Below are 93,116 nucleotides of genomic sequence, written 5' to 3' on the forward strand. Positions count from 1 at the left end.
GCTGCAGAAAACCCAGAAAAGCTGCAGGAATTAATAGATGCTTGGTTTGTAGAAGCAGAAATAAATAATGTACTTCCCTTGGATGATAGAAGTGCTGCTGAAATATTAACGATAGAAAGACCATCGCAAGAACCTGCGAGAGACCGCTATATTTATTACCCTTTCGCTGCAGCGGTACCAGAAGGAAATGCTGTAAATGTAAGAGGACGCTCATATAAAATATTAACCAACGTTGAAACAACAAATAAGACGTCAGGTATCTTATTTGCACATGGCTCACGATTTGGAGGACATTCTTTGTTTATAAAAAACAATAAACTCTATTATGTCTATAATTTCTTAGGCATTAGCCCAGAACAAGTTTTTGAATCATCAATAACATTGACACCTGGAAAACATACCGTAGGAATGGAATTTATTAGAGAAAAAACAGGAGAGAATGGTGAATCAATTGGTTCTACTAAACTGTACATTGATGAACAATTAGTGGCAGAAGGCCCCATGAGAACTCAACCTGCTAAATTCACACTATCTGGAGACGGACTTTGTGTTGGATATGACAGTGGAGACGCGGTGAGTGAATTATACCCATCACCAAGTAAATTTAATAATGGCACCCTTGACTTTGTAGGTGTTACTGTTGAAGGCACACCATATGTTGACTTGGAAGCAGAAGCTAAACGTGTTATGATGAGTCAATAAATAATAATTAATTGTTGGTCTTAGAAACAACTCTATTCCAACAACCTATAAAATAATAGCCGATTTTGTGTCAATTTTTAGGGTTATAAACCCATTTCAATTACTTTGTAAATTGAAACTAAATTGCTCAGAGGTCGGCTATTATTCTTTTAAGAACAACCATATTATAATTATTTAAAAAGCTATCAAGCTATGAAAAAGTTTATTATTTTATTATTCTTTAGTTTTTGTCTTTCCAATTTTAGTTTTTCTCAGGATGCCAATAATCCTATTGATCCAAGTCCAACCATTGGAGTTTTTAATAGAAACTACGCAGATGACTTCATGAGGACTCAGATCATAGCCAATATGACGGTCAAAGAAAAATGGTTCGTTAGGATTTCTGCGGAACAACAATTTAATTACAATTCCGAGAATCAATTTAGAAATGTTGGCCTGTTGGTTGCAAGACTATTTCAAACTAAAAACGGAAAACACAATTTTGGAGTTGGTGGTATTGTGAGTTATATAGATCCTCAAGGCATGGCAGCCGGTGTCAATATCGTTTCTACGAGTAAGGTTGGTAAATTTAAATTTATAACGCTGACGACTTTTCAAATGGGTCATAATATATCTACCATGGAATTTGATCCAGGGATCTACTATGATTTTCCCAAAGGATGGTATTTTAGAAGTCACCCTAGAATGATATTCGATTTTGAATCTAACACAAACGAAATTCCAGTGGGTGCTGGTTTAGGTAAAATAATTAAATCCACGGGACTCGTCACAAATTTATTTTTGGAGCCACAGTATGATTTGGCACAAAATAGGTCTATGCTTTATTTTGGAGCAAAGTTCCTTTTCTAATGGCAATCTTATTTACATTTGAACATAAATTGCTCCGAAGTCCACTATTATTAAACAGACACATTAGCCACAGGCTGAAAAATGAAAACAAACTTAAATATTTACAATTTATCTAGCATCACTATTAATTTGAATAGTTGGACATATTTTTTTCTTTTTTTTATCTTTTTTACCTCTTGCAATAAAAATAAAATTGCTTTACAAGCCGTTTCTTACACTCAATTCGAATTATTTGTTAATGAGACAGGGTATATAACAGATGCTGAAAAATATGGATGGTCTATAGTCCAATTAGATGTTTATAATTACACAACATCAGAAAATGCGACTTGGAAAATACCTGATGGTATCAATAAAGTATCTTCTGGAGCACTTCCAGTGACACAAGTAAGTTACAACGACGCCTTAGCCTATTGTGAATGGGCAAAAAAGAGACTTCCTACCTATGATGAATATTGGGACATCGTAAAGAATGATAAGCGTATTATTATATCAAATAATAAATTCCCAATTTCTGAAATAGACACCGTAAATATAGTAGGTAATGTATGGGACATTACAAAAAATAAAAATAATGAGCGCATAAGACTTGCCGGTGGCTCGCTATTTTGTTCCGAAAAAACCTGTCACGGAACTATTAAAGAAAGAGAACTATTTGTTGATAAAGAAACCGGAAATATAAATATTGGGTTTTCTATTATGGACTTATAACCAACTTAAAAAAACAATCATATTATGATAAACAAAATAACTTTAAGAACATGTATCGCACTGTTTTGTATAGGTCTTAGTCTAAATACTCAGGCACAAGATGAAACTGAAACACAAGGTACTTCAGCTGAAGATTTAGCAAAACAACTTGCAAATCCAGTAGCATCTTTAATTAGCGTACCGTTTCAAAATAATTTTGACTTTAATGTTGGTCCTCTTGAAGGCTTTAGATATACATTAAATATTCAGCCGGTTATTCCTGTATCTATAAATGAGAAATGGAATATGATTAGTAGAACTATTATTCCTGTTATTTCTCAGAGTGATGTGACTGGAGTTGGTAATAATGAAACTGGACTTGGCGATATTGCTCAAAGTATTTTCTTTTCTCCAAAAGAAGTAAAAAACGGACTTGTTTGGGGAGTTGGACCAGTGTTATTGTTACCTACCGCCACGGATAATGCATTGGGAGTGAATAAATGGGGAGCTGGACCAAATGCTTTAATTTTAAAATTACAAGGCCAATGGACTTATGGTGCTTTAGTAAATCATATTTGGTCCTATGCTGGCAGTGGGCTCAATGATGTTGATGCTTCATTCTTTCAGCCTTTTGCAACGTATGCGACAAAAACAGGAGCTTCTTTTACAATAGCCTCTGAAAATACACAAGATTGGAATAATGATTTGTTTGGTGGCTTTACTGGTATCTATTATGCTAAAGTAGTGACATTTGGAAAACAACTGTTACAGTTAGGTGGTGGTCCAAAAGTTTACTACGGAAATAATCAATTTAATCCAGATTGGGGAATTCGAGCAAACGTAATTTTATTGTTTCCGAAGTAGATAAAACTATTACCGTATATATTATTAGTTCTCATTATATACAAAAATTGCTGCGCCAATTCTCTGTATTAGTTTAGTAAATTAACCGCTTAATCGCGTTGCCATTCATGCAGATAACAAACATAAATAAGAGCGCTCAACATAGGTTAGATTACACGAACAAAACCTTTACAATACTGAAATAATGATTATAAAAATAATAGTTATAGGAGCCGTTATTATTGCCTTTAATTTGTTGATACAAGGGTTGGGTAATGTGTTTTGGCTTCGAAAAGTTGCAAGGATAACCAAAAATGAAAATGACATTACAAATAATAAAATTCTTAGAATTTTATTATTTTCATTTTTGCTTTTCACATTAATACATACCTTCCATTCACTAGTTTGGGCATTTTGTTATTATATAATCCCTGAAACTGCGAGTCAGTTTTCTAGCTTATCTGAAGCGGTATATTTTTCTATGGTAACCTTTACAACTTTGGGTTATGGAGATATATCATTGACTTCAGAATGGAGATTACTATCTGGATTAGAAGCCATCAATGGTATTATGCTAATTGGGTGGTCTACAGCAATGATGTTTTCATTAATTCAAAACATCTATAAAAAAATAAATGATAATTAATGAGTAAATCAAAAAGCAAGAAAAAAAGTTCTGTAAAGAAGTTGAGTTTTCTAACTCTGATTTTTACATTTTTAATTTTTATTTGGTATATCGCTTCTGACAGAGTGACACCTAACACAGACCAAGCAAGAGTAAAAGGCTTAGTACTCTCGGTCGCTCCGATGGTTAATGGATATGTTACAAAGGTAAATGTAGGGTTGCATTCCGAAGTAAAAAAAGGAGACACCCTATTTATGATTGACAGAAAACCGTATGAGATTGCTGTAGCGATTGCCGAAACCAATCTTGAAAAAGTTTCACAATCTATTAGTGCAGGAATATCTTCAATAAAAGCAGCCACAGCAAGAGTAAGCAAAGCTAAAGTTAGTTTAGATAGAGCCACCAAAAATTGGGAACGTACACAAAGAGTTATTTCTCAAAACGAAGGTGCACTATCGGAAGCGGATAAGGACCGTTCTGAGGCATCTTATTTAAATGCTATTGAACAAGTAGCATCGACAGAAGCTGGGGTAGAAAAACAACTGGCAGCATTAGGACCAACAGATCAAAACAACCCAAATACGAAAGCAGTTGTAAGCCAATTAGAAAAAGCAGAATGGGACTTGGCACATACCGCTATTGTGGCACCATCAGACGGAATTATTGAAAGTTTTAATGTAGAGGTTGGATATTTTGCTGGAGCTGGAAGGGCTATGGTGACTTTAATTTCTAACAATACGATCTGGATTCAAGCCAATTTAAAAGAAAATAATATATCCAATATTCAAATTGATAACGAAGTTGATGTGATTTTTGATATTGATCCCGGTGAAATATATAAAGGTAAAATAAAAAGTATTTCTTATGGTGTAAGTACCGACAGAACCAATGCTGGTGGCCTACCTAGAATTAGTACGGCACAAGGATGGCTAAGAGACCCACAGCGTTTCCCTGTTATTATTGAAATAGAAGACCCAGAAATTAAGCAGAAACTACGACAAGGAAGTCAAGCTGAAATAGTAGTTTATACTGGAAACAATTGGTTGCTTAACTCTTTGGCAAGTACACGCATATATATAATCTCCAAGTTATCATATGTTAGATAAAGCAAAGGGATTTTACTGGGGCTTAAAAGCCGATATACCAATTTTGCGTTGTGTGTTTGGAGTAACCTTAGCGCTTATTGTCTCTACAACATTAGGCTATTTAGTGCCGCATATAACTGCCATTTTTGCATTGATGTTTTTAGAACCCAATAAAAAACCATTAGGTTTAAAAACTGAAATTGGGATTGTGCTAGGGCTTTCTTTTTTAGGATATTTTGGTGTAATAGTTGGTCAATATCTTATTGACTATCCATTAGTATTGCTACCCATTTTAAGTTTGGTTATTTATTGGTCATTCAGATTTATAAAAATACCCGAACCTATACGCTTACTATTTTTAATACTAGCCGTATTAATACCATTCATAAGCCTGAAAGCTAATATATTGGGAAGTATAGTTTTAACAGCACTCCTTCTTAATTTGATTATTGCATTGGTGGTGATCCGCATCGCATTTTTTATATTCCCTTTAACAACACAAGAAGATATAATTATAGAAAAGAAAAAGCCAAAAGCATATAAAAACATGAACCTGAATAAATTGGCTTTTAATGGTTTATTGGTAGTATTTCCTATCGTTTTTGTATTCTACTTATTCAATTCTAGTATTGCCTTACTAACATTAGTTTTTACAGTATTATTAAGTTTCGATCCTTTTATTTATCAATCTAAAAAAGGAGGTGCATTACTATTTGCAAATGTTCTTGGAGGACTAATAGGGGTTTTAGCCTATAATATTCTAGTCATTGCTCCTAATTACGAGCTATATATATTTTTAGTCGTAAGTATCGCTTTTTATTTTGTGATAAATTTATATTCAGGTAAAAAAATAGCGCCCATCTTTAAACTTAGCTTTAATACGTTTTTTGTGGTGATGGGTACGGTAGCGACATCTTCAGATGAAGCAGGGAATACAATCTGGGAACGTTTAATACAAATAGGACTAGCTATCATATATGTTATTATAGCTTTTAAAATTGCCAATACATTTAATAATCCAAAACTATTGAATGAATAAAAAATATCTAAAATACGGTTTGATTATTACTTTTTTTATAGGGCTTTTATCCTGTCAAATTCAAAAAGACTATTTGGCTCCTCAACTAGAAGAAGTTTCAAATTATAGAAATAACACCACTATTGATAGTACAAACTTCGCGAATCTCTCTTGGTGGGAAATTTTTAATGATAGTACACTAGTTTCTTTAGTCGAAGAAGGACTCAATAACAATCTTACACTAAAAAACACGGTCAGTTTAATAAAACAATCGCAGCTTCAATTAGAAATTGCAAGATCTCAATTATACCCTAGTGTAAACTATGGTGTTGGAGGCGATATTAGTCAAAATTCTCTGGCATCTGCAACAACTCAAAATGTTACTGCAGCAGCAAACGTGTCTTATACATTAGATGTGTGGGGAAGGATTAAAAATCAAAACGAAGCTGCATTACAGGCGTATTTAGCAACAGAAATGGCACGCAACCAGGTACAAGCCACGTTGATTTCGCAAATAGCAACCATTTATTTTACTTTGAGAGATGTAGATAATAAGATTATTGTTGCCGAAAACACGATCAAATCATTGACCGATTTTAAAGATGTTATTGAAGCGAGATATAATGGTGGTTTTATTTCTAAAGTAGACGTAAACCAAGTTACGATTAATCTAAAAGATGCCGAAGTTACCTTACAAGCGCTATTCCGGTCTAGAGGACAACTAGAGAATACTTTGAGTACCGTTTTAGGATCTACACCAAAATCAATTCCAAGAGGATTACCATTACAAGAACAGGTGTTTCCTTCGGAATTACCAACTGGTGTCCCTGTTAGTTTATTAAAACGAAGACCTTCGATACTAATTTCAGAGAGAAGGCTAAAAGCCCAATTGGCAGTTATCAGTGCTACCGAAGCACTGCGCTATCCAGATTTTACATTGTCATTAGATGTAGGATCTCAAATTACTGACCCTAGCCTATTTTTTAGCAGATTAGCAGCTAATCTAGTAGGACCTATTTTTAACAATAACCGTATTAAGAATTCCATTAAAATAGAAGAAGAACGGTTTAATCAACTTGTTGTTGAATATGAACAATCGTATTTATTGGCCTTTCAAGAAGTAGAAGATGCATTAATTGCAATAGATACCTACCAAAAAGAATTCATAATTAGAGGAGAACAATTAGAACTTTCGCAAGAGGCTTTAAATTTATCCTGGGTACGTTATAACGAAGGAGTGACTTCTTTCTTAGAATTTATTAATTTACAAACCTCATTATTTAGTGCACAACTAAATGCATCTGAAAGTTATAAATTACGTCTGCAATCTATCGTTAAACTATACTTAGCCTTAGGAGGCGGATGGGAAAATCAAAACTAAATTTAAAAACCAAAATCAATGAAAAGCACAACCAACATTACATCATTTATTAGACTCGCAGTCTTAGTAGGGCTAATTCTATGGGCATCATTTATTGTTAAACCCTTTATAGGTGCACTAGCTTGGGGAATTATTTTAGCTGTTGCTATCTATCCGTTTTATGAAAAATTAATTACGAAAGCCGGTACAAAACGGAAAAAATTAGTGTCTATAATTTTCACCTTAGTTACAGTTACATTATTAGCTATTCCAACCTACTCTATCTTTAGTTCAGTATTGGATAGTACAACAACAACAATACAACAATTAAAAGAAGGTACATTGCAAATTTCTGCTCCTACAGAAAACGTAAAGGATTGGCCAATGGGAGAAAAAATATATTCAAATTGGGAAAATGCTTCTAAAGATGTGAAAGAATACGCACTTACTAATAAAGAATTTATTCTTGAAAAAGGAAAAGAGGTTTTTGGCAGCTTCTTAGGGCTTATGGGCACATTAGTGGGCTTTATCTTCTCTTTAATTATAGCAATAGTCTTTATGTATAATGCAGATGGAGGTCATAATACTTCCATCAAATTTGCAAATAAACTCATTGGAAAAGAGGGAGAAGATGTCGTTATTATGTCTCGTAATACTATTAGAAGTGTCGTAAAAGGAATTTTATTAGTAGCCATTATCCAAACCATATTAAGTTTTATTGGTTTTAAATTAATTGGTATACCAGCTGCAGGACTTTTTACAATGCTCGTTTTAGTTGCTGCTATTGTTCAACTACCAGTAACCTTAGTGGTACTTCCTGCTATTGCATTGGTGTTTTCAATTACAGATAATACAACGCATGCCATCATATTTACTGTATACATAATAATAGTATCATTATTAGATAATTTTTTAAAACCTATATTATTATCAAAAGGACTACAAACGCCAACCATAATTATCTTTATTGGAGCTATTGGAGGTGTATTACTTCACGGAATTATAGGATTATTTGTGGGCACCGTTGTTTTGGCATTGGCGCATCGATTCTATTTACGTTGGGTGAATTTATCGGAAGATTGAACAATAGCGATCATTAAAGTAACATTAAAAAAACAATCACAGGGTAAAACCTAATGAAGGTTCGCTATTTTATTTTAATTATATTACTCTGTGTTAATTGTTTATCTTACATTAGAAATGCAACAATTATTAATTCAAACTAAATTCAATACTAAACCTTCTAAAGACTTAGTCATCTTAATTTTATTTTATTTTTAAACTTTACAACCATGAAAAAAACCTTTTTATTACTTCCACTTCTATTTATATCTTTTTTTGGGTATGCACAAGAAGTTAAGGACATTGATTCAACAGCCATATTTATTTTAGATAAAATGGCAGATGTTATCGGTGATTTAGAAGCTGTAAGCTTCGATTTAGATACTTCCACAGATAAATTAGATGCGAATAAAAATATTCTAAAACACTACACTAACAGTACGATTTCGTTTTCTGGGTCAGATAAATTACGTATTCGTACAGAGGGCACAAAAGGCAGAAATGGCTTTTATTATGACGGATCTTATATGTCTTATTATAATTATGATGAAAATAATTATATAACTCTTGAAGCTCCAGGATCTACTTTAGAAATGATTGATGAAATGCATGTTGATTATGACTTTCAATTTCCTGCTGTAGATTTTTTCTATCCGTCTTTTACAGACGATATGATGGAACAATTTACTAGTATTAAATTTTTAGGAAAGAAAACTATAGATGACGAAGAGTGTTATCATATCATGGCAACTAATAAAGATTTAAATGTTCAAATATGGGTTACAAATAATACCTATCTGCTTCCAAAGCGTTTTGTTATTATTTATAAAAATAAATCAAATCTACAGGTGGAATCAACGTTTAGTAATTGGTTATTAAATCCTAATATTCCAGATGCGGTATTCGATTTCTTAGCACCGCCAAATGCTAGATTAATAAGCATCCTAAAAAAGTCTTAATTGTAATATCATAAAATTTATTTATCATGACAACATATACATTAAACATAAAGCACAAGTTAGGAATCCTTTTTGTTTTTTTAGCCTTAATTTTTCCTTCAGATTTATTAGCACAACGCATGGGCCATGGTGCTTCTAGAGGTGGAAGTCGTTCTCGTTCTGTATCTAGACCTAGTCCGTCCCGCTCTACACCAAACAGATCAATAAACGGAGGTCATAAAGCAACTAAAAGCAGAAGCTTTTCAAAACCTAAAACTTCTACCAAAAGAACAGCAACAAAACCAAATGTTTCTAGGAATAAAACGACTAAAAACCGAGTTGCATCTAATAAAGCAGGGAATAGCAAAACATCTAATGTTAAAACTAAGAATAGGACTGGTAACAATAACAAAGTGGGGAATAAAACGCACGTTGGTAATAATAACGTTAATATTAATGTAGATAGGAGCAGAAATACGAACATTAGGAATACTAGAAACACAAGTGTAAGACGAGGCTCTAGAGCTTACGTTAGACCACCGTACCGCTACGGTGGTCGCGGTTATTATTGTCACAGACCTTATTTTTACCATCCGTATACACCCTTTTATTATGGTTCATATTATCATCCATGGGGCTATTTCGTAACAACATTAGCTACAACTGCAATTATTGTAGCTATTGTAAATGATGATGATGATGATGATGATGAATATCATTATGAAGAAGGAACATATTATGTTAAAACAGCAGATGGTTTTGAGGCAGTTCAAGCACCAATAGGTGCTCAAGTCGCATCCATACCCAAAGAGGCTGAAAAGGTAGAAGTCAATGAAACCAATAATTATTATTATGGCGGTGCCTTTTATGAGAAAAATGCTGAAGGGTATATAGTTGTGCCTGCAACCGCAGGAACAATTGTTCCTAGTCTTCCAGAAGGAGGAGAAGAAGTGAAGATTGGCGATCAAACCTACGTTCAATTTGGAGAAACATATTATCAACCTATCGAGCTAGATGGAAAAAACATGTACGAAATAGTAGAAATTAAAGAAGAATAGAACACATTTATTATAAGGTAATTCTTAAAAGTGAGGCTTAGTTCTATTTTACTATGCTTCACTTTTTTTAGTGAACAACATTTGAATATTTAATAACCCTCACCAACCAAATTAAGATGTGAAAAACGAAAAAGAAACTCATATTAACGATTTCTCATTCGTCATTCCTTATGTGGGCTGAGATCACCAAGAAAAAAGTAAAGCAGACGTAACATTCAATTTTAAAAATGGAGGTTACTTTTAAACAAAACTAAACATTAATCCCGTTGATGGCGAATTTGATGCATAAGTTAAAATTCTCAAATCGAAATTAAAGGAAATACAAATGATACTGTTAAATCTATAATTTCAAGTTATGTTGAAGTGCACGATTTTAAAATGACAGAAAAAATAATATCGATTTAGAAGCCATAGATCATAATAATAGTAGCTATAGTATCAAAAATTTAGATATTTTAGAATCTCATAACTTTTTTAGAATTTTTAAGATTGAAGAGGAACAAGTGAACTTAACTGATGCTGACCAGCAATCGTTAACCGCAACAGTTTCGTAGACGCCTAGTGCTGAGTTATAAGATATCAACTATAACATCGAAAATCTTAGTGTAAGTAATAGTGTTTTAGATTATACGAACAATCTCACTGGGCAACCCTTCAATTATCATTTAAGTCACATTAAAATAGGGTGGCAAACATTTAAAGATGTTATTGATAAAACAGTAGCTGCACCTGTTAACTTTTTAGTAGGTCTTGTAGCTAGAGACCCTAAAGAACTAGAAGAAATGGAATTTAGGCTTAAGGACACCATTTCTTCAGAAAAGGAGTACAGATAACTCAATAAACTCTTAGATTTAGAATAGAAAAAGGAAGAATTGAAAATCACTATGACTTACTATGTCGATAAAATATTGCAAAAAGATGCTATTACTGCTGAAACGATTGGGCAGCAATTCAATGAAACCATAGGCAAGGATTATCTTAAAAATGATACAGATTATAGCGCATACCTCGTTAACAAAATTGGCAACGATTATTTAAGTACTAGTGATATGATTAACGTACTCTAAAAAGCAATTCCAATAGACAATATAGCAATTACAAGGTCTACGAACCTTATCAAAACAGTTGCTGATTACTTAAAAATACAATATCCAGCTACTGCAATTAATATAGTTAAAGCTAAGTACGAAGCTCTTGAAAATACAGGGACTATCCTAATTTTTTAGTACCCTACGGATTATTAGATGAACAATATAATACGAGTAATTTATCTGAAGAAAATAACACGACTGAAACAAATATAAAATAGTATAATTAAATTTAGAATGAGTAACCAACAGAAATTCCATATCTAAAAGAAAGGGCTGAAAATTTAGATCTAAGGTTATTATTGTTAAATCCAAAGTCAGCGCCAATAAGATCTAAAACACTATACTCATCCAACGCGTTATTTAAATCATCATAAAATTCGTCAGGTGGTGCAATAACATTATCTAATTTAAAATCATAACCACCAGAACCTGGACCCGCTATTAAAAAATCAATACTAAAACGCTTTGAAACAGGTAATTTGTAGCCTATCATTAAACCAACTGAAGTCACCGTTATTTCTGCCTCATACTTAAAAAGATGAGAAATATCTTGACTGTCGACATAAGTACCTTCCAAGTCTGAGTTAAAATCAGAATACTTTAGATAGGCACCTACATAAAAACCACTTAGCATAGATCCATCAACAGATTCATTGATATAATATCTAAACTCTGGAATTAATTTATAGCCAGAATACGTAATATCATTGGTTTGTATTCTATCAGTATCGATACCCGAAAATTGTATAAGACCATCTTCAGATTTAAAACCTACTCCTAAACCAACCGATATATGTTTACCTATTGCACGCTCATAACTAAATGAGAAAAATGCCGTTGGTAAATCGGAGATATCAAGATCTATTTGATTTTTTTGTTGTCTTAGCTCTATATCTTCTTGAGCAATAAGCGGCAAAGACACTAAAGAAAGTAGAAGAATAAGTGGTAAAGTTTTCATAAAAAATTGATTTATAATATGTTCGACATTTAAATATACATTGATAAAATTACTTTTTAACAATTAAAATTTAATTACTTAAAAAGCATAAACGGTTTAATCCTTATCTAATCTAAATACTAAACCACAACTAAACCCACCTAAAATCACTGTAGAACCTGTACTTATACCTGCACCTCCAGGGCCTACATAAACCCCAGCCCAATTAACTGGAAAATACAAGTTTCCTTGTAGATTTAAACCGATAACATCTGTAAGCATAATATTCACTCCTGACTTAAAGCTAAAGGCAAACCTCGTTGTACTATCTAGACTATTCCCTATGATTGTGTTATTTTCATTTGATGGTGAAACAACAACAAGCCCTAAACTAGCTCCAACAAAAGGCCTTACTTTACCTTCTTTAAAATAACGGGTTGCACCAACAAGAAACCAATCTAGGTTAAGGTCTGCAAGTTTACTTTCAATTGGTGAAAAGACAACATCTCTAATTCTTAGTTCTGAACTCATATTAATATACGTCAACTCGGCCATCAATCCTGTATAGGTTTCCACGCCAAGAGTAATCCCAAACTGGCCACTATCTTCCATTTTTAAATAATTTGGGCCATAACCAAGTTTAGCTCCAAATTGATAACCATACGAAGGAGTAATTTCAATGACTTGACCAATTGCACTAAAAGACAAAAGAGCCATTAAAATAAATAGTGAAAGTTTTTTCATAGTAAAAAGATGTATTAATTTATAAAGATTTTATTATCAGATGTTTGGTGAAATTAAAAAAAAATAAAAAACGAACAATTAGATTCAATTAAAATATTTAATGATACTACTTTAGGACATTCCCATTCACTATCAAACCCTTGGTCTAAAAAAGTTCAGATAAATCAATATTAGCCAGTGTTATCAAAACCAAAATGAAGCAAACACAACTATTTTTTCTATCATTTATAATATTAAAGGCAAAAATAGGTTAACCCCTATCTCTATCAAATATCAAATGATATGTAGTATTTAGAAAATAGGTTGGTTTTGGTCAGCACTCATTTTTACTTAAAATAAAACAGACCAGCCTAATCCAAGAACATTTAAATTTGAACCCACATCTTTCACCGTTTCAGAGTGAATATAAAAAACTTTCATCCCTTGTTTTTTTAGTAAAGGAAACCCAAACGCTAGCCCATACTGAACATCACCACGGTCATCATTATTAGGTTGACGGTTAACCACGGATTGACCACCTAGACCATAAGCTAAACTTACAGAAGCCCAGTATCTGGGTTTAAACGTTTTAATTAAATGGGTTTGTAATGCAAACACAGGATCTAGTGTTTTATCCTGTCCGCTAGAGAAATTAGGGTTTTTGCTGAAAAAAGAAACAGACCCTGTTAATTCATAAGACCATTTTCTCCAGTTGTGAACGAAACCGACTTGAGGACGAAATACGAATTGATTTTGACCTAAGTTAATAAGTTTCTCTTCAAAATATTGACCTAGAGGTAAAGTTACCGCTAACGATACTCCTATAGTTGTATTAACAGGATGTGATACCAAATACTCTTGTAATTCTTTTCCTGTGCTTGCAGGTGCACCTGTAAGATTAACAGACAGTCTTATGCGAGGGTCTGAAAATCCATCACGACGTGCACTCGCAGGCACACCATTAAGTAAGCCTTTCCAAGTGGCATTGACAAAGGGGATGACCACATCGAATCGTGCTGCTTTATTGCCTATTTTAAAAGGTCGAATGTAAGATGCTACAATAGAATTTACTTTTACAGTGACGTCTTCAGCCTGTAATAAAGGATCAAAAAGAATATCCCCAGACGTATTTGCATAACCTACAGCCAAAACATTGGTTTTTAATGGTAAAGGATTCCAACGTCTAGGTTCAATATCTTGACCAAAACTAAAATTAACAAAGCAGAGTATAGCACATACAATACTAGTTTTAATTATAAAATTATTTTTTCTAGTTATCATTTTAATATAAAATAATCATTAATTAGTTTTTTTAGTAGTGAAAAAACGCTGGGACTCAAAAAATATTTTCGTTTGTGGTATTTCACATATCAGAAGATATTTTAATTATTCAACAAAACCATTACATTTGCAATTATAAGAAATTTATCGATTACCCATTTTTTGCTTTTTCTATTTTCAACTATTATTAAACTTTATTAACTCAATTATGAAAAAATTTATCCATCCTCTTTTACTTTTAACAACAATTCTTTTTTTTAGCTCATGCTCAAGTGTAAAAGTACTTAACTCTTGGAAAGGAGAAAATGCATATACGGTTAAAAACAATAATATTTTGGTAATTGCTAGAACAGATAATATGTCTGCACGAATTGCTTTTGAGAATGAAATTGTAAAAGATTTGACTGCTAAAGATATAAAAGCAACTGCAAGTTTTGAAAAGTTCCCGAAATTAGATCCGGATAAAAAACTTACAGAAGCTGAGCAGAAAAAAATTAAAACTATGCTACTAGAGAGTGGTTTTAATGGTGTGATTTTAACTGTCGTAAAAGAGGAAGAAGAGCTTACAAAAAGGGTAACTGATGGTGGCTATTATGCAGGTAGTAACTATTATGGGTTTTACCCAAGATATTATAACGGATTTTATGGTTATTATGGTAATGTAAATTCTTTTTCTACGCTAGGAAACTATGTTGAGCCAACGTCTCAAACCTACACAGCTACAAATTATGTTGTAGAAACTCTGATTTATAATTTAGACGAACCTGAAGACAAACAATTAGTTGCTGTAGTAACTTCAAAATTAGAAGAACCAGATAATGCTGCAACTACAGCTCACCAATATGTTAAAGCCATTTCAAAAAGTTTCGATAAAAAATAACAACCTTAAATATAGCATTAAGTAGTTAGAATGATAGATTTGACAAATCACTTAGAATAATTAAATAGAGCATAAAGTGCTAGTATAAATAAATAATAGGAACTGTTAATAGTGTCGGTTGGCAATATCTATTCATAAAATCCACAAAAGGTGTCTAGCTATGCTCTATATATTTTAAAATCAAAAACTTTTTAAGAAATTCACTAATAATAATTTAATACGCAAGTATCTATTAGAGGACAGTATTTCACTTGTAAGTCAAATAAATACCTTTTTAAAAAGCTATGACAATTAAATTAAATGAAGAAGCAGAATTTTTAAAAATAAGGCTGTCTGAGACATTTCATAATGACGATTTTATAGAGTTTATAGTAGCACTAGGAGAAGAAAAAGCTGAAAAAATTTTAATTGACGGAACAAGATTAGAAAAAACCGACCTTACCTATAAATAACGATTTTATATCGGAGATACTGCAATACTTCATTTAGACATGAGCGCTAAATATGTTGTAATATGGCCAGCCAGAGATATTAATTACTTTGCAATTAGTGTTATGAAACTCCGAGGTTTTAATATTCAAGTTTTTAAAAAAATGGCTTCAGCAAAAAAATGGCTACTTAAATAATAGTATTAGGCTCTCCTCATCCTTGATGTGAGTAAAAAATAGTATAACTCTTTAATAAATAAGTATTTAACAGCTATTGTCGTCTACGATTTATTATATTTTCGTAAATTGTTTATTAAGACAAAAACTCAACAAGTTATTAATACATTATTTAAAACTAATCAACTATGAAAAAAATATTTTTAACATTACTATTATTTAGCATCGGATTTTCCTATGCTCAGAAAGAAAAAAAGCCAAACATCCTTGTGATTTGGGGAGATGATATTGGGCAATCTAATATTAGTGCTTACTCAAAGGGAATGATGGGTTACCAAACCCCAAATATAGATCGTATTGCCAAAGAAGGTCTAATTTTTACAGATTACTATGGTGAACAATCATGTACTGCCGGACGTTCATCTTTTATTATGGGACAAAGTGTTTTTAGAACAGGTTTATCTAAAGTAGGTCTTCCTGGTGCTGATGAAGGAATGAAAATAGAAGACATTACCATTGCTACAGTATTAAAAGATCAAGGTTATGCCACAGGTCAATTTGGGAAAAATCACTTAGGTGATAAGGATGAGATGTTACCTTCTAATCATGGTTTTGATGAGTTTTTTGGGAACTTGTATCATTTAAATGCTGAAGAAGAACCAGAAAATGAAGATTATCCAGGCGATATGATTATGCCTGATGGTCAAACTTTTAGAGAGAAATTTGGTCCTAGAGGTGTAATTAAATCGTCAGCTGGTGGTAAAATAGAAGATACAGGACCATTGACTAAGAAGCGTATGGAAACTGTAGACGATGAAACATCGGCTGCTGCAATTGCATTTATCAAAGAACAAACAGCTTCTGATAAGCCTTGGTTTGTATGGTGGAGTGGCACACGTATGCACTTTAGAACACATGTTAAAGAATCTAAACGTGGTATTTCAGGTCAAGACGAATACTCAGATGGTATGGTAGAACACGATATGCATATTGGTTTATTCTTAGATATTTTAGATGAATTAGGTATAGCAGATAATACAATTGTACACTATTCTACCGATAATGGCCCTCATATGAATACATGGCCAGATGCAGGTACAACTCCTTTTAGAGGAGAAAAAAATACCAACTGGGAAGGTGCTTGGAGAGTACCATCTATGGTACGCTGGCCTGGTGTTGTAAAACCAGGTTCTATAAGTAATGGTGTTGTTCATCACATGGATTGGTTACCTACCTATGCAGCAGCAGCTGGTAAAACAGATATTAAAGAAGACCTATTAGATGGTTACACATCTAAAGCTTTAGGTCGTAGTTATAAACTACATCTAGATGGTTATAATATTATGGAGCATCTAAGAAATCCATCCAAAGTAGAATCGCCACGTAAAGAAATTTTCTATTTTACTGATGATGGCGATTTAAGTTCTCTACGATATGGTGACTGGAAAGTAGTGTTTTTGGAACAAAGACAAGTCGGTACTTTAGCGATTTGGGCTAACCCATTTACAGAATTAAGAGTTCCATTAATATTTAACTTAAGACGTGACCCGTATGAAAATGCACCAATTACGTCAAACACATATTATGACTGGTTGCTTGATAGGGTCTACTTATTAGTACCAGCTCAGGCTTATGTAGGTAAATTTCTTTCGACTTTTAAAGAATATCCACCAAGACAAGAAGCTGCTAGTTTCTCACTAGATAAGGTGATGAAAAAATTACTAGAAAGCTCTGGTTCTAATTAATAGTTTAAAATCTAAAAGGGATTGTGTTTTCAAAACACAATCCCTTATTTTCATAGCATACAATTGCAATAAATAAAAACTAAAAATTTATAAAAACAGTATTTATTAATTAGACTCTCGCTCTATTTATATACTGTGGTTTCGCAGTGACTATAAAAACCCTAAAAAATTAGGGAATAATTTATTAATGCTATATTCTAATTCAATGGCATTTTTTATAACAATAAACCAAACACTATGAATTATAAGATTATATCGAAAACCGTACTCGTTTTACTAATTATTACCACACTTTTTAGTTGTAAACAAGAAACTGAACAACAACAAGACGTTTTAGCAACAGCAACAGATCCATTACCTTCTTGGAATGATAGCGCTAGCAAGGAAGCAATTATGTCTTATGTTACCGATGTAACAAATACAGAAAGTGAAAATTTTATTCCAATTGCTGATCGTATTTCCACCTTTGATAATGATGGAAACCTTTGGGCTGAGCAACCTGCTTATTTTCAGTTGTTTTTTGCCATTGACAGAGTAAAGGCATTAGCTGGAGATCACCCTGAATGGAAGACAGAGCAGCCATTTAAAGCCGTTTTAGATAATGATATGGTAGCTTTATCAAAAGAAGGAATGCGTGGATTGATGGAGTTAATAATGACTACCCATACCGGAATGAGTACAGAAGAATTTGATGCCGTTGTTAAAGATTGGGTTAAAACGGCTAAACATCCAACAAAAAATGTAGGTTATGATAAATTGGTATATCAACCTATGTTAGAGTTATTGCAATATTTAAGAGCTAACGATTTTAAAACCTATATCGTTTCAGGTGGTGGAGTCGATTTTATGCGAGCATTTGTGTCACCAATTTATGGGATCCCTTCTGAACAAATTATAGGTAGTAGAATTACAACTGAATTTGATTACAACGATGGTAATCCTAGAATTTTACGCACAACTGGTTTAGATTTTAACGATGATAAAAAAGGTAAACCACTAAATATTCAAAAAATAATTGGTAAAAAACCTGTATTCTCATCTGGAAACTCTGACGGAGATTTACAAATGATGCAATGGACAGCATCTAACGCTCATAAAAGCTTTATGTTATACCTTCATCATACAGACGCAGAACGCGAATGGGCATATGATAGAGATTCTCACATAGGGAAATTAGATAAAGGTTTAGACCAAGCTAATAAAGATGGTTGGACTGTTATTGATATGGCAAAAGACTGGAAAGTGATCTATCCATTTGAACTAAAGAACTAAGTTTAATACCGAATTAAAAGATAAGAGCTTCATGCTATATTTGTATTAAGAGTCCTTATTTTAAAATTTTTATAAATTCCAAAAACATGCCAAATATCACCAAAAAAAAGTCATTTCTTTCTAGGTTTGAATCTATTTTCACTCTAAAATACTTTGCTTTAATTATTTCGTTATTAATAATGTTTTCAGGATTAATAGCTATTGCGGTAGGGTCTATAAGACTATTTAAAGGCTTTATGGAACTTACAGGACTTCACGAAGGCACTTCTCATCCCGGAGTTCATATCATTGAAGCTGTAGACACTTTATTGTTTTCGTTAGTTATTTTAGTGCTTGGTGGCGGGATATTTAAACTCTTTGTAGGTAATGAAAACACATTTAAAGAAAGTATTGTGTTTTCAAAAATTAAAACCTTTATGGATTTAAAAGTACTGCTTTGGGAGACTTTATTACTAACCTTAACAGTCTGGTGCTCATTAGGTTTTTTTGCACGTCCAAAAGATTTGCATTATGAACAACTTATATTACCTGTAACGATAGTACTATTAGCTTTAGCTTTAAAATTAATTAGAGATATCAAAAGATAATTTTTAAATACATTTAATGATATATTATTGCGTTAAATTTTAGAATTGAATGTATGTGGCAGAGACTTCTTGTTTATATCATAATACTTTTTATTTATAATACTATATCTGCCCAAGATAGTATTGTAGACCAAGATGTAAAAGTGAATCAGCAATTTTGGTTAGATTATAACTTTACCAATATTTTCAATGAAAACCAAAACTTAAGAACGCAAATCGGTTTTCGTAAAATAACACCTGAAATTTATAATCGGTTTTTAGCCCATTCAACTTTAAATATAAAAAACGACAAAAAATTAATAGATTTCATAAACAAGAAGCCTTTACTTAAATCTTATCATTTGGGTGCAGGTCTAATTTACACTCAAAATTATGATGCTAATGATAATTTAGAGTTTCGATTAATGCAAGGAATTAAATTTGAAATCCCCACAATAAAACCGATCACTTTATACAATTATGTGCGGTTAGAAGAGCGGTTTCAGAATGCATTTAATAACTCAGGTTGGACCAGCGCATTCAGGCTGAGATATAAGGTGTCTACAATTTTAAGCTGGAATAAACACTATTTATCATTTGCAAAAGGCCTATATATTCCGTTGCAGGCCGAAGTGTTTGTTAATTTAAAAAAAGCGGACCGATTTAACGATTTACTCAGAATCTCACCAGGAATAGGTTATCGATTAGAAAACGATTTGAGGTTTGAATTATACCTTATATTTAATAGCACCAAAAACATTACCGAAACAAATAATAATTCAAGTGATTTTATTTTAAGGCTCCGAGTGTTCAAAGGAAATTCTAAAAAACAAGAATTAAATATAAATGAAGAGGATGGATTTTAAATTATAAATTTATATATATTAAAAAAAAGGAATCTAAAAAATTATGATACATACACAAAAATATCTACTGTTAATTTTACTGCTTATAAATAGTTGTTTAATACACGCTCAAGGAGAAAAAGAAGAAGCCCGTGAAGAATATACTGAAGCGACTAAAAAGCATTCACTAGGTTTATTCCTTACACATAGTTATATAAATCAAGGACTATCTAATGGTGAGAAAGATTGGTTAATAGTGCCTTCATTTGCAATAAATTATAATTATAATTTTAATCACAAATGGTCACTCGGTTTGCATACCGATTTAATTATTGAAGATTTTATAGTAGAACGCGATGGTTCTAATGATGAGGTTTTAGAACGTGAATTTCCGTTTTCTGCACTTGTTGTAGGCTCTCATAAACTATCAGAAAGTTTTGGATTTGCTTTAGGTTTTGGAGCAGAATGGGAAACAACCGAAAGTTTTGCCGTTGCCCGATTTGGAGCAGAATATGGCATAGAGATTCCTGTTAAAGAAATGGAAGTAATTTTTGCATTTAACTATGATGTTATCTTTAACGCCTATAATAGTTTTAACCTTGGTATAGGTATTGCTAAAAAGTTCTAATTCTTTAATTTATTTATCTGAGTTTCGATTAATTTGCACATAAATAACTAATTAAATTGAATTATAAAACAATTATACATAAACTCATTTTCTTATTACTAATTGGTCTTCCCATTTACGGGTATTCGCAAGATGGAAAGGCTGTTATTGATTCTATTTTAGTTAGAAACCAAGATAGTACTAAAATTAAAAAAATAAATTTTAGTGGGTATCCTTACGCCTTTTATTCTCCGGAGACCCAAGCTGCAATTGGTGCAGGAGGTATCGTTCTTTTTTATACTAAAGATAATGATAGGTTAAGACCTTCTAAAATTGGTTTTGGAGCACATTACACAACTAACAAACAATATAAGTTTTCACTGAATCCAAGTATCTATTTCAACTCAAATAATATCGTTGTTAATATGCCAGTATCTTTTGGTTATACTTTAGATAAATTTTGGGGTGTAGGTAATTCGACTTTAGACACCGGAACTGAAGATTTCTTCAGGGAAGATTTCAACTTTCAGTTAGAGGTTCAAGTACCTCCTTTATTGTTTTTTGCCGATCGAAGCGGTTTTATTTTTGATTATAAAAACACATCTATTGTAGATGTTAAAAATAATCAATTTCTAATTAATGAAGCCTTTAATGGTTTTGAGGGAGGTAACCTTTTTGGCTTAGGAATAAATTTAGTTTGGGATAGGCGAGATAATGTGTTTTATCCAACAGAAGGCCATTACCAATATATAAAATTTATTGTATATCCAGAACCTAGTGATTTTGTCTTTTCTTCATTCGAAATAGATGTAAGATATTATAAGAAGTTATTAAAAAACCAAGTTTTGGCGACCAACCTTTATGTAAAGAGTGTAAGCGGTAATGCGCCTTTTTATGAATTACCAGCTTTAGGAGGTCAGAACCGAATGAGAGGTTATTTTCAAGGACGCTTTAGAGACCGGAATTATGTTGCCTTTCAATCTGAACTACGACAATATTTTACTGAAAAATTAGGTTTCGTAGTCTTTGGAGGTTTTGGAGATGTTAGTGAAGAATTGACAGGTTTAAACTTAAAAGATTTGAAGTATAGTATTGGAGGTGGATTGCGCTACCTTTTTAATAAGAAAGAAAACGTAAATTTAAGAATGGATATTGCCGTTGGTAGAGATGGAAATACTGGTGTGTATTTTGGAATCGAAGAGGCATTTTAATAGGTTATAGAATTGAATTAAAATGAAAATTAAAAAAAAAATCTTAACACAATTAAGGTTTAAAAAATCGCATCTTAAGGGACTGATAATTTATCTATTTGTTAGCTCAATATCATGTAATAAAAATATAAAGAGCGAAAAATTAGATCTTCAGATTGAAGATAAAACATCTTTAGGATGTGCAGTACCAAAAAAAGCAATTCTAAATTCTAAAGATTTGGATGTTAGTCTATTGCGTGCCATTTCGGAAATCAAAGAAGATTTAGATCAGGCAAATGATGCTTCAGGAATGGTGAAAATTCCGAGAGGAGTATTTGAAATGGGTGGTGATACTCCAAATGGTTTTGAAAACATGCCTAAATCTGCATTGGCTCAAGGCGATGAGCTTCCGAAGCATACTGTGCAATTAAGTGGTTTTTGGATGGACACACATGAAGTTACTAATGCTAAATTTGAAGCATTCGTAAAAGCAACAAATTACATTACAGTAGCTGAACGACCCGTAGATTGGGAAGAATTAAGAAAACAACTACCTCCAAGTACACCTAAACCCCCTGAAGAAAACTTATTGCCAGCATCGCTCCTATTTTCATATGCACCTAAAGGTGCTTCTAAAGAGAACTTGGGCAATTGGTGGACACTGCAACCAGAAGTAAGTTGGAGACATCCCGAAGGTCCTGGCAGCTCAATAAAAGGAAAAGAAAACCACCCAGTAATACACGTAAGCTGGTATGACGCTCAGGCTTATGCAAAGTGGTCAGGTAAGCGCTTACCAACCGAAGCAGAATGGGAATACGCAATGCGTGGTGGCTTAAAAAATGCTATGTATCCTTGGGGAAATGATAAAACTAGTCTAGGCCAACACAATGCGAATCATCTGCAAGGTGAATTTCCATATTCAAATACAATAGCTGACGGGTTTGATAGAACTGCTCCAGTAAAATCATTTCCGCCTAATGGCTATGGCCTATATGATATGGCAGGTAATGTTTGGGAATGGACTAATGATTGGTACAGCGCCATCTATTATTTAAAGTTGAAAGAACAAAATAAAATTGCAATAGATCCACTTGGACCTTCAGCTTCACTTGAAATATATGGTACCTTTGAAAAACGAAAAGCAATACGTGGTGGTTCCTTTCTATGTCATGACGATTGGTGTTCTGGCTATCGCAATGCGAGACGAATGAGGAACACGCCAGATACCTCAATGGAACATGTAGGGTTTCGTTGCGTAAGAGATATAAATAAAAAATATTAACAAACGATATCAATATTTACAAAACAAAAAACATGAAAAAAATTAAACAGATTGCAGTACTAGTTATAATCTCACTATTCTTTCAAAATTGCAGCAGTACTAAAGTACAAGATGCTTGGAAAGCAGAACCATCTGTAGTTGAGATTTTTAAGCAAAAAAATGTTTTGGTTATAGCAAGAACTTCTGATAACCCTGCACGTTTAGCCTTCGAACAAGAGATTGTTAAAGCATTGGGTGAACGAGGAATTAAAGCTACTGGAAGTTATAGTAAGGCCCCAAAAATACATCCAAATCGAGAAATGTCCGATGAGCGTCTAAATTTCATAAAAAGCTTAATGAAAAGCGAAGGATTTGATGCTGTTGTTTTAACGGTAATTAAAGACAAACAAGTTACTAAACGAGTAACAACAAACGGTATTTATTTTGGAGCTTCATATGGTAATTACTACCCTAGTTATTATGGTGGATTTTATAATTATTTCAGTTATCCTTATGCTTACGGATCTTATTATGATTCATTTGGAGGTTATATTCCGACTTCAACATCAACGAGTTATAGTACAAAGTATGTTTTAGAAACTGTGGCCTACAATTTAGATGAAATAGAAGAAAATCAATTGGTGGCTGTTGTTACCATAAGTTTAGATAACCCAAAAGACGCTTATAAAACAGCAGGGAAGTATGTTGAACTAATGATGGAAAATCTAGAAACGCCAAAAAAATAAGATAATTTTTCGTGTGACGCATAATTCAAAATAAGAAATGAGAGTCAAAACAGTTTTTTTAAGTTTATCTATCTTGAACATTACGTTTTTAGCTAGTAACTTAAAACTTCATAAAATGATTAATAAATTATTTTTTTTTATATCTAGCTTATTTTTTTGTTTGGGTATAAGCGCTCAAAACGATACCATACGACTCATAAGTGGTGATCAACTAGTAGGTGAAATCAAGATGATTTCAGAAGGCGTTCTAAAGATAGAAACCGCATACAGTGATAAAGATTTTAATATAGAATTCAACAAAGTAAAGAGATTAGTAATACAACGTAAATGTTTAGTTGTTTTGACTGGTAATCGTCGTCGGTTTGGTTATATCAAATCTAAAGATATAGGCAGAATAACTATTACCTTAGATAATAACGTGCAAGAGGAATATGCAATTTCTGAAATCATTATGCTTAAGGAAGTAAGGGAAAATTTCTTTAAACGCTTTAAGGCATCAATTGACTTGAGTTATAATTTCACTAGGGCTAATAGAACCCAGCAACTTTCTGTGTCTGGTAATTTAAATTACAATAGTGAGTTATGGCGATTTGAAGCAGATATTAATAGCCTTAATACGAATCAAGAGGATGTAGATCAAACGCAGAGAACGGATGCCAGTTTGGAGTTTGTAAGACTACTACAAAAACAATTATATTTAATTGGCGAAATACCATATCTTTCAAATACAGAACAAGCACTAGATTCTCGTATTAGCCCTAGTCTTGGAGTAGGAAAATTTATTGTTAGTACGAATAAACTTTATCTTGGTCTATCAACTGGATTTACACTAAATATCGAAAACTATTCAGATACTACATTAGACAAAAAATCAACCGAGGTCTTTATTGCTACAACGTTTAAAATCTATGATGTCAAAGATTTTGATTTTGTAACTGATTTGAAACTTTATCCAAGTATTTCTGAAAATGGTCGTTTTAGAACAGATTATAATCTATCCTTAAAATATGATCTTCCTTTAGATTTTTATATAAAACTAGGATTCACATTAAACTATGATAATAAACCAGCAATCGCTGGTAATGATGTGGATTATATTTTCACAAGCGGATTTGGATGGTCTTTTAATTGATACTATAATAATTATAAGATAATATCTAAAAATATGCAACGGATTTTGGATAAACTTGGGGAGTTTGGCACTGCCGAAAAAAATAACGGACTAACAATCGTTCTGTGCAGTCCTTGCAAACAAATCGGAATTGCTACTGGAACTGGAACCGAACTGATTATGACTAATGAAATTTGTAAAGAAGTCATTTGCAAAAAAATTACACCTGAATTTAAAAATAGAGAATTTTATACCGGAATTAAAAATGGTGTAAATGAATTAATAGAAAAATGGAAATAAGTACTGTTGGCAACACGGTGTATAATTAATTGCTTTGACAAGTGATTATACACATCACTTTACCTGCAAGGCAAGAAGTAGAAAGAGTAGAATATAAATTGGAAATATTAGAACGAGAATTAAAGCATATAATTAGTAAATTGACTGACTAGATAGATTTTGTTTTTGCCGTTCCATTATTGCCCTAAAGGGCAATAAGGAAAGCCTAAGCAAATTGTACACATTTTAAAAATCTCAATGGCCGCCTCACAACGTAAATTTGCAAAAGAGTACAATTTTTACACCTCAAGAAATAATAATACATTTACGGAATTAAAAGTAATTAATAAAACTTGACTTGAAACGAATTAGAAAATACATACAATCTGATATTGACATAAATTCTACAAATAGGAAATTTTATCTTGTTGCATTTTCTGTTTTTACAGCTTTTGTATTTCTCAACTTTTTTGAACCTTTTGGTTTATATTACGAAGGTTCGATTACAAAGGAAGACGTATTTATTGAATTATTTATAGCAATGACTTTAGCTTTTGTTGTATTGCTATTATCGCAATTTGTTGTCAGAGTTTTATTTAATCTAAATAGATTTACTGTTATTTCCTTATTTTTTTGGTTTCTTTTAGAAGCAGTCTTTGTTGCGTCAGTTTGGTTTGTCTTTGAAGTTTTAGATAAGGATTTTACAGGAAATCTTATAACGGTTTGGTTTGACAACCTTTTGGCTTATATGTTAATTATGTTTCCACCTTATTTCTTATATGTCAGTTACATTCACATTAAAGATGTCATCAAGAATTTAGAAAATGAAAATATTACAAATAAATCGGTAGAAAAAACTTTACCGGATATTACCCTTAAAGACGAAAACGAGATTGTGAAATTAGTTTTAAAAACAGAAAATCTACTTTTTATACAATCTGCCGATAATTATGTAGAGGTTAATTTTTTAGAAAATGGAGCACTATCGAAGTCTTTATTAAGAAACTCTATAAAAAAAATGGAATCGACTTTTATTAATACTCCTATTATTCGCTGTCATCGTTCATTTATTGTTAATACCAGAAATATCGAACTTGCAAAAAAGACATCCTCAGGTTTTAATTTAAAACTAAATCAGGTTTCGGAACTAATAATTCCTGTATCGAAAAGCTACATTTCTGAATTTAATAAAGTTACCACAAAACCGTAACTACCTGTATATCAAATAATGGTATGAATGGCTTTTTGCCCCAACTAATGGGGTAAATAACTAAATAGCCCAAAGATTACTTTCTTATCCCTGTATATTAGCCTTAGACCCTTTAAATGTTTTTGCGTTTTTTCGCACCGCACCTTTGCATTGTTTTAAACTTAACAATGTGATCAAATGAAATTATTTAGTATTCAAGAAACCCTTATTAAAAACTTATTAATTATTACGATAAGTTTTATTTCACAGTTTTCTTTTTCGCAAACCAATGTCACTATTTACAATTTGGAAACATTTATAAATACAGTTCGTGAAAACAATCTGCAACTAAAAATCTCTAAAAATAAGAGTCGAGTAGCAGACTTATCAATTAAGGAGGCGATGTCGGCATTATTGCCACAAATAAATGGACAAACTGAAATAAAAAGAAATTTAAACGACCAATTCATCTTTTTTGAGGCTCCAGATTTTGGAAATATTGACCCTATTACAGGTGAAGTTCCTCAAATAGTGCAAAGATTCAAAACAAATTTTAATAACGAATTTCAGGCTAATATTTTGTTAGAACAAAACTTATTTAGCCTTAAAAATATTTACAATTTAAAATCAGCACGACAATTCTCTAACATTGGAAAATTGCAAAACGAAGACCAGATAATTAAGATAATTGCTGAAGCTAAAAAAGCCTTCTTACAAACTGTATTAATTAAAAATGTATATAAAGTTAGTGAGGTCTCGGAGTTATATGCAAAAGAAAACTACTTAGCTTCTAAAAATAAATATGAGAATAAATTAATATCTGAATTAGATTTATTGCAAGCTAAAATACGCTGGGAAGAAGAGTTGCCAAAACTGCTAAAAGCAAAAAGAAATTATTTAATGCTTTTAGGAAATTTAAAACTAATTGCAGGAATAAATCCAACAGATAACATTGTAATAGATTACGATTTAGCAGCATATGAATTGAAAGATGCTATAGTAAATTCAGATGATGCTATTAACAATAGGATTGACTACCAATTATTGGAAGCCAATAATTATTTGCAAGAATTAGATATAAAAAATAAGCAAGCGGAGTATTATCCAACATTGAACTTAAGAGCAGGCTACAGTTATTTTAGTAGTTCAGATGAATGGGCCTTTAAAGATAATCAGAATAAAATTATATATACAGCTGTAACATTTACTGTTCCAATCTTTTCGGGTGGTTTTAGAAAATCTCAATTAAGTAAGGCAAAGATATTATCTAATATTACTTCACTAGAAAAACAAGAAGCCAAATTGAGTATGACAATCGAAATTCAAAATTTAGAATTAAAATTATCAGAAGAATACAAAACTATACAGGTGGCTACATCTACAAGGGAAACAGCAAAGAAAGCTTATGAAATTGCTGTTGAAACAGCAAAAATCGGTTTAATATCTCAAATCGATTTAAGAAAAATAAGTGACGATTATAACAGAGCTGAAATAAATTTATACAACAGCATTTATAATTTTAAGTGCACACAGATTGATTTTAACAACGCAATTGCAAACTACTAAAAAAATAAAAGATGAAAATATTTAGTTTAAAAACCTTTAATTACGCATTACTATTGCTTGCGGTTTTCACAACCTCCTCTTGCAGTGATATAAAAGAAGAACAAATAGCAGAACTAGAATTCCCTGTTGAAATTGAAATTCTAAAAATCAAAGAAAGAGTTCGTCAGATCGAATATTTTGGAATCATAAGTTCTAAAATAATTAACTACAGCTTTCTAACACCCGGAAGAGTAAAGTCAATTTTTGTTAGTAAAAATCAGTTCGTTAAAAAGGGCACTAAATTGATGCAATTAGAAACAAAAGGTTTCAGTTTAGCATTTAATGTAGCTAAGAACCAAGAAACACAAGCCGAAAGTGCCTATTTAGAAGCAGAAAAATACTATCAAAACCTTGATAAAGTATTTAAATTAGGAGGGGTATCGGGAACAGATATAGAAAAAGTAAAACTCGACCGTGATGTAAAATATAAAGATTGGGAACAAAGTAAAATTAACAGCGATGCAAAAAATGAAGATTTTAAACAAGCAACGCTTATTGCTCAAACCAACGGAATTGTTTCTGATATTTTACCAAAAGTTGGAGAACTTATTGACGCAGGAGCAGAAACGATAATTATTCAAGGCAAAGGACTATTTGCAGAAACTGCATTATCGCAAAAAGATTTGGAGATTGTTAAAAAAGGCACAAAAGTAATTGTTGAAATTAAAAATCAAAAAGTAAATGGCGAGGTGAATTATATAGCTACACTTCCCGATTTTCAGACTTTTAGACATACTGTTAAAATTGATTTCTCGAATAATAGTTCCATAAAAGCAAGTATAGGGCTTACAACAAAAATATATTTTGAAACCGACACACTTAAAGGAATTTGGATACCCATAAAATATATTTCAAACAATGGGCAAGACTTTGTTAATGTTTCAGAGAACAATAGATTGAGAAAAAAAGTAGTTCAAATTATTGATTTTTCGGGCGAAGAAGTTCGGGTTTCTGGACTAAAAGAAAACGATAAGTTAATTACTAGAGGTGCGGCAAGTATTAAAGAGGGTTACAAAGTAAAAATTGTTAAATAGAAATCATGAATAAAACAAATCAAAATTTAAAAACATCGTTTCTGTCAGCTCCAATAAAACAGAGCAAGATTACCTTGTTTATAGCAATTGCTATTGCCATTGTTGGCTTCTATTTTTACAATCTTTTGCCAAAACAAGAAAATCCAGATATTGCAGTGCCTGTTGCCATGATTACGACCATTTATCCTGGTGCATCGCTAACAGACATTGAGCAACTTATTACGAATCCAATTGAAAATGCTGTTAATGAGATTTCAGGTTTTGACAAAGTAGAGAGTTATTCGTTTAATAGTGCTTCAATTGTTGTTGTATCATTAACAAACGATGCTGATGTGGAAAAATCGTGGCAAGAACTCAGAAGAGTTATTAATGATATTGATAGTCGTATTCCGAAAGATGCCTATAAACCTTATATCGATACAAAACTGATTGAAACCGCAGGAATGATAATCAGTTTTTCAGGCGAAAACTACAATTATGAACAATTAGCGGCCTATGCCGAAGTTTTTCAGAAGCAACTTTCCAAAGTTGATGGAGTTACTCGTTTTGAACTGATTGGAAAAATTCCACAAGAAATTGAAATTAAGATTGATATTGCTCAACTTCAGAAATATCCAATTTCGATTGAAAATATAGCAGAAATAATAAAAGCTCAGAATGTCTCCTTTCCTGCTGGGGCAATTAAAACCGAAAATGGCCAGATAAACGTAAATATTACTAGCCCATTCGGAATTGTAAAGGATATCGAAAATACAATACTATATACGTCTACAGAAAATGGCAGTTCTTTAAGGCTTAAAGACTTAGCTACTGTAAAAATATTAGAAAGTAAAGATGTAAAATACAAAACCAAACAAAATGGAAAAAATGCGGTTTTACTAGCAGGTTTCTTTAAGTCTGGAAAGAATATTATCCCAATAGGTAAGGATGTGCGACAACGAATTGAAAGTACAAAACAAGATTTCCCTGATGATTTAATTATTGATGAAATATCTTTTGAGCCAGAAAGCATAGATAAATCAATTGCTGATTTTATGATGAATCTTTTGCAAGGTATTGCTTTTGTGATGATTGTGGTTTTTATTGCTTTAGGTTTCAGAAATGCAATTATTGTTTCAGTGGCTATTCCGCTTTCAATACTTATCAGTTTTGTCGCCATGTGGGTTTTCGATTTAAAGGTTCATCAAATATCTACAACGGCTTTAATTATTTCTTTAGGTTTGCTTGTAGATAACGCTATTGTTGTGGTAGAAGCAGTGCAAGAACACCTCAATAAAGGAAAAGATAAATTACAAGCTGCATATCTGGGTGCAAAAGAAACTGCAAAACCAATACTTTCAGCAACATTAACTACTATTGCAGCTTTTTCGCCTTTATTATTTTTACCTGGCGCTGCTGGCGATTTGTTGGGTGCCATACCAAAAATTGTAATTATTTCCTTAATTGCATCCTATTTTGTGGCAATGCTGGTAATACCAGCCTTAACTGTATTATTTGCACGAAAGTCAAAAGAGAAAAAAATAAGAAAAAATTATTTACGAATATTCTTTATTAATTTTTTGGACAAAGCTTTGACCTATAAAAAGACAACACTTACAATTAGTTTTGTAGTATTAATACTCGCTTTTTTATCGGTAGGGTTTCTTAATGATGAATATTTCCCTCCAGCAGATAAGCAAACACTTTATATTGATATTTCTGGAGAAAGTTTCAGTCTTGAAAATACAGAAAATATTGTTGAAAAAATAGAGCATATTTTACAACAACAACCCGAAACAAAATCATATACTTCATCTATTGGTAAACCATTACCACGCTTTTATCAACTGATGGAAGTAAATGTGCAATCGTTGGAATATGCACAAATTAAGGTTGATTTTGATATGGATAAGAGCGAAAACTTCACCAATAAAAAAGAACTGGCAGCATATTTACAAAATCAATTTAACGAAAAAATTATAGGGGCTTCTGTTCAAACCCGCTTATTAAGCTTGTCGGGTTCGGGCGGTGGCGCTGTGTTACTCGATATTTCGAGCGATAATATTAATAGAAATATTGAAGTTGCAAAAATGATCAGAGACACACTTCGAAACCTTGAAGGAGCCTATAAAATTGGGACGAGCATAAGTAATGCGAAATACGAATATGTAGCCGATATTGATTTCAATTTAGCAGCGTCGTTAGGTTTAAGCCAATACGATATTCAAAAGCAGATTAATTTGGCGCTTATGGGTAGCGAACTGACAAAATACAGGAAAAATGGAAACGAATTCCCTGTGAATATCTCGGGTAATATATCTTCTATTTCCGAGCTTGAGAATTTGGGAATTGTCTCGTCACAAACACAACAAAAAATCTTATTAAAACAAATAGCAGATATTAAAATTGAAAAGAAATATCCTGTAATTAGGCATAATAATAAGGAACGAAACATAAGCGTGTTTTGCGATGCAAAAGAGGGCTATAGTGCCATCGAAATTGCTAACAAAATTGAGTTCGAAATATTACCAAAACTAGATACAAAGGGAACGGATATTACCTTCAATGGAGAGCGGGAAGCATCGAAAAAAGATTCTGGAAATATAGGCTTTGCTTCACTTGCTGCAATATTCCTTGTCTATATTATTTTAATGATTGAATTTAATTCATTTGCACAACCTTTTGTAATACTACTCACTTTGCCATTGGCATTTATTGGTTCAATTGCAGGTTTGCTTGTTACTGGACAACCGTTTTCGTTTACCGCAATTTTAGGAATTGCCAGTTTAATAGGTATTGTTGTAAACGATGCCATATTACTCATTACATTCATTAACAGAGCCAAAGAGCAAGGGATGAGTATTATCGAAGCGAGTAGAGATTCATCCAATCAGCGATTTGTTCCAATTATGGTTACAACAGCAACTACCGTAATGGCTCTTATTCCACTTTCGCTATCGGGCAACGAAATGTTTGTTCCCTTAGCAGTAGCACTTATGTTTGGTTTAATTGTAGCAACAATTTTAACATTGGTGGTCATCCCTGTTTTATTTACCGTTCTAGTTAAGAAATAGACGCATTTAGTAAACTAATACAAATCTTTTATAAATCTTTTACAATGAAGAAAATAATATTAACATCTGTACTCCTTCTTTTTTTATATATGAGTGGGTTTTCACAAACTTTAAACAAAGAAATACTTTGTAAAAAGTGGTATCTAGAAAAGTATGAAGTTATGTGGGTAGATTACGAACCTGATGAAAAAGAAAAGAACGATTATATTTTGCTAAAAAGTGATATGACTTATGCGAGTGTGGATGAAGGGACAAAAACATTTGGAAAATGGACTTTCAATACTGAAGAAAACTATTTTACTATGTTTAACGATAAAGGAGAGGGCATAAAAATCATTATTAATAAGCTATCAATTAATAAGATGGTTTTGAATATTGACATTAAAGAAATGGACGGTGTTGATGTTCATTATACAACAAAAAAATAATGACAGGAGAAACCCATCGCATTTTAGGATATGATTTTGCAAGAGGTCTTGCTATCATTGGAATGATATTCGTGAATTTCAAGACCGTGATGGTCGCCGAAAGTGACGCTTATTTGTATCGGTTGGTAGAATTATTATCGGGTAAAGCAGCGGCTCTTTTTGTGGTTCTTGCGGGTGTTGGTATGACTTTAATGTATCAAAGTGCAAAAGCTAAAAACGATGTTGGTAAAATAAGAAACGCAAAAATAATACTTCTAAAAAGAGCTGCATTCCTTTTTGTTGTAGGTTTGAGCTATTACTCTATTTGGCCTGGCGATATTTTACATTATTATGGCCTGTATATTCCAATAGGAGTGTTGTTTTTGTCAGTCTCACGTAAGTGGCTTCAAACACTAAGTTTTTTGTTAATAATAGCTTATTCTGCTTCCATGTTATTCTTTAATTATGAAGCAGGTTGGGATTGGAATACTTTAGAATACACAGATTTCTATACCGTAAATGGATTTTTTCAGAATTTTTTTCTGAACGGCTTTCATCCAGTTTTCCCATGGATTGCTTTTCTACTAACAGGGATTTGGATTGGAAGAATAAATTTTAATAATGTGAAGATAAGACATCGTGTAACTCTAGTTTCTCTAACACTATTTGTTGTTTTTAAAAGTATTTCAATATTTTTAATTGACACTCTAAGTCAATTATCGCCAACAGAGGCGTCAGATATCACCTATCTTTTAGGAACAACACCAATGCCCCCATTATTTTTTTATATGATTACAACGTCTAGTTTAGCTGTTTTTATTATTTCAATATCAATATACATTAGTACTAAATTATCGCATACCCTTTTTATAAAACAGATGGTAAGCACAGGGCAGCTTTCATTAAGTAATTACTTCTTTCACGTTATCATCGGAATGCTAACTATCAAATTGTTTTTTAATAAGTTAGAGTCTACATTTTCTATTGAATTTACCGTAGTTTATGCGATTGTTTTTAGCGTTGTAATTATATTTTTTTCTCATATATGGCGTATGAAATTTAAAAAAGGCCCTCTAGAGTATATAATGCGGAAAATTACAGGATGAAAGCCAGTGTACACAGCCAGGCACATTCGCAATTCGCACAAAACAATGCTAAAACCAAAAATCGCAAAAGAGTTTGTCTGTCTGCCAACGCTTTTTTTTCGACCTGAAAACAAAATCAGGATAGTGCTAAATTGAAAAATAAATGATAGAAATGAAGAAAGCCCAGCAGATAAGACAGTATATAATTCATTGCTAGTTCTAGCTTACTTACGAAAGTCCTCGCGGACTTTCTAGTCCATTTTTATTTACTAAATTAGGTGCTTAACCACGCAACTAACCATACACATCACGTTGTGCGACATTTTGACCCGTCCTGAAATAAGGCTACTTAGTTCATAATATCTACTTTGAATTTTTATGACTAAAAATAAAAAACCGTAAAGCATTATTATATAATGAATTACGGTTTTAACTAGTAGACTATATTGACTTATTCTCGAACCAATATATCAAATTATTCAAAAATATAATTGATATTTTTCCAAAATAAAAAAACCCCCAACCAAAAAAGGTTGAAGGTTCTACTGTACTCAAGGCGGGAATCGAACCCGCACGTCTTACGACATTGGATTTTGAATCCAACGTGTCTACCAATTCCACCACTTGAGCAATTTTAGGAGTACAAAAATAGAAAATAATTTCCTTCAATCAATTAAAATTAGTAGGTTTTATAGGTTACGAAGTAAAATAATTTTCTAAATTTGACCTTTAGCTAAACATCATCTATTAACCTATTAAATTACTGATAACAAATGTCATACGAAACAGAAGCCAAGATTTTCACTTGCACACAGAGTCAATATTTAGCCGAACAGATTGCAACTGCTTATGGCGTTAAGTTAGGTAATGTAATAACATCTACTTATAGCGATGGGGAATTTCAGCCTTCTTACGAAGAATCTATTAGAGGTACACGTATTTTTATAATTGGTTCTACACATCCAGGTCCAGAAAATCTTATGGAAATGTTATTAATGATTGATGCAGCTAAAAGAGCTTCTGCTAGACACATCACAGCGGTTATACCTTACTTCGGTTGGGCTAGACAAGACAGAAAAGATAAACCACGTGTACCAATTGCTGCAAAATTAGTTGCGAAAATGTTAGAAGTCGCAGGTGCTACGCGTATTATCACAATGGATTTACACGCAGATCAAATACAAGGATTTTTTGAAAAACCAGTAGACCATTTATTCGCATCTACAGTATTTTTACCATACTTAAAGAGTCTAAATTTAAGTGATTTAACAATTGCTTCTCCTGATATGGGTGGTTCTAAACGTGCTTACGCCTACTCTAAAGCACTACAAAGTGATGTAGTAATTTGTTATAAGCAACGTGCTAAAGCCAATGTAATTTCTCACATGGAACTTATCGGTGATGTTACTGGTAAAAATGTAGTCTTAGTAGATGATATGGTTGATACAGCCGGAACACTAACTAAAGCTGCAGATTTAATGATGGAACGTGGCGCTAAAAGTGTTAGAGCAATTTGTACCCACCCAATTTTATCTGGAAATGCATACGAAAGATTAGAAAATTCTAAGCTAGAAGAATTAATAGTTACTAACTCTATTCCGCTAAAACAAGAAAGTAAAAAACTTAGAGTCTTAAGTTGTGCTGACCTATTCGCAGAGGTTATGTATAATGTACACCACAACAAGTCTATTAGCAGTAAATTTGTGATGTAGATTCATCTAATTTCTTGAATTTATTTATAAAACCTCTAAACTATTTTAGACAATAGATTAGTAGCGTGAAAAAATAGAACTAAAAGTGGTATGTTTTCATATTATATTTTTAAATTTGCACCCCTCAAAATGAGGGAATTAATAATTTTTAAATAACAATTTCAAAAATGAAATCAATTTCAATTAACGGATCTCAAAGAGAAAGCGTAGGCAAAAAACCAACAAAAGCCTTACGTAATGCTGGTCAGGTTCCTTGCGTTATATACGGAGGAGACAAGCCATTACATTTCTCAGCACCAGAACTGGCCTTTTCTAAACTTGTATATACAGCTAGCGCGCATACAGTTGTAATTGCCTTAGATAATGGTGAAGAATACAATGCTATTATGCAAGATATTCAGTTTCACCCAGTAACAGATAGAATCACACACATCGATTTCTATCAGATTTTCGATAACAAATCCATCTCTATGGAAATTCCTACTCAAATTGTAGGTTCTTCTAAAGGTGTAATGAATGGTGGTAACTTAAGAAGACCTTTTCGTAAGCTTAAAGTAAAGGCGATACCTTCTAAACTTCCAGATTTTATTGAAATCGATATTACAGAACTAAAAATTGGTAGTAAACTTTACATTACTGAGTTAGAGAATGAAGATTACACATTCTTACACCCAGAAAATACTGTTGTTTGTCAAGTAAGACGTAGTAGATTAGCTATTGTTGATGACGAAGAAGGTGAAGAAGGTGAAGCAGGTGAAGCAGGTGATGTACCAGCAACTAGTCAAACAGACGAGGCTGCAGAATAATAAAAGATAAAAACCTATTTCAAATATTTAAAAAGCATTCTATTTATAGGATGCTTTTTCTATTTTTACAAAAACCAAGAAGTGCACAATGTGTAAGTTTTTTAAAAAATGGTTCGGTTTTAGTAATATAACAGAACTAACAGAAGAAGACAAAATGAAAAAATTCTTAATTGTTGGCTTAGGAAACTTAGGTGAAAAGTACGCAGATACTAGGCATAATATTGGCTTTAAAATATTAGATTATTTAGCTGATAGTAATGATGTCTCTTTTGTAACTTTAAAACTTGGTGATATTTCAACGCTAAAAATTAAAGGTCGAAGTTTGGTTCTACTAAAACCAAATACCTACATGAATTTAAGTGGTAAAGCCATAAAATACTGGTTAGAAAAAGAAAAAATACCTCTAGAGAATTTATTAGTAATAACGGACGACCTCAACCTTCCTTTTGGAGCATTGCGATTAAAAATTAAAGGTAGTGATGGAGGTCATAATGGTTTAAAAGACACACAAGACAAATTACAAACCACTAAGTATAATCGGTTTAGATTTGGTATTAGTGATGAATTTAGTAAAGGACGACAAGTAGATTATGTGCTTGGAGAATGGTCAGACGAAGAAAACTCTAAATTAAAAGAACGCCTTAACGTCTCTGCTGAAGTTATAAAATCTTTTGCGTTAGCAGGTGTAAACAATACTATGAATCAATTTAATGGTAAATAAAATGTAACTTTGCTTTTAGATAGAATTTAACATAACAATACGATAAATTTGATTGTGAAATCAGCAAAAGTAGTCACTATCGGTACCTTTGATGGCGTACATATTGGTCATCAAAAAATCATCAAAAGAGTAATTAAGCTTGCTGAACAACAAGGTTTTGAACCTGTGGTTTTAACGCTGTTTCCTCACCCAAGAATGGTACTTCAAAAAGACGATTCTATTAAACTATTGCATACTATTGACGAGCGTATAGACATACTCAAAGCCATGGGTATTAAGTATGTCATCGTTAAAAATTTCACTAAAGAATTCTCCAATCTTTCTGCTCAAGATTATGTAAAATCTATTTTAGTTGATGAGCTTAACACCAAACAAATAGTTATAGGTTATGACCATCATTTTGGTAAAAATAGAAGTGCTAACATCACAGATTTAAAAGGTTTTGCTGAAATTTATGGTTTTAAAGTCGAAGAAATTTCTGCTCAAGATATAAAAGACGTTACTGTAAGCTCAACAAAAATAAGAAGCGCTTTAACAAGCGGAGAAGTAGATTTAGCCAATGCATATTTGGGCTATAATTATTTTATAACTGGTACCGTTGTTAAAGGTAAAGGTTTGGGCAGAACTATTAATTTTCCAACAGCAAACATTCAGATAAAGGAATCATATAAACTCATTCCCAATGATGGTGTTTATATTATTAAATCCCATTATAAAGAAAAAAGTCTTTTCGGAATGATGAACATCGGAACTAACCCAACAGTTAATGGTAAAATACGTTCTATAGAAGTTAACTTTTTTAATTTTAATACAGATATTTATAATGCTGAATTAAAGATTGAATTTTTAAAACGTCTACGAAGTGAGAAAAAATTCGAAAATCTTGAAGCTCTAAAACAGCAATTAAAAATCGATAAAGACAACGCCTTAGAATTCTTAAATGCATAAATTTTTATTTAAACATATCGATAATTCTGGTCTTATAATTTTTAGGATCTTTTTCGGATTATTATGCTTTCTTGAATCTGCAGGTGCAGTAGTTACGGGTTGGGTAAAACGCACCCTAATAGATCCTGAATTTACCTTTTCATTTATTGGTTTCGAATGGTTGCAACCACTTCCTGGAAATTGGATGTATGTCTATTACATAGTCATGAGTGTTTTTGGGTTACTAATTATGGTAGGTTATAAATACCGATTTAGCATGTTTATGTTTGCGATAATGTGGACAGCCACTTATTTAATGCAAAAATCATCTTATAACAATCACTACTATCTATTATTCCTTTTAAGCTTTTTAATGGTAGTGTTACCTGCACATCGCTACGCTTCTATTGATGTTAAATTAAACCCTAAGCTAAAACGTGTATCAATGCCAAATTGGTGTAAATGGCTTTTTGTAATACAGCTATTCATTTTATACACCTATGCTTCTGCTGCTAAATTTTACCCAGATTGGTTAGATAGTTCTGTAGTTGCTTTATTAATGAGAAATAAGGCTGATTACCCATTGATTGGTGAACTTCTGCAAAACTCTACGACACATTATTTAATAGCTTATGGAGGCATTTTGTTTGATGGTTTAATTATACCGCTTCTACTTTTTAAACAAACACGTAAATATGCATTTTTTGCATCTATATTTTTTCATCTGTTTAATTCTATTGTCTTTCAAATAGGCATTTTCCCATATCTATCTTTGGCGTTTAGCTTATTCTTTTTCGATGCAAAAACCATAAAAGATTTGTTCTTAAAACAAAAGCCTTACTATACTGCAGATGAAGTTAAAATACCAAAATATAATAATCTTTTAGTTTCATTATTTGTAGTTTATTTTCTTATTCATATCGCATTACCACTAAGACACTATTATTTTGAAGACGATGTGTTATGGACAGAAGAAGGGCACAGGTTATCTTGGAGAATGATGCTACGTGCTAAAAGCGGACAAACTACATTTTCAGTTATTGATAAAGCAACAGGCAATACTATTCCTATTAATATAAATGACTACCTCACCAAGAAGCAACAACGTGGTGCAAGTACAAAACCAGATATAATTTGGCAGTTTGCACAACATTTAAAACAAGATTTTGCAAAAAAAGGTAAATCTGTAAAAGTATATGTAAGGGCTTATGTAAGCATTAATGGCAAAGCATCTAAAAAGCTCATAGACCCAAAAGTTGACTTAGCAAATGTACCTTGGCAACACTTTAAGCATAGCGATTGGTTATTACCTTCAAAATAGCATCCTTTTAATTTTTATACGTATAAAATCTTAGTACTTTTGTTGCTTGTTTTTACTACGCTAATAGGCGTAAAATCCAATTTACAGATATGTTACAAGTTGCTTTTATTAGAGACCACAAAGAGGCTATTATTGAGCGTTTAGCTAAACGAAATATCGATGCCACAGAGATGATAAACGATGTTATTAATTTAGATGAAGACCGAAGAGCGCTTCAAACTAAATTAGATAATACAAAAGCCGAATCTAATACCCTTTCTAAAGAAATCGGAAATTTATTTAAGTCTGGCGAAGCTCAAAAAGCAACTATTTTAAAAGAAAAAACAACACAACTTAAAGAAACGACTAAACTATTAGAACAAGAATTTAACGAAAAGGTCGAAGCACTAAACGAGTTATTATATCGTATTCCTAACGTGCCTAATCCAATTGTGCCTTCAGGAAATACTGATGAAGATAATGAGGAAACATATAGAGAAGGAGATATACCAACATTACACGAAGGTGCTCTACCACATTGGGAGCTAGCTAAAAAATATGATATTATTGATTTTGAATTAGGTAATAAGATAACAGGAGCAGGTTTCCCAGTCTATAAAGGTAAAGGAGCAAGATTACAGCGTGCACTAATTGCTTATTTTTTAGATAAAAATACTGAAGCTGGTTATACAGAATATCAATTACCGCATTTGGTGAATGAAGCCTCAGGATTTGGAACTGGGCAACTACCGGACAAAGAAGGCCAAATGTATCATGTTACAGCAGATAACTTATACTTAATTCCGACGGCCGAAGTTCCTGCAACAAATATTTTTAGAGATACACTTTTAAACGAAGCAGATTTACCAATTACTATTACAGGCTATACTCCTTGTTTTAGACGCGAAGCAGGTAGTTATGGAGCACATGTTAGAGGGTTAAATCGATTACATCAATTTGATAAGGTAGAAATATTACGTGTTGAGCATCCTGATAATTCTTATGATGCTTTAGATGGAATGGTAGAACATGTGAAAAATATATTAGTAGAGCTAAAGTTACCGTACAGAATCTTAAGACTTTGTGGTGGTGATTTAGGATTTACAGCAGCTTTAACTTACGATTTTGAAGTGTTCTCAACAGCACAAAATCGTTGGTTAGAAATTTCTTCTATTTCTAATTTTGAAACATTCCAAGCAAATCGCTTAAAATTACGCTTCAAAAACAATGATGGTAAAAACGAATTATGCCATACTTTAAACGGAAGCTCTTTAGCATTACCTAGAGTTTTAGCAGGCATTTTAGAAAACTATCAGACCGAAAATGGTATTAAAATCCCTGAGGTTTTAGTCCCATATACCGGTTTTGACATGATTTCTTAATTTCATTTTAAACGCATATTTCACGTGTTTTGTTAAAATTTTATGTTTTTTGTCGATTTTTTAAGCATTTCTTCGTTTATTTTAATTATTTTAGTCAAGTTAGTAATCCCAACCTATCAATCAGTAGACCTAAATATGAAAAATTTAAAACGAATAATAGTACTCGTTTTATTAGTTGTTATAGTAACTAAAGTTTTATTTTAACTAAAACCAACAAGTACATTATAAAAAACCGAGACAGAATAACTGAATCATTTATAACATATAATGGTTAATAGCACATTTATTTTGCTGGTGAAAATGCCTAAACTTTAAGTTTGGGCATTTTTTTATAAAAACATTCACAATATCTACTTGTAGTAAATGTTATATTTACAAAAACACATACATGCAAAAAACGCTTTTAATACTGCTTATACTTTTAGGGTTTAGTTTTACTCAGGCTCAAAATAGTGAGGTCTTAGCAGATAGCTATTACAAACGTGGAGAATTTAAAAAAGCATTAGTTATCTACCAAAATTTATATAAAAAGGAAAAATACAACTCAAAATATCTTTATAAAATTATTGAAACTCACCAGCAACTAGAGCAATTTGATAAAGCTGAAACTCTACTTACTGAAAAATTATCAAAACAAAATAGTCCACTATTACTTATAGAGCTTGGTTATAATTTTCAGCTCAAAGACAGCATCATAAAAGCCGAAAAACTATATGATTCAGCTATTGCCTTTATAGATGAAAGACCAAATTACATTTATAGTATAGCTAAAAAATTTGAAGACCACTCATTATTAGAGCAAGCAATTCGTGTCTACGACAAAGGCAAACTTCTAACACCAGATAAAGATTATAGTATTCAGTTGGCACGTATTTACGGAGACCAAGGAAATATAGAACAAATGTTTGCAAATTATGTAGACTATATAGCCTACAGACCAAATTACCTTAACAATATTAAACGTGCTGTTAGCGACTTTATATCTGAAAATAAATCTAACGAAAACAACATTTACTTAAGGCGTTTACTATTAAAAAAATTACAGCAACAACCCGAAATACATTGGTACAAAATGCTGAGTTGGTTGTACGTTCAAGAGAAAGCTTATAACAAATCATTCATTCAAGAAAAAGCACTTTACAGACGTAATCCAGAAAGTTTAGATCGTATTACAGAGTTGGCGATTACAGCTTTAGATGATAATGATGACGTGACCTCTAAATCTATTTTTAATTACATTTTAGAAACAACACAAGATGCAACTACTGCTTTAATAGCACACCAATATATTTTAGAAATTGATACTAAAAATACATCCGAAAAAGAATTAAAACGTATTGATGAAACCTACAATAAGTTATTTAGCGATTTCGGAAAATCTGAATTAACCATACCATTGCAACTGGCTTATGGTAACTTTTTAGCATTCTATAAAAAGGATACTAAAGCAGCAACAGCTTTTTTACGTGAAAGTTTGAAATTAAATATTTCTGAATTTCAAGAAGGTAAAGTGAAATTACTATTAGCTGATATTTTAGTGTTGCAAGAAAAATTTAATGAAGCACTTATTTTTTACTCTCAAATTCAAATGAATTTAAAGAATAGTGTAATGTCTCAAGAAGCACGTTTTAAAGTGGCAAAAACGAGCTATTATAAAGGTGATTTTGATTGGGCAGAATCGCAACTAAAAATCCTTAAATCTTCAACATCGCAACTCATTGCCAATGATGCCTTAGATTTAAAACTATTAATTTCGGATAATAAGTACGAAGACAGCACACAAACCGCATTAAAGTATTATGCTAAAGCAGATTTATATGACTTTCAGAATAAAACAGATAATGCTATTTCACTTTTAGACAAAATATTACAAGAACATAAAGGTGAAAGCATAACAGACCAAGCATTATATAAACAAGCTAAGCTCTTTGAGAAGAAGAAACTTTACGCTAAAGCCGAAGCAAATTATTTAGAGATTATCAAAGATTACGGAGAGGATATTTTAGCAGACGATGCGCACTACTATTTAGCAGAATTGTATAATACTCATTTAGTAAAGCCAGAAGATGCAAAACAACTTTACGAAAAAATCATCTTTGAGTTTGAAGACAGTATTTACTTTATTGAAGCTCGAAAGAAATTTAGAATGCTTAGAGGCGATACAATTAATTAGACTCTAATTCATACTTTTGTCTAACTACTAATACTTCTTATACTAATTCCTGTAAAATGATCATATACAACGTAACCGTAAACTTAGATAAAACCATTACTAAAGAATGGTTAGAGTGGATAAAAGAACACATTCCCCAAGTATTGGCAACAGGTAAATTTAAAGAAGCCAAACTAACTAAAGTTTTGGTGGAAGATGATGAAGCAGACACCTATTCCATTCAATACAGAGCACATTCTAGAGAAGCTTTAGATGCTTATTATGCAGAAGATGCAGAACGTTTAAAAAAAGACGGATTAGTCCGTTTTGCAGATAAAATGTTAGCCTTTAGGACAGAGTTAGAAATCGTAGATGAATTCGCCGTAAATTTTAATTAATACGTAATGAAAACTAACGAAATCATATATAGCAATAGAGTAAAACTAAGATACGTTAGTATACTTTTAGTCATAGTTGGTGGTATTATTAGTTACCTTTATTACGGTACTGAACCGCATGAAACTATAGGTGGTTTTCTTTGTGGTTTTGGACTAGCATCCTTTTTAATCTTCCTATCTTTAAAAAAACCTCAAAACCAATCTTAATTCGTGGCAAATCAACATCAAGTAAGAGCAAAAAAACATTTAGGTCAACACTTTTTAGAAGATGAGTCTATTGCACAAGATATTGCAGATAGCCTTTCTTTTAAAGGTTACAATGATATATTAGAGATTGGCCCAGGAATGGGAGTATTAACCAAGTACCTTCTAGAAAAAGATACCACAACACACGTTATTGAGATTGATACGGAATCTGTTGAGTATCTTAAAAATAATTATTTAAATCTCGCTGACAGAATCATAGAAAAAGACTTTTTAAAGTGCGATTTAAGCCTTGTTTTTGAGGACAAACCTTTTGCTATCATTGGTAATTTTCCGTATAATATATCTTCTCAAATTCTATTTAAAACCTTAGAGTTACGTCATCAAATTCCTGAGTTTTCTGGTATGTTTCAAAAAGAAGTTGCGTTACGTATATGCTCTAAAGAAGGCTCTAAAGTCTATGGGATTTTATCTGTTTTAACGCAAGCATTTTATGATGCAGAATATCTTTTTACAGTACCACCAACCGTTTTTAATCCGCCACCGAGAGTAGATTCTGGTGTTCTTTTTCTAAAACGAAAAAAAAACTTTAAACTCCCTTGCGACGAAAAACTATTTTTTAGAGTTGTAAAAACAGGTTTTCAGCAACGTAGAAAAACGCTTCGTAATAGTTTAAAAACATTCAATCTGTCGGATAATTTAAAAGCAAATACTATATTTGGACAACGACCAGAACAATTGAGTGTTGCTCAGTTTATTGAACTGACACTCTTAATTGAAAACGATCAAAACTAAAGGCTTTATCATTTCTAGTAGTTTGAAAACATCATTTTAAACATGAGGTGAAAAACATAAGAGAATCTAGTGGAAGAAATTCAAGATAAAATACAATTTCAGCTTTCTAATGAACTCATAGAAAAAGTAGAAATTCTTGTCGAAGACTATAACGACAATGAACTCAAATTACTTCTAAATGAATATCATTACGCAGATATTGCCGAAATTTTAGATGAACTAGATGTTGATGCTGCTGTCTATATTATTAAACTTTTAGATTCTGGTCTAACATCAGATATCTTAATGGAACTCGATGAGGACAATCGAGAAGACATTCTAAAAAATCTTTCTGCTAAAGAAATAGCAGAAGAGGTTGAAGAATTAGATACCGATGATGCTGCTGATATCATCGCAGAATTACCTGAAGATAGACAGGCAGAAGTCATTTCTAAAATTGAAGATGAAGAACATCGAGAAGAAATTACTGAGCTCCTTACCTACGATAACGATACTGCTGGTAGCCTTATGGCTAAAGAATTAGTTAAGGTTTATGAAACTTGGACAGTTGCTGGCTGTTTACGCAGAATAAGAGGCCAGGCAAAAGAAGTTACCAGAGTACATTCTATTTATGTCGTAGACAAAGAAGAAAAGCTTATTGGCCGTTTATCATTAAAAGATTTAATAGTTGCCAAAAGTGATCAAAAAATAGCCGAAATCTCCAATAGCAATGTTGATTATGTCAATGTTACTGAAGATGTTGAAGACGTTGCTAAAATTATGGCAAAATATGATTTAGAAGCTATTCCTGTAGTTGACGAAAATCAAACACTTCTAGGTCGAATTACTATTGATGATATCGTAGATGTTTTAAGGGAAGAAGCGGAAAAAGATTATCAATTAGCAGCTGGTATTACACAAGATGTAGAAGCGGATGACAGTATTTTAGAGCTTACACGTGCAAGATTACCTTGGTTATTTTTAGGTTTAATTGGCGGAATAGGAGCTTTTATAATAATGTATTATTTTGAAGAGAGCTTACCTAAAGAAGCTGTTATCTTGTTCTTATTTACACCGTTAATTGCGGCTATGGCTGGTAACGTTGGTGTACAATCTAGTGCAATAATTGTGCAAGGTCTAGCAAATGACGATGTTAAAGGAAGTATTAATACGCGTCTTATAAAAGAAATGCTCTTGGCAGCTTTAAATGGAATTATTCTTTCTTTATTCCTTTTTCTGTTTGTATTTGCTTGGGAACAAGAATTTAAATTGGCTCTTGCCATATCTGTATCGTTAGTCGTTGTAATAATCATAGCCGGTCTAATCGGTACGTTTATCCCTTTATTTTTAGATAAAAGAGGTATAGACCCAGCAATAGCAACAGGTCCTTTTATTACAACAAGTAATGATATTTTGGGAATTCTACTCTATTTCTGGATTGCCAAACTTATATTAGGATTCTAAAAAGATTTACTTTTGTAACTTTACAGTATGAAGGCATTAAACATTACCGAAAAATTTACAAAATTTAGTAAAAACTGGCATCCACATCAGGTAGCTATCGTCGATGACATGCAAGTCATTCTTGCCAAATTAAAAGGTGAGTTTGTTTGGCATAGTCATGATAATGAGGATGAACTATTTCAAGTTGTAAAAGGCACATTATACATGCAATTTAGAGACAAAACTGAAGTGATTAGTGAAGGTGAAATAATTGTTGTACCAAAAGGTGTGGAACATAATCCTACTACAAAGAATGATGAAGAAGTCCATGTGCTTTTATTTGAGAAATTAAATACAGCACATACAGGAAATGTGAAACACGAACGCACACAAACCGAATATCCAAAAATATAAGCTTGGATGCTGAACTTGTTTGAGGATCTTATTCACTAAATTAACTTTTCAAAGATTGCTGCCTTAGCATAACATAAGCATGAAAATTCTTCACCTAGACTCAAACCACCCTCTACTCTTAAATCAACTCAGCGATTTAGGCTATACAAATCATAAAGATTACACAGCTTCTAAATCAGAAATTGAAGCTAAAATATCAAATTATGATGGCTTAATTATTCGTAGTCGCTTCTCTATTGATAAACAATTTTTAGACGCAGCAAAAAACCTAAAATTTATAGGACGTGTTGGTGCAGGTTTAGAAAACATCGATTGTGATTACGCTGAACAAAAAGGTGTTTATCTCATCTCTGCTCCTGAAGGTAACAGAAATGCGGTTGGCGAGCATGCCCTAGGCATGTTGTTGTCTCTATTCAATAAACTAAATAAGGCAGATAAAGAAGTACGTGAAGGTAAATGGTTACGCGAAGATAATCGCGGATTAGAATTAGACGGGAAAACTGTTGGGCTTATTGGTTATGGTAATATGGGAAAAGCCTTTGCAAAAAAACTAAAAGGTTTTGATGTCGATGTTTTATGTTATGATATTAAACCAAATCTTGGAGATAAAAATGCCAAGCAAATATCTATAGAAGAACTTCAAGAAAAAGCAGATGTTTTAAGTTTACACACACCTCAAACTCCACTGACCCTGAATATGGTGAATTCAGAATTCATCACTAATTTCAAAAAACCGTTTTGGCTCATTAATACAGCACGTGGAAAAAGTGTGGTAACCGAAGATTTAGTTGAAGCATTAAAATCTGGTAAAATTCTGGGAGCTGGACTCGATGTTTTAGAATATGAAAAATCATCATTCGAAAATTTATTTGCTTCAGACAATATGCCAGAAGCATTTAGATACTTAATAAAATCAGATAATGTATTACTTACACCACATGTTGCTGGTTGGACTATTGAAAGTAATAGGAAGCTATCTCAAACTATAGTAGATAAGATTAAAGCAAAATTTTGGTAAATTTATAGTATGAAGAAAACCATTCTCGTTTTTGGATTCCTCATTTTAGCATTGCTATTACTATTTCAGTTTAGTAAATACCGTTTCATTAGTGGCGATTTACAAATTGAATACATAATGGGATTTATAGCTATTACCTTTTTGGGTTTAGGGTTATTTATAAATAAAAGAACTAAAAAGAGAATACCCGTTTCTAATCATAAAATAGATTTAGATAAAGTTAAAGAATTAGGCCTAAGTAAACGTGAGTACGAAGTTTTAAAAGAAGTAGCCCTTGGTTTATCTAATCAAGAAATTGCGGAGAAATTATTTGTTTCAGAAAGCACTATAAAAACACACGTATCTAACCTTCTATTAAAGTTAGATGCTAAGCGACGTACACAAGCTATCCAAATTTCAAAAAACCTAAATATCATATAATTTAGTAGCTTTACAACTATAGTATTAACTATTTGGTACTTTAGTATGAGCCTTCAAAATTACCTTATTACTACTTTTGACCAACTAATTAAAATAGAACTAGAAATGAAAAACACGGTAATTAAATTTGGTATGTACAGTAGTATTTTACTAGTTATTCTCTTTGGAATTTCATTTATATTTGAAGACCAAATGAACTTCTCTGTAAGTGAAATTTTTGGGTATGTAACAATAGTCTTGTCTTTGTCCTTTGTCTATTTTGGAATAAAAAATTATCGTGACGCTGTAAATAATGGATCTATAAGTTTAGTAAAAGCTCTAAAACTAGGTGTTTTGATAACCTTGTTTACATCTATTACTTTTGGTCTAATTAATGTTTTCTATATAGAAATTATTAACCCAGAGTTTACAAATGAGTATTATGACTATTCTATTGAAAAGTACAGAGATAGTCTTCCTGCAAAAGAGTTTGAAACTAAACTTAAAGAATTAAAGTCTCAAAAGGATTTATTTAAAAATCCATTGGTCAATTTTAGTATAATGGGATTAACTGTATTTGTCATAGGTTTTATTATATCTTTAATTTCAGGATTAATTCTACAACGTAAAAATTAACCCTAACTATAGCATCAACAGCTACAACACTAGAGGGTTATATTAGTCAACTTCCCGAAGACAGGCAACAAGTAATCACCAAATTAAATATCCTTATGCATTAATTGAAGAACTAAAGTTTAATTAAAAAGAGGCCTGCTTTCGCAGGAAGTAAATATGAAAAAACGAGTAACAGGTATTGGTGGTTTATTTTTTAAAACTAAGGATCCAAAAGCTTCAAAAGATTGGTATAATAAACACTTAGGATTTAATACAGACGATTATGGCTGTACCTTTTGGTGGAAAGACAAAGATGGTAACGATTGTTCTACACAATGGAGTCCATTCGCAGAAGACACTAAATATTATGAGCCTTCAAAAAAGGACTTTATGTTTAATTATCGTGTTGAAAATTTACAAGAATTATTAGTGACTTTAAAGGAAGAAGGTGTCACAGTAATAGGAGAAATGGAAGAGTACGATTACGGAAAGTTTGGTTGGATACTAGATAACGATGGTAATAAGATAGAACTCTGGGAACCAATAGATAAAGCTTTTAAATAATACTGTAACTATTTTATAGATTCTTATACTTATAATTAAACAACAATAATCATGGCAGACAATACTAACAATAATTTAAAAGACAACTTAGACAACGCAAAACAACACACTAAAGATGTTGTTAATGACGCTGTAGATTCAGTTTCGGATAACACAACTACATTAAAAGAAAATGCGTCTGAGGCTTTTGATACTGCAAAAGAAAAAGCTAGTGAACTTGCAAATGATGCTAAAGAAGTCTTAGGAAATGCAAAAGAAAAAGCATCCGAATTCGCAGATCAAGCGAGTGAGAAATTAAGTGAGTTTACAGATTCGGCTAAAGAAAGCGCTTCAGGATTTGCTGAAGATGCTAAGGGAACTTATACAGAAACAAAGGCAAAAGCTAAAGAGTTTGCTGGAGAAGCAAGTGAAAAATTTAGTGAATTTGCAGATGAAGCTAAAGAAAAAGCGTCTGAGTTTGCCGAGGCAGCAGAAGATAAATTTGAAGATTTTACAGAGGACGCAAAAGAGTCTTACACAGAAACTAAAGAAAAGACTAAAGGCTTTTTTCAAAAGTTGTTCGGTAAAAAATAAAAGCATATTGCGCATTTTTACTAACTTTAACTGATAACCAAAACAAAAAACTATGGCAGACGACACTAAAGATTTAGGAGATGACCTTAACGACATGTTAGGAGATGCTAAAGATGGAGCTAAAAAAGCTGCGGATAAAATGAGTGAAAAAGCTAGTGAACTAGCAGATGATGCTAAAGAATTAGCTAGCGAAGCTAAAGAAAAAGCGTCTGAATTTGCTGGTGAAGCGAAAGAAAGTGCTAAAGAATTTAGCGAGAGTGCTAAAGAAACATTTAATAATGTTACTGGTGATAATAAAAAGGTTTTAGCAGGTGTATTAGGAAGTTTAGGAGTACACAAATTTATATTAGGTTATAATAAAGAAGGTGCTATTTTATTAAGCTTATGGATTATAGGAGCAATTTTAACATGCGTTGGGATAGGTATTTTATTAATATGGGCACTTGGCTTAGTAGGTCTTATTGAAGGTGTAATTTACCTAACAAAATCTGACGAAGAATTCTATAACACCTACCAAGTTGGAAAGAAACCTTGGTTTTAAAAACTATAAATTATAAAATGAATAGCCCAGTATGAGAATTCTGGATTTTTTATTTTTTAGTGTTTAGTCCATAATTAGAAGGTAGTGTATCACCAACACGTTGACTCCCCAAATAACCACTAAAATAAACTCCAATAATTGGTGAATAATTACCATAAACATCAATAAAAAAATGATCCACTTTGAGTTGCAACTCAGACTGAAAATCCATCTTATATAAAATAGACACTTTTGTCTTTAGGTTCACTTTTTTTAAATTAGATTCAACAATATCTTCAACATTAAAATAAGACCATTCGTTAACTCTAAATTTGTCATAAAAAATCAGATAACCTTGATTTTCTAAATTCTTATTATATAACGCTCGTATAAAATGTTGTACCGAACCTTTGTATGCTTTTTCTCGATTCTTAAGGGTTTTATTTCTATTGCCTTTTTCTAAATCTTTATAGAAATTAGTACCCAAATAGGTCACCGAATACATCGTAAATTCTAAGGTTGATGTATTTAGATATCTATAAATAACTTCGAAATCTAAAATATCATAAGCTATTTCATACTGCAACGCCCTGTTTTTTACTCTTATAGGCACCTTTGAACTAACATACAAGGCTTTATTACGCTTATCATATCTTAATATTAAATCGTCTTCGTTTAATATTTTACATGTTTTAGCAAATTTAGAAGTCCCTAAAAATTCAGTTCTAAATAAACGAAGTTTCTGTTTTCTCGTTAACCCATCGTCGTAATCTATATAAACTTCTTCAAGAGAATTTGTAGCCTCTACAAGCTGAATAGTTATGTCTGTTTTAGTTCTATAGTCCGAAATAAATACTTTTTCATAACCTAAATAAGAAATCACTAATGTAGATTGAATAGCATCTGAGTATGTGATTGAAAACTTTCCATTTTCATCTGTTGTAGTTCCCGTTGTCGTATTATCAAAGTAGACAGCTGCAGTTTCTAAAGGTTGATTAGTTTCTTTATCTACAACTAACCCAGTAAGCATCTGAGAAAAACTAATCTGTGTTAAAACAAATAAAAGAAGACAAATTTTATTTATCATGGTTATCCATGAATTTTCGCTCTAACTCAGCCTGAAACTCTTCCATTACAGGTCTTACTGTACTTTCTGGAAGATCAGCAATTTTTATATACATTAAGCCATCAACAGCGTTATTAAATAATGGATCTACATTAAAACCAATAAGTTTACAATTTTGCTTAATGTACTTTTTAAGCAAAACAGGTAGACGTAATGCTCCTGGCTCAACCTCATCAATAATTTTATCGAATTTATTTAAATCAGCCTCTGTCGCATCGAAAACAAAATCTTTGTCTGCATCTTTAAGCTTTACCTTAAATTCCTTTTTAGGATGCACATATTGCGCCACATAAGGATCGTAATAATGTGATTTCATAAACTCAATCATTAAACTCTTCGAAAAGTTTGAAAACTGGTTGCTAATACTTACTCCTCCAATTAAGAATTTGTGTTCTGGATAACGTAATGTGGTGTGTACAATACCTTTCCAAAGTAAAAAGAGTGGCATTGGTTTTTGTTGGTATTCTTTAATAATAAAGGCCCTTCCTAACTCTAAAGATTGACTCATCATTTTATAAAGTTCTGGCTCAAAACGAAACAAATCTTGAAGATAAAATCCATCAATCCCAAAACGTTCAAAAATCTTAGAACCTAATCCCATTCTATAAGCACCAGCTAATACTTTCTTATCGTTATCCCATAAAAACATATGATGGTAATACGTGTCAAACTTATCTAAATCTATAGCCTCGTTAGTGCCTTCACCAACCTCTCTAAAAGTAATCTCTCTAAGTCTACCAATCTCACGTAAAATATTAGGAATATCATCAGCAGCAGCTAAATACACCTCATAATTTTTACTCGATAAAAGTCTACAGTCTTTAACTTTTAAGGTTTCCACCTCTGCAATCATAACCTCAGGATCGATAGGAGTTACAATACGTTTTGGAGGTTTAGGTAGTTTTAATTGTGATTGAAGGTTGTCTAAAATCTTTGGTTTGTCCTCAAAGGTTTTAGATAACATATAAGTTTTTCGTCTTAAAAATTCTGAAAAATCTGCAAGACTCACATGTTCCTTTTGAGCTTTTACAGAAATAGGTTTACCAACTCTTACTTTTATAACACGTCGCTTTTGAGTTAATACTTCTGATGGTAATTTTGCCGTTCTAAGTGTATCACTTAATTTAGAAAGCCTGTAAAATAATCTGCTATTTTTAGCATGAAAATAAATAGGCACTACAGGTACTTCTGCTTTCTGAATTAACTTCATTGCTGCAACTTCCCATTCTTTATCAACCACTAGTTTTCCATCTTTATAAGTAGACACTTCACCAGCAGGAAAAACACCTAATGGATGTCCTTCTCTTAAATGTAAAATTGCATTCTTAAAACCTGTTATACTACTTGCAGCATCTTTTCTGTCTTCAAAAGGATTTACTGGCATTATATAAGGTTTAAGTGGCTCAATGCGATGCAATAGAAAATTAGCAATAATTTTAAAATCGCTGCGCTGTTCTAACATTAATTTTAACAGTAAGATTCCATCAATACCACCAAGCGGATGATTAGAAATGGTAATGTAAGGCCCTTCTTTAGGCAAGCGCTTCATGTCCTCTTCAGGAATTTCGAACTTAATCTGAAATTCATCTAAAATAGCATCAAGAAAATCTACGCTACTAAGGTGTTTGTTACGCTTGTAAAACTTATTTAGTGTAGAAATTTTAAGTACTTTCATTAATACCCAACCACAGAGCGTACCCAAGAAACCGTACTTATCGACATTGATTGCCTTAGCGACTTCTTTAGCGGTTACTAAACCAGTATCAGATGATTTCCCCATAAAACAAATATAATAACTTTTACTCGCTAAGCGAGATTTGAATATTTCAATACTACATCTAAATAATTAGATATTCATTTAATTAATACCTCACAAGATTACGTCTAGGTCATTTATTGGGTAACGATTTGAACAGTTCCTTGTGTTAATTGCTTCAATAATACTGTTTTATCTTTTTCAAGCTCTTTTACAGCAACGTCGTTATAGTGTCTAATAGTATATAGACTAACATTATCGTAACATGTAACATTAAATTTTGCTTTAAGGTGTTGTAATAATTTTGCCAAATTATTATATAAATTATCTACACATACTGAAAAACTAATAGCCGAATTCTGTATAACATCAACCTTCATTTTATAAAGATGCAAAAGACTAAATATTTCACTAATATTTTCTTCCATGATATAAGAAAAATCTAAAGATGATAATGAAATTAAGATTTGTTTCTTCTTAACTATGAAACATGGGATTTCGGGATCTAAAGCTTTGCCTTTACTTACGCAAGTGCCATCTGCTGTCGGATTTAAAAATGACTTAACATATAAAGGAATTTCTTTTCGTTGTAAAGGTTGCACTGTTTTAGGGTGAATTACAGAAGCTCCATAAAAAGCCAACTCTATCGCCTCTCTATAAGAAATTTGATGCAATAATTGTGCGTTTTCAAAATAACGTGGATCTGCATTTAAGACACCTGGGACATCTTTCCAAATAGTAACACTATTAGCACTTAAACAATAGGCGAAAATAGCGGCTGTGTAATCACTACCTTCTCTTCCTAATGTTGTTGTGAAATTATTAGCATCACTTGCTAAAAATCCTTGAGTAATATTAAGAATTGATCCGTTAAGTTTTGATGTAATATTCTCTTGCGTTACATCCCAGTTAACATTAGAACGTCTGTAATAATTATCTGTTTTTATAAATTCTCTTACATCAATCCAACTATTTTTGAGACCTATTTCATTAAGGTAGTGACTAATAATCTTAGTGGAAATTAATTCCCCAAATCCAATCGTTTGGTCATATACAAAGTTGTAATCTGGTGATTTATTACTTTTAAAAAATAAGTTAAGCTCATCAAAAAGTAATTTAACATCTGCAAAAACTTGATGTCGTTTATTTTCGAAAAGGTCTAATAATATATCATTATGACATTTTATAACCTCGAAAATAGCACTTTGTAACTCCCCTTTATTTTCAAAATAGTTTTTAATAACCAACTCCATTCGGTTAGTCGTTTTTCCCATTGCAGAGACAACCACCAACGTTTTATCGTAACCTGTAGTTTTTAAAACCGCAGCCAAATTTTTTACACCTTCAGCATCTTTTACTGATGCTCCACCAAATTTGTAAACTTGCATTATAATTCTTTTAAATAATTTTCAATTCCACTTTCGTTTAACTGCACTACATCCCAATCTCGCATCACATTCGCTCCTTTACTTTCATAAAATTTTATGGCAGGTTCATTCCAATCTATCACTTCCCAACTAATACGTCTTACACCTCTCTCTTTACCATATTTAACAACAGTATCTAAAAGTTGTGTCCCAAGACTTTTACCTCTACACTTTTCACTTATAATTAAATCTTCCAAATGCAAAACTTCACCTTTCCAAGTCGAATAGCGCATATATACCAAGGCTATGCCTTCTATGATTTTACTACTTTCTAGCACAAAACACGTAAATTTAGGTTGTAAACCAAAGCCATCGTTTTCTAAATCTTTGAGCGTAACTTCTACAGCATCTGGTTCCTTTTCGAAAATTGCCAATTCATTAATGAGTTCTAAAACTCTTGGCATATCTTTTAGGGTGGCTAATCTTGGTTGATTCATAGTATTCTCAAAAAAGAACTCAAATATAATCTAAACTCACTTTAGATAACAGTGAACTCATCTTGACTTTTTCTATTTACTAAAAAATATCTAAAATTCGTCCCTATTTCATCTATTTACTCATGCGTAGCGATGCTACACCTTTCTAAAATAGCCTCACCTAAACAAATTTTATTTTATTTTCGGTCAAAAACAAAAAATCAATACGAGTTCATTTATTTAAAATACGAAATCGTTATAGTTTGTTAAAAAATGCGATATTTGTGGCAATTAATCAATATTATACTTCATGTCACAACGTAATCAAACCTTAGGTGAATTTATTATAGAAAATCAATCGTCTTTTAAATACACTTCTGGTGAACTTTCTCGACTTATAAACTCTATTAGATTAGCTGCGAAAGTGGTAAATCACGAAGTTAATAAAGCCGGTTTAGTAGATATCCTTGGCGCTGCTGGAGACACCAACATTCAAGGTGAAGATCAGCAAAAATTAGATGTTTATGCTAATGAGAAGTTTATTCAGACCATGACCAAACGAAACATTGTTTGTGGTATTGCAAGTGAAGAGGAAGATGATTTTATCGCTATTAACAGCCAGGATGAAAATAACCAGAATAAATATGTGGTTTTAATAGATCCGTTAGACGGTTCTTCTAATATAGATGTTAATGTTTCTGTTGGAACAATATTTTCAATTTACAGACGTGTTACTCCTGTAGGAACACCTGTAACAATCACTGATTTTTTACAAAAAGGAAACCAACAAGTTGCAGCTGGTTATGTAGTTTATGGAACATCTACAATGCTTGTATATACGACTGGTTACGGCGTAAATGGTTTTACACTAAACCCAGCAATTGGTTCATTTTACTTATCGCATCCAGATATGCAATTCCCTGAAGATGGAAATATATACTCCGTTAATGAAGGTAATTATATTCATTTCCCAACGGGTATAAAAAATTACATTAAGTATTGTCAGCAAGAAGAAGGGGATAGACCTTACACAAGCAGATACATTGGCTCTTTAGTATCCGATTTTCATAGAAACATGATAAAAGGTGGTATTTATATGTACCCAAAAAGTTCTAAAAATGCGAAAGGAAAATTACGCTTACTTTACGAATGTAATCCTATGGCTTTTATAGCAGAACAAGCCAACGGAAAAGCAAGTGATGGTTTTACGCGTATTATGGATATTGAGCCTACAGAATTACACGAGCGTGTTTCTTTTATCTGTGGTAGTAAAAATATGGTAGAAAAAGCAGAAGATTTTATGCGCAATGCATAAAATCTTTCAAAACACAAAAAAGGCGAACAGTAATGTTCGCCTTTTTTGTTATAATATTTAGAATCATCTACTGATTCATATTTTTCATTTTCTCTGTAAACTCATCTAAGTCTACTTCGTAATGAACTAAAGTCAGTGCTTTATCTGCAATGTACTTTACGTTGTCTTGATTAAAACCTAATCCAATACATAATTTCTCTAATAAACCAACCTGATTAGGACCTTCAATATGATCTGCCCAAACCATACGCGCCAAATCGTATAAACGTGCTAAACGCTTATCGTAAGAAACCGGTGGATTTACAGGATGACTTTTATAATCTTTTAAGATTGCTTTATATTCTGACTCTGTAATATCTAAACGTGTTGCTAAACGGTCTACAAATGCTTTTTCAGCATCATTAATAACACCATCACTCATTGCAATTCTTACAATAGCCGCAAAATGGTCTTCATTACGCTTTTTAAATCCGCTTTCGAATAATTCTGAAAATGACATATTTTATGTTTTAATTGTCTAATATAATATAGGTGAACAAATATAATTGTATTCATAGTATTTATCATAAACAAAGCTTTAAAACTTTTATATTTGCACCTTCAAACAAAGGAATTTGAGTAAAGCCTTTATTGCACAAACCTATTTACAGACTTTGCAACTGCAAAATCTGAAAAATGCCATTGCCAAAACTGAAAGTAAAACACATCTAAAAAACTTAGTTGGCTCTTCATTATCTATCGTTATTTCTGAAGCTTTCAAAACTGCTGAAAAACCATTTTTAATTGTTTTTGATGATAAGGAAGAAGCTGCTTATTATCTAAATGATTTAGAACAACTCATTAACTCCAAAGATGTATTATTCTATCCTGGTAGTTATCGCAGACCTTATCAGATTGAAGAAACGAATAATGCCAATGTCCTTTTAAGAGCAGAAGTTTTAAACCGAATTAATTCTCGTAAAAAGCCCTGTATTATTGTTACCTATCCGGATGCATTGTTCGAAAAAGTAGTCACAAAAAAAGAACTCGAAAAGAATACACTCAAAATTTCTATTGGTAACGAATTAAGTATCGATTTTGTAAATGAAGTGCTTTTTGAATACAAATTTAAACGTGTCGATTTTGTTACAGAACCAGGTGATTTCTCAGTTCGTGGTGGTATTGTAGATGTATTTTCGTTTTCTCATGATGAGCCTTATCGTATTGAATTCTTCGGAGATGAAGTTGATAGTATTAGAACATTTGATGTAGAAACACAATTATCTACCGAGCGTATTAAAAAGGTAAGTATTATTCCAAACGTTGCAAATAAATTAATAGCGGAACAGCGTGAAAGTTTCTTAAAATACATCTCTAATAATACCGTAGTTTTCACAAAAAATACTCCATTTCTATTTTCGAGAATAGATGAATTTTATAAAAAAGCAGAAGATGCTTACAATAGTTTAACTGGAGACATAAAACAGGCATCACCAGATCGATTATTTTGTAATTCAGAATTATTAAAGCGTCAGTTTTTAAACTATAACTTAATTGAATTTGGGTTTACAGCCATAGTCTGTGATGAGATTATATCCTTTAATACTAAACCACAGCCATCATTTAATAAACAATTCAATTTACTGATTGAAGACTTAAATGACAATCATTCTGAAGGTATTACCAATTATATCGCTTGTGTCAGCGAGCAACAAGCCAAACGATTTCATGATATTTTTGATGATGCTGAGCAAAACGTGCATTACAAAACTATAGTCCTTTCGCTCTATCAAGGTTTCATTGATGCAGAACACAAAATTGCAGTTTACACAGATCATCAGATTTTTGATCGTTATCATAAATTTCATCTTAAAAATGGCTACGCTAAAAAGCAAGCCATCACCTTAAAAGAACTTACAAATTTAGAAATTGGTGATTATGTAACACACATAGATCATGGTATTGGTAAGTTTGGTGGACTTCAAAAAATAGATGTCGAAGGCAAAAAGCAAGAAGCCATTAAATTGGTTTATGGTGAGCGCGATATTCTATATCTAAGTATTCACTCGCTTCATAAAATAACGAAGTTTAATGGTAAAGATGGAAAACCACCTACCATTTATAAACTAGGTAGTAAAGCTTGGAAAACGCTAAAACAGAAAACAAAATCGCGTGTTAAGGAAATTGCATTCAATCTTATTAAACTATATGCAAAGCGAAAGCTAAAAAAAGGTTTTCAGTATGCACCAGATAGTCATATGCAACTAGAGCTTGAGGCTTCTTTTGTTTATGAAGATACACCTGATCAAACAAGCTCAACAGCAGACATAAAAGCAGATATGGAAAGCGAACGACCAATGGATCGTTTGGTCTGTGGTGATGTTGGTTTTGGTAAAACCGAAGTTGCCATTAGAGCCGCTTTTAAAGCTGTAGATAACGGAAAACAAGTTGCTGTTTTAGTACCAACGACTATATTGGCTTACCAACATTCCCGAACGTTTAAAGAGCGTTTAAAAGAATTTCCTGTTACTGTAGATTATGTTAATCGATTTAGAACTGCAAAAGAAAAACGCGAAACTCTTGAAGGTCTCGAAAACGGAAAGGTTGATATTATTATTGGCACACATCAACTCGCTAATAAAAACGTAAAATTCAAAGATTTAGGTTTACTCATTGTAGATGAAGAGCAGAAGTTTGGTGTTGCTGTAAAAGAACGTCTCAAAACCATTAAAGAAAATGTAGACGTCTTAACATTAACAGCGACTCCGATTCCAAGGACACTCCAATTTAGCTTAATGGCTGCAAGAGATTTGTCCGTAATAAATACAGCTCCACCTAACCGTTACCCAATAGAAAGTAATGTGATTCGTTTTGGTGAAGAAACCATAAGAGATGCGGTGAGTTACGAAATTCAACGTGGTGGTCAAGTCTTTTTTATCCATAATCGCATTGAAAACATTAAGGAAGTTGCTGGTATGATTCAGCGTTTAGTACCAGATGCAAAAATTGGCATTGGTCACGGAAGACTAGACGGTAAGAAATTAGAAGAGTTAATGCTCGCATTTATGAATGGTGAGTTTGATGTCTTGGTGAGTACAACGATTGTAGAAAGTGGATTAGATGTACCAAATGCGAATACCATTTTTATTAATAACGCAAACAATTTTGGATTAAGCGATTTGCACCAAATGCGAGGACGTGTTGGTCGTAGCAACAAAAAAGCATTCTGTTATTTTATCACTCCAGAGTATTCTGCTATGACTAATGATGCGCGAAAACGTATTACAGCCTTAGAGCAATTCACCGAATTAGGAAGTGGTTTCAACATTGCTATGAAGGATCTAGAAATTAGAGGAGCTGGTGATTTATTAGGTGGTGAGCAAAGTGGTTTTATTAATGATATTGGTTTTGATACCTATCAGAAAATATTAAATGAAGCTATTGACGAACTTAAAGAAACTGAATTTTCAGACTTGTATAAAGATGACGGTAAACCTAAAAAATACGTCAAAGATGTTACTATAGATACAGACTTTGAATTATTATTCCCAGATGATTACGTCAATAATATTACAGAACGTCTAAATCTTTACACAAAGCTAAACGCCATAAGAACCGAAGAAGAACTCACACAATTCGAAACTGATATTATTGACCGTTTTGGTAACTTACCAACGCAAGTCTCAGATTTATTAGATAGTGTGAAGCTAAAATGGATTGCAACCAAAATGGGTGTTGAAAAACTGATAATGAAACAAGGTAAACTGATTGGTTATTTTATACAAGATCAACAAAGTGGATTTTATCAGAGTGATAATTTCTCGAAAGTGTTACAATTTGCGCAGTTAAATGCTAAAAAATGTAAGATGAAAGAGAAAAAAACCAGAAACGGCTTGCGTTTATTAATTACGTTTGAAGGGATTAAATCCACAAAACAAGCACTCGATGCTTTATCTCAGCTATGAGTGAGAAAAGCCACTTAAAACATGTTTTTTGGCTTACAACAGCCACCATTCTTATAAGTACATCTGGTGCATTAGGCAAATATATTGATTTACCAACTCCAGTCGTAATTTGGTGGCGCTCAGCTTTAGCAGCATTATTTTTATTAATCTTTTGTCTTTACAAAGGCGTTAACTTAAAAATTCATACGCGCAAAGATCGCTATACATTTATCATTGCTGCCGTTTTTATGGGAGCACATTGGATTACCTATTTTTATGCTTTAAAACTATCTAATGTAGCTATTGGTATGTTATCGTTATTTACATTTCCTGTGATGATAGCGCTTTTAGAACCCTTATTTTCAAAAAACAAATTTGATCCTATTCATATTATTTTAGGGATTCTTGTACTTATTGGTATTTATATTTTGGCACCAGAATTTGATTTAGAAAGCAACCAACTTCAAGGTTTATTATTTGGGCTGCTCTCTGCCTTATGTTACGCACTTAGGATTTTAATTCTAAAAAAACATGTCAATACGTATAACGGCACAACACTCATGTTTTACCAAGTCGCTATAATTGCGGCTATATTAGTTCCTGTCTTATATTTTATGGATACCTCAAATATTACAACACAGTATCCCTATGTTATTATCTTAGCATTAGTAACTACAGCGATAGGACACACGATGTTTGTTAATAGCTTAAAATATTTTAAAGCAAGTACGGCGAGTATCATTGGTAGTGCGCAACCCGTTTTCGGAATTATAATTGCTTATTTTTTCTTGAATGAAATACCAACATTACATACATTTGTAGGAGGCAGCTTAATATTAACAACAGTTGCCATAGAAAGTGTAAGATCTAAAAAATAATAGTGGCTTAATTACTGAAGCTGTTCATTTTATAATAACACCATAGACTAATGAAAAAATTAATCATCCTTGCTTTAATATTACCGTTCATCGCTTTTGCTCAAAATGTAAAAGGCACCTTTTCTCCAGCAGAAGATTTTACTTATGCTTTTTTATATAAAGCGGCACCAGATGGAGCCGATTACGTAAGTAGAGGACAACTAGATCTTGCAGGTAATTTTGAAATTCCGCTAGACTCAACAGTGACCCCTGGTATTTATAAAATTGTATATGCAATTCCACCAGAAGAAAACAACTTTGATTTTATCTATGACGGAAAAGAAACAATTGTTTTTAATTTTAGTTATGAAAAAGGTCTAGAATTCACAGAGTCTGATGAAAATAAACTCTGGAATTCGTATTTAAAAAGTATGGATGTAGTTAATATGACCATAAACAACTACTACTCTAAAGAAAACTCGGATAAGGAAGGTTTCAATGCTATTTTTAAGACATTAAAAGATACGCAGATGGGCTACGAAGAACTAGCAAACGGAAAGTTAGTCTCTACTTTTATTATAGCTAACAGGCCTTATATCCCAGAAGCTTATGAAGACATGAGTAGCTACTCTGTGAATTTAAAGACCAACTATCTCAAACAAATAGATTTTAGTAATTATTTATTACAGAGCTCTTCGTTTTTGGTAGATCGTGTAACAACCTATGTTTTTGATATTATAAAAAATCCCAACAACGACCTTTACAAACAGCATGTTGATGATGTTGCTTCTGAAATTAGTGATACCGATGCTATTATTAAAACGAGCCTTTTAAAAATTATTTGGCAACGTTTTGTGGCTTTAGAAAATCATGATATTGCAAATTATATTACAGACACCTACTTACTAGCACTCGCTAATAAAACAGAAAATAAAGTTTTAGCTCAAACTATTTCATCTTATAAGAACACATCTATTGGCACTAGAGCACCCGATTTTGAAATTACTATAAATGATGCTAAAAGTAGCTTGCATCAACTTAATGGTGCAGAACATTACTTAATTGTTTTTTGGAGTAGTGCTTGTGGACATTGTCTAACTGAATTGCCAATGGTTAAGGAACTTGCTGCTAAAAATCCTACACTTAAGGTCGTAGCATTTGGTTTAGAAAGCGATGCTAACGATTGGACTGAAGAGGTTAAAAAATATCCAGATTTTACACATGTTATTGGTTTAGGTAAATGGGACAACCCTATTGTAAAAACTTATGGTGTAGCTGCTACACCAATGTATTTTTTATTAAGTTCTTCTAAAGTAATTATGGCAAAACCTTATGCTTATGAAGATTTGGAAGCAATTATTATGGAACTATAGCTTCAACAGCAAGAATAAAATAATTGGTGTCACCCTGCCAAGGCATTGATTTGTAACGTTCCTTATAACTTAATTTTACACGTTTTCCTTCCGATGCTTCGAGCTTTTCTAAAACGTTTTGATCTAACACTGAAAATTGCCAGAGGTTACCCTCTAATCCATCATTAGCGGAACCCAATCTAAGCCCTCCAATATTTAGTTCTCCTTCATTCGTTTTTAATATAACCCCTTTTTTCGAAATTTTAATTAATTGACCTGCGCGAGTACCTTCTGAATACGTCCATGAACAAGCCCATATCAATAGCAAGCATAAAACAATAAGCCCAAGTACAACCTTTAAAATAAACTTTTTGAATCTAGATTTAAAGCTTGGTTTTTCATGATTTGAATTATCCATGTGAAAAAATAATTAATTGAACTATAGCGTAAAGAAAACGCCCAGTAAAACAAGTGTCTTATCTGAGCGTTTTGAAACTAAATAACCAACTAAATTTAGCTTCTTTTATTTTCTCTAGGATTATCCATCCTTTCTGTTTTTTGCTTTCGCTTTTTAGGTTTGTCTTCTTGCCTGTCAACTTTACCTTGTGTATCAGAACTTCTATAATAAGGGATGTAACCTACTCCTGTAAATTCATAAATCGTACCAGAGTCTGCATGTAACAATTCTATCCTTTCATCATTAATAACGCTGAGTTCGAAAAATTCATTGTCAAAAAAATCATAATCTAATGTTAATGTTTTTAGGTACATATTACCACCTGCATCTCCTACTCCATAAACACCTGTGTAATCCCAAAAAATAGTATTTGGATTGTTTATGTTTCCATCTTGTGAACTTCTAAATGTTGAGTCATTTCCACCTGATAAAAACTGTAAATAGTTTTCATTGTCAAACTCATTTAAGGCTCCAAAATTACTGGTGTATGTTTTTTCCCAAGCCTCGTATTCTTGTAAGAAATAATGAATATTATCATAGAATATAAAATCATAATCAAAAGTTTGTCGCTGATAGCCTCTCAAAAAATAAGACGTATCGTCAAATGGGTTATATAATTCAATAGTATTATTATCTATTTGATACACATCAAAGCTATCAAAACCATCTATTACATGGTTAACATCTAAAATCATATTATAGGCATCATAGTTTCCTATCTCTGCACCATAACCACCACCTTGACTTCCAAAACCAACTAAATTGTTGTTAGCAAATAAACGACCATTATCGAAAGTTAACGTAAATGCGATCTGTAAGAATGGTGTTTCACCAAAACCTTGTGTAGCATTAATATCTACATACCATAAATCGTAAGAATTTAATAATTGATTTAACGAAACTGCAGGTGCATTATCATTAATGTTTATCTCCTCTGTATAACAAGAAGTAAAAAACGTTGCACTAAGTGCAAATCCTAAGAGTAATTTTAATGTCTTCATAATCTAACGTTTTAAGGGTATTACTTAGGTAATTTCAAAACGCGTGCCAAAAATGAAAACTTACACCTTTCTATTTATTAGACTAAGCTTGTAGAAGCAAAATTTAACTTAGTAAACCAGCACTTCGATAAGCTGGGTTAGACATTAGTCAGTCCATAAAACTTTCGCTATTTTTGATATACAAAACTGATTCAACCTTTATGAGTAATACTACGAAATATGCTGTTTTTGGAGCCGGAAGTTGGGCCACTGCAATTGTAAAAATGCTTTGTGAAAATTTAGATGAAGTCGGTTGGTATATGCGCAGTGTTTATACGAAAGAACACCTATTAAAAGAACAGCATAATCCTAGTTATTTAAGTTCTGTTGAATTTCACACGGAACAGTTAAAGCTCAGTAATGATATCAATGAAATTGCAGATTGGGCAGATGTGCTCATTGTTGTGATTCCCTCAGCATTTGTACATTCTGAATTAGAAAAACTCACTACTGATATTAGCCAAAAAACTATTGTATCTGCTGTAAAAGGTATTTTACCAGAAACTGGTAAATTGGTTGGAGAGCATTTTCATGACGCTTACAATATTCCGTTCGAAAATATTGCAGTTATTGCTGGTCCTTGCCATGCTGAGGAAGTTGCTCTAGAGCGTTTATCCTATCTCACCATATCTTGCGCAGATGCTGTTAAAGCACAAGCCATAGCAGATACTTTAGCTAGTGATTATATAAAAACAAAAATTAGTGATGATATTATTGGTGTAGAATATGCTGTAATGTTAAAGAATATTTATGCTATTGCTGCCGGTATTGCGCATGGCTTAGGCTATGGTGACAACTTTCAGAGTGTATTAATGAGTAATGCGATTCGCGAGATGAAACGCTTTGTCAAAAAGATGCACAAGATGAAACGCGACATTAATAACTCAGCGTATTTAGGTGATTTATTAGTTACTGGTTATTCTGTGTTTTCAAGAAATAGAATGTTCGGGAATATGATTGGTAAAGGGTATACCGTAAAATCAGCTCAGATGGAAATGAGTATGATTGCTGAGGGTTATTATGCCACCAAAAGTGCACATTTGCTCAATGAAAGAAATAAAAAGAAAACACAATTACCAATTATCAATGCGGTCTATGAGATTCTTTATGAGAATAAAGATCCAAAAAAGGTATTTAAGAAATTGACGGATCAGTTAGATTAACTTTTAGCTATTGGCCTTTTGCTATTAGCTGACTAACCAAAATACCTTTTAAATGCATCAAAGGCAAAGTCTGTAACGCCTTTTATTAATAGTATGCTTTCTAAACAAATACGTATACAATTGTAATTTACAAAAATCTAATAAAGTTTAAAGACTTGTTTAAAACTGTCTTTATAAGCACCTCCTAAAGGAATTTTTGAATCCTTAATTTCTATACTAGAACCATCAAAACGATCTATATAATTTTTATTGACGACATAAGACCTGTGTACTCTTATAAAAACATTTTTAGCTAAGGGTTCTATGAATTCTACTAGAGACATTCTAAGCGTAAATTTTCTTTTTTTTGTAAAAACATCAATATACTTTAAGGCTGACTTTATGTAGATAATGTCATCAATATCTATTTTTTCGTAACTATTTTGAACTTTAAAGTAGACAATTTTGACTTGTTCACTTTCAGCATTTGGTGCAACTTCTTTAGTCATATGAATTTGTGATGCGCTGAAGTTTGTTTGATATTACGGGTAAAAAAGTACTTAGCAGTACGACTAACATCGTTTCTGTCGATGCCTTAGCAAAAGGCATATACATGGTAAAAGTAACTACGGATAAAGGTGCTTTTATAAAAAAGTTGGTTAAAAACTAACACAATTAGCTATTAATTAATTTTAGGGACTAAACCCTTTCCGCTTATGGAAAGGGTTTTTTCGTTATTAAGCATCGTAAATTTCTAAAATTAGAGCATTAAACCACTTGTTAACTTCAATTTTAAGGCATTCAAAGTAAGATGCTTACCTTGATTTCGCTTTAGTATTAATTAGCTAACAGAAAAGGAAATACGAAACAAAGTGCTAAACCGCAACGAATAAAAAAAATTATTAAGGTAAAGTTCCAGAAATAATCTTGAAGTTTTCCGTCATTGCAAATCACCCTTTTAGGTATGATGTGGCCAATGCAGAGCATTTATGAATTCCTTTAAAAAACAATATGTAAAGAATAAATAATCTCTTAATCGTTATACAGATTACTTCACCAAAACCCCTTTTAACTGCATCAAAGGAACAGTCTGCAAAGCGTTTTCATTAATCGTATTGTTTCTAAACAAATACGACTTATCAAACATTTGATTGCCTTCAAAAAAGGTGATTTTAAACTCATTATTAAGCGCTAACACCTTTTCTTGCAAATACTCAATTTTAGCATAACTTTTGGCTGGCAATAATGTTATTGTATGACGCATTGGAGGTGTCATTTTCTTATCTGTATAACCTTGTGAAACAATAAGAACAGTTTCTAAATCTGCATCACTATTGTTAATGATATAGGCATTCCAATCTTGGGTTTTATACTCAGGATGTTGTTCTTGTACCACTGCAACGTGAACGTCTTTTACTTCTGGAATTTTAATATCTTTTTTCATGTGTTTAACGCTATTGTTTTTTAAATGATTATACTTCAACTTCGCCAATCGCTATTTACAGGCGTGGAACATCCATATAATTATGCCCTAGATTATCAAAATTTAGTTAAGAATATTGCCTAATGTTTTTTGTCATTTCGAGCTTGCCGAGAAATCTCAAATTGTATCATTAAGAAAATCCCAGTTAGGGTTTTGTAAATTAATTAAGACTTCTTTCTTTGATCTATTCCATTTTTTCAATTGTTTTTCTCTAGTAATAGCTGTTTCAATATCCAAAAAATGTTCAAAATAGATTAGATATTTGCATTTATATTTATGAGAAAAAGATTTGGAATGTGCTTCAGGATTATTGTGATAGTAAAGTCTGTCGACTAAGTTATTGGTAACACCAATATATAGTACCGTTTTATTTTTATTGGTTATTATGTATATGTAGTAGTTATGAGCCGCGATAACTTTAGACATAATTTTTGAGTTTAATTAGATTTCTCGGCAAGCTCGAAATGACAAAAACACATAATATACTCTTGTTAACATGCTCGAAATAAGAGATGCGGTTTAAGTTGTATTAGATTTCTCGGCACGCTCGAAATGACAAAAAAACAAAAATTCGCTTGTAAACATGGTCGAAATGACAAAAAACTTAAAGCGCACTCTTAAACTGTTCTAAAAACCGCACATCATTCTCACTCAATAAACGAATGTCACTAATCTGATTCAATAGCATCGCGATACGATCTATTCCCATACCAAAAGCGAAACCAGAGTATTCTTTGGAGTCAATACCACAATTTTCTAAAACGTTAGGATCTACCATACCACAGCCCATAATTTCTAACCAACCTGTGCCTTTTGTTATTTTATAATCCGTTTCTGTTTCAAGTCCCCAATACACATCTACCTCAGCACTTGGCTCAGTAAACGGAAAGTACGACGGACGTAATCTAATCTTAGATTTCCCAAACATCTCTGTTGTAAAGTATTGTAGCGTTTGTTTTAAATCTGCAAAACTCACGTCTTTATCAATGTATAAACCTTCCACTTGGTGAAAGAAACAATGCGAACGTGCAGAAATTGCTTCATTTCTATAAACACGACCAGGCGAAATTGTACGAATTGGTGGTTTATTATTTTCCATGTAACGTACCTGTACCGAACTGGTATGGGTGCGCAATAATATATCTGGATTGGTTTGAATAAAAAACGTATCCTGCATATCTCTTGCTGGATGGTATTCTGGTAAATTTAAAGCTGTAAAGTTATGCCAGTCATCTTCAATCTCTGGACCTTCACTGACATTAAAACCAATACGCGAAAAAATATCTATAATCTGATTTTTCACAATAGAAATAGGATGACGTGCACCTATAGCAATTGGCTCTCCAGGACGTGATAAATCACCATAAAGTCCATTATCTTCTTCCTTATTTTCAAAAGCTTCCTTTAAAGTATTCACCTTGTCTTCAGCTGTTTTTTTTAGCTGATTTATGGTTTGGCCAAATTCTTTCTTCTGGTCGTTTGCTACATTTTTAAACTCAGCAAAATACTGCTTTAGTAATCCTTTAGACCCTAAATACTTTATTCTAAACACCTCAAGCTCCTCTTTAGATTCAGCTCTAAACGCTTCAGCTTCAGTAATGAGTTCTTTAATCTTATCTATCATTCTCAATTAATTCAAAATGCAAATTTACTATTTTTAAGGCATAAAAAAACTCCTTTAATATTAAAGAAGTTCATTTATTATTATAATATCACATATTATTGTTTAACAAACACCCTTTTATCAGTGTAAACAACTCCATCTTCTACATAAGCTTCTTCAGTATAGAATGTATTACCTTCAAAAATAAATTCTACTTGGATTGAGTCTCCATCTATAGTAATAGTATGTAAATCCCCTGAATTAAACCATGTTCCGTTTACTGTAAATACTAATTCACAAGTACCATCATCATCGTTGTCTTCATAACTCTGAGAAGAGAAGTCACCATTTGAGGAAAAAACCAATGTTTCTTCAGTATCACAAAGCTCGTTCTCGAGTAAAACTTCATTTTCATAAAATTCTAAAAATTTCCATGTGCCGATAATAGATCCAGATGCAGAACCTCCGTCATCATCACTATTGCAAGATGAAAACACAAGTGCAAATACGCTAAACACAAGAAATAATTTTTTCATAGAAACAAAATTTAAGTTTATTTAACAAATTTAATACTTTTAGGAAGTAAAAATTTAATGTAGATGCTATTATTAATCAATATACTCTGTTTCTATAAAATAATTAACGATAGCTTCTTTCATTAAAACACTTTGTTCGCCAGCCTTAAGATGGGGTAATTGTGCTAATACTTTATAATGCGGCCAACCATCATCATCTACAAAATCAAACTCATAAAAACCGTAAGGTTCTAAAACCTTACAAATTGCAATATGCATTAAATCGAGTTTATGGTCTTTTTTATAATCGCGATGTATTTGTCCAAGCTCCTGAACACCAATAAGATAAATAATAGAATCTAGGTCTAACTTATCACCGTCAGCAAATTGGTTAGAGAGTTTTTCTACCACCGAAACCCATCGCTCTTTTAATTGTTCGTCTCTTGCCATAATTTAACAACTTATTGTTGCGTTATATATGTGGCAAAGTTAATTTATATTTGCCTAAACCACTAGGATTATGAGCATCATTGATATTGTTTTAGGAGCCCTTCTATTATTTGGGCTTATTCGTGGAGCCATGAAAGGGCTTTTTGTTGAAGTCGCTTCTTTAGTCGCCTTAGTTTTGGGTGTTTATGGAGCAATTCACTTTAGTTATTTTGCTGCTGGTTTTTTAGAATCTAAAGTAGATTGGAACGAAAAAACAATTAATATTATAGCCTTTGCAATCACATTTGTAATTATTGTTTTGACCATTAGTTTAGCTGGAAAAGCACTAACAAAATTAGCCGATTTTGCAGCTTTAGGTATTTTAAATAAACTCCTAGGTGGTGTTTTTGGCGCACTCAAAATAGGCTTAATACTTAGTGTTTTATTACTAGTATTCAATAAATTAAACAATACTTTGCCTTTTATGGAACAAGAAGATTTGGAAGAAAGTATGCTCTATGAACCTGTAAAATCGTTAGCTCCAATGATTTTTCCTAATCTTATAAAAAGTGATGACGACGCTGTAACTGATAAAGCTTAATTATCATCTGTCCTACACAACGCATTCTATAACTTCGGAACGTAAAATATCAAAATTGGTCTTTAAAATCCTTTAATTAATGTGCGGTATAATTCATAAATAAAGTTAATACACTAGATAATAAATTTATATAAAACTTTATGAATATATCCCTTTACTTTTACTGCGTTTTTAAAAACTAAGCTGATTTATGAATGTTGATGTACTAATTAGTAATATTACAAATCCTGTTTTGTTATTCTTTATATTAGGTATCATAGCTACACTAGTAAAAAGTGATTTAACTATACCGGAATCCTCTTCGAAATTTATTTCATTATATCTTTTATTTGCTATTGGTTTTAAAGGAGGCCAAGAGCTTTCGCATAGCGAGTTTAATGCTGAAATATTAAACTCTATTTTGTTTGCAATAGCCTTATCTGCGGTAGTACCTATATATGTTTTTTATGCCTTAAAGAAAAAAGTTGGAGTGCCAAATGCTGGTGCTATAGCTGCTGCATATGGATCAGTAAGTGCAGTAACTTTTGTAACGGCAGTATCCTTTTTAGAAAATCAAGGCATCCCTTTTGGTGGCCATATGGTTGCTATTATGGCTATTATGGAGTCACCTGCAATTATCGTAGGTGTTATTTTAATAATGGTTAATGACAAAATGAAGTCTAAAGAAAGTTCAATGGGCTCTATTATAAAACACTCTCTTACCGGTGGAAGCGTACTAATTCTAATTGGTAGTTTAGTGATTGGGCTTATTGCAGATGCGACTCAAGCAAGAGGGATTGAACCTTTTACAACCGATATTTTTAAAGGATTCTTAGCATTGTTTCTTCTAGAAATGGGAATGGTAACAGCCAAACGAATTAAAGGATTTAAAAAACATGGTATTGCGCTATTCGTATTTGCTATAGTAGTTCCTCTAATTAACGGATTGCTAGTTGCTTATCTAAGTCGTTTTGTAACCGAGGTAGAAGGAAACCGTTTATTGTTTGCGATACTTGGAGCAGGTGCTTCTTATATTGCTGTACCAGCAACTATGAAACTAGCCGAGCCGAGAGCAGACGCCGGAATATACATTCCTATGGCTTTAGGAATTACATTTCCATTCAATATCACCATAGGAATGCCTATTTATTATGCATTTATTCAGATGACTTAATCAAGGTCTAGTCTAAAGACATCATTTAAGTGCTCAGCACTTTCCATAGAAACCTTTAAATCTTTAATAATACCATCGTGAAGATCGTAAACCCAGCCGTGTATTTGAAGTCCGCTTTTGTCTTTCCACTTCTGTTGAACAATAGATGTTTTAGCTAAATCGTAAACTTGTGCTTTTACATTTAGTTCTACCAAACGATCAAAACGTTTTTTTTCTGAATCTATTTTTTTAAGTTCTGTAAGATTGTCTTTATAAACCTCCTTAATATTTCTTATCCATTTATTAATAAGCCCAAGCGATTTATTTTGCATTGCAGCCTGTACTCCACCACAACCGTAATGACCACAAACTATAACATGTTGTACTTTTAAGTGGTTTACTGCATAATCTAAAACACTAAGCATATTCATATCTGTATGCACTACCATGTTAGCAATATTTCTATGTACAAATAATTCGCCAGGATGCGTACCTGTGATTTCATTGGCAGGTACTCTACTGTCTGCACAACCAATCCATAATACAGGCGGTTTTTGCCCTTTCGATAAATTTTCGAAGTAATCTTTATCTTTAGAAGTCATCTCTTCTACCCAATCTTTATTATTACTGAGCAGCTTATTATAATATGTGTTTGGCATCTTGTTAGTGTTTTAGTGCGTATCTTTTATATTATGTTTTATCCAAGATAAGCAATCTTTAAATGATTTAAAAATATGATCTTCTGGAACAAAATCTGGAATGATATCAATGCGTTCCATCATATATCTTGGTTGTTGTAATAAATCTACAAATAATACATCAACCTGTCGTGTTTTTAATTCTAGTAGCATGTCTTCCATGGCATATAAACCAGATTGATCCATGTATTGCATGCGTCCTAATCTCAAAATAACTATAGATGCTGTATCAGGAATTTGCATCGTTAATTGCTGAAAATCTGAAGTAGAACCAAAAAACAAAGGTCCTTTGAGGTGTTTAATAAAAACTTCCTCTTTTAAATTAGTAGGAAAATTAGCTTCATCTGGCCAGGATTCTTCTTTTAAAGATTTAACGTCAGAACGTTCTGCTGTTAAATCACCTATTTTCTTCATAAACATTAAAGAGGCAATTACTAAACCGATACCTACGGCATAAATTAAATCCCAAAACGTAGATAACACTAAAACAATCAACATTATTAGGACTTCAGAACTCAACTTTAAGGGTCCTAATTTAATGTCTTTGGGTAAACTAGGTATGGCTTTCAATCCTTTATAATCCATTACACCTATACCAACTGTAATTAAAATACCCGCTAAAACTGCTGCCGGAATTTCTGATGCGACATCACTTAAAGCTAACATAATTACTAATAGCATAACGCCTGCAATCATTCCAGATAACTTTGTTTTTCCGCCTGCATTAATATTTACTACGGTTCTAATCGTTGCACCTGCACCAGGAATACCACCAAAAATTGCAGCAATACTGTTTCCAATACCTTGACCAATCAGCTCCCTATTAGGTTTGTGCTTCGTTTTAGTCATGTTATCTGCAACAACGCTGGTTAATAATGAATCAATTGCACCTAATAGCGCTAGTGTCAATGCTGTAAATATATACGGTGTAATACTTCCCAAACTGAAACTCGTAAACATTTCTAACTTAGGAACAGGAATACCACCAGGAATTTCTGAAATTGGGCGATACCCCAAATTAAAACCATAGGCTATACCCGACATAACTACTAGTGCTACTAATGTACTTGGAACAACTTTAGTAATGCGCTTAAAACCATAAATGATAAATATGGTTCCTAACGCCAAAATAAGCTCTAGCCAATTTATGTTTTTTAGAGCTCTTGGTAACACTTTTAGAGCTCCAATAGTACCAGATGCTTCTTTTGCTGCTAAGGTTTGAGATTCATTTAAAATATCATCTGGCGAAATCCTATTCGCCCTTTTTATAGTTTCAGTAAAATTTTCGAGCACTAAAATACCTTCACCAGCCTCATCTTTTAATATGTTTTCAAGTATAACCTCTTCGGCTTGTGGTTTGAATTGTTCCACAAAAGCTTCATCTTCTTTAGGATAATAACCTATTGAAGGTAAGATTTGAGTTAAAAGAATAATAACTCCGATGGCAGTCATAAACCCGGAAACCACAGGGTAAGGAATGTATCTAATATATTTACCTAAACCGATGAGTCCTAAGCCAACCTGCATAATACCAGCTAACAAGAATACAGTTAAGATCGCAGGTAATGCCTTTTCTACACTACCATCATTTGCAGCAACAATACCAGCAATAATAACCATACTCACAGCAGTCATTGGTGCTGTTGGTCCAGAAATTTGTGTAGCTGTTCCTCCAAAAAGTGCAGCGAAGAAACTTATAAAAATAGCACCATATAAACCAGCTTCTGGTCCAAGACCAGAGGATACTCCAAAAGCCAATGCTAGAGGAAGTGCTACTATACCAGCAGTTATACCACCAAAGACATCGCCTTTGAGGTTACTAAAAAATGATTTCATTAGGTTGTATTTATACTCAGTCGCAAGAAGTTCTTAGAATTTCTGTATACTTAATACGACATAAGTGTTCCAAGTTAACTTAATTTTTTAAACTAAGAAAAATCGAGCCTACAACTTTATTTAGAAATTAAATAAAACCTAAAATACAAGAACCTCTATCACATAATTATTATGTAAATAGAGGCCTACTAATAAATTATTTAAAAAACTTAATCTAAGCCATTAATTCATCTTTAACATTATAATTAGCTATATTATTTTTTAATCCTAAATTATCTAAAGACACTTTACCTTTAGAATCTAAAATAGTCTTATCTGTTGCTACAAATACAACACCTTCAAAATTATTTTTAACTAAACGGGTAATATTATCTCCGAGAAAATTAAATCTTTTTTGCTTTCTTTCCCCCATAATAATCATGTCTGGTTGAGACATATTAATGCTATTTTTAATTTCATTTTTAACATTCCCAAACGCAAAAGTTGTCTTAATTTTAATATAGTTTTGTTTTGAAATTGGAGTCACTAAGTCTTTTACTTTTTTGTCTGTTTGATTACAAACTTCGCTCAGAATACGCATCGCAGATAATGGGTTTTCTGTCTGCATAATCTCTGTTGCCTCTTTCACGTAAAATAACTCAACATTCGCGTCAATCTCATTAGATAATTTAGCCGCATAACTCAAAGCCTGAGCTGACTTTTCTTTTAAATCTGAAAGTACTAATATTTTATACTTATCGTTTTTCATAATAGTTTTGTTTTCTAGATTCTAATATTTAGAAAGCAGTCATCTCAAGTGCTTTCAGTTTTTTCTATTCCATTATTTGAAGAATTTGCTTCTTAAAAAGCCCAATTATAATCCTTCTTGTAAGTCATAAATTGGTTAGAATTATTACTATCGATTACCTTTAAATACATCCACTCATTATCTAGTAAAGTTTGAAGATGTTTGTTTTTTCTTAGAATTAATTCTACACAGCCTAAAGGCGCATTAATAATAACCGTTAATCGCAAAGGTTGATGGTACATTTCAGTATCAGAAGCTTTAAGTGATTGTAGTGGTAATCCCGTTTTTAAATCACCTCCGTTGCCTTGTACGACTCCAAATTGACCCGTAATATTATGCGTAATTTTTGTACCTCCTCCAAACTTTTCATTATCAATTGTACTAAAATAATAGTGGTTATTAATCCATTGTGTTACCACCATTGGTCCACCCATAATACCTGCTAATGCATCACCTTCGGGATCCGATTTCCAATTGTAAGAATGTAAAAAGCATCTCCCATCTAAATTCATTGACGCGGTTAAGTCTCTAGACCCAACAATAAAAGCTGCGTTTTTTGCTAAACCCCATTCTGGTCTGGTTTCTCCCCAATTTAGAGATTTCTTATTCGCTAACTCTACACTTCCTAAAGCTACCATTAAACGTTCTGAAGTTGCTGTTTCTTGAGCTTTTTCTAAATCTTTCTTTAAAATAGCTAAACGATCTTGATGTGTTTCTGGCACTAAGGCATCAAAAATTACAATTTCGTCTGTTGTTGTATTATGCTCAGCACCAATAAAAACTGTATCCTCCGGAATATTAATGAGATGTGTTGTTTTTAGAGCCTCTCTTACATTTTTGTCGTTTGCTAATGTTGCTAAAAGTCTGGCATTATGTCTTCCAGGACTTGCAGCACAGGCACCGCAATCTAAACTAGATCCAAATGGATTATTAGCGGTATGACTTCCATGACCTGCAAAAACTACTAAAGGAGCAAAATCGTCCCAACCCATTAAATCGAATCCTGATTTTACAATCGCTACTTTTTCGTCAACTGCAACATCTTGTTTGTTTTTATCTCCTCCATTATAAGAAATAATTGGATCACAAAAAGATTCATAATTACGTTTATTTCTGTTTTTGATTTTAAAATATGAACCTGGTGCAAAAGATTGAGCAATTAATGACAATCCATAAAATGCACCTGCTCCCTCAACAAAACCAAAAGATGATGGTAACATATTCTTAAGACGTTTTAAGATATGCGTTTTTGCCTTAGCTATCTTTTTCTCATCTTTAAAATCTCTATCTTGTTGTATTAATGCTTCATTTGGATTTTCTGTAATCTTATAAGGTGAACCTAAAATTGGAGGACAAGATTTAATGCTAATGTCTTCTTGGTAATGTTGGTAATCTGCTGCAATTCCGAAAAAGCCAGCATAACCATAAGTTTCATAATTTCCTGAAGCTTCAACATTACGACGTATCATTTCGGATCTAGTATCAATACAAAACACCAATTGAGCATCTGGCAACTGCTTTTCTTCGATAGTATCAGTACTACTGATATTATTAAGCTTTAAATCTGAAACCAATCGGTTTTGAAATGTCGCTTCCCAAGCTTTAAGCCAAAGGTGTTTCAACTTCATATTAAGATCATTCCCATTAGTTTTAGTTGCTATTTCTAATGGCATTCCTAACTGATTAGCAATAGTTAATCTTACCGCCAGATAATCTTCAATAGTTATTGGGAATTGTTGTTGCCAAACTGAGTTGGTATCTATTCGGTGTTTTATATAACCTGTCCAACCAGATAAAGCTGCAATATGCGCACTAAATATGTGGTTGTAATTCGCAACATTATTTGTGCTTAAAACGAGCTCTAAAGCTTCAATACTAGTTTTAGGTAATTGCTTCAAACTCAATTTACCCATAGCGTTATCGTAAACTGCCAAAGCTCTCCAAGCAGCATAAAACCCTTTCTCTTTATTAGGCATTTGCCATTCCGCTAAACCTTCATCCATAAATGCGGCTAACCATTTCGCCATAATGACATCTAATTTAGACGTTGTCTTTTCTGAAGTCACAGCTTCATCATTCTCCATCTGTTTTAAATATACTTCTGGCGATTCTGATAATTGCTGTTCTTTAAGCATATCTTGCAAAAGCATTTTATCAATGTCATTTTTTTCGAAAGCTTGTCTATAAATATCAGCACTAGGGTAAACATTAGATTTTAAAAAGCCTGCTGCTTCTTGGACTGCCTCTGCAAAATGTAATTTCTCGTAGCCTGATAATGGGTTAGACGTTACAAAAGAATATAGTGGCCAAGTTGTACCAATACGTTGTGAAGCCGCTTCTATATTTAGTGAAATTTGTTCTTGCTTAGTCATAACTTATTTGGTCTTAAAAGAAATGATAGATTTACTTAATGGTTGTGAAATATTCATAAGCTTTACATAGAGCCATGGTATTTTTCTGTACCTACCAGATAACATAATGTAGAAGCCAATTAAGAAGATGACACCAAATATGATATGTATTGGGGTTAAGGTAATAGGCCTGTTTGTCATTGGCATATCGTGCATTAATATTGTAACGCCATTAAAGACGAGTGCATAAACTGCTATACCTGCAACTATCATTAATGGTGTTACTAACAGTTTTTGCATAACACCTAAACTTGCTTGGTTTAATATGTTATATACGACCTGCCCAACAGTTATGGCTACAATAAACGTGAGGAAGAGTCCACTGTCTAAGCTTAATCCTTTTCCTGTAATATATCCAAAAAGTAAACCTCCTAACACTGCCGAAATCGTAATGATTATAGCTTGCAAAGGTTTAATAACCATGGCTTCTGGCTTTTTTGGCAAAGTGTTTTTAATTTCTTCTCCTGCGGAAAGAAATAAATAGGCCTTATAAAACCCGTGAAGGATAAGGTGTGTAATTGCAGCCGTGAAGAAACCGAGTCCACATTGCATTACCATAAAACTCATTTGTGCAATAGTAGAACATGCTAATTTCTGTTTCACATTAACTTGCATTAGCTTACTAAATTGTGCAATAATGGCTGTTAAACCTCCGATAATAAAAATTAATAAAAGGACATTAGCCGTAAATAATAATGGTGCAAATAAAGTTAACAAAATACCAGATCCGTTTACAAAACCAGCATGCATTAAGGCTGAAGCAGGCGTTGGTGACGTCATTGCAGATAATAACCATCTATGAAAAGGAAAAATAGCAGATTGAATAATCGCTGCAACAATAATACACAACGCAGAAACAGTACTCATCCATTGTGGTACTGTATCTAAATTTGCTAGTATTTCATTTTTAGTATAAGTGCCAGTACTATAAGCTAAGATTCCAATAGCTATCGCTAAAAACAATGAACCCGCTACATAATTAAGTCTCGCAAATTTTGAAGCGTGTTGTGCTTCTTTCCATTCTGAATCTATACCTATTAATTTGGACATGATTAGACCCATCAATAACCAAAAGAGAACTATCAAGATAATGTTATTTGATATCACGAAAAGCATTACAGAAAATGAAAAAGCTAAGCAATACAAAAGAAAACTTTGTTTCTTTTTGAAACCCTTCATATAATTAGTAGCATACATTTGAACAATAGCACTGAAGAAGGTTACAACAGTCCAAATAACAATACTAAAACCGTTAATTTGAAAAAAATCTCCAATGCTCCAGCTTGGAAAAGCTGAGAAATAATAAACCATTAAAGCTGTACTCCCCAAAAACATGAACCAAGTCAATGGAATTAATATTTGAGATAAAAGAGAATTTTTATTTAGGTTCTCTAGATGATTGGTTGTAGACATAAATGAAAACGTTTCACTTCTTTTTATAATGAGTTAAGATATATTCTCAAATCACAAGGCAAATGTTAAAAAACTATTTCATTAATTTTTATTTATATATTAAATAAATACCATAATAATAATTTATGCTTTTAGCACTATACCCAATCATAACAGGGTCTAACAAAAAAAAAGAGCATCTTATAAATGCTCTTTTTTTAAACTATGTTTATACAATTTATAACCATTTAATATCTTTTGAAGGCACCCAGCCTGTAGAATTATCTGAAAGTTGAACTTTACTCCAATCTTCATAAGTCTCTATTACCTGAATTTTAGTGCCTTCGTGCAGCCTAAATACTTCTTCAGAAGTCTTATTCGCTTCTGCTTTTACTTTGCTTTCTTGAACAAAAACTATCGCAGGATTATTGTTATTCTCAAAGTTTTCCTTGTGAAATGCCATAGCAACAGAAAAACAAGCTACAAGCAAACTCAAAACACTTACTATAAACGCAATACGTTTTCTGGATGTAGAAAAGGAAAAATGATACATTAAAAAAAACAATACGAATAAAATAACTCCACCTATAGCTATTTTTGCCCAAGCATCAGTCCCAAAGATGTTTACGGTACGCTTAACAATCTTAGAAAAACCGACGTCTGGTGTTTTTTCAATAGCATCAATGGTCATATTTTGAGCAAATGATAGGTTCTTTTTTATTTCCTTATCATTTGGACTTAATTGTAATGCTTTCTCATAATAATATATAGTTGGTGCTATATTGTTAAGCTTGTAATTAGCATTTCCTAAATTAAAGTATAATTCGGCAGAATGGTCTTTAGACTGTAAAATAAATTCATACTTATCTATCGCTTCAGCATACTTACCATTACTATATAAGGCATTAGCCTCCTCAAAATATTGGTTATTTTGGGAAAACCCTAAAAGACTAAAACAACATACTAAAACAATTATAATCGCTCGCATACTATCTTATTTGTTTATCGATTAATGAAATTGTTTTCGCCGCTTTATCGAAGTCATTCTGCATAGTTACTTTAGTAATCGGTGAATAACGTGCCGACTCACAATTTTCTAAAATTGAAATAAACTCATTGTACACAGTTTGGTCTACACGTTTCTGTTTTAGTAATATCTCTATTTTCTCTTTACTAAAATCACTAGTTTCTATATTTAGTTTTGCCTTTAGATAATTATGCAATGCTTTCTCTAAAGCCATATAAAACGGCTCTTTTTGCCCTAATGCTTTTTTAGCTTTACTCAAATATTTTTTGGCTAAACGATCTGCTTTTCTAATACGATTACCACTAACATCTGCATCTCTCTTATCTTTACTTCTCCTTAGGACTATAGCTGTTGGAATTAATAAAAATGGTAATAATAGCAATAACCAAAATAAAGTAGACTTAAAAAATTGAGTTTCATTAATACTAGTCCAATTTGAAGCTGTTTTAATAAACGCAAATGTATTTGTATTTGGTCTAACGACCTCTTTTTTATTTACAGCACTATTAATATCATTGCTATTAGCTGATGGGCCATTTAAAACATCTATAACTATTTCATCTGAAGTGACGCGCTTATAGCTTTCTGTTTTTAAATCGAAATACGAAAACGACACAGAAGGGATAGGATACTTACCCTTAAACTGAGGCACTATTGTATAAGTATCTGAAATTGCACCTTGCATTCCGCCTAAATTAGTCCTTACGTTTTCCTTATGTTCTGGTTCATAAACCTCTAAAGAACTTGGAGTCGTTAGTTTAGGTAATTCAAATAAATTTAAATTTCCTTTACCAGAAACTTCAATTTTAGCTTGTAATGACTCCGTTGCATCTAAAGCCGTTTTAGTTGTAGTAACCTTAAAATTAAAATTACCTACAGCACCTGTAAAATCTGAAGGCTTACCTTGTTCTGGTAATGGTTTAACATTTATAATTCTATTACCTGCTGTAACGACTTGTGGAATTTTGGTCATTAATTGTGCACCAAAAATATCGACACGATTTGATGGTACCTCTACTGTAATGTCCATTACTAAAGGTTCTAATTTTAGAGCACCCGCTTTTTGAGGATAGAGCACTGTTTTTCTTAGAACTACATAACGATAATCTTCACCTTTATATTTAGCATTTTGAATCTTAAGCCCTTTAATTTCTATATTCTGGCTCCAAAAATCGTTGTATCTAGGAATATCCTTTTCTCTCCAATTATTACTAACACCAATTTCTGGCGACACGTATAACTTGTAAACCACTGTGATAGCCTCATTTAAGTAAGGATTGGCTTTTGAAACCTCAGCAACCAAATGTATTTTATCCGAAGCAACATCTGCAGCGCTAGGTGGTCCATTTGGTCTATCTACTGCTGCGACTACATTAACTGTAACTGGGAATGTTTTAAATGTTTCTCCGTCAATTTCAATTAGTGCTTGTTTTATTTTGAAACGCCCTCGTTTTTTTGGAGACAGAAAATAACTATATGTTTTTTTATAAGATCGCTTTCCATTAAACCACGAATTACTTACTGAAGTAATTGGCCCATTTACCACATCGAAGTCAGTAAAGCTTGGCGGCACAAAATTATCACCATCCTTATCCATTTCAAAATCAATACGAAGGCGCTCATTAACACCTAGCTTCTTCTTACTCACTTTAGCCTCAAATTTCACCTGTGCAGTTATGAGACTTGTAGCAAGTAGAAGTAATAATATTGATATATGTTTTATGAATTTCATTCTATTGGCAATTTGAGACCCTAGATTCGATGGTATTATAAATCAAAATTCGTTTTACCAATCTTTATCAGTTTTCACCTTAGCTCCTTTTTGCTTTTCTGCATTCATTTTTTCTTGAACCTTTTGCTCTTGATTTTGCATGGCCTCTAAAATATTCTTTATCTGCTGAGGAGACATTTGCCCTGGTTTTTGTTTTGGGTTTTTATCTTTTTTATCATTCTCACCTTTACCATCATCTTTTTTATCGTCTTTAGGCTTACCGTTTTCATCTTCTTCTTTATCTCCTTCTTTCTTATCCTTATCTCCTTCGTCTTTATTATCTTTATTTTGGTCTTCCTTCTTCTGTTCGTCTTCTTTATCTTTTTCCTCTTCTTTATCTTTATCTTCTTTATCATCTTCGCCTCCACCATCTTTTTGCTCTTCTGCGCATTTTTTAGCTAAAGCAAAGTTATAACGCGTCTCTTCATCACTTGGGTTATTTCTTAAAGCATCTTTAAATGCCTCAACGGCTTCTTTACACATATCATTTTGCATTAAAATATTACCAATATTATGAAATGCTCTGTGTTTCTCATCTTTAGTCTTTGCAGTTTTCGCCGCTTCTTGTATTCTATAAAGTGCTTCATCAAAACTTCCTTTTTTGTAATAGGAATGCCCTAAATTGTAAGCTCCAACAGCTTTATTTGGAGCTTTAGAAATTGCTTTTCTATATTCCATTTCTGCTTCTACGAAATTTTCACTTTCAACTAATTCATTCGCTTTATAAACAAAATCTGTTGCGTTTTTTTGAGCCTTTAATTGTGCTTTATCTACGTCTTGAGAAAACCCAGAAAAACCAACCATTAAAATAATTATAATTGTGTAAAACTTCATTTTACTAATTTTTAATCTAAAGTTAGCAAACCCAATATAGAGTTGCGTTAAATAAACTTTAAAAGTTATAAATCTTCATTAAATAGATTCAACCTTTTAAGCCAAGCTGTTTTGCGTTCTAAAAAGAAAATATCAATAAAAAGCAATAAAATACCAAACCCAAGAAACCATTGAAACTGATCCTTAAAATCTGCAATTTGTTTAGATTCAAATTCTTTTTTATCCATAGAATTTAAAACATCCTTTATTGATTCTACAACATCTGCTGTATTACTTCCATTAATATACACACCATTAGTTTCTTCTGCAATTTCTTTTAGTATTGCTTCATCTAGACGCGTAATTACAGTTTCCCCGTTTTTATCTTTTTTATAATTGAGAACTATGCCATTGCGCTTTATAGGTATTGGCCCACCTTTAACGTCACCGACTCCAATTGTTAAGATTTTAATCCCTTGGTCGCTTGCCTCTTCTGCTATATCAACAGCTTCGCCACCATGATCTTCACCATCTGATATTATTATTAAAACTCTATTAGTTTGTTCTTCGTCATCATAATAGGTTGTAGCTAATTGTATAGCCTCATGGATTGCAGTTCCTTGTGAGGACATCATATCTGTATTCATGCTTCCTAAAAACATCTTTGCAGCAGCATAATCTGTGGTGATAGGTAGCTGAGGAAAAGCTTTACCTGCATAAGCAATAATACCTATTCTGTCACTGGCTAAACTATTTATAATTTCCCTTACCAACTGCTTAGATTTTTCTAAACGATTAGGTTTAATATCTTCTGCAAGCATACTTTTGGAGACATCTACTGCAAAAACGATATCTACGCCTTGGCTACGTACGGTTTCTAATTTGGTTCCTATTTTTGGATTTACTAATGCTAAAGAAAAACATGCAAAAGCACCACAAAGCACTACTACTTTTAGTACACTTTTAAATACTGATTGGTTTGGACTCAATCTTTTTAATAAGGTGCTATCTGCAAACTTACGTTGTGCAGAACGTTTCCAAACCTGAAGGAATACAAACAATAAAATGATTACTGGAATAACCAATAATGTCCAAAACCATATTTTTTCGTCGAGTCTAAACAAAGCTTTTAAATATTGTATTTCTTAGTATAAGTTCTATTAGTAATAACAAACCTGCTAAAAGTACTAATGATCTGTACTTTTCGTCGTAATTATAATATTTTTTTTCTTCGATTTCTGTCTTTTCTAGCTTATTGATTTCATCATAAATCTCAGCAAGCTTCTTATTATTGGTCGCTCTAAAATATTTACCTCCTGTAACATCCGCGATGTCTTTTAATAATTCTTCATCGATTTCTACTTGCTGACGACCGTACCTAAACGAACCGTTTGGATTCATTGACATCGGTGACAAAGCCATTCCGTTTGTTCCTAATCCGATGGTATAAACTTTAATCCCAGTATCTACAGCCAAAGTACTCGCCGTTTTAGGATCTACAGCGCCAGAATTGTTAACACCATCTGTTAGTAAAATAATAACCTTGCTTTTTGCTTTACTGTCTTTTAAACGATTAACTGCTGTCCCTAAGCCCATGCCAATAGCTGTTCCTCCTGCAATAATAGTGTTATATTTTATATCTCTCAGAGATCTTAATACAATAGATTTATCCGTTGTTATAGGTGTTTTTGTATATGCTTCACCAGCATACTCAACCAAACCAATACGATCATTTGGCCGTCCTTTAATAAAATCTGCTGCTACTGCTTTTAATGCTTCTAAACGATTAGGCCTTAAATCTTTTGCCAACATACTTGCAGACACATCTATAGCCATTACTATATCAATTCCTCTCGTTGTTTTTGTTTTAGTGGATACGTCTACCGTTCTTGGTCTTGCTAATGCTGTAATTAATAATGCTAATGCAATGATACGTAAGACAAACATAGCATGTCTCAACTTAGACCAAATAGAAGGAGCTACTTTGAATCCTTTAGTGCTAGAAATCTTAAGTTCAGCCGTTTGCTTATTATACTTAAGCACATACCAAAGCAACGCTAATGGCAAAAGCAATAGCAGCCAAAAAAATCCTTTATTTAAAAACTCTATATTTTCAAACATTAGTCTTGAGGTTCTTCTTCATCTGGTTTCAATTCTATAGAATCTATAATACGTTGTATCATTTCATCTGCATATACATCGTCTTGTGCCCACGTTAATATAATTTGCTGAAGGATATTTTCATTTGAAAACTGAAAAAAAGCATACTCAGCACTCATAATGGATTCCGTATCTGGAATTTTTATATTTAATGTCCCAAATGTTTTTAGCCCTTCTGCTGCATTTGGTGTAATAAACTGATCTCTTTTTACGGTGATATCTGTAGCTCCTTTAGATTCGAATCCTTGAATACCAGCCTCAGAAAACTTTAATAAATCGAACGTAGGGTTCTCAGTCTCTTTAGTTTGAGCTTCTTGTTTTGGCACCTTGAGTGTTGTTGTATTAACCGTTACACTAAAGACATTAATCAAAGTGCTATAACTAAAACTTGTCATAGTCATTTGCTCTTCATCACCATCTGGTACTTGAGAAACTATACGTTTTAATACGCGTGGAGTCTCAATATAAACTGGCGGAAAACCATATTCACTTTTTACCCATTCGCCTTCTAACAATTCTTTACTCTCGTGTCCAATAATAGTATCTTTAACATAACCAAAGCCATATTTAATACCAAAACCAACAAATGTTGCTATTAATAAGACAACAGAAATAGCTACCGTTAAAATAATTTTTTTACGTTTCTTTTTACTGGCTTGTGCCTCTAGGTATTGCACATCTAGTATTTTTTCTTCCTCTGATGGTTCTGGCAAACTTGCTTTTACAACATCTATTTCCTTAGAAACCGTAGCTTTATCCATTTCGGCAAGCGCTGTATCTGGTGCAGATTTTGCAAATTTCACTAAATCGGCACGCATTAGTATGGATTCAATATTTTTAATAGTGTCTTTTGAAAGCTCTATTTGATTGCCGTCTTTTAAAAGTTGAAGTCTCGATATAAGCTGACTTGTTGTACTTTCTAATGCGCGATCATATACTTTCTCATCTAGGTACTTTCTTATAATAAAGGTTAGTTGTGAATAATACTCTTTAACCTCAGCACGTATTAAATATTGACTCTCATCGAGTTTTTTTAACGCTAACTGCGCACGATCATAAGGTGGTAATAATGCAATTTCTTCTTCCTCTGTTAAAGGCTTCTTTCTCCATATAAACCAATATAATAAGAATGCTACTAAAGCAATAGCTGACAGAATTCCAAGAAGCCATATCCACCAAGTGCTGCTACTTTTATCTACCTCTATAATTGGTTTAATATCAAATAATTTCTGTTTAGTAGTATCAACTTCAATCGTGTTTACATCTAAACGAAGTGAGTCTGTGTAAAACGGCTTTTCGCCAATTATAATTTTTTGTCTTGGAATAGTGTATGAGCCTGAATCGAATTGCGTGAGTTTGTAAATTCTAGATAATAAAAACTTAGCGTCTTTTTTTGTGGTATCTATTTTTAAAGCTTCAACAACTTCTAGTGGCATAAACGTTTGCCCTTCTGGAAAAACAACTAATTCTGAAGAATCTGCTTCAACTTTAATTTTATAATTTATTTGTTCACCAACTCTTATCTTGGTTGTATCTACCTCTATTTTTACTTGAGCGAATGACGTTAAAGCACAAAGAAAAAAGACCACAGAAAAAAATACAGCTAACCTCTTATTTATGGCTGAGTCTTTTTTCAATTCTTTTTTTTTATTTCGCAATTCGTAATTCATCATTCGTTTATCCTCTTCGTTTAAAATAACCTAGTAGTTTTTTTACGTAACTTTCATCTACACGACAATCAATTGTACCAGCACCAGATTTAGTGAATGTCTCTTTAAAATAGTTGACTTTTTCTAGATAAAACGTACTATAATCCTGTCTTACTTTTTTAGAGGCTGTATTTACAAGTAGTAATTCTCCTGTCTCTTCATCTTCCATCTGCACCATTCCTATATTAGGAATCGCCTCTTCATGCTGGTCATAAACTCTAATACCAGTAATATCATGCCTACTTGCTGCTATTTTTAAATTCTGTTTATAATCATCTGCTATAAAATCAGACAAGACAAAAACAATCGCAGTTTTCTTCATTACGTTAGACAAAAACTTAAAAGCTTCTGCAACATTCGTGTTTTTACTTTTTGGCTTAAATTCTATTAATTCTCGTATAATTCTAAGTACATGAGAGCGTCCTTTTTTAGGCGGAATGTATAATTCAATTTGATCTGAAAATAAAATCAATCCAATTTTATCATTATTTTGTGTTGCGGAAAACGCTAAAGTTGCAGCTATTTCTGTAACAATTTCGTCTTTAAATTGGTTCTTAGTTCCGAAAAGTTTACTACCAGAAACATCTGCCATGAGCATCATAGTTAGCTCACGTTCTTCTTCAAATACTTTGATGTGTGGCTGATTGGTTCTTGCAGTAACATTCCAATCTATATTTCTTACATCATCACCAAATTGGTATTGGCGGACTTCAGAAAAAGTCATACCACGACCCTTGAAGGTTGAGTGGTATTCACCTCCAAATATATGATCAGACAAACGACGTGTCTTAATCTCTATTTTTCGTACTTTTTTTAGAAGTTCTTTAGTATCCATTATTTTAGTTTGCAGTGTATAGTTATTAAAATCAGAATTAAATTAAGCAACTGCCAGATGATTACTGATAAACTGATGACTATTTATGGTACTTCGATTTCATTTACAATCTTATTTATAATGTCTTCTGAAGTGACATTCTCAGCTTCAGCTTCATAAGTAATGCCTATTCTGTGACGTAATACATCGTGGACTACCGCACGCACATCTTCTGGAATTACGTAACCTCTTCTTTTTATAAAGGCATAACACTTCGCAGCTGTGGCTAAATTAATACTTCCACGAGGAGATGCCCCAAAAGAAATTAAGGGTTTTAAATCCCCAAGTTTATATTTTTCTGGATAACGTGTGGCGAAAACAATATCGAGAATATACTTCTCAATTTTTTCATCCATATAAACTTCTCTAACGGCTTTTTGTGCACTTAGAATCTGAGCAATAGAAACCACAGGATTTACTTTATCGTAAGTGCCTTTTAAATTTGCTCTTACTATTTGTTGCTCATCAGCAATTGTTGGATAATCAATTACAGTTTTTAGCATAAAACGATCTACTTGCGCTTCAGGTAAAGAATAGGTTCCTTCTTGCTCAACAGGATTCATGGTTGCCATTACTAAAAATGGTTTGTCTAAAATATAAGTTTCGTCTCCAATGGTTACTTGTTTTTCTTGCATGGCTTCAAGAAGTGCAGATTGCACTTTTGCTGGTGCTCTGTTTATCTCATCTGCTAATACAAAATTGGCGAATATTGGTCCTTTTTTAATAGTGAAATCATTTTCTTTCATATTAAAAATCAGTGTACCAACCACATCTGCAGGTAGCAAATCTGGCGTAAACTGTATTCTACTAAAGCTTGCATCGATAGCTTTTGATAGTGTATTAATAGCTAGAGTCTTTGCTAAACCTGGCACACCTTCTAATAAAATGTGACCTTGACCCAATAAGCCAATTAATAAGCGCTCTATCATGTGCTTTTGACCAACAATGACCTTATTCATTTCAAAGGTTAGTAAGTCTACAAATGCACTTTCTTTTTCTATCTTCTCGTTAATTGATTTAATATCAATTGTACTCGATTCTTCCATGACTTTAAAGGTTTATAAGCGAAACTATTATTAATAATTTTTACGAAGATGCAAAATGTTAAAATTATTCGTTAGTTGCTGTTAACAATTGGTTAAAAAAGAAGAGTAACACCTAAGTACTACTCTTTTTTCTATTTATAATTATGGATTAAGATAATTAATATTGAATTTATCTTTTTTTCATAAAAAATTTATGAAAGTTTGCGATTCTAAATTTATAGAAGCCAATGATACTTCTTTCTTTGAGTTTTGAGTATTTTTATACACCAATTACATAAAAATCTATATAAACTGTAAATCTATTGAGCTACTCTAAAATAATTGCAGGCACCATGACTTGGGGAGCTTGGGGAAAACAACTTTCAACAAAAGAAATGGATGCTTTAATGCATCATTGCATCTCAAATGGTATTACCACTTTTGACCATGCAGATATCTATGGAGCATACTCCACAGAAGCAGATTTTGGTAAAGCCTTTAAAGATTCTGGTATAAAACGGAATAATATTGAGCTAATTTCTAAATGCGGAATTCAATACGTTTGCGAAAAAAGAAATAATACCGTTAAGCACTACAACTACAGTAAAGATTATATTATATGGTCTGTAGAAGAATCATTGAATAATCTAAACACAGATTATTTAGATGTATTGTTACTCCATAGACCAAGCCCATTAATGAATGCTGAAGATATTGCAGAGGCCATTACAATTTTAAAAAAAGAGGGTAAGATTAGAGATTTTGGTGTATCTAATTTTACGTCGTCACAAATGGAAATGATTGGATTGCGAATAGATATTGATGTAAATCAGATAGCGTTTTCGTTAACGCAACATTCCGCGATGCTTGATGGTACGCTCGATTATTTAAAAACAAATGGTATTAAACCGATGGCTTGGTCTCCATTAGGTAGTGTTTTTAAAGAAGATAACGAGCAAACCAGACGTATTCACAAACAGCTCGGTGAGTTAAAGGATAAATATAATGCTACTGAAGATCAGTTATTACTAGCTTGGATTTTAAAACATCCTTCTGGCATTACTCCTGTAGTTGGTACAACAAATAAAGAACGATTAACGCAATCTATGCTTGCCACAAAAATTGAATTAGAATTAGAAGATTGGTTCTCTATTTTGGTCGCTAGCCAAGGTCATAAAGTGCCTTAATTTGGTTTTTAGTAACAGTAAACAGTTGATCACTCAGATGCTTAAGTCTAAAAAAAAATGAATTTCAAATAAAAAGATTCCTGCATTCACAGGAATGACAGAATTATGAAAAAAACAGCATTAATTACAGGAGCAACAAGTGGCATAGGACGTGCAACTGCAAACCAATTCGCCAAACACGGTATCAATTTAATATTGTGTGGTAGACGACAAGAACGCTTAGATAGTATTCAAAAAGCATTATCAAAAGAAACTGATGTCCATACTCTAAATTTTGATGTACGCGACAGAGAAAAAACCTTAGAAGCTATTGCCTCACTTCCTAAAGAGTTTCAAAACATAGATATTCTTATAAATAATGCAGGTAATGCACATGGCTTAGACCCGATACAAACTGGCGATCTAGATGATTGGGATGCTATGATGGATATTAATGTAAAAGGCTTACTCTATGTAAGTAAGGCAGTAATGCCTGGCATGACAGAACGAAAATCTGGACATATTATTAATATTGGATCTTCTGCAGGTAAAGAAGTCTATCCAAAAGGGAGTGTTTATTGTGGCAGTAAACATGCCGTTTTAGCAATTACTGAAGGTATGCGAATAGATTTGAATCCATTTGGAATTAAGGTTGGTGCAATAAATCCTGGTTTAGTAGAAACGGAATTCTCTGAAGTTAGATTTAAAGGCGATGCTGCTGCTAAAAATGTTTACAAAGGTTTCAAAGCATTACAGGCAGAAGATGTTGCTGATGTTATTTACTTTGCAATATCGCGACCAGCTCATGTAAATATTGCTGATGTATTAATGTTTTGTACTGCTCAGGCTAGTTCTACTATTGTGAAGAAAACTTAAATAAATAAGATTCCTGCTTTCTCCGGAAGTTGTATGATAAACAAGAGACTACTTATTAAAAATCTTTTAGCTCACAATGATGAGAACAGTTTCTATGACAAAAAACGAAAGATTGACATTAGCTTTAAAGAAGGCAAAGCTAAATTTTTAAAACACGTATGTGCGCTATCTAATAGTAACCCAAAAAACAATTCTTTTATTGTCATTGGTGTTGAAGATGAGGATAATACTATTACAGGTGTCGATTTTTTTGATGATAGTAAAATTCAAAATCTTATAAATGCTTATCTCACAAATCCACCAATAGTACAATACGAAAATATTCCGTTTCCGCATTTACCAGATGATAAAGTTGTGGGTTTAGTTACCATAAGAGCCATTGATGAAATTACCTCACTAAGAAAAAACATTTGGAAATATTTTGGTGGCTCTGTATTCTTTAGAGATGGTAGCATTAGTATGCCTAAGGTTTTTGATATTGAAATTAAAGACGTTAACTCTAAAATTGTTTCGGCAATTGAAAATCATGCACAAAATAATATTCAATTAACACTCGATGGTGTGTTTGATTTTATGAACAAACGCAACGATTTTAATCCGCAGTATAAAGTCTTTAAAGAGTATTTTGTGTTGTGTTGGTCTGGAGATAGAAAGCCGCTAGAGGATGAAGTCTTTTTCTCTAGAGTTGATATAGAACTTATTAATGAGCAAGTGCGTTTATTTTATTCAACTTTAGATGAAGTTTCGATTTCTTATACTGAAGATTCATTTACGATTATAGAATATGTACGTTTAGGTCTTCAGGATGCATTCAAATATTACAAACTTGAAGAAACTATAATTCACTTTGAAAATAATGCTCATTATTCTATCGAAGCTAACCTTGTGTTTCAACCACCAGAATTTGATAAGAAAGTATTACATCATATTTACAATACCAATAATGCAATTTTAGAAAAATTAGAAAAAGGTATTTCATTAACAAAAAATGATGAACTCGATTTACAGAATCTGTCTGCTAGTTATCTCATCTGTTACCTCAACGGTTTTGAAGATGCTTTACTAAAATTAGAATATGCAAAACCTTACATGAAAAAACATAACAATCAACTCTATCATTCTTACAAAGAAACGATTAGAATTTTAAGAAAAGTACGCTATAGCTAGTTGGTCGGGTTTACGTTGATTTTCATCCTTATTTTTTGCATCTAAACGAGAGAAATATAAATCTGCTACAGATTATACATTTTTTTTTACCATTCATCAAAAAAATATATGACAAACTAATATAATACGCATCTTTGAAGTGCTATTAATCAATTATATACCTTGTTTCTCTCGGCCGAAAGCCGAATTTGAGACAAGGTTTTTTGCTTTAAATAAAATAGAGTGAATCGTGTTTAGAATTAATAATGCCTTCTGTAGAGACATTCATCCATTGACTTAAAATTGTTGAATAAATAGACCTAAAATCTACTTCGAACTTTAAATCGCCATTAGTATCTAAATCATTTAAGCTCGCTAAATTATTATAGAAGCCTGCTTTTTTAAGATTTTTACCGATGATGAAGACATTATTTGCAGAACCATGGTCAGTACCATTAGCTGCGTTTTGTTTTACACGTCTTCCAAACTCAGAAAAAGTTAAGATTAAAGTATCTTCAAAAGCCTCGTTGTTTTTTAAATCGTTAACAAATGCTGAAACACCTTCAGCATATTGTGACAATAATCGTTTCTGTCTGTTAGCTTGGTAAGCATGCGTATCAAACCCATTTAAAGAGGTGTAAAACACCTTTGTATCTAAACCAGAGGTTATAAATTGTGCTACATTTTTTAACTGCTTTCCAAAATTATTTTGTGGATATGTTTGCTGTGTTAGTTTTACTTTAGTGGTCTCGTAAATGTAATTGGCAGAAGACTTTGCCTCTATCATCGTTTGGTACAAATAGCCTAAATTATGTTCGCTTAAATGGGCATCGTTATAGTGGTTAAGGACTTTCTTAAAGTAAGGGTCTTTAGATGTATTGTATAACATTTTGTAATCGCTTGTTGCAATACCATTAAAATGATCTCCTTTCATTGCTAGACTTAATTGCTCATCTATCTCTATGGCATTGTATGGTTTTTTACCGTGGGTATCTAAGTAACGTCCTAACCAACCACTTTGTAAATACTCAGCTGATCCACTTGCGGTTTGCCAAATATCCATAGACCTAAAATGGGATCTTACTGGGTTTGGATAGCCAACATTATTTATAATTGAAAGTTCCCCGTTATCAAACAAGTTTCGTAATGGAGCTAAACTTGGATGAAACCCTAAATCGTCGTTAAGCTTTATAACACCTTTCGTAATTGCCAATTTTGGTCTGGCTTTGTAATACAAATCATTGTTATGCGGTATTATAGTGTTAAGCCCATCGTTTCCTCCGGCAAGTTGAATAATAACTAAACGTTTATATCCTAAACGCTCAGTTGCCACAGACTCTAATGCTTTTACAAAACTAGGTACAAAGAATAAGCTACTTGCTAATGCAGAATTTTTAATGAATTTTCGTCTGTCCATAATTAACACATTTGATATTCTGGTAACGACATTAACTGAATACAATAATCGCGTTTAGAAGCTTTATTCAGTGTTTTTAAATAGTCTGATGTTCCCTTATTTATGCCACCTTGAATTATATACGTTTCGAGATTTTCTGTCTTAATAGATTCAAATTTTTCAGAAAACACATCCCAATTCGGTAATGTTTTAAATGGTAATTTTCCTTTGTTACGCTTAAATAATTCTGATCTAAAATTATCATTAAAATCACCTTGTTCTTTTAAAGAAATCATAGCATTATTAAGCAATATTGATGGCAATTTTAAACGCACCATAATTGTATTTGCATCAATCCATGCTTTATCTCCTTTCCATCCGGCAACATTTGGTGGGTCTAATAACGTTTGTCCTAATAATTTCTGGATTTTTAAAAGGTCGCGCTCTCTTTCAAATGTAATAGGTACTGTATTTGCCATTCCTACCAAATATTCGATAGGTGATTTTATTTTAACACCTATGTGTTCTTCATCATAAAACCAATCTGCCATAAATACAAAGCGCATTAGATTTTCGATATTATAATCTTTATAAAACACATCAGACATAGCATTGATATGTTCTTTATTCGGTTTTGGGTTTACAAAATAACGATAGATTTTATCTGAAATAAAACGCGCACATTGTCTGTCTTCTAATATAATATCGATAATGTCGTCACCATCATGTTTCCCAATGCTGTTAAGGAATATTTTATTTTCAGTATCGTGTTGAAACTGCTTAAAAATAAAATCTCCTTCAAAATTATGGTTGTAACCTGTAAAAGCTCTTGCACTTTCTTTAATGTCTTTTTCAGAATACTGGCCTTCACCTAAAGTGAATAACTCCATTAATTCGCGTGCAAAATTCTCATTAGGTCTATTTTTTCTATTTTGTTTTCCGTTTAAGTATCTAAGCATTGCTACTTCTTTAGAAATAGCTTTAACAAAGTCTCTAAAATCACCTAACGCAAAATACCTAAGTATATTATTGTATTGCTGAGCATATAAGGGGTTTCTGTCTCTGCACACAAAATGATTGGCCCAAAAGAGCGTCATACGTTCTCTTAGTAATTCCTGTGGGTTTATTAATTGTTTAATCCAAGTATAATTAAGGTCTAAAATTTTCTTTTTCCCTTTATCTTTTATCTCTTTTGCTAATTTTGGATAGTTTTTAAGGTCTATTGGTCTTACTCCGTCTAAATAGGATAAATCAATACGAAGTTGAGAAGTCGTCTTAGAATTTTCAAAAAGTTGATTAACAACAGTTGCTCTGTCTTTATTATTAGACGCTAGTGTATTAGGATTAGTTCCGAATCCTGCACGCCAATATAAATGTTGAAGTTCTTTTTGTTTCATAACCTTTAGACTAAAATAATCAATATTGGTTTAATAAAAAAGAAACCATATTTTTAAAAATATAAATGGAAAACAACATAATAGAAGTTTTGGAGTAAGTTTACTTTTAAGTTTATAATTTATATTTAAGAGTCTAAGATACAATTTCCAAGAAACGATTACGACACAAAATGTTAAAAAAAAAAGCCGTTTCTCTCGAAACGGCTTTGATAATATGTAAACTTAATTCTACTTACAAATCAAACTTAATTCCTTGTGCTAAAGGCAATTCATCAGAATAATTAACGGTATTTGTTTGTCTTCTCATATACACTTTCCATGCATCAGATCCAGACTCACGTCCACCACCAGTCTCTTTTTCACCTCCAAAAGCACCACCAATCTCAGCACCAGA

The 93,116-nt window shown here is 32.4% G+C and carries 89 protein-coding genes, 1 tRNA gene and 2 pseudogenes; 59 read left to right on the forward strand and 33 right to left on the reverse strand.

Features of this window, described 5'->3' with window-relative positions; all coding sequences use genetic code 11:
• The 12 genes and pseudogenes from B2U95_RS13080 to B2U95_RS13135 all read left to right on the forward strand — a co-directional run.
• Positions 1-702: pseudogene (locus B2U95_RS13080) on the forward strand (arylsulfatase); the annotation flags it as partial.
• A gap of 192 nt (positions 703-894) precedes the next feature.
• Positions 895-1,551 carry a hypothetical protein gene (locus B2U95_RS13085; protein ID WP_296316982.1) on the forward strand — a complete coding sequence of 219 codons (657 nt, stop codon included), beginning with the start codon at positions 895-897 and terminating at the stop codon, positions 1,549-1,551.
• A gap of 81 nt (positions 1,552-1,632) precedes the next feature.
• Positions 1,633-2,262, forward strand: a complete 630-nt coding sequence (locus tag B2U95_RS13090; RefSeq protein ID WP_296316983.1) for an SUMF1/EgtB/PvdO family nonheme iron enzyme — start codon at positions 1,633-1,635, stop codon at positions 2,260-2,262.
• A gap of 24 nt (positions 2,263-2,286) precedes the next feature.
• Complete coding sequence (locus B2U95_RS13095) at positions 2,287-3,105, forward strand: hypothetical protein (protein ID WP_296316984.1); 819 nt, start codon at positions 2,287-2,289, stop codon at positions 3,103-3,105.
• 184 nt (positions 3,106-3,289) lie between these two features.
• Complete coding sequence (locus B2U95_RS13100; protein WP_296316985.1) at positions 3,290-3,730, forward strand: potassium channel family protein; 441 nt, start codon at positions 3,290-3,292, stop codon at positions 3,728-3,730.
• A complete protein-coding gene (locus tag B2U95_RS13105) occupies positions 3,730-4,815 on the forward strand; it encodes an HlyD family secretion protein (RefSeq protein WP_296316986.1) in 1,086 nt (361 codons plus the stop codon). The genes B2U95_RS13100 and B2U95_RS13105 overlap by 1 nt, the downstream gene beginning before the upstream one ends.
• On the forward strand, positions 4,805-5,833 hold the full coding sequence (locus tag B2U95_RS13110; RefSeq protein ID WP_296316987.1) for a DUF2955 domain-containing protein: 1,029 nt from the start codon (positions 4,805-4,807) through the stop codon (positions 5,831-5,833). Before B2U95_RS13105 ends, B2U95_RS13110 begins: the two co-directional genes overlap by 11 nt.
• Positions 5,826-7,193, forward strand: a complete 1,368-nt coding sequence (locus tag B2U95_RS13115; protein WP_296316988.1) for an efflux transporter outer membrane subunit — start codon at positions 5,826-5,828, stop codon at positions 7,191-7,193. Before B2U95_RS13110 ends, B2U95_RS13115 begins: the two co-directional genes overlap by 8 nt.
• Positions 7,194-7,211: 18 nt before the next feature.
• The gene (locus B2U95_RS13120) at positions 7,212-8,255 is read left to right on the forward strand and encodes an AI-2E family transporter (RefSeq protein WP_296316989.1); all 1,044 of its coding nucleotides are present in this window, start codon (positions 7,212-7,214) and stop codon (positions 8,253-8,255) included.
• A gap of 209 nt (positions 8,256-8,464) precedes the next feature.
• Positions 8,465-9,193 (forward strand): DUF2092 domain-containing protein, encoded by a 729-nt coding sequence (locus B2U95_RS13125; RefSeq protein WP_296316990.1) that lies wholly within the window; start codon positions 8,465-8,467, stop codon positions 9,191-9,193.
• A gap of 26 nt (positions 9,194-9,219) precedes the next feature.
• A complete protein-coding gene (locus B2U95_RS13130; RefSeq protein WP_296316991.1) occupies positions 9,220-10,230 on the forward strand; it encodes a DUF6515 family protein in 1,011 nt (336 codons plus the stop codon).
• 884 nt (positions 10,231-11,114) lie between these two features.
• Positions 11,115-11,297, forward strand: a complete 183-nt coding sequence (locus B2U95_RS13135) for a hypothetical protein (protein ID WP_296316992.1) — start codon at positions 11,115-11,117, stop codon at positions 11,295-11,297.
• 253 nt (positions 11,298-11,550) lie between these two features.
• On the opposite strand, the gene B2U95_RS13140 is transcribed toward B2U95_RS13135, so the two are convergent.
• From B2U95_RS13140 to B2U95_RS13150, 3 genes are all read right to left on the reverse strand, one after another.
• Positions 11,551-12,279, reverse strand: coding sequence for a DUF3575 domain-containing protein (locus tag B2U95_RS13140; protein WP_296316993.1), 729 nt, complete (start codon positions 12,277-12,279; stop codon positions 11,551-11,553).
• Between the two features lie 96 nt (positions 12,280-12,375).
• The gene (locus B2U95_RS13145; RefSeq protein ID WP_296316994.1) at positions 12,376-13,002 is read right to left on the reverse strand and encodes a hypothetical protein; all 627 of its coding nucleotides are present in this window, start codon (positions 13,000-13,002) and stop codon (positions 12,376-12,378) included.
• 330 nt (positions 13,003-13,332) lie between these two features.
• Positions 13,333-14,262 (reverse strand): transporter, encoded by a 930-nt coding sequence (locus tag B2U95_RS13150; RefSeq protein ID WP_296316995.1) that lies wholly within the window; start codon positions 14,260-14,262, stop codon positions 13,333-13,335.
• Between the two features lie 208 nt (positions 14,263-14,470).
• Between B2U95_RS13150 and B2U95_RS13155 the strand changes: the two genes are divergently transcribed.
• From B2U95_RS13155 to B2U95_RS13240, 18 genes are all read left to right on the forward strand, one after another.
• Positions 14,471-15,142 carry a hypothetical protein gene (locus B2U95_RS13155; RefSeq protein WP_296316996.1) on the forward strand — a complete coding sequence of 224 codons (672 nt, stop codon included), beginning with the start codon at positions 14,471-14,473 and terminating at the stop codon, positions 15,140-15,142.
• A gap of 284 nt (positions 15,143-15,426) precedes the next feature.
• A complete protein-coding gene (locus B2U95_RS13160; protein WP_296316997.1) occupies positions 15,427-15,594 on the forward strand; it encodes a hypothetical protein in 168 nt (55 codons plus the stop codon).
• A gap of 341 nt (positions 15,595-15,935) precedes the next feature.
• Entirely contained in the window at positions 15,936-17,492 is a 1,557-nt protein-coding gene (locus B2U95_RS13165; RefSeq protein ID WP_296316998.1) for an arylsulfatase, read from the forward strand.
• Positions 17,493-17,729: 237 nt separating this feature from the next.
• The gene (locus B2U95_RS13170) at positions 17,730-18,764 is read left to right on the forward strand and encodes an HAD family hydrolase (RefSeq protein WP_296316999.1); all 1,035 of its coding nucleotides are present in this window, start codon (positions 17,730-17,732) and stop codon (positions 18,762-18,764) included.
• A gap of 86 nt (positions 18,765-18,850) precedes the next feature.
• Positions 18,851-19,351: a YqhA family protein gene (locus B2U95_RS13175; protein WP_296317000.1), complete on the forward strand. Its 501-nt coding sequence runs from the start codon at positions 18,851-18,853 to the stop codon at positions 19,349-19,351.
• 53 nt (positions 19,352-19,404) lie between these two features.
• Complete coding sequence (locus tag B2U95_RS13180; protein WP_296317001.1) at positions 19,405-20,196, forward strand: DUF2490 domain-containing protein; 792 nt, start codon at positions 19,405-19,407, stop codon at positions 20,194-20,196.
• Between the two features lie 43 nt (positions 20,197-20,239).
• On the forward strand, positions 20,240-20,803 hold the full coding sequence (locus B2U95_RS13185) for a hypothetical protein (RefSeq protein ID WP_296317002.1): 564 nt from the start codon (positions 20,240-20,242) through the stop codon (positions 20,801-20,803).
• Between the two features lie 56 nt (positions 20,804-20,859).
• The gene (locus tag B2U95_RS13190) at positions 20,860-21,993 is read left to right on the forward strand and encodes a BamA/TamA family outer membrane protein (protein WP_296317003.1); all 1,134 of its coding nucleotides are present in this window, start codon (positions 20,860-20,862) and stop codon (positions 21,991-21,993) included.
• Positions 21,994-22,015: 22 nt separating this feature from the next.
• Positions 22,016-23,254: a formylglycine-generating enzyme family protein gene (locus B2U95_RS13195; protein WP_296317004.1), complete on the forward strand. Its 1,239-nt coding sequence runs from the start codon at positions 22,016-22,018 to the stop codon at positions 23,252-23,254.
• 32 nt (positions 23,255-23,286) lie between these two features.
• Positions 23,287-23,979, forward strand: a complete 693-nt coding sequence (locus tag B2U95_RS13200) for a hypothetical protein (protein WP_296317005.1) — start codon at positions 23,287-23,289, stop codon at positions 23,977-23,979.
• Positions 23,980-24,094: 115 nt separating this feature from the next.
• Positions 24,095-25,111 carry a DUF481 domain-containing protein gene (locus B2U95_RS13205; RefSeq protein ID WP_296317006.1) on the forward strand — a complete coding sequence of 339 codons (1,017 nt, stop codon included), beginning with the start codon at positions 24,095-24,097 and terminating at the stop codon, positions 25,109-25,111.
• A 33-nt stretch (positions 25,112-25,144) separates the two neighbouring features.
• The gene (locus B2U95_RS13210; protein ID WP_296317007.1) at positions 25,145-25,390 is read left to right on the forward strand and encodes a TPM domain-containing protein; all 246 of its coding nucleotides are present in this window, start codon (positions 25,145-25,147) and stop codon (positions 25,388-25,390) included.
• Between the two features lie 337 nt (positions 25,391-25,727).
• The gene (locus tag B2U95_RS13215; RefSeq protein WP_296317008.1) at positions 25,728-26,579 is read left to right on the forward strand and encodes a LytR/AlgR family response regulator transcription factor; all 852 of its coding nucleotides are present in this window, start codon (positions 25,728-25,730) and stop codon (positions 26,577-26,579) included.
• A 177-nt stretch (positions 26,580-26,756) separates the two neighbouring features.
• Complete coding sequence (locus tag B2U95_RS13220) at positions 26,757-28,124, forward strand: TolC family protein (RefSeq protein ID WP_296317009.1); 1,368 nt, start codon at positions 26,757-26,759, stop codon at positions 28,122-28,124.
• A gap of 11 nt (positions 28,125-28,135) precedes the next feature.
• Entirely contained in the window at positions 28,136-29,197 is a 1,062-nt protein-coding gene (locus B2U95_RS13225; protein ID WP_296317010.1) for an efflux RND transporter periplasmic adaptor subunit, read from the forward strand.
• A 5-nt stretch (positions 29,198-29,202) separates the two neighbouring features.
• Positions 29,203-32,250 carry an efflux RND transporter permease subunit gene (locus tag B2U95_RS13230; RefSeq protein WP_296317011.1) on the forward strand — a complete coding sequence of 1,016 codons (3,048 nt, stop codon included), beginning with the start codon at positions 29,203-29,205 and terminating at the stop codon, positions 32,248-32,250.
• Between the two features lie 44 nt (positions 32,251-32,294).
• Complete coding sequence (locus tag B2U95_RS13235) at positions 32,295-32,678, forward strand: lipocalin family protein (RefSeq protein WP_296317012.1); 384 nt, start codon at positions 32,295-32,297, stop codon at positions 32,676-32,678.
• Complete coding sequence (locus B2U95_RS13240) at positions 32,678-33,763, forward strand: DUF418 domain-containing protein (RefSeq protein WP_296317013.1); 1,086 nt, start codon at positions 32,678-32,680, stop codon at positions 33,761-33,763. Before B2U95_RS13235 ends, B2U95_RS13240 begins: the two co-directional genes overlap by 1 nt.
• Positions 33,764-34,290: 527 nt before the next feature.
• Here B2U95_RS13240 and B2U95_RS13245 read toward each other — a convergent pair.
• Positions 34,291-34,372 (reverse strand) — tRNA-Leu (locus tag B2U95_RS13245).
• A gap of 143 nt (positions 34,373-34,515) precedes the next feature.
• Here B2U95_RS13245 and B2U95_RS13250 point away from each other — a divergent pair.
• The 18 genes from B2U95_RS13250 to B2U95_RS13335 all read left to right on the forward strand — a co-directional run bounded on the left by B2U95_RS13250 (position 34,516) and on the right by B2U95_RS13335 (position 49,685).
• Positions 34,516-35,454, forward strand: coding sequence for a ribose-phosphate pyrophosphokinase (locus B2U95_RS13250; protein WP_296317014.1), 939 nt, complete (start codon positions 34,516-34,518; stop codon positions 35,452-35,454).
• 167 nt (positions 35,455-35,621) lie between these two features.
• Entirely contained in the window at positions 35,622-36,260 is a 639-nt protein-coding gene (locus tag B2U95_RS13255) for a 50S ribosomal protein L25/general stress protein Ctc (RefSeq protein ID WP_296317015.1), read from the forward strand.
• Positions 36,261-36,348: 88 nt separating this feature from the next.
• Positions 36,349-36,981 (forward strand): aminoacyl-tRNA hydrolase, encoded by a 633-nt coding sequence (pth, locus tag B2U95_RS13260; RefSeq protein WP_296317016.1) that lies wholly within the window; start codon positions 36,349-36,351, stop codon positions 36,979-36,981.
• Positions 36,982-37,035: 54 nt separating this feature from the next.
• Positions 37,036-37,929, forward strand: coding sequence for a bifunctional riboflavin kinase/FAD synthetase (locus tag B2U95_RS13265; RefSeq protein WP_339614199.1), 894 nt, complete (start codon positions 37,036-37,038; stop codon positions 37,927-37,929).
• A complete protein-coding gene (locus tag B2U95_RS13270; protein ID WP_296317018.1) occupies positions 37,922-39,229 on the forward strand; it encodes an HTTM domain-containing protein in 1,308 nt (435 codons plus the stop codon). The genes B2U95_RS13265 and B2U95_RS13270 overlap by 8 nt, the downstream gene beginning before the upstream one ends.
• Before the next feature lie 89 nt (positions 39,230-39,318).
• Positions 39,319-40,590, forward strand: a complete 1,272-nt coding sequence (gene serS, locus B2U95_RS13275) for a serine--tRNA ligase (RefSeq protein WP_296317019.1) — start codon at positions 39,319-39,321, stop codon at positions 40,588-40,590.
• Positions 40,591-40,978: 388 nt separating this feature from the next.
• Positions 40,979-42,763 (forward strand): tetratricopeptide repeat protein, encoded by a 1,785-nt coding sequence (locus tag B2U95_RS13280; RefSeq protein WP_296317020.1) that lies wholly within the window; start codon positions 40,979-40,981, stop codon positions 42,761-42,763.
• A gap of 56 nt (positions 42,764-42,819) precedes the next feature.
• A complete protein-coding gene (locus B2U95_RS13285) occupies positions 42,820-43,140 on the forward strand; it encodes a DUF4286 family protein (RefSeq protein WP_296317021.1) in 321 nt (106 codons plus the stop codon).
• A 6-nt stretch (positions 43,141-43,146) separates the two neighbouring features.
• The gene (locus tag B2U95_RS13290; RefSeq protein ID WP_296317022.1) at positions 43,147-43,347 is read left to right on the forward strand and encodes a hypothetical protein; all 201 of its coding nucleotides are present in this window, start codon (positions 43,147-43,149) and stop codon (positions 43,345-43,347) included.
• A gap of 3 nt (positions 43,348-43,350) precedes the next feature.
• Positions 43,351-44,139 carry a 16S rRNA (adenine(1518)-N(6)/adenine(1519)-N(6))-dimethyltransferase RsmA gene (gene rsmA / locus B2U95_RS13295; protein ID WP_296317023.1) on the forward strand — a complete coding sequence of 263 codons (789 nt, stop codon included), beginning with the start codon at positions 43,351-43,353 and terminating at the stop codon, positions 44,137-44,139.
• Between the two features lie 69 nt (positions 44,140-44,208).
• Positions 44,209-45,582 (forward strand): magnesium transporter, encoded by a 1,374-nt coding sequence (mgtE, locus tag B2U95_RS13300; protein WP_296317024.1) that lies wholly within the window; start codon positions 44,209-44,211, stop codon positions 45,580-45,582.
• A gap of 27 nt (positions 45,583-45,609) precedes the next feature.
• Positions 45,610-45,975, forward strand: a complete 366-nt coding sequence (locus B2U95_RS13305; RefSeq protein WP_296317025.1) for a cupin domain-containing protein — start codon at positions 45,610-45,612, stop codon at positions 45,973-45,975.
• A gap of 79 nt (positions 45,976-46,054) precedes the next feature.
• Positions 46,055-46,993 (forward strand): 2-hydroxyacid dehydrogenase, encoded by a 939-nt coding sequence (locus B2U95_RS13310; protein ID WP_296317026.1) that lies wholly within the window; start codon positions 46,055-46,057, stop codon positions 46,991-46,993.
• A 9-nt stretch (positions 46,994-47,002) separates the two neighbouring features.
• Positions 47,003-47,413, forward strand: a complete 411-nt coding sequence (locus B2U95_RS13315; RefSeq protein WP_296317027.1) for a response regulator transcription factor — start codon at positions 47,003-47,005, stop codon at positions 47,411-47,413.
• Between the two features lie 105 nt (positions 47,414-47,518).
• Positions 47,519-48,028, forward strand: coding sequence for a DUF4199 domain-containing protein (locus B2U95_RS13320; protein WP_296317028.1), 510 nt, complete (start codon positions 47,519-47,521; stop codon positions 48,026-48,028).
• A 156-nt stretch (positions 48,029-48,184) separates the two neighbouring features.
• On the forward strand, positions 48,185-48,571 hold the full coding sequence (locus B2U95_RS13325; RefSeq protein ID WP_296317029.1) for a VOC family protein: 387 nt from the start codon (positions 48,185-48,187) through the stop codon (positions 48,569-48,571).
• A 51-nt stretch (positions 48,572-48,622) separates the two neighbouring features.
• The gene (locus B2U95_RS13330) at positions 48,623-49,144 is read left to right on the forward strand and encodes a YtxH domain-containing protein (RefSeq protein WP_296317030.1); all 522 of its coding nucleotides are present in this window, start codon (positions 48,623-48,625) and stop codon (positions 49,142-49,144) included.
• Between the two features lie 52 nt (positions 49,145-49,196).
• The gene (locus B2U95_RS13335) at positions 49,197-49,685 is read left to right on the forward strand and encodes a hypothetical protein (protein WP_296317031.1); all 489 of its coding nucleotides are present in this window, start codon (positions 49,197-49,199) and stop codon (positions 49,683-49,685) included.
• A 49-nt stretch (positions 49,686-49,734) separates the two neighbouring features.
• Here B2U95_RS13335 and B2U95_RS13340 read toward each other — a convergent pair whose 3' ends face one another.
• The 4 genes from B2U95_RS13340 to B2U95_RS13355 form a co-directional block, all read right to left on the reverse strand.
• The gene (locus B2U95_RS13340) at positions 49,735-50,751 is read right to left on the reverse strand and encodes a carboxypeptidase-like regulatory domain-containing protein (RefSeq protein ID WP_296317032.1); all 1,017 of its coding nucleotides are present in this window, start codon (positions 50,749-50,751) and stop codon (positions 49,735-49,737) included.
• The gene (locus tag B2U95_RS13345; RefSeq protein ID WP_296317033.1) at positions 50,741-52,570 is read right to left on the reverse strand and encodes a lysophospholipid acyltransferase family protein; all 1,830 of its coding nucleotides are present in this window, start codon (positions 52,568-52,570) and stop codon (positions 50,741-50,743) included. Before B2U95_RS13345 ends, B2U95_RS13340 begins: the two co-directional genes overlap by 11 nt.
• 113 nt (positions 52,571-52,683) lie before the next feature.
• Positions 52,684-53,934, reverse strand: coding sequence for an aspartate kinase (locus B2U95_RS13350; RefSeq protein ID WP_296317034.1), 1,251 nt, complete (start codon positions 53,932-53,934; stop codon positions 52,684-52,686).
• Positions 53,934-54,410: a GNAT family N-acetyltransferase gene (locus B2U95_RS13355; RefSeq protein WP_296317035.1), complete on the reverse strand. Its 477-nt coding sequence runs from the start codon at positions 54,408-54,410 to the stop codon at positions 53,934-53,936. Before B2U95_RS13355 ends, B2U95_RS13350 begins: the two co-directional genes overlap by 1 nt.
• Positions 54,411-54,699: 289 nt before the next feature.
• Here B2U95_RS13355 and fbp point away from each other — a divergent pair, with 289 nt between their 5' ends.
• Entirely contained in the window at positions 54,700-55,704 is a 1,005-nt protein-coding gene (fbp, locus tag B2U95_RS13360; protein ID WP_296317036.1) for a class 1 fructose-bisphosphatase, read from the forward strand.
• A 67-nt stretch (positions 55,705-55,771) separates the two neighbouring features.
• Here fbp and B2U95_RS13365 read toward each other — a convergent pair whose 3' ends face one another.
• Positions 55,772-56,203 (reverse strand): TerB family tellurite resistance protein, encoded by a 432-nt coding sequence (locus B2U95_RS13365; RefSeq protein ID WP_296317037.1) that lies wholly within the window; start codon positions 56,201-56,203, stop codon positions 55,772-55,774.
• Positions 56,204-56,318: 115 nt separating this feature from the next.
• Between B2U95_RS13365 and mfd the strand changes: the two genes are divergently transcribed.
• The 3 genes from mfd to B2U95_RS13380 are packed head-to-tail and all read left to right on the forward strand — an operon-like array spanning position 56,319 to position 61,857.
• Positions 56,319-59,648: a transcription-repair coupling factor gene (gene mfd / locus B2U95_RS13370; protein ID WP_296317038.1), complete on the forward strand. Its 3,330-nt coding sequence runs from the start codon at positions 56,319-56,321 to the stop codon at positions 59,646-59,648.
• Entirely contained in the window at positions 59,645-60,505 is an 861-nt protein-coding gene (locus B2U95_RS13375; protein ID WP_296317039.1) for a DMT family transporter, read from the forward strand. Before mfd ends, B2U95_RS13375 begins: the two co-directional genes overlap by 4 nt.
• 50 nt (positions 60,506-60,555) lie before the next feature.
• The gene (locus B2U95_RS13380) at positions 60,556-61,857 is read left to right on the forward strand and encodes a TlpA family protein disulfide reductase (RefSeq protein WP_296317040.1); all 1,302 of its coding nucleotides are present in this window, start codon (positions 60,556-60,558) and stop codon (positions 61,855-61,857) included.
• On the opposite strand, the gene B2U95_RS13385 is transcribed toward B2U95_RS13380, so the two are convergent.
• Complete coding sequence (locus tag B2U95_RS13385) at positions 61,844-62,254, reverse strand: 6-phosphogluconate dehydrogenase (RefSeq protein ID WP_296317041.1); 411 nt, start codon at positions 62,252-62,254, stop codon at positions 61,844-61,846. The genes B2U95_RS13380 and B2U95_RS13385 overlap by 14 nt on opposite strands.
• Positions 62,255-62,349: 95 nt before the next feature.
• Entirely contained in the window at positions 62,350-63,294 is a 945-nt protein-coding gene (locus B2U95_RS13390; RefSeq protein WP_296317042.1) for a nicotinic acid mononucleotide adenyltransferase, read from the reverse strand.
• A gap of 200 nt (positions 63,295-63,494) precedes the next feature.
• Between B2U95_RS13390 and B2U95_RS13395 the strand changes: the two genes are divergently transcribed.
• Positions 63,495-64,496, forward strand: a complete 1,002-nt coding sequence (locus tag B2U95_RS13395; RefSeq protein WP_296317043.1) for an NAD(P)H-dependent glycerol-3-phosphate dehydrogenase — start codon at positions 63,495-63,497, stop codon at positions 64,494-64,496.
• A gap of 137 nt (positions 64,497-64,633) precedes the next feature.
• Here the strand turns inward: B2U95_RS13395 and B2U95_RS13400 are convergent, their stop codons facing one another.
• The gene (locus B2U95_RS13400) at positions 64,634-64,984 is read right to left on the reverse strand and encodes a LytR/AlgR family response regulator transcription factor (protein WP_296317044.1); all 351 of its coding nucleotides are present in this window, start codon (positions 64,982-64,984) and stop codon (positions 64,634-64,636) included.
• A 23-nt stretch (positions 64,985-65,007) separates the two neighbouring features.
• Between B2U95_RS13400 and B2U95_RS16320 the strand changes: the two genes are divergently transcribed.
• Positions 65,008-65,145 (forward strand): T9SS type A sorting domain-containing protein, encoded by a 138-nt coding sequence (locus B2U95_RS16320; protein WP_414727679.1) that lies wholly within the window; start codon positions 65,008-65,010, stop codon positions 65,143-65,145.
• A 378-nt stretch (positions 65,146-65,523) separates the two neighbouring features.
• Here B2U95_RS16320 and B2U95_RS13405 read toward each other — a convergent pair whose 3' ends face one another.
• From B2U95_RS13405 to B2U95_RS13425, 5 genes are all read right to left on the reverse strand, one after another.
• Positions 65,524-65,919 (reverse strand): hypothetical protein, encoded by a 396-nt coding sequence (locus tag B2U95_RS13405; protein ID WP_296317045.1) that lies wholly within the window; start codon positions 65,917-65,919, stop codon positions 65,524-65,526.
• 156 nt (positions 65,920-66,075) lie between these two features.
• Positions 66,076-66,384, reverse strand: coding sequence for a GIY-YIG nuclease family protein (locus B2U95_RS13410; RefSeq protein ID WP_296317046.1), 309 nt, complete (start codon positions 66,382-66,384; stop codon positions 66,076-66,078).
• Positions 66,385-66,562: 178 nt separating this feature from the next.
• Positions 66,563-67,582 (reverse strand): phenylalanine--tRNA ligase subunit alpha, encoded by a 1,020-nt coding sequence (gene pheS / locus B2U95_RS13415; protein WP_296317047.1) that lies wholly within the window; start codon positions 67,580-67,582, stop codon positions 66,563-66,565.
• A gap of 95 nt (positions 67,583-67,677) precedes the next feature.
• On the reverse strand, positions 67,678-68,097 hold the full coding sequence (locus B2U95_RS13420; RefSeq protein ID WP_296317049.1) for a lipocalin family protein: 420 nt from the start codon (positions 68,095-68,097) through the stop codon (positions 67,678-67,680).
• A 72-nt stretch (positions 68,098-68,169) separates the two neighbouring features.
• Complete coding sequence (locus B2U95_RS13425; RefSeq protein ID WP_296317051.1) at positions 68,170-68,526, reverse strand: hypothetical protein; 357 nt, start codon at positions 68,524-68,526, stop codon at positions 68,170-68,172.
• A gap of 70 nt (positions 68,527-68,596) precedes the next feature.
• On the opposite strand from B2U95_RS13425, the gene B2U95_RS13430 reads away from it, so the two are divergent.
• Together B2U95_RS13430 and B2U95_RS13435 are read left to right on the forward strand one after the other, a co-directional pair.
• On the forward strand, positions 68,597-69,106 hold the full coding sequence (locus B2U95_RS13430) for a CvpA family protein (RefSeq protein WP_296317052.1): 510 nt from the start codon (positions 68,597-68,599) through the stop codon (positions 69,104-69,106).
• A gap of 190 nt (positions 69,107-69,296) precedes the next feature.
• The gene (locus B2U95_RS13435; RefSeq protein ID WP_296317054.1) at positions 69,297-70,259 is read left to right on the forward strand and encodes a sodium-dependent bicarbonate transport family permease; all 963 of its coding nucleotides are present in this window, start codon (positions 69,297-69,299) and stop codon (positions 70,257-70,259) included.
• On the opposite strand, the gene can is transcribed toward B2U95_RS13435, so the two are convergent.
• The 13 genes from can to B2U95_RS13500 form a co-directional block, all read right to left on the reverse strand.
• A complete protein-coding gene (gene can / locus B2U95_RS13440) occupies positions 70,256-70,897 on the reverse strand; it encodes a carbonate dehydratase (RefSeq protein ID WP_296317056.1) in 642 nt (213 codons plus the stop codon). The two genes, B2U95_RS13435 and can, sit on opposite strands and share 4 nt — an antisense overlap.
• A gap of 12 nt (positions 70,898-70,909) precedes the next feature.
• Positions 70,910-72,772 (reverse strand): SulP family inorganic anion transporter, encoded by a 1,863-nt coding sequence (locus B2U95_RS13445; RefSeq protein WP_296317058.1) that lies wholly within the window; start codon positions 72,770-72,772, stop codon positions 70,910-70,912.
• A 214-nt stretch (positions 72,773-72,986) separates the two neighbouring features.
• Positions 72,987-73,520: a universal stress protein gene (locus tag B2U95_RS13450; protein ID WP_296317060.1), complete on the reverse strand. Its 534-nt coding sequence runs from the start codon at positions 73,518-73,520 to the stop codon at positions 72,987-72,989.
• 92 nt (positions 73,521-73,612) lie between these two features.
• Entirely contained in the window at positions 73,613-75,931 is a 2,319-nt protein-coding gene (locus B2U95_RS13455) for a DUF2309 domain-containing protein (RefSeq protein ID WP_296317062.1), read from the reverse strand.
• Between the two features lie 3 nt (positions 75,932-75,934).
• A complete protein-coding gene (locus B2U95_RS13460; RefSeq protein ID WP_414727680.1) occupies positions 75,935-77,383 on the reverse strand; it encodes a proton-conducting transporter membrane subunit in 1,449 nt (482 codons plus the stop codon).
• A 217-nt stretch (positions 77,384-77,600) separates the two neighbouring features.
• Positions 77,601-78,350 (reverse strand): tetratricopeptide repeat protein, encoded by a 750-nt coding sequence (locus B2U95_RS13465; protein ID WP_296317065.1) that lies wholly within the window; start codon positions 78,348-78,350, stop codon positions 77,601-77,603.
• A gap of 1 nt (position 78,351) precedes the next feature.
• Positions 78,352-80,121: a BatD family protein gene (locus B2U95_RS13470; protein WP_296317067.1), complete on the reverse strand. Its 1,770-nt coding sequence runs from the start codon at positions 80,119-80,121 to the stop codon at positions 78,352-78,354.
• Positions 80,122-80,175: 54 nt separating this feature from the next.
• Positions 80,176-80,994, reverse strand: coding sequence for a tetratricopeptide repeat protein (locus B2U95_RS13475; RefSeq protein WP_296317069.1), 819 nt, complete (start codon positions 80,992-80,994; stop codon positions 80,176-80,178).
• A 65-nt stretch (positions 80,995-81,059) separates the two neighbouring features.
• Positions 81,060-82,097: a vWA domain-containing protein gene (locus B2U95_RS13480; protein WP_296317071.1), complete on the reverse strand. Its 1,038-nt coding sequence runs from the start codon at positions 82,095-82,097 to the stop codon at positions 81,060-81,062.
• Positions 82,090-83,094 carry a vWA domain-containing protein gene (locus B2U95_RS13485; protein ID WP_296317072.1) on the reverse strand — a complete coding sequence of 335 codons (1,005 nt, stop codon included), beginning with the start codon at positions 83,092-83,094 and terminating at the stop codon, positions 82,090-82,092. The genes B2U95_RS13480 and B2U95_RS13485 overlap by 8 nt, the downstream gene beginning before the upstream one ends.
• A complete protein-coding gene (locus tag B2U95_RS13490) occupies positions 83,094-84,803 on the reverse strand; it encodes a hypothetical protein (RefSeq protein WP_414727681.1) in 1,710 nt (569 codons plus the stop codon). The genes B2U95_RS13485 and B2U95_RS13490 overlap by 1 nt, the downstream gene beginning before the upstream one ends.
• Positions 84,804-84,810: 7 nt before the next feature.
• A complete protein-coding gene (locus B2U95_RS13495; RefSeq protein ID WP_296317075.1) occupies positions 84,811-85,677 on the reverse strand; it encodes a DUF58 domain-containing protein in 867 nt (288 codons plus the stop codon).
• 83 nt (positions 85,678-85,760) lie between these two features.
• Entirely contained in the window at positions 85,761-86,762 is a 1,002-nt protein-coding gene (locus B2U95_RS13500; RefSeq protein WP_296317077.1) for an AAA family ATPase, read from the reverse strand.
• A gap of 302 nt (positions 86,763-87,064) precedes the next feature.
• On the opposite strand from B2U95_RS13500, the gene B2U95_RS13505 reads away from it, so the two are divergent.
• The 3 genes from B2U95_RS13505 to B2U95_RS13515 all read left to right on the forward strand — a co-directional run bounded on the left by B2U95_RS13505 (position 87,065) and on the right by B2U95_RS13515 (position 89,950).
• Positions 87,065-87,928 (forward strand): aldo/keto reductase, encoded by an 864-nt coding sequence (locus tag B2U95_RS13505; RefSeq protein ID WP_296317079.1) that lies wholly within the window; start codon positions 87,065-87,067, stop codon positions 87,926-87,928.
• A gap of 105 nt (positions 87,929-88,033) precedes the next feature.
• Complete coding sequence (locus B2U95_RS13510; protein WP_296317080.1) at positions 88,034-88,783, forward strand: SDR family NAD(P)-dependent oxidoreductase; 750 nt, start codon at positions 88,034-88,036, stop codon at positions 88,781-88,783.
• Positions 88,784-88,816: 33 nt separating this feature from the next.
• Positions 88,817-89,950, forward strand: coding sequence for an ATP-binding protein (locus B2U95_RS13515; RefSeq protein ID WP_296317081.1), 1,134 nt, complete (start codon positions 88,817-88,819; stop codon positions 89,948-89,950).
• Between the two features lie 208 nt (positions 89,951-90,158).
• Here B2U95_RS13515 and B2U95_RS13520 read toward each other — a convergent pair whose 3' ends face one another.
• The 3 genes and pseudogenes from B2U95_RS13520 to B2U95_RS13530 all read right to left on the reverse strand — a co-directional run.
• A complete protein-coding gene (locus B2U95_RS13520; RefSeq protein ID WP_296317082.1) occupies positions 90,159-91,346 on the reverse strand; it encodes a DUF1501 domain-containing protein in 1,188 nt (395 codons plus the stop codon).
• A 2-nt stretch (positions 91,347-91,348) separates the two neighbouring features.
• A complete protein-coding gene (locus tag B2U95_RS13525) occupies positions 91,349-92,722 on the reverse strand; it encodes a DUF1800 domain-containing protein (protein ID WP_296317084.1) in 1,374 nt (457 codons plus the stop codon).
• A gap of 232 nt (positions 92,723-92,954) precedes the next feature.
• Positions 92,955-93,116 (reverse strand): annotated as a pseudogene (locus B2U95_RS13530) (aldehyde dehydrogenase family protein); the annotation flags it as partial.

It is taken from the genome of Winogradskyella sp. UBA3174 (assembly GCF_002364335.1).
Taxonomy (GTDB): Bacteria; Bacteroidota; Bacteroidia; order Flavobacteriales; family Flavobacteriaceae; genus Winogradskyella.

Excerpts from the sequence above, each read along its gene's own strand:
- B2U95_RS13085 (WP_296316982.1), top strand. The coding sequence starts at position 895 with ATGAAAAAGTTTATTATTTTATTATTCTTTAGTTTTTGTCTTTCCAAT.
- B2U95_RS13090 (WP_296316983.1), top strand. The coding sequence starts at position 1,633 with ATGAAAACAAACTTAAATATTTACAATTTATCTAGCATCACTATTAAT.
- B2U95_RS13095 (WP_296316984.1), top strand. The coding sequence starts at position 2,287 with ATGATAAACAAAATAACTTTAAGAACATGTATCGCACTGTTTTGTATA.
- B2U95_RS13100 (WP_296316985.1), top strand. The coding sequence starts at position 3,290 with ATGATTATAAAAATAATAGTTATAGGAGCCGTTATTATTGCCTTTAAT.
- B2U95_RS13105 (WP_296316986.1), top strand. The coding sequence starts at position 3,730 with ATGAGTAAATCAAAAAGCAAGAAAAAAAGTTCTGTAAAGAAGTTGAGT.
- B2U95_RS13110 (WP_296316987.1), top strand. The coding sequence starts at position 4,805 with ATGTTAGATAAAGCAAAGGGATTTTACTGGGGCTTAAAAGCCGATATA.
- B2U95_RS13115 (WP_296316988.1), top strand. The coding sequence starts at position 5,826 with ATGAATAAAAAATATCTAAAATACGGTTTGATTATTACTTTTTTTATA.
- B2U95_RS13120 (WP_296316989.1), top strand. The coding sequence starts at position 7,212 with ATGAAAAGCACAACCAACATTACATCATTTATTAGACTCGCAGTCTTA.
- B2U95_RS13125 (WP_296316990.1), top strand. The coding sequence starts at position 8,465 with ATGAAAAAAACCTTTTTATTACTTCCACTTCTATTTATATCTTTTTTT.
- B2U95_RS13130 (WP_296316991.1), top strand. The coding sequence starts at position 9,220 with ATGACAACATATACATTAAACATAAAGCACAAGTTAGGAATCCTTTTT.
- B2U95_RS13135 (WP_296316992.1), top strand. The coding sequence starts at position 11,115 with ATGACTTACTATGTCGATAAAATATTGCAAAAAGATGCTATTACTGCT.
- B2U95_RS13140 (WP_296316993.1), bottom strand. The coding sequence starts at position 12,279 with ATGAAAACTTTACCACTTATTCTTCTACTTTCTTTAGTGTCTTTGCCG.
- B2U95_RS13145 (WP_296316994.1), bottom strand. The coding sequence starts at position 13,002 with ATGAAAAAACTTTCACTATTTATTTTAATGGCTCTTTTGTCTTTTAGT.
- B2U95_RS13150 (WP_296316995.1), bottom strand. The coding sequence starts at position 14,262 with ATGATAACTAGAAAAAATAATTTTATAATTAAAACTAGTATTGTATGT.
- B2U95_RS13155 (WP_296316996.1), top strand. The coding sequence starts at position 14,471 with ATGAAAAAATTTATCCATCCTCTTTTACTTTTAACAACAATTCTTTTT.
- B2U95_RS13160 (WP_296316997.1), top strand. The coding sequence starts at position 15,427 with ATGACAATTAAATTAAATGAAGAAGCAGAATTTTTAAAAATAAGGCTG.
- B2U95_RS13165 (WP_296316998.1), top strand. The coding sequence starts at position 15,936 with ATGAAAAAAATATTTTTAACATTACTATTATTTAGCATCGGATTTTCC.
- B2U95_RS13170 (WP_296316999.1), top strand. The coding sequence starts at position 17,730 with ATGAATTATAAGATTATATCGAAAACCGTACTCGTTTTACTAATTATT.
- B2U95_RS13175 (WP_296317000.1), top strand. The coding sequence starts at position 18,851 with ATGCCAAATATCACCAAAAAAAAGTCATTTCTTTCTAGGTTTGAATCT.
- B2U95_RS13180 (WP_296317001.1), top strand. The coding sequence starts at position 19,405 with ATGTGGCAGAGACTTCTTGTTTATATCATAATACTTTTTATTTATAAT.
- B2U95_RS13185 (WP_296317002.1), top strand. The coding sequence starts at position 20,240 with ATGATACATACACAAAAATATCTACTGTTAATTTTACTGCTTATAAAT.
- B2U95_RS13195 (WP_296317004.1), top strand. The coding sequence starts at position 22,016 with ATGAAAATTAAAAAAAAAATCTTAACACAATTAAGGTTTAAAAAATCG.
- B2U95_RS13200 (WP_296317005.1), top strand. The coding sequence starts at position 23,287 with ATGAAAAAAATTAAACAGATTGCAGTACTAGTTATAATCTCACTATTC.
- B2U95_RS13205 (WP_296317006.1), top strand. The coding sequence starts at position 24,095 with ATGATTAATAAATTATTTTTTTTTATATCTAGCTTATTTTTTTGTTTG.
- B2U95_RS13210 (WP_296317007.1), top strand. The coding sequence starts at position 25,145 with ATGCAACGGATTTTGGATAAACTTGGGGAGTTTGGCACTGCCGAAAAA.
- B2U95_RS13220 (WP_296317009.1), top strand. The coding sequence starts at position 26,757 with ATGAAATTATTTAGTATTCAAGAAACCCTTATTAAAAACTTATTAATT.
- B2U95_RS13225 (WP_296317010.1), top strand. The coding sequence starts at position 28,136 with ATGAAAATATTTAGTTTAAAAACCTTTAATTACGCATTACTATTGCTT.
- B2U95_RS13230 (WP_296317011.1), top strand. The coding sequence starts at position 29,203 with ATGAATAAAACAAATCAAAATTTAAAAACATCGTTTCTGTCAGCTCCA.
- B2U95_RS13235 (WP_296317012.1), top strand. The coding sequence starts at position 32,295 with ATGAAGAAAATAATATTAACATCTGTACTCCTTCTTTTTTTATATATG.
- B2U95_RS13240 (WP_296317013.1), top strand. The coding sequence starts at position 32,678 with ATGACAGGAGAAACCCATCGCATTTTAGGATATGATTTTGCAAGAGGT.
- B2U95_RS13250 (WP_296317014.1), top strand. The coding sequence starts at position 34,516 with ATGTCATACGAAACAGAAGCCAAGATTTTCACTTGCACACAGAGTCAA.
- B2U95_RS13255 (WP_296317015.1), top strand. The coding sequence starts at position 35,622 with ATGAAATCAATTTCAATTAACGGATCTCAAAGAGAAAGCGTAGGCAAA.
- pth (WP_296317016.1), top strand. The coding sequence starts at position 36,349 with ATGTGTAAGTTTTTTAAAAAATGGTTCGGTTTTAGTAATATAACAGAA.
- B2U95_RS13270 (WP_296317018.1), top strand. The coding sequence starts at position 37,922 with ATGCATAAATTTTTATTTAAACATATCGATAATTCTGGTCTTATAATT.
- serS (WP_296317019.1), top strand. The coding sequence starts at position 39,319 with ATGTTACAAGTTGCTTTTATTAGAGACCACAAAGAGGCTATTATTGAG.
- B2U95_RS13280 (WP_296317020.1), top strand. The coding sequence starts at position 40,979 with ATGCAAAAAACGCTTTTAATACTGCTTATACTTTTAGGGTTTAGTTTT.
- B2U95_RS13285 (WP_296317021.1), top strand. The coding sequence starts at position 42,820 with ATGATCATATACAACGTAACCGTAAACTTAGATAAAACCATTACTAAA.
- B2U95_RS13290 (WP_296317022.1), top strand. The coding sequence starts at position 43,147 with ATGAAAACTAACGAAATCATATATAGCAATAGAGTAAAACTAAGATAC.
- B2U95_RS13305 (WP_296317025.1), top strand. The coding sequence starts at position 45,610 with ATGAAGGCATTAAACATTACCGAAAAATTTACAAAATTTAGTAAAAAC.
- B2U95_RS13310 (WP_296317026.1), top strand. The coding sequence starts at position 46,055 with ATGAAAATTCTTCACCTAGACTCAAACCACCCTCTACTCTTAAATCAA.
- B2U95_RS13315 (WP_296317027.1), top strand. The coding sequence starts at position 47,003 with ATGAAGAAAACCATTCTCGTTTTTGGATTCCTCATTTTAGCATTGCTA.
- B2U95_RS13320 (WP_296317028.1), top strand. The coding sequence starts at position 47,519 with ATGAAAAACACGGTAATTAAATTTGGTATGTACAGTAGTATTTTACTA.
- B2U95_RS13325 (WP_296317029.1), top strand. The coding sequence starts at position 48,185 with ATGAAAAAACGAGTAACAGGTATTGGTGGTTTATTTTTTAAAACTAAG.
- B2U95_RS13330 (WP_296317030.1), top strand. The coding sequence starts at position 48,623 with ATGGCAGACAATACTAACAATAATTTAAAAGACAACTTAGACAACGCA.
- B2U95_RS13335 (WP_296317031.1), top strand. The coding sequence starts at position 49,197 with ATGGCAGACGACACTAAAGATTTAGGAGATGACCTTAACGACATGTTA.
- B2U95_RS13340 (WP_296317032.1), bottom strand. The coding sequence starts at position 50,751 with ATGATAAATAAAATTTGTCTTCTTTTATTTGTTTTAACACAGATTAGT.
- B2U95_RS13345 (WP_296317033.1), bottom strand. The coding sequence starts at position 52,570 with ATGGGGAAATCATCTGATACTGGTTTAGTAACCGCTAAAGAAGTCGCT.
- B2U95_RS13350 (WP_296317034.1), bottom strand. The coding sequence starts at position 53,934 with ATGCAAGTTTACAAATTTGGTGGAGCATCAGTAAAAGATGCTGAAGGT.
- B2U95_RS13355 (WP_296317035.1), bottom strand. The coding sequence starts at position 54,410 with ATGAATCAACCAAGATTAGCCACCCTAAAAGATATGCCAAGAGTTTTA.
- fbp (WP_296317036.1), top strand. The coding sequence starts at position 54,700 with ATGTCACAACGTAATCAAACCTTAGGTGAATTTATTATAGAAAATCAA.
- B2U95_RS13365 (WP_296317037.1), bottom strand. The coding sequence starts at position 56,203 with ATGTCATTTTCAGAATTATTCGAAAGCGGATTTAAAAAGCGTAATGAA.
- B2U95_RS13375 (WP_296317039.1), top strand. The coding sequence starts at position 59,645 with ATGAGTGAGAAAAGCCACTTAAAACATGTTTTTTGGCTTACAACAGCC.
- B2U95_RS13380 (WP_296317040.1), top strand. The coding sequence starts at position 60,556 with ATGAAAAAATTAATCATCCTTGCTTTAATATTACCGTTCATCGCTTTT.
- B2U95_RS13385 (WP_296317041.1), bottom strand. The coding sequence starts at position 62,254 with ATGGATAATTCAAATCATGAAAAACCAAGCTTTAAATCTAGATTCAAA.
- B2U95_RS13390 (WP_296317042.1), bottom strand. The coding sequence starts at position 63,294 with ATGAAGACATTAAAATTACTCTTAGGATTTGCACTTAGTGCAACGTTT.
- B2U95_RS13395 (WP_296317043.1), top strand. The coding sequence starts at position 63,495 with ATGAGTAATACTACGAAATATGCTGTTTTTGGAGCCGGAAGTTGGGCC.
- B2U95_RS13400 (WP_296317044.1), bottom strand. The coding sequence starts at position 64,984 with ATGACTAAAGAAGTTGCACCAAATGCTGAAAGTGAACAAGTCAAAATT.
- B2U95_RS13405 (WP_296317045.1), bottom strand. The coding sequence starts at position 65,919 with ATGAAAAAAGATATTAAAATTCCAGAAGTAAAAGACGTTCACGTTGCA.
- B2U95_RS13410 (WP_296317046.1), bottom strand. The coding sequence starts at position 66,384 with ATGTCTAAAGTTATCGCGGCTCATAACTACTACATATACATAATAACC.
- pheS (WP_296317047.1), bottom strand. The coding sequence starts at position 67,582 with ATGATAGATAAGATTAAAGAACTCATTACTGAAGCTGAAGCGTTTAGA.
- B2U95_RS13420 (WP_296317049.1), bottom strand. The coding sequence starts at position 68,097 with ATGAAAAAATTATTTCTTGTGTTTAGCGTATTTGCACTTGTGTTTTCA.
- B2U95_RS13425 (WP_296317051.1), bottom strand. The coding sequence starts at position 68,526 with ATGGCAAGAGACGAACAATTAAAAGAGCGATGGGTTTCGGTGGTAGAA.
- B2U95_RS13430 (WP_296317052.1), top strand. The coding sequence starts at position 68,597 with ATGAGCATCATTGATATTGTTTTAGGAGCCCTTCTATTATTTGGGCTT.
- B2U95_RS13435 (WP_296317054.1), top strand. The coding sequence starts at position 69,297 with ATGAATGTTGATGTACTAATTAGTAATATTACAAATCCTGTTTTGTTA.
- can (WP_296317056.1), bottom strand. The coding sequence starts at position 70,897 with ATGCCAAACACATATTATAATAAGCTGCTCAGTAATAATAAAGATTGG.
- B2U95_RS13445 (WP_296317058.1), bottom strand. The coding sequence starts at position 72,772 with ATGAAATCATTTTTTAGTAACCTCAAAGGCGATGTCTTTGGTGGTATA.
- B2U95_RS13450 (WP_296317060.1), bottom strand. The coding sequence starts at position 73,520 with ATGAAAAACGATAAGTATAAAATATTAGTACTTTCAGATTTAAAAGAA.
- B2U95_RS13455 (WP_296317062.1), bottom strand. The coding sequence starts at position 75,931 with ATGACTAAGCAAGAACAAATTTCACTAAATATAGAAGCGGCTTCACAA.
- B2U95_RS13460 (WP_414727680.1), bottom strand. The coding sequence starts at position 77,383 with ATGTCTACAACCAATCATCTAGAGAACCTAAATAAAAATTCTCTTTTA.
- B2U95_RS13465 (WP_296317065.1), bottom strand. The coding sequence starts at position 78,350 with ATGCGAGCGATTATAATTGTTTTAGTATGTTGTTTTAGTCTTTTAGGG.
- B2U95_RS13470 (WP_296317067.1), bottom strand. The coding sequence starts at position 80,121 with ATGAAATTCATAAAACATATATCAATATTATTACTTCTACTTGCTACA.
- B2U95_RS13475 (WP_296317069.1), bottom strand. The coding sequence starts at position 80,994 with ATGAAGTTTTACACAATTATAATTATTTTAATGGTTGGTTTTTCTGGG.
- B2U95_RS13485 (WP_296317072.1), bottom strand. The coding sequence starts at position 83,094 with ATGTTTGAAAATATAGAGTTTTTAAATAAAGGATTTTTTTGGCTGCTA.
- B2U95_RS13490 (WP_414727681.1), bottom strand. The coding sequence starts at position 84,803 with ATGAATTACGAATTGCGAAATAAAAAAAAAGAATTGAAAAAAGACTCA.
- B2U95_RS13495 (WP_296317075.1), bottom strand. The coding sequence starts at position 85,677 with ATGGATACTAAAGAACTTCTAAAAAAAGTACGAAAAATAGAGATTAAG.
- B2U95_RS13500 (WP_296317077.1), bottom strand. The coding sequence starts at position 86,762 with ATGGAAGAATCGAGTACAATTGATATTAAATCAATTAACGAGAAGATA.
- B2U95_RS13510 (WP_296317080.1), top strand. The coding sequence starts at position 88,034 with ATGAAAAAAACAGCATTAATTACAGGAGCAACAAGTGGCATAGGACGT.
- B2U95_RS13515 (WP_296317081.1), top strand. The coding sequence starts at position 88,817 with ATGATAAACAAGAGACTACTTATTAAAAATCTTTTAGCTCACAATGAT.
- B2U95_RS13520 (WP_296317082.1), bottom strand. The coding sequence starts at position 91,346 with ATGGACAGACGAAAATTCATTAAAAATTCTGCATTAGCAAGTAGCTTA.
- B2U95_RS13525 (WP_296317084.1), bottom strand. The coding sequence starts at position 92,722 with ATGAAACAAAAAGAACTTCAACATTTATATTGGCGTGCAGGATTCGGA.